Here is a 109839-nt window from a genome sequence, read left to right as displayed (position 1 = left end):
AATCCTGGAGCACGGATCTGGCCGACACCGAGGCGCTGGAGGACCTGTCACTCGATACCGACATCCTGATCAACAACGCGGGCATCCAGCACGTGGCCCCCATCCAGGAGTTCGACCCCGAGAAGTGGCGATTCATCCACCGGCTGATGGTCGAATCGCCGTTCCTGCTGATCCGCGCCGCCCTGCCTGGCATGTATGAGCGCGGCTTCGGCCGGATCATCAACCTCTCCTCGGCCCACGGGATGCGGGCGAGCCCCTACAAATCGGCCTACGTCGCCGCCAAGCATGCCCTGGAGGGGCTCTCCAAGGTCACCGCACTGGAGGGCGCCGAGCACGGGGTGACCTCCAACTGCATCAACCCGGCCTATGTGCGCACTCCCCTGGTGGAGAAGCAGATCGCCGACCAGGCCCGGATCCACAGCATCAGCGAGGATGAGGTGGTGGAGAAGATCATGCTCTCCGAATCTGCGGTCAAGCGACTGGTCGAGGTCGATGAGGTCGCCTCTCTGGCTGCCTGGCTGGCCTCAGACGCCTCCGGTATGGTGACTGGGACTTCGTACACCATCGACGGCGGCTGGACTGCCGCATGATCACCGGCGCTCGCGACAGCAGCGTCTGACCGACGAGGAGGAACAATTGTGAGTGTGAATAAAACGGTGGCCACTGCGGCTGAGGCTGTCGCCACCATCGGTGACGGGGCGACGCTGGCGGTCGGCGGGTTCGGGCTGTCCGGCAACCCGATCCAACTGATTGAGGCTCTGCTGGACCAAGGCGCCTCTGGGCTGACCATCGCCTCCAATAATGCCGGCGTCGACGACTGGGGCCTGGGGCTGCTGCTCAAGGCCGGCCGCATCAAGAAGATGATCTCCTCCTATGTGGGAGAGAACAAGGAGTTCGCCCGCCAGTACCTGGAGGGTGAGCTGGAGCTGGAGCTGGTGCCGCAGGGCACCCTGGCGGAGAAGCTGCGTGCCGGCGGCTCCGGAATCCCCGCCTTCTACACCCGCGCAGGCGTGGGCACACCGGTGGCCGACGGCGGCATTCCCACCCGCTACGACACCGAAGGCAAGATCCTTCAGGAGTCCAGCCCCAAAGAGGTGCGGCCCTTCCCCGGTCCCGACGGGCGCATCGTGAGCTACGCGCTGGAGGAGTCGATCGTGCCTGACTTCTCCCTGGTCCACGCGGCCCGCGGGGACCGGCACGGCAACCTGGTGTTCAACAAGGCTGCCCGCCAGTTCTCTCCCCCGGCGGCGATGGCCGGCCGGGTCTGCATCGCCCAGGTGGAGGAGCTCGTCGAGCCCGGCGAGCTCGACCCCGACCAGGTCCACCTGCCGGGCATTTTCGTCCACCACGTGCTGGAGGTCGGCACCGAGATTGACAAGCCGATCGAGAAGCGAACCGTGAGCACCGGCTCACAGGAGGAGAACTGAGATGACTGAGCAGAGCGCAGCAGTGGGCTGGACCCGCGAGCAGATGGCCGCCCGGGCGGCCCAGGAGATCCAGGACGGCGACTACGCCAACCTGGGAATCGGGATGCCGACGCTGATCCCCAACCACATTCCGGCCGGCCGCGAAGTCATCCTGCACTCCGAGAACGGAATCCTCGGCGTCGGCCCCTACCCCCTGGAGGAGAATCTGGACCCAGACCTGATCAATGCGGGCAAGGAGACGGTCACCACCAACCCGGGGGCGGCATTCTTCGACTCGGCCACCAGCTTCGGGATGATCCGCGGGGCCAAGCTCGACGTCGCCGTCCTGGGCGGCATGCAGGTCGCGGCGAACGGTGATCTGGCCAACTGGATGGTCCCGGGCAAGATGGTCAAGGGCATGGGCGGCGCCATGGACCTGGTGCACGGCGCCCGGCGGGTGCTGGTGCTGATGGACCATCGCACCAAGGACGGCAGCTCCAAGCTGCTGCCCCAGTGCACGCTGCCGCTGACCGGCCGTGGGGTGGTCAACACGGTGATCACCGACCTGGGCGTCGTCGAGGTCAGCTCGGATCCGGCCCACCCCAAGTTCACGCTGGTCGAGACCGCCCCTGGGGTGAGCGAGGAGCAGATCCGCGAAGCCACCGCTGCTCCCCTGCACTGAGGCTGCGCGGCACTGAGGCCCCGCTTCACTGAGGCCGCGCTGCACTGAGGGGTGAGCAGCCGGTAAGCTGGTCGGGTGACAATTGATCCCACCAGCAGGCAGCGTGACCTCACCGGATTCTCCCAGAAGGCCAAGGCGTGGCGCGCGTTCTTCGAAGCCTCGGCGCTGATCACCGATCGTATGGAGAAGCGGCTGCACGCCACCACGGGTCTGAAGATCACCGACTACAACCTGCTGCTGGTGCTCAGCGAGGCGGAGGGGAATCAGCTGCGGATGGGGGAGCTGGCCGAGAAGATGGTCTTCTCCCCCTCCCGACTCTCCTATCAGGTGAAGACTCTGGCTGCTCAGGGCCTCATTGAGCGTTCGGCCGACCCCAACGATAAGCGCGGTATGACCGCGACGCTGACCGATGAGGGCCGCAGAGTCTTCACCGCAGCCTCCCGGGTGCATGCCCAGCACATCAAGCAGCTCTTCCACCCGGCCGTGGACGAGGCCGAGGCCGAGGCGCTGGAAGCCATCTGCGGCCAGATCCAGCGCACAGTGCAGCAGTCGGACTAACGCGGCTGCTCGACCAGCTCACCATCCACCAGCTGAATGTGCAGCGAGTCGGCACGCTGAGACAGCATCTCCACGTCTGCGCAGGCGGCCTCCACGGCCGCCAGTGCCAACCGCTGACCCACGGCGTCCGTACCGGGTTTTACCACCACCCCCAGGCTCAGCTCCGGGCCGTGACCGCCGCCGAGCACCCGGGCGCCGTTGCCCGCCTGTGTGATGATGCCCCGGTGGGGCTTCAGCACCAGTTGGGCCACCCCCGGGCACTGATCCGGCAGCTCGTCCAGTGCCTGGGCCAGCTCATGGTCTAAGTAGCTGGGAGTCCACAGCCGCCCCTGAGCCAGGGCTTCCAGCGCTGGACGGCGAATCACATAGGTCAGTTCGGCAGGCGCCTCGGCGGCACCGGGATCCAGTACCACCAGTTCGGCGTCTTCGGCGAGGGCGGCCAGCATCACCCGTTCGGCTTCGGCTGCCACCGGCCGCGCTTGCCGGTGCCAGCCGGTCAGCGCCTGCACCGAGGTGAAGACCGGCATGGCCCGGCGCCCGTCGGGGGCGGTCAGCGAGACCAGCGAAATATCGGCTTCCTTATCGCCGTGGTCGGCGTCGCCGGTGCCGGTGGCGATCACCGGAGCAAAGAGTCGCTGGCCGGCCAGGGAGGCCACGAACTGGGCTTCGTCGGTCTCACCGGCGATGAGCCGGCGTCTGGCTGCGGCGATGGGGGCCGGGGTGTGTCCGTCGTCGCCGTCGAAGGTGTGCAGCGGGTTGCCGGCACCGCTGAGGTCTCGCCCGCTCCAGGCAACGCCGGCGGAGTCGGCGGGCTCACCATGCTCGGTGCGCTGCTGGCGTTCCAGCAGGTTGGCGATGTGCGCCGGCAGCTGCTGGCTGCTCATCACGCCGAGTCGGCGGCGACCTTCAGCGCCTGCGGCAGGGTGAATTTGTCAGCGTAGAGCGCCTTGCCCATGATCGCGCCCTCCACACCGGAGGAGACCATCTTCGCCAGGGCGGCGACGTCGTCCAGCGAGGAGATGCCTCCGGAGGCGATGACGGGCTTATTGGTCTTTGCCCCCACGGCCGCCAGCAGCTCGGTGTTGGGTCCGCGCAGGGTGCCGTCCTTGGTGACGTCGGTGACCACGTAGCGCGGGCAGCCGGCGTCCTCCAGGCGGGCGAGCACCTCCCAGAGGTTGCCGCCCTCCTTGGTCCAGCCGCGTGCGGCCAGGGTCTCGCCGCGCACGTCCAGGCCCACGGCGACGGCGTCTCCATAGCGTGCGATGACCCGGGCGGTCCATTGAGGGTCCTCCAGGGCGGCGGTTCCCAGGTTGACCCGGGTGGCGCCCATCTCCAGGGCGCGGTCTAGGGATTCGTCGTCGCGGATGCCTCCGGAGAGTTCGATCTTGATGTTTATCTGGTCGACGACCTGGCGCAGCACCTCGCGGTTGTGCCCGCGGCCGAAGGCGGCGTCGAGATCTACCAGGTGGATCCACTCTGCCCCCTGCTGCTGCCAGGTCTGGGCGGCCTCCAGGGGGTCGCCGTAGCCGGTCTCGGAGCCGGCCTCGCCCTGGACCAGGCGCACGGCCTGGCCTTCGGCGACGTCGACGGCGGGCAGAAGTTCTAGGGGTTTCATAGTGTTCCTATCCAGTTTTGCAGCAGCTGCATTCCGGCGTCGCCGGACTTTTCGGGGTGGAATTGGGTCGCGGTGAGCGGGCCGTTCTCCACCGCGGCGATGAAGTCGGCTCCGTGGTGGGACCAGGTGATCGCCGGGGGCCGCATCACCTCCAGGGTCTGGTCGAAGTCCCAGGTCTGCACCGCGTAGGAGTGCACAAAGTAGAACCGCTCCTGGCCGATGCCTTCGAACAGCGCACTCTGCGCTGGGGCGTCGACGGTGTTCCAGCCCATATGAGGCACCACGACGTCGCGGGGCAGGGCGGTCACCTCACCGGGCCACTCCCCCATGCCCTCGGCGGCCACACCGTGCTCCACCCCGCGTTCGAAGAGGATCTGGTGGCCCACGCAGATGCCCAGCACCGGCCGGGATCCGGCGACCCGCCGGCCGATCCAGCGCGGGGCGTCGATGGCCTTCAGCGCCTCCATCACCGCAGAGAACGCGCCGACTCCCGGCACCACCAGCCCGTCGGCGTTCAGCAGCGTCTGGGTGTCGCGGGTCAGCTGCGCTGCGGCACCGGCGCGGTTCAGGGCTCGCACCGCAGAGTGGACGTTGCCTGAGCCGTAGTCGAGCACGGCCACGCTCGGTCGGGTCACAGGGCACCCTTGGTGGAGGGGATCTCGTCGGTTCGCGGGTCGGACTCTGCTGCGCTGCGCAGCGCCCGGGCGAAGGCTTTGAACTGGGCTTCGACGATGTGGTGGGGGTCCCGGCCGGCCAGCAGGCGCATATGCAGGCAGATGCCGGAGTGGTAGGTGATCGATTCGAACACGTGTCGGGTCATGGACCCGGTGAAGTGTCCGCCGATGAGGTGGTACTGCTGGCCCTCGGGCTCACCGCTGTGGACCATATAGGGCCTGCCGGAGAGGTCGACCACTGCGTGGGCCAGGGCCTCGTCCAGGGGCACGGTCGCCTCGCCGAACCGGCGGATTCCACGCTTATCGCCCAATGCGGTGGCCAGCACCTCCCCGATGACGATGGCGGTGTCCTCCACGGTGTGGTGGACGTCGATGTGGGTGTCGCCTTCGGCCTCGACGCTCAGATCAATGAGCGAATGCTTGGCCAGCGCGGTGAGCATGTGGTCGAAGAACGGCACCGTGGTGCTGATGTGCGAGGCCCCGGTGCCGTCGAGGTCCATGCGGACCTTCACCCGGGATTCGCTGGTGGTGCGCTCCATCTGGGCGATGCGCGCTTCAACAAGTTCTGCTCCCATAAGAGTCTGATCCTATCGGTTGAGGTAGGTGGCCAGTGAGGTGAGGAAGCCGGTGGTCTCCGCCTCGGTGCCGGCGGTGACCCGCAGGTGATGGGCGATGCCCACGTCGCGGACCAGGATGCCGTCATCGAGCAGGTGCTGCCACGCCGCGGTCGCGTCGTCGAGCCCGCCGAAGAACACGAAGTTCGCGTCTGAGGGATGCGGATCCAACCCCATGCCGCGCAGCTCGACGACCAGGCGGTCGCGCTGGGTCTTGATGCGTTCCACATTGGCCATCAGATTCTGCGCGTGGTCCAGAGCGGCACCGGCGGCCGCTTGGGTGATCGCCGAGAGGTGGTAGGGCAGCCGCACCAGTCGCAGGGCGTCCGTCACGGCTGGCGAGGCGGCCAGGTAGCCCAGGCGCCCGCCGGCCATGGCGAAGGCTTTGCTCATGGTGCGGGTGACGATCAGCCGGGGCCGGCCCGCGAGCATGCTCAGCGCGGACTCGGTGCCGGGCTGGCGGAACTCGCCGTAGGCCTCGTCCACCACCACTATGGTCTCCGACTCGGCCGCCGCCCGGTAGGCGGCCTCGACCACTTCCAGCTGCAGGGCGGTGCCGGTGGGGTTGTTCGGTGAGCACAGAATGACCACCTTCGGCCGGTGCTCACGGATCTGGGCAGCGACGTCCTCAGGGGTCTGGGTGAAGTCTGGGCTGCGGGTGCCGGCGATGTACTCGCTGTTGACCCCGCGGGCGTAGAGCGGATACATCGAGTAGGTCGGCGGGAAGGACATCACGCTGCGACCGGGGCCGGCGAAGGCCTGCAGGATGTGCTGCATGACTTCATTGGAGCCGTTGGCCGCCCAGATCTGCTCCGCGGAGAGCGCGACGGCGGACTCACTGGTGAGGAACCCGGCCAGCTTGTGCCGCAGTGCGGTGAACTCCCGGTCGGGGTAACGGTTGAGGCTCTGCGCCGCCGCTCGGACCTGCTCGGCGATGGCCTCGACCACCTCTTCAGGAACGTCATAGGTGGTCTCATTGACGTTGAGCATGGCCTCGACGTTCAGCTGGGGTGCCCCATAGGGTTGCTGTCCCCTCAGTTCGGGACGGATCGGCAGTGCCTCAAGCGGTGATTCAGTCACCAGACCATTCTAGTGCCGCGGCTCAGTCAGCAGGAACGTGAAGCACCTCACCGGGCTGCAGCTGCGAACTGTCCAGGTTGTTGAGCTCGGTGATGGCGGCCATGACTTCCCGGACGTCGTCATCGGTGGGGGCGTCCTGGGCCAGTGACCACAGGGTGTCTCCTGGGTCCACAGCGACCTCTACGGCGCTGACCCCGGGCTGTTCGGCTGTGCTGGCCTGTGCCTGGTTGAACAGGGAGGCCGACGCCAGCAGCAGTCCTGCCAGCACGGCGGCCACGGCCAGCAGCACGGGCAGTCCCAGCAGCACCAGGCGTCCGCGGCGGGTCAGCGTGACCGGTGTGCCGGTGTGGGCGGTGGCAGAGTTCGTGGTGGTCATGGGGAAGCTCCTCCTTTATCGAACCTGTGTTCTATTTATAGCACATATCTTCGAACTGGTGGGCGACACTCGCACATATGTATGGAATATGTGTGCGGTCTCGCGTATTCTGAGCCCATAAGTTCGAAGTGACGTTCGACGTCGTGACTATCTCAGCACCGGGGTAGGACACGCTGGCTGTCACTTCTTCACCGGCCCAGGAGGAGGCAGGCAGATGCCAGCACACGGCACATCTCAGAACCAGAGCACAGCAGCGGATGCGGGTGAGCCGCGTCCGCTCACCGAGCGCCAGCGCACGATCGTGGAAATGATCCGCACCTCGTTGAACGAACGCAGCTACCCGCCCTCGATGCGCGAGATCGGTGATGCCTGCGGACTGGCCTCGCTCTCCTCGGTCACCCACCAGCTGGCCAGGCTGCAGCAGCTGGGGTATCTGCGTCGCGTGCCGGGCAAACCGCGGGCCATGGAAGTCATCCGCGACGCTGAGGGCCGGCTGCTGAGCGATGAGACGGCCGTCTCCCCCAGCGCGCCGGCTGAGGATTCCACGGTGGTGGATCTGGATGCCTACCGGGCCGACGCTGACTCACGGGTCGCCGATGTGCCCCTGGTGGGCCAGATCGCCGCAGGCGGCCCCATCCTGGCCGAGCAGAACGTGGAGGATGTGATGCCGCTGCCGCGCCAGCTCACCGGAGAGGGTGAGCTGTTCATGCTGCAGGTGCGCGGAGACTCCATGATCGAAGCCGGCATCTGTGAGGACGACTGGGTCGTGGTGCGCCGCCAGCCGGATGCGGACAACGGCGACATCGTCGCGGCTCTGCTGGAGGATGAGGCGACGGTCAAGACGCTGAAGCGTCGCGACGGTCACCAGTGGCTGCTGCCGCAGAATCGACTGTATGAGCCGATCCTCGGTGATGAGGCCAGCATTATGGGCAAAGTGGTGACCGTGCTGCGCTCCCTGTAGAGCCAGAATTCACTGCAGAGCCGGCTGTTCAGTCGCTCTGCGGCGCCGCGGCCAGGCGGGTGAGCGCACCGCGGGCTATCTGTGCATCGGTGGTCGCCCAGAAGCGCGGCATCGACTTCTTCAAGAAGGTCCCGTATCGGGCATTGGCCAGGCGTGAATCCAGCACTGCGAGGACTCCGCGGTCCTCTGCGGTGCGGATCAGCCGGCCAGCACCCTGGGCCAGGCGGGTGGCCGCGTGGGCTGCCGAGACCTGCATGAACCCGTTGCCCCCGGCCTTGGAGACTTCTAGGCTGCGTGCGGTGCTCAGCGGATCATCGGGCCGTGGGAACGGGATGCGGTCGATCACCACCATCCGGCAGGCGCGGCCCGGCACGTCGACCCCCTGCCACAGACTCATCGTGCCGAACAGACACGTCTGCTCATCGGAGGCGAATTCCCGCACCAGCGCCGACATGGTGGAGTCCCCCTGGCAGAGGATGGGCACGTCCACGATCTCGCGCAGCTCCTCGGCGGCCTGCTCTGCTGCCCGGCGCGAGGAGAACAGCGCCAGGGTCGCCCCATCGGAGGCCTGGATCAGCTCAGCGAGCTCCTTGCGCTGGGCGTCCTGAGTCTTCAGCGAGGGCGGGGGAAGATGTTTGGCCACGTAGAGCACGCCCTGTGTGGGGTAGTCGAAGGGACTGCCGACATCCACGGCGTCCCAGGAGGGGGCCTGCTCCCCCAGCAGCCCCAGGGACCCGGCCACCGGTTCGAAGCTATCCCCGATGGTCAGAGTCGCCGAGGTCAGCACGACTGTGCGATCGCCGAAGAGGCCCTCACGCAGCCGGGAGGCCACACTGGTGGGGGCCACGTAGATGATCGGGGGTTCACTGAGCTCAGCAGGCTGATATCCCTGCCCTGGAGTGAAGGTGCCCGGCCGAGAGATCCAGACGACGTCGGCGCTCTGGTCCGAGTCCAGCATCCGGTTGGTCACCTCCAGCACAGCCTGCAGCCGGGCTCGGGCGGTGGTGCGGCCGGCGTCGGCCTCGGCTTCCGCGCTTGGCTTGGAGTCCGACAGGGCAGTGCGGGCTGCGTTGCGGGTGACCTCCACCGCCGACGCCTGCTGCTCGGTCAGGCCCCGGCCGCTCTTGAAGCCGGGAAGCAGGCCGTCTTCGAGACCACCGAACGCGGCCTCGATGCTGGTGGCCGCAGCCTGCAGCGCCTCCACGTTGATCGCAGTGTGTTTGCGCGCTGAGCTGGCGGCAGCCTGAATCATCTGGGCGGAGAGTTGGACGGTGACCGCCGAGGTGACCCGTTCGGCCAGTTCGTGGGCCTCGTCGATGACCACCGCGTCGTGTTCGGGCAGCACGTCCAGGCCTTCGAAGGCGTCGATGGCCAGCATCGCGTGGTTGGTGACGATCAGATCGGACTCTGCGGCCCGGTGGCGCGCCAACTCCGAGAAGCACTCCTCGGCCATGGGACACTTGCGCGGGCCGATGCAGTCCACGGCGTTGACCGAGACCTGGCGCCAGGCCTGATCGGTGACCCCCTCGGTGAGGTCGTCGCGGTCACCGGTGTCGGTCTCCTCAGCCCATTCGCGCAGCCGCAGCACCTCGCGGCCCATCCGGGTGGTGGGCTCATAGGTGGTCACTCCCCCGCCGGGTTCCACCCCAGCGGCAAAGAGCGCCTCCTGGTCGTCGTCCTGCTCGCCGAAGCCGCCGGCGAGCTTGTGTTTGCACAGGTAGTTGGCCCGGCCCTTCACCAGGGCGATGTCCACCTCTCGCGGCAGCTCGGAGGTGACCGAGTCCAGCAGTGCGGGCAGGTCCCGGCCCATGATCTGGGCCTGCAGCGCCAGGGTGGCCGTGGAGATCAGCACCGGCTTCTCCGCCTCCACCGCGTGCAGCGCCGCCGGCACCAGATAGGCCAGCGACTTGCCGGTGCCGGTTCCGGCCTGCACCAGCAGGTGCTTCTGCTGCGCGAAGGAGTCGGCCACCCGCCGGGCCATGTCCTCCTGACCCTCGCGACGGGACCCGCCGAAGGCCTCCACTGCGGTGTCCAGCAGCTGAACCGCCCGCTGGGCGGGCGCCGAGTCCTCAGGTCCTGCTGGGCTCTGGTCAGCCTGTGCCGTCGTCGTCATCGGCTACGAGTCTTCCACCTGGTAGCGCCCCAGTTCGGCAGCCAACGCCGGACCCACCTTCACGCTGAGCCGAGTGCCCTGCTGCTGATAGCTGGTCTCAAGGATCTCGGCGTCCTGGGCGTGCAGCCGGGAAACCACCTCGCCTTCGGCGTAGGGGACCAGCAGCTCCATGGGCACCGAGGGCCGCGGTATGGCCTCTGCGATGGCCTGCTTCAGCTCGGCGATGCCCTGACCGGTGCGCGCAGAGACCACCGCCACATGCGGCTCACGGCGCCGAATGCGCTCGATGACGTGAGAGTCGGCGGCGTCGGCCTTGTTGAGCACGATGATCTCGTCCACCTGGTGGGCCTCGACCTCGGTGAGCACGGTGCGCACTGCGGTGATCTGGGCCTCCGGCTCCGGGTGGGAGGCATCGACCACGTGGAGAATCAGGTCGGCCGCTGCGACCTCCTCCAGTGTGGAGCGGAATGCTTCCACCAGCTGGGTGGGCAGCTGGCGGACGAAGCCCACAGTGTCAGAGAGCGTGTAGCCCAGGCCGTCCGGGGTTGCGGCTTTGCGCGTGGTGGGGTCCAGGGTGGCGAACAGCGCGTTCTCCACCAGCACTTCGGCGTCGGTGAGCCGGTTGAGCAGACTGGATTTGCCCGCGTTGGTGTAGCCGGCGATCGCCACCGAGGGCACAGCATGACGACGCCGATTGGCACGTTTGGTCTCGCGTGCCGGCTTCATCGCCGCGATGTCGCGGCGCAGCCTGGCCATGCGTCGGTTGATGCGGCGTCGGTCCAGTTCGATCTGCGTCTCACCGGGGCCCCGGGAGCCCATTCCGGCGCCGGCTCCGCCGACCTGTCCGCCGGCCTGGCGGGACATGGATTCGCCCCAGCCGCGCAGCCGTGGCAGCAGGTACTCCAGCTGGGCCAGCTCCACCTGCGCCTTGCCCTCGCGGGACTGGGCGTGCTGGGCGAAGATGTCCAGGATCAGGCCGGTGCGGTCGATGACTTTGACGTTGACGATGTCCTCGAGGCCGCGGCGCTGGGACGGTGCCAGCTCCGAGTCGACGATCACCGTGTCTGCGCCGAGCTCGGCGACGGCCTCCTTGATCTGCTCGGCCTTGCCCGAGCCGAAGAAGGTGCCGGGGTCGGGGGTCGACCGGCGCTGCAGGAATCCGTCGAGCACCGTGGAGCCGGCAGTCTCGGCCAGTGCGGCCAGCTCCCGCAGCGAGTACTCCGCCTCCTCGGCGCTGCCGCCGCGGTAGAGCCCGGCCAGCACCACCCGTTCCAGGCGCAGCTGCCGGTTCTCCACCTCGGTGACGTCCTGCAGCTCGGTGGAGAGTCCCTCAACCCGGCGCAGGCGGCGGCGTTCGAACAGATCGAACTGGTCGCCGTCGTGCTCAGTGTGTCCCTCGTCATCGGCGAGCACCCGGGCGGGGCCGTCCAGGATGCTGCTGCGCCTGACGTCGTCGTTGAAGTCAGTGTCGTCACTGGGGTCAGTCTCAGAGCGGGGATCATTGTCCGAGCTGGGGTCAGTGCGGAACTGCTCATCGGCCACGAAGCGGGTCGGCTTCTTCTGCTGTGTAGCCTCATCGGCAGCCAGAATCCGTGCGATGGTCTGGTCGACGCTGGAGGTGGGGTGTGAATTATTGTGTTCAGTCATGTATTCCTTGCCCGGACGATGACGACGCCGTCAGCGGCGCACTGTGCGGGGCTTGTGTGAGTGGAGGTTCGAGCAGGCTCAACCGGACGCGCGGCAACGGCGTCCAGGAGCGGCGAGGGGTGCTCAGGCAGAAAATTTCGGCCGTGCGTACCCGGTCAGGCGAATCCACATGCTCTCCATGGTACTACGATTCAACAGATGGCAACTTCGCATTATTTCTCATCGCCTCAGGAGCCCTTTCAGCCGCGTGCGGTGGAGGTCGAGTTGGCGGGGCGGCAGGTGAGCGTCAGCACGGCCGGCGGGATCTTCTCCCCCGACGGAGTGGACAAGGGCACCCAGGTGCTGCTGCGCGGCGCACCGGCGCCGGCGCAGCAGGGTGATCTGCTCGACGTCGGCTGCGGCTGGGGGCCGATGACGCTGACCATGGCGATGCTCTCCCCGCAGGCCACCATATGGGCGGTCGACGTCAACGAGCGCGCCCGCACGCTGTGCCGGCAGAATGCCTCGGCTCTGGGGCTGGACAACGTGGAGGTGTGCCCACCGGAGGAGGTGCCGGCGGAGACCGAGTTTTCCACCGTCTGGTCGAACCCTCCGATCCGGGTGGGCAAGGCTGTGCTGCACCAGATTCTTCAGCAGTGGCTGCCGCGGCTGGCGACTGGCGGTGAAGCCTGGTTGGTGGTGCAGAAGAACCTGGGGGCCGACTCCCTGCAGCGGTGGCTGAGCGCCGAGCTGGGTGCGCAGTACAGCGTGGACCGGCCCCAGACGTCTAAGGGGTTCCGGCTGTTGCACGTGGTGCGCCGATGAGTCCCGCCGAGGGCCACGGGGCACCCCTGGAGGCGCTGCCGCTGGATGAGTACGAAGAGATCGTGATCTTCGATGAATGGCGCACCCTGCGTCATGTCTCCTCCCGCTCGCTGGCCCGCACCCGGGCACTGCTTCAGGTGTTGGGCTACGATCCCGCCCACCTCGGGCACCACACGCTGGGGGTGGTCGGCTCCAAGGGGAAGGGAACCGCCGCCGCCTATGCCTCAGCCACCCTGGCCGGAGTCGGCCACCGAGTGGGAACGGTGATGAGTCCGGGGGTCCTCTCCAATGCAGACCGGATCCGGATTGACGGCGTGGTGATCGATGACTCCACGCGCCGGCGTGCTCTGCGGCGGATCCAGTGGGCTCGCGAGCGCCTTCCGCAGGCCAGCGCGGCGTCCGGGTATCTGGCGCCCACCGGCCTGTTCATGGTGATGGCGATGCTGGTGTTCGCTGAGGCGGGGGTCGACGTCGTCGTGGCTGAGGCGGGCATCGGTGGGGCCAGCGATGATCTCTCGCACTGGCGGCTTGATGCCGTGGCGGTGACAGCCGTCTTCGGTGAGCACCTGGATCTGCTGGGCCCGACTCTCACCGATGTCGCAGCGGACAAGGCGGCGGTGGTCACTGACGATACTCAGTTCTGCCTCACCGGTGCGCAGGCCCCAGAACCCGCAGAGGTGCTTCGGCAGCGGTGCGCGGTCACCGGCACACCGCTGCTGGGACCTGATGAGCGTGCGGCTCAGCTGGCCGCACATCTGCCTGCGGGCCTGCAGCGGGACAACGCGGCAGTCGGCATTGCGGCGGGGCTGGGCCTGCACGCCCGGCTGATGAGCCCGGCGTCGGAGGAATCCCATGAGTCGGGCCTGCACGGTGCTGGGCTGTACGGTGCTGGGCTGAAGCAGGCGGTGGCCTCGGTCAACTATCCGGGGCGCATGTCAGTGCACACCACACCAGCCGGTCGGCAGTGTGTGGTCGATTCCGCGGTCTCCGGCCCCGGGTTGGCCGCCGCCCTGGCGTTCGCCCATGCTCGGATGCAGACGGTGGATCAGGTGCTGGTGTGCCTGCCGCCAGATAAGGACCTCACCGGGTTCATCGCAGAGCTGGAGAACTTTGCCGGACGACGGGTCTTTGTGGAGCTGCCCGAGGCCTACACCGGCATGCCGGACCGATCCGGGTGGCCCTGGGAGTGGCTCCCCCAGGAATCGTTGGCAGAGCTGCTGGATGCCGGGAACTCGCTGGTGGTGGGCACCGTTCTCTACACCTCATTGGTGCTGCGCACCCTGGGCGCCGACGCCGATCGCCTCTTCACTCTGCCATGAGTTCGCCGCGATAGACCTGCACTGTTGGGCCGGAGAGTTCGACCTCTTCTGCGCCGTCGGCGCGGGCGTGGAAGCGGACTGTGACGTCCCCTCCGGGCACGTTCAGCCGCCAGGTGTCCACGCCTTGGTCTGCGGCCCAGACTCGCACTGCCGCTGCTGCCGCGCAGGCTCCGGTTCCGCAGGAGAGCGTCTCGCCGACTCCCCGTTCGTGGACTCGCATGGTGACCCGGCCGACGCCGTCTTCGACCAGCGGGTCTGCTGGCACGACGAACTCCACGTTGGTGCCATGGGGCGGTGTGGGGTCCACCGTGGGCGCCTGGTGCAGCTGCAGGGCCTGCAGGGCGTCACTGTCAGGCAGCGCGACGACGGTATGCGGGTTGCCCATCGAAATGCTCAGCGCCGGTCGGGGGTCCTCCAGCCCGGCGGCTTGAACCAGGGAGTCGCTGGCTCGCTGGGAGGCGAGCTCCGGGTCGATGAAGGACCAGACGCCCATGCCGACCGCGTAGCCCTCCTCGGAGGCGCGCACCGTCTTGAGTCCGGCACGGGTGAGCACCGGCAGGGTGCCCTCGGTGAGCTCAGCAAGACCTTCGGCGCGCAGAAATTGGGCGAAGGCTCGCACCCCGTTGCCGCACATCTCGGCGATGGACCCATCGGCGTTGCGGTAGTCCATGAACCACAGAGGCGCCTCCTCAGTGCTGGTCAGTCCTGCCTCTGTCAGCGCGGTTCTGCCGTCCTCGCTGCGTTGGGCGGGCACCGCACGGATGAGCCCATCGGCACCGATGCCGAAGTGTCGGTCGCAGACGGCGGCGGTGAATTCTGCGTCCAGGGGGTGCTGTGCCTGCGGGTCGGCAATCAGCACGAAGTCGTTGCCCGTGGCGTGGGCCTTGGTGAAGCGCATATCTGTAGTCAACCAGTTTCGGGCCGAATCACTTCCATCGCCTCGTCCACCAGGGTCGCTGACGGCGCGTCGAGCCAGGTGATTCTGGGGTCGGCGCGGAACCAGGTGTCCTGGCGGCGGGCGAACTTTCTGGTCGCGATGATGGTGTCGTCCACCGCGGTCTGCTCTGCCCATTCGCCGTCGATAACGCGCAGGTACTGCTGGTAGCCGATGGCCCGGGATGCGGTGACGCCCCGGCGCAGGCCTGCGGCCTCCAAGGCGGTGACCTCCTGAAGCAGCCCCTGTTCGGCCATGTGGTGCACGCGGGCGGCGATGCGCTGGTGCAGCAGTTGTCGGTCGGTGCGCAGTCCCAGCTGCAGCACCGGTTCCACGCTGGGTTCATGGACGCGCTGGGGCATATAGGAGGAGAAGCTGCGGCCGGTGAGGCGCACCACCTCCAGGGCACGGATCAGTCGCCGGTCGTCTTTGATCGCGGCCGCCGATTCTGGGTCTGCTTCGCGCAGCTGACGGCGCACCTCTGCCGCACCCTGTTCCTCCCACAGTGCGGTCATCTCCGCACGGACCTGCGGGTCAGTGGGCGGGAACTCGATGACATCCAGGACGGCGCGCACGTAGAGTCCCGAGCCGCCCGCGAGGATCGGCACTGCCCCGCGGCGGCGAATATCTGCGATCACCGCTCGTGCCTGCTGCTGATAGTCGGCGGCGGAGGCTTCTTCGGTGACGTCGAGGACGTCGAGCAGGTGGTGGGGAACGCCCTGCTGGTCGGCGCCGGTGACTTTGGCGGTGCCGATGTCCATTCCGCGGTAGAGCTGCATGGAGTCGGCACTGATGATCTCCGCCGGTGTGCCCGCCTCGCTGAGGCCCCGGGCGACCTCTACGGCAAGTCCGCTCTTTCCCGAGGCTGTGGGACCGGTGATGGCGATCAGCGGCTGCTGCGCCACCTCAGGAGCCGACGGGATTGGTCGCTGCGGGGTTGGTCGCTGCACCGGGCATCGAGGGCATGCCCAGCGACACGGCCCCGCCGGCGGAGCTGCTCACCTGGGTGGTGCCCACCCCGCAGGAGTCGGCCTGCCACCGGTCCCAGGCCTCCCCGGAGCGGGAGCGGCGCAGCTGGTACTGCTCAGCTGCGGGGTCGGCCAAAAGGTGGAATCCGCCGGCTTCGGTGATGGGAACGGTCACAAAGTCACCGGGGCGCGGCTGGTCGGCGCCCTGCGGGACGCTGAAGTGGACCAGCCTGTGGTCCTGAGCGCGGCCGGAGAGCCTGCCGGTCTGTTGGTTCTTGCTTCCGGAGTCAGCGGTGACCAGCACCTCCTGGGTGGTTCCCACCAGCTTGGCGTTCTCCTCGGCTGCAATGCGGTCCTGCAGCTGCACCAGACGTTCGAATCGCTGCTGGACCACCTCTTTGGGGATCTGATCCTCCATCTCAGCGGCCGGGGTGCCGGGGCGGGCTGAGTATTGGAAGGTGAACGCGGAGGAGAACCGTGAGGCTTCGACCACACGCATCGTCTCTTCAAAGTCCTCCTCGGTCTCACCGGGGAATCCGACGATGATGTCGGTGGTCACCGCAGCGTGCGGGATGCGTTCCCGGACCTTGTCCAGGATGCCCAAGAACCGCTTGGACCGGTAGCTGCGGCGCATGGCCTTCAGGATGCGGTCTGAGCCGGACTGCAGCGGCATGTGCAGCTGGGGCATCACATTGTCGGTCTCAGCCATGGCGTCGATGACGTCATCGGTGAAGCTGGCCGGGTGCGGGCTGGTGAAGCGCACCCGCTCCAGGCCCTCAATCTCGCCGCAGGCGCGCAGCAGCTTCGCGAAGGCTCCGCGGTCGCGGAACTCCACACCGTAGGTGTTGACGTTCTGGCCCAGCAGGGTGACCTCCACGGCGCCGTCGTCGACCAGGGCCTGGACCTCGGCGAGAATCTCGCCCGGACGGCGGTCGCGCTCCTTGCCGCGCAGTGAGGGCACGATGCAGAAGGTGCAGGTGTTGTTGCAGCCCACGGAGATGGACACCCACCCGGAGTGCACCGATTCGCGTTTGGTCGGCAGTGTGGAGGGAAAGGTCTCCAGGGATTCGAGGATCTCGATCGAGGCCTCTTGGTTGTGCCGGGATCTCTCCAGCAGGGTGGGCAGCGAACCGATGTTGTGGGTGCCGAAGACCACATCGACCCAGGGGGCGCGTTCCTGCACTTTGTCCTGGTCCTTCTGGGCCAGGCAGCCGCCGACGGCGATCTGCATGCCGTGTTCCTCTTTGACCGGTTTGAGCTGGCCCAGGTTTCCGTAGAGCCGGTTGTCGGCGTTCTCTCGGACCGCGCAGGTGTTGAAGACCATCAGATCCGGGGTGGCGTCCTCAGCGGCCGGGGTGTAGCCGGCCTCCTCCAGGAGGCCGGAGATGCGTTCGGAGTCGTGGACGTTCATCTGGCAGCCGAAGGTGCGCACCTGATAGGTCTGCTGTGGTGCTGCGATGCCGTCGCGGTCCAGGACAGTCTGGGTCATATCTGCTCAGTGCTACTTTTCTGCTCAGTGCTGCTTGTCAACGAGGTCGGTAGGGGATTCTCCGCTGATTCTACCGCCTCTGCTGACCCCGCCTCTGCCACCTTTGGAGTCGTTCAGTGATTCACCGATTCGACGGCTTCTCTGACCAGCTTCAGCGCAGCACCTGGGCTGTGGCCGCGGCGGGCGAGCATGCCCACCAGTCGGCGGGTGATCTTATCGCGCTCCTTGCGCTCCTGCGGGCCGTGGCCCACCGGCAGGGAGACTCCGCGCAGCTTATTAGCGATGAGTTCGGCCGCTGCGGCATCCTCATCCTCGGCGCTGAGCTGCTCCAGGGCCCCTTCGATGTCCGTTGGGTCCACGCCGCGCTCCTGCAGCTCTCGCCGCAGGGCGGCTGACCCCAGGCCCTTGAGCTCGTGGCGGGTGCGCACCCAGGTGCGGGCAAACTCCAAATCGTCGATGAGCTGGACCTCCTCCATGCGATCCAGCACAGTGGCGATGATCTCTTCGGAGAAATCCCGTTCGCGCAGGCTTTGAGCGAGCTGGTGACGGGACTTTGCCGATCCGGTGAGCTTGCGCAGCACCACCGCCCGCGCCTTTGAGTAGTCCTCCTGGTCAGAGACCGGTTCGGCCGGCCTCTGCTGCGTGCTCGGCCCAGCCGACCGGTAGTCACCAGCCTCGACCCGGGAGACGGACTCGCGCAGCTGCGCCAGTGCGGCACCCTGCTCAGCGGAGGGCTGATCAGTCATCGCTGCTATCCCTCGACCGCCTGCAGGTCCGGACCCTCCCCTTCGGGTGCTTGTCCGATGCCCAGCTTCTGCTTGATCTTGGCTTCGATCTCATCGGCGAGGTCGGGGTTGTCCTTCAGGAACTGGCGGGCCTTCTCTTTGCCCTGACCCAGCTGGTCGCCCTCATAGGTGAACCAGGCGCCGGACTTCTTGACCAGCCCGTTCTCCACACCGACGTCGATGAGCCCGCCCTCTCGGGAGATGCCCTCTCCGTAGACGATGTCGAACTCAGCCTGTTTGAACGGCGGGGCCATCTTGTTCTTCACGATCTTCGCCCGGGTCCGGTTGGCCACGGCGTCGGTGCCGTCCTTGAGCGTTTCGATGCGCCGCACATCCACGCGGACTGAGGCGTAGAACTTCAGGGCCTTGCCGCCGGAGGTGGTCTCCGGGGAGCCGAAGAACACCCCGACCTTCTCACGCAGCTGGTTGATGAAGATCGCCGTGGTCTTGGTCTGCCCCAGACGGCCGGCGATCTTGCGCAGCGCCTGCGACATCAGCCGTGCCTGCAGACCGACGTGGGCGTCGCCCATCTCACCTTCGATCTCCGCGCGGGGAACCAGTGCGGCCACCGAGTCGATGACCACCACGTCCAAGGAACCGGAGGAGACCAACATGTCCATAATCTCTAAGGCCTGCTCACCGGTGTCCGGCTGAGAGACCAGCAGCGCATCAGTGTCCACGCCCAGCTTCTCCGCATAGGTAGGATCCAGGGCGTGCTCGGCGTCGATGAAGGCAGCGATGCCGCCGTTGCGCTGGGCGTTGGCGACAGCATGAAGGGCCACTGTGGTCTTACCCGATGATTCCGGGCCGTAGACCTCCACCACACGGCCGCGGGGGAAGCCGCCGATGCCCAGTGCGGCGTCCAGGGCGATGGATGAGGTCGGGATCACTTCCATAGGGGCGCGGGTCTCGTCCCCCAGACGCATCACCGAGCCCTTGCCGTACTGCTTATCGATCTGGGCCAGCGCGGCCTCTAAGGCCTTCTCGCGATCTGGACTTTTCGCCATGGTTCACCTCACGTAGTTGTTGCCATCGGCTGACAATTTCAAGACTAGGCGCTGCCTCGGACACACTGACTGTCAGCTGAATATCCTGTGCACTGCCCCGCGTGCTGCAGTCGGCCGGTGCTTCTGGGGAAAACTCTACGTCCATATCGAACACACATTCGATCAACACGCCGGGTGTGGTCCGAACTATCTCTTCGGCGGCCGGTCCCTGCCCCAGCGTCGTTCCTCCGGGACATCCTGCTGCAGGCAGATGGTCTCCCAGATCTCGCGCGGCTGCACGCCGTGGCTCAGGGCATCGGCGGCGGTGAGTTGAAACCTGGTGAGGACCAGCTGCCCGGCCAGCACATGCGCATAGCTGGAACCGAACTCGTCCTCCATCAGCTGCCAGAACTGCGATATGCGCATCCGCTCAGGCGTCCTGGACCGTGACGGGGGTGTGTGCGGCGTTGGCCGCCGCAGCCCCGGGCGGCGGCGCGTTTCCGGCACCGTGTTCGGCGTCGTACTCTACGTAGGTCTGGTTGAGCTTGTGCAGCAGTCCGGAGAGGGTGACGATCTCCTCCTCACTCCAGGGCTGGAGCATGTGCAGATAGCGTTCTGAGCGGTCCTGCTGAGCCGATTCCAGCCGGGCTCTGCCCTGCGGTGTCAGTGAGATCACCAGGGCGCGACCATCAGCCGGGTCGGCTTTCTTGGTGAGGAACCCGCGGCTCTCCAGGGTGCTCAGCTGCCGCGAGAGGGTGGGCTTGCCGATTCCCAGATGCTTGGCGATGGCCGTCATGCGCTGGGGGCCTTCCCGCTGGAGGGTGGACAGGACGGAGTAGGAGGCTGGCTCGATCTGCGGGTCGATGGTTTGGGCCATCTGGATGGCGTTGTGGCGCCGACGCAGGAAGAGCCGGTAGAACTCGTGCTGCAGCTCTTTGACGTGGGCACGACGGTCAGTCGGTGACATAGGTGTGAGTCTATGCCCTCAGCGGCGCCTTCAGCTCAGCGTGGGCGCAGCGGATCCGGCTCAGAAGGAGACGAGCTCGCCGGTCTCGATCTCTCCGGTGCCGAACTCGCGTTGCAGTTCGGTGGGGATGGTGTCCGGGATGTCGAAACCTTCGGCGGTGGCGATGCGCTCTGCCACTTGGAAGAGCATGGCGGCCAGCGGCACGTTCAAAGCCGCGCAGATGCTGGCCAGCAGCTCTGAGGAAGCTTCCTTCTGGCCGCGCTCGACCTCGGAGAGGTAGCCCAGCGACACCCGTGCGTCGTGGGACACGTCGCGCAGGGTGCGGGATTCGGTCTGGCGGATGTTGCGCAGCACATCGCCGATCTCCTCGCGGAGCACCACGGCCTTGGGTTCGCTCGCTTCGGCACCGGCGGGCGCGATCTCTTCGGCGTCCTTCCAACGGGTGACGCCGTTGATGGTGACTGGCTGTCGCACCATGGGGAGCTCCTTCACAAAAGACTGTTCGTACTTATAAGAGAACAACTCGTACCGAGGGGTTTTTGTTCCCCGAACACTTCCTACCCTAGCCGCTCTCCGGAAGCCCCGCGGGTTGGGTCAGCAGAAAGTCTTCCACCAGTTTAAGCCCGGCTTCAACCGCCGCGTTTCGAATCGCGGCCCGGCCGCCGTCAAGGTTCAGCAGCAGCGAGCCTGCCAGCCACTGTCGGGGTAAGACGTCGTCGTCGTACTTCTGGCAGTCTGCAGGCAGTGAGAGCTGAAGCCGCTGGGCAGCGGCCGCATCGCAGGCCAGCCCGAGGTAGACGGTGCCGACCTCCTTACCCTCATGGGGTTCGGGCCCCGCCACCCCGGTGGTGGCGATGCCGATGTCAGCACCGCACCGGGCGGCGGCTCCGACCGCCATGGTCGCCGCCACATCCGGGTCGACGGCGCCATGGGCCTCCAACAGCTCTGCCGAGACCTCAAGCACCTGCTGTTTGACCTGCTTGGAGTAGGCGATCACGCCCCCCAGCAGCACTGCTGAGGCCCCGGGCACCTCGGCGACCTTTGACGCCAGAGCACCGGCGGTCAGCGACTCGGCGGTGCTCAGGGTCAGGCCCCAGTGCGCGCAGCGCTGCACCAGGTCCTGCGGGTGGTTCTTCTGCCGGGCGTCGCGGGCTGCGTGGTCGGCGTCGTCCTCAACGGCCATCGGCGGCCCTCCTGAGCCGCAGTGCGTTGATCAGGTAGTCGATGCCGGTGACCACGGTGACCACCAGGGCGGCGATCATGATCCAGAAGGCGGCCGCGGCGAGCCAGTCGGCAATGACCACCAGCGGCAGCAGCATCAGCTGCAGGCCCGCCGACTGCAGCACGGTCTTGAGCTTCCCGCCGCGGGAGGCGGGCATGACCTGGGTGCGCAGCATCACCACCCGCAGCACGGTGACGCCGACTTCGCGGACCAGGATCAGGATGGTCACCCACCAGGGCAGCTCGGCCAGCAGCGAGAGCATCACCAGGCCGGCGCCGATGAGCAGCTTATCGGCGATCGGGTCGGCAATCTTGCCGAAGTCGGTGATCAGACCGCGGGACCGGGCGAGGTCGCCGTCGATCTTATCGGTGATCATCGCACCCAGGAACACGGCCGCCGCCGCCCACCGCCAGGGGCCGTTGCTCGCCTCGGGCTGACTCAGCGTACCCTCGGCGTCGAGAAAGAGCAGCACCACGAAGACCGGCACCAACGCGATGCGCACCATGGTGAGCACATTGGCGATGTTCAGCAGCGGAACCTGCTTCTCGGGCTGATCGGTCACGTCACTGAGACTACCTGCCGGTCAGCTGCCAAGCATCTTGGTCCGAGGTGGAGTCGTGACCGTCGTGGTACTCCCCCACCTCCGGCAGGTCGCGTGTGCGTTCGGCCATATCGGCGGCAATCAGGTCGGCGCCGTAGTCCTCGGCCGACTCCATGGTCGGCTCGGCGGCCGCGGGCTGGTGCGGCGCGGCGCGGTCCTGCGCTGCCCCGCTAACGGGCGCTGCCCCGTGACCCTGAACTGCCGCGGCGTCCACGCTGCGGGCCGGATCCTGCTGCTGGGTGACCACCTCGTCGTCGTAGGGTTTGGGTGCGTCCCCACCCTTGAGGGTGGCCAGCAGATCGCCCAGCTCATCCGGGGACACCAGCACATCGCGGGCCTTGGAACCTTCGGAGGCGCCGACGACGCCGCGGGACTCCATCAGGTCCATCAGGCGGCCGGCCTTGGCGAAGCCGACGCGCAGCTTGCGCTGCAGCATGGAGGTGGAGCCGAACTGCGTGGTGACCACCAGCTCGGTGGCGGCCAGCAGCAGCTCCAGGTCGTCGCCGATGTCCTCATCGATCTGCTTCTTCTTGGGCTCCATGGCCTCGACGGCGTCCTCGCGGTACTGGGCCTTCAGCTGGGACTTCACGTGCGCGACGACGGCCTCGACCTCGGACTCGTTGACCCAGGCGCCCTGGACGCGCATCGGCTTGCCCGCACCCATCGGCAAGAAGAGCGCGTCGCCCTGGCCGAGCAGCTTCTCCGCACCCACCGAGTCCAGCACGACGCGGGAGTCGGTGGATGATGAGGTCGCGAACGCCATCCGGGAGGGCACGTTGGCCTTGATGAGACCGGTCACCACGTTCACGCTGGGCCGCTGGGTGGCCAGCACCAGGTGGATGCCGGCGGCGCGGGCCAGCTGGGTGATGCGCACGATGGAGTCTTCGACGTCGCGGGGGGCGACCATCATCAGGTCGGCCAGCTCGTCGACGATCACCAGCAGGTACGGGTAGGGCCTTAAGACCCGTTTGGAGTCCGGCGGCAGCTGGACCTTGCCGGCACGCACCGCCTTGTTGAAGTCGTTGACGTGCTTGAAGCCGAAGTGGGAGAGGTCGTCGTAGCGGTTGTCCATCTCCTTGACGACCCATTCCAGGGCCTCGGCGGCCTTCTTGGGCTGGGTGATGATCGGGGTGACCAGGTGCGGGATGCCTTCGTAGGCGGTGAGCTCCACCCGCTTGGGATCCACCATGACCATGCGCACCTCGTCGGGGGTGGAGCGCATCAGCACCGAGGTGATCATCGAGTTGATGAACGCCGACTTGCCCGCGCCGGTGGCACCGGCGACCAGCAGGTGGGGCATCTTGGACAGGTTGGCGATCACGTAGCCGCCCTCGACGTCCTTGCCCACGCCCATGACCAGCGGGTGCTCGGTCTTGCGGGCGGCGTTGGAGCGCAGCACGTCCCCCAGCGCGACCACCTCTTTGTCCCGGTTGGGGATCTCCATGCCGATGGCTGACTTCCCCGGGATCGGGCTGAGCATGCGCACTTCGTTGGAGGCCACCGCGTAGGCGATGTTCTTCTCCAGGTTGGTGACCTTCTCCACTTTGGTGCCCGGGGCCAGTTCGATCTCGTAGCGGGTCACCGTGGGGCCGCGGGAGAAGCCGGTCACCTGGGCGTCCACCTTGAACTGGTGGAAGGTCCGATCCAGGGCGGAGACGATCTCCGCGTTGGCCTCAGTTGTCTCCTTCGGCGGCGGGCCGGCCGGCAGCAGCGACTGCTCGGGCAGGGTGTAGGTCACGTCGCCGGAGAGCTCCAGCTGTTCGCTGCGCACCGGAAGGTCGGTGGCGGGGGCAGGGGCTTCGGGCTTGGAGACTGAGGAGGGCGTCGACGACGGCGCAGCCTCCTGACTGCCGGGCTCTTCGATTCCTGCGGCACTCTTGGCCGCAGCGATCTGCTGCTCCTGCTTGGTCGGCCGCTTCTGGCCGGGTTTGGGCCGCGGGGCCTGTTCCTGGTCACCGGGTTCGCTGGTAACCGGGGTGTCGTAGGCGCCCTCGGCGGCTCTGGCTGCGGCGTCGGGGTCGTACGCCTCAGTGGGCGCGGTGGCTGCGGCGGCGTCGTCGGGTGCCTTCGAGGAGCCGCTCAGCTTGGAGAAGAAGCCGGGGCGCTGGGACTTGTCCGCGCCCTTGCCGCGCTTGGGCCGGGGGGCGCGCTCGTCGGTGTCGTCGGCGCTGTACTCTGCGGTCTTCTGCTGGGAGTCTCCGCCGGCGGGCACGTCGTGGTGCTTCAGGGCGGGGGCCGGCCCCGGCTCGCCGATGACGTAGTCCCGGGCCACGGCCAGCCGGCTGGGAATGCTGCGCAGCGGGGTGTCGGTGAGCACCAGCAGCCCGGCGATCAGCGTGACCCCCAGGATCCCCCACACCGGATACTGGGTGACCAGCGAGGCCATCGGCACCGTTACCAGGTAGCCCAGCACGCCTCCGGAGGCAAGCATGGACTCGAAGCCGCCGCTGGCCCCGGATTCGAAGACCTCGTTGATGGTGGGGATGTCTGCGGTGAGGTGGGCCAGTCCGGCGGCGGAGGCCAGCACGATGGCTAGGCCGATGGCGACTCTGCCGTTGCCCTCGTGCTCCTGCGGCGAGCGGAAGTAGCGCACTGCGGTGATCAGCAGGGCTATCGGCAGGATCACCGAGGCCCAGCCGAAGGTGCCTGCGGTGATCCGGTGGACGACCTCGGAGATCCAGTGGTCCCAGTTGTGGGCACCCCACCAGTCGACGACGGCGGTGAGGATCGCCAGCAGGAAGAACACCAGCCCGGCACCGTCGCGCCGGTCATCGGGGTGGATCTTGATTTGGCGGCCGATGCTGCGCACCGAGCCGCCCACCGGGGTCGCGAAGGCCAGCCAGATTCCGCGCGCAGCGGTGTAGAAGAGGTTGCCGCGCTGGGCTGCGGGACTCTTGTTCGACGTCGTCGCGCGGCCCTTGCCAGAAGTGGTCTTCTTCTTGCTGGCCGACCGCGAGGGGGAAGTACGTGTCGCCATAACTCCCTAATCTAGCCGCCGCTGCCGGCGTGTCGCCGCATTTACGCGCCCAGCGGCACTATGTTGCCCTTCCCCGCGCGGTGTTGGTGCCGGCCCGCTTCCGCTGCCCTGCACCCCAGCCGCTCCCGGTCCACCGCCTGCATATCCAATCGCCGCAGGTTTTCGACAACACCGCAGGATATTTCGCGCGGTGTTGTCGAAAACCTGCGGCGTCGTCGTCCTCATCGGGCAGTTATCGGTGCGCACCTGCCGCCACGGGTCAGCGCAGCAGGCTAACACCTGCCTTCTTCAGGTAGGCAGCGAACCCAGCAGGCGCATTCAGCATCGCCCACGTCCAACGGATCACGATCCAGCCGGCCCTGCGCAGGGCATCTTCACGCTGCTTCTCCTGGTACAGCACCTCCTTGGGGTCCTTGCCATTGAGCGTGGCCTCATCGAAGTACTTGACCCGGCCGTCGAATTCGCCGATCACACGGTCCTCCGCCCAGCAGAAGTCCACCCGAAAAGCCCCGCTGTCGGTCTCGATGACCGATTGCTGTGCCGGGATGACGAACCCGAGCTCATCCATCAGCGCCCGAGACCTGGACTCACCCGGAGATTCGCTGTGCGGGGTGGCGAAGTCCCACGCGCGTTCCCACCGACCTCGCTTGGTGCCGCTGCTCAGGTAGCGCAACCATGGCTGCAGATGCACCTCCCGGTTCGCCTTGATCCAGTCCAAGGCCACCACCGCCTCCGCGAACGGCATCCGCGAGACAGTGTCGATCAGCGCCAGTTCCAGCGGTTCGACTCGGTAGGCACCTGGGCCGCGCACGCGCAGTCGGTGGGCTGGTTCTATGCGGACTTCGTGAAGCGGCAACGAACCCTGCCGGACTCCCTCCAGCGCGGCCGGGCGCGACAGCCCGCCTGAGAGCGGCGGGTACAACAACTGGGTCGGCACGCTGCGCAGCCGGTTGGCAGGAAAATCGCTCATCGTGGGGTGTTGCTGGCGATACAGTCGGCGGAACTCCTCGGCCCCAAGCGGCCCGGTCAGCGAAGGAGCGGGTACCCGCCCGGTGCCGTTCATCCGCGTGGTGCGGGCGAGCACCCCGCGCGGGGTTCTCACCAGCGGCACCTGGTGCAGCAGCAGCGCGGTCTCCCGGCAGAAGATCGGGTCGGTCGCCAGTGCTGTGGCGGCTACCGCTATCTGGTAGCGGTGCCACGGCATCGCCTCGATCCACTGCTCCGGATCCACATAGACGCCACGGCGCACACGCAGCGCTTGGCCCGCCCGCACCTGTCGCGCCAGCTGGGTGCCGGTATGGCTACCATCGCGGGACTGGGCCGCAGCCGTGAGCTCAGCAGCGGGATCGAAGGTCGAGGTTTTGTCCATACCACCAGTGTTTCCGGCGCTGAGTGGGCATGGTAGGGGGGTTGCCGAATCTGTGGATAACCTCGCCAACACCGCGGACTTTCAACAAGACCGCGCGAAATATCCTGCGGTGATGACGAAAGCCTGCGGTGTTGGGCCCAGGCGCGGGCAGGGCGGGGCAGGACGCCGAGCCCCCGGCTGCTGGCGGCCGGCGGCCGACCGGCGTGAGCGGGGCGGGGCTGCGCGCCGGCAGGTCAGGTTTCGACGACGACGGGCACGATCATCGGCTTGCGGCGCAGCTTGCGGCTGACCCAGGAGCCGATGGTCCGCCGCACCACCTGCTGCAGCTGGTGGGTGGTGTGCTCCTTGTCCTGCTGCAGCGCTTCGGTCAGCGCCTTGGCCACCTTGGGTTTGATGTTCTTGAACACCTGGTCCTCCTCGGCCATGCCGCGGGCGTGGATGTCGGGCCCGGAGACGATGCTTCGGGTCTGCCGGTTCACCACGGTGACCACGGAGATGAAACCCTCCTCACCCAGGGTGCGGCGATCCTTCAGCTCAGATTCGGTGATCTCGCCCACCGAGGAGCCGTCCACGTACACGTAGCCGGCTTCAATCTGGCCGCTGATCCGGGCTCTGCCGTCACGCAGGTCCACCACCGAGCCGTCCTCGCACAGCAGCACATTCTCTGCCGGCACGCCGGTGGTCTCGGCAAGCCGGCCGTTGGCGATCAGGTGACGGTGCTCACCGTGGACGGGCATCGCGTTGCGCGGCTTGAGGATGTTGTAGGTGTAGAGCAGCTCGCCGGCGGAGGCGTGACCGGAGACGTGGACCTTGGCGTTGTCCTTATGGATCACATCGGCGCCGAGCTTCATCAGTCCGTTGATCACCCGGTACACCGAGTTCTCATTCCCCGGGATCAGCGAGGAGGCCAGAATGATGGTGTCGCCGTCGCCGACCTGGACCTGGTGGCTGCCGTTGGCCATCCGGGAGAGCGCGGCCATGGGCTCGCCCTGGGAGCCGGTGGACATCAGCACCACTTGGTGATCGGGCAGCTGGTCGACCTTCTTGATGTCGATCAGGATGCCCTCCGGCACGCTCAGGTAGCCCAGCTTCGCGGCGATGCCCATGTTGCGCACCATGGACCGGCCCACGAAGGCGACCTTGCGGCCGTGGGCGGCGGCGGCGTCGAGCACCTGCTGCACCCGATGCATGTGGCTGGCGAAGGAGGCCACAATCACCCGGCGCTCAGCGCGGGCGATCACCTGGTCGATGACCGGGCCGATCTCCTTCTCCGGGGTGGTGAACCCGGGCACGTGCGCGTTGGTGGAGTCGGAGAGGTAGAGGTCCACGCCCTCCTCACCGAGCCGGGCGAAGTGCCGCAGGTCGGTGATCCGCCCGTCCATGGGCAGCTGGTCCATCTTGAAGTCCCCGGTGTGCAGCACGGTGCCGGCCGCGGTGCGGATGAACACGGCCAGCGAGTCGGGGATGGAGTGGTTCACCGCGACGAACTCGCATTCGAAGGGCCCGAAGTTCTCCACCTCGCCCTCGCTGACGGTCAGCGTGTAGGGCTTGATCCGGTGTTCGGCCAGCTTGGCCTCAACCAGCGCCAGGGTCAGCTTCGAACCGATGATCGGAATGTCGTTCTTCCGGCGCAGCAGGTAGGGCACAGCACCGATGTGGTCCTCGTGGCCGTGGGTGAGCACCACCCCGACGACGTCGTCGAGCCGGTCTTCGATGTAGCTGAAGTCAGGCAGAATCAGGTCGACGCCGGGCTGCTCCTCCTCGGGGAAGAGCACGCCGCAGTCGACGATCAGCAGTTTGCCGTTGATCTCGAAGACGGTCATGTTGCGCCCGACCTCCCCGAGGCCGCCCAGCGGCACCACTCGGAGGGTGCCGTCCTTGAGTCGCGCGGGGGTGGCGAGCATTTCTGGTGACACGTGGGTGTAGTTCCTTTCTAGAGGTTCCAACCTGCCTCTCGCAGGTCGGCGAGGACGAGCTTCTGCTCGTCCTCATTGGCCTGCACCAGCGGCAGGCGAACGTCTGTGTTGATGGCGAAGTCCATCCAGTTCAGCACCAGCTTGGAGGACACGGCACCCTGGACCCGAGTCATCAGGGCACGGATGACCGGACCGAGCTCACCGTGGGCGATGCGGGCCTCTTTGAGGTCGTAGTTCAGCACCGCGTCGACCATCCGGCGGAAGGTGGGCGCGGCCACGTGGGAGGTCACCGAGACGACGCCGGCAGCGCCCATGGCCATCCACGCCAGCACGTTCTGGTCGTCACCGGAGTAGACCTCCAGCTCCGTCTTGGTGAGCACCTCGGTGGTGGCGGTGATGTCGTTCTTGGCGTCCTTCAGGCTCATGATCCGCGGGTGCTCGGCGAGCCGCAGCAGGGTCTCGGTGGCAATGGGGATGCCGGTGCGGCCGGGGATGTCATAGATCATCAGCGGCAGGTCGGCGGCGTCGGCGACGGCGGTGATGTGTGCACGGACCCCGTCCTGGCTGGGCTTGTTGTAGTAGGGGGTGACCACCAGCTGCCCGTCGGCTCCGGCGCGCTCGGCCCGAGCGGCCATCTCCAGATCGTGGCTGGTGTGGTTGGTGGAGGTGCCGGCGATGATCTTGGCCCGATCGCCGACGGCGGACTTGGCGGCGCGCACCAGGTCGGCCTTCTCGTAGTCCTCCAAGGTGGAGGTCTCCCCGGTAGTCCCGGAGACGACGAGGGAGTCGTTGCCCTCATCGACGAGTTTTGCCGCCAGCGCTTCGAAGGCCTTGAAGTCGATCCGGTCGTCCTTGGTAAAGGGGGTGACTATGGCGGTGATGAGATGGCCGAAGTGCGGATCGGTCTGATCCGGGTGCTGGACCTGGCCCTGCGCGAGGTAGGGATCAAATTCGCGGGCGATCTCGTTCTGGCTTGCCATAGAGGCTAGCCTACCGTTTGTGAGTTCTCGGCCCTACACTTCAGCCCGATCCGCTTCCCGTGGCGGACGCCTCTGGGGGGTCGACGCCGCCCGCGGCCTCGCGCTGCTGGGCATGATGGTGGTGCATGTGCTGCCCAACACCGAGCCGCTGACCGGGGATCCCACGTGGTCCGGACAGCTGCTGGCCGGCCGGTCTGCCGCGCTGTTCGCGGTGCTGGCCGGTGTGGGACTGGCGCTGCTCAGCGGAGGCCGCAAACCTGAGCGGCCCACTGCCCAGATCTCCTGGGAACGCAAGGTGATTGCAGCCCGGGCGCTGATCATCATCGCGGTGGGGCTGGTGATCGCGATGCTGCCCACCGGGGTGGCGATCATCCTGGTGCACTACGGGGTGCTGTTCCTCTTGGCGCTGCCGTTCCTGCGGCTGGGCGCCCGTGCCCTGGCGTCGCTGGCGGTCGCGTGGGTGGCAGTCGCACCGGTGCTCTACTGGATGGCGCAGAATGCCCTGCGCCCACAGCAGGCCGGCGCCTCGGCGGCCGGTCAGCCCGACCGACTGTGGCACTCGCCGTCGTTGATGGACCTGGCCCAGCCCCAGCTGCTGGGGCTGGATCTGGCAGTCACCGGCTACTATCCGCTGCTGCTGTGGCCGGCCTACCTGTTCACCGGCATGGCGATCGGCCGGATGGACCTGCGCCGGGTGAGCACCGCGGTGTGGCTGCTGGTGGGCGGAGCGGCCGCGGCTGCTGCCAGTTGGGTCGCCGGGCGCATGATGCTGCAGCACTCAGACGTGGAGGCCCAGATGATTCAGGTCTCCGGGTGGGAGCCTGCCGCAGTGCGCGGGGAACTGCTGACCGGCACCCACTATCTGCCGCTGGTGACCGAGCCGGGCTGGTTCCTGATGGGCACCCCGCACCAGGGTTCGACGGTGGACCTGGTGCACACCATCGGGGTGGCCGTGGCCGTAGTGGGGCTCTGCCTGCTGGCCGCGCGGCTGAAGTGGCTGCTGGCACCGCTGGTCGGGGCCGGGGCGATGCCGCTGAGCCTCTATGTGGGCCACCTGGTGGTGCTCGCCCTCTGGCGCGGTCAGACCCCGGATGGTCAGCCCTGGGTGCCGATGCCGGAGGTGTTCCTGCAGCTCAGCGCGGAGGCGATGACCCTGTGGCTGATCGGCGCGGCCCTGCTGCTGGGGCTGGTGAAGGTGCTGCTGCGTCGTCGTGGGCCCTTGGAGGCGATGACCCACGCAGCCGGGATCTCCCTTGCCGGGCGGCGTCCCTAAAAGCAGCCCCTGACAGCAGCCCTGGGCAGCCCCGCCGCCTCAGCCGTTCTCGGCCTCAGCGGTTCTCGGCCTCAGCGGTGCTCTGCGCCGGCCGTCCAGGCATCGGCGACCATCTGGCGCACATCGCGGGTCGGTCTCCACCCCAGTTCGGCCGCGGCCCGGGCGCCGGAGGCCACCAGCACTGCCGGGTCCCCGGAGCGTCGATCCTGCTCCACGGCCTCAATGTTCACCCCGGTCACCTCGCGGACGGCATCGATGACCTCCCGCACGGATGTGCCGGTGCCGGTGCCGAGGTTGAAGATCGCGTGCCGGCTGAGTTCGGCGTAGTCCAGCGCGGCCAGGTGCGCTTCGGCCAGGTCCCTCACGTGGATGTAGTCGCGGACCGCGGTGCCGTCCTCAGTGGGGTAGTCGGTGCCGAAGATGGTGGCGTGCGGTGCGTCGTCGCGGGCGGCTTTGAGCACATTGGGGATCAGGTGCGTCTCCGGGTCGTGGCGTTCGCGCAGGCTGCCGGAGGCCCCGGCGACGTTGAAGTAGCGCAGACTGACCGCTGCCAGGCCGTGGGCGGTGGCCTCGGCGCTTAGCATATGGTCGATCGCCAGCTTGGAGGCCCCGTAGGGGTTGGTGGGGGCAGTGGGGAGGTCTTCGGTGATCTGGGCCGCCTCGGCGTCGCCGTAGACTGCGGCGGTGGAGGAGAACACCATCCGCTTCACCCCGGCGTCGCGCATCGCGTCGAGCAGCGCCAGGGTCGCCACGATATTGCCGTGCCAGTACCGCTCCGGATGCGCCACCGACTCCCCCACCAAGGATCTGGCGGCCAGGTGGATGACGGCGTCGAAGCTTTCGTCAAGAATCTCGCCAGCTTCGGTGATGGACCCGTGGTGCCAGGCGGCGCCCTCCAGGACGGCGTCGCGGTGGCCGGTGGAGAGGTCGTCGAGGACCTCCACCTGGTGCCCGGCGCCCAGCAGCTGTTCGGTGACCACCGACCCGATGTATCCGGCTCCTCCGGTGACCAGCAGCTTCATGTGCTCTCCTCCCGCATGCGTTGCTCACATCACCCTATCGGCACCGCCGGGGGCTGAAAACCCAGATGCGGGGCGCGGGTAGGCTGGGGGCCATGGCTGAACATGATGACGACGACGCACTGCGGGTTGCGGTGCTGGGCGCCTCCGGGCGCATGGGGTCCGAGGCGGTCACCGCCGTGCAGCAGGCGGCGGGCATGCAGCTGGTGGCCGCGGTGGGCAGCGGCGATTCGCTGCAGCAGCTCATCGAGACCGGGGCCACCCACATGGTGGACCTCACGGTCCCCGACGCCACCGAGGAGAACGTGCGCTTCGCCGTCGAGCACGGCATTCACGCCGTGGTCGGCACCACCGGCTGGGACTCCGAACGCCTCACCGCCCTGGAGCAGAAGCTCGCAGCCCACAGCGAGGTGGGTGTGCTGATCGCGCCGAACTTCGCCCTGGGGGCGGTGCTGGCCAGTGCGTTTGCGGCCAAGGCCGCTCAGTACTTCGAGTCTGCCGAGGTCATCGAGCTGCATCACCCCAAGAAGGTCGACGCGCCCTCCGGCACCGCGGTGCGCACCGCAGAGCTGATGGCGGCCTCCCGGCGGGCAGCCGGCGTCGGCCCCTCCCCCGATGCCACCCAGAAGCAGCTCGACGGCGCCCGCGGTGCCACTGTGGAGGACATCCACGTGCATTCGGTGCGGCTGCGCGGGCTTGTCGCCCACCAGGAGGTGCTGCTGGGTTCGACCGGTGAGCAGCTGAGCATCCGTCACGACTCCTTCGACCGGGCCAGCTTCATGCCCGGGGTGCTGCTGGGGCTGCGCACAGTGGCCGCCCGGCCGGGGCTGACCCACGGGCTGGACGGCTACCTGGACCTTGGACTGTAGGGACGGCCGACGATGAAGGACACGTGGTGAGGGACGACGGGTGAAGGACAAGTTCTGGACGTGGCTGATGATCGTGCTGGTGGCGATCATCATGACCGGTGTGGTGAGCTCCGCAGTGCGCTTTCTGCGGGCCGACGACCTCATCGCCAAATCTTTGGGCGCGGGCACGCTGCTGCTGGTCGCCATCGGGGTGTGGTTTCTGTATCACGCGATCAGCTTCGGGGTGCGCACCGAGCGGTTGGGCAAGATCCTCGCTGCCGAGGGCGGTCTGCCCGAGGACACGGTGGAGCGCTCCCCCGGTGGGCGGCCCAACCGCGAGCAGGCTGATGTGCAGTTCGAACGGTTCCGCGCCCAGACGGAGGCTGCCCCGCAGGATTGGCGCTCCTGGTATCGGCTGGCGGTCGCCTACGACGTCGCCGGGGACCGGGCGCGGGCGCGGCGGACCATGAAGCAGGCGATCGACATGCAGCGCTCGGCCGATCCCGCCTGACCCACCCGCCAGCCCCACTCGCCTGCCCCCGTTCGGTCACGCACTACAACCGCATACTTGGCTGAAATCCGGGCAAACTGCGGTCAGGGTGCGTGACCGAACGAGGAGGGCAGCGGTGCCCGGGGGCCGATGGGAGGGTGACTTTGCGAACCGCAGCCCGCAGCGGTCGGCCCGGCACCGCGCGTTTCATCACGCGGGGCGGCTCGCCGGAGCGCTTAGAGTCGGTGGTGTGAAGACCACGGCGTATGTGTGTGTCCCGGGAGCCGGAGTCCACGAGACCGCCGCGCTTGTCGACCAGGCGTTCTGCTGCCTCAGGCGCGGGGCCCAGAGTCTGGGCGGCAGCGTGATCGAGCGTGCGCCGAATCCGGGGACCGCCCCGCATCCGGTGCGCCGGGCGGTGGTGCGCCGGGCAGTGGTGCAGACGCCCGGGCGCGAGCCGTTCATCGCCGAGTTCTACGACGGGCGGTGGGACCGGGCGCTGAGCCCACCGGGTTTTTGGACGGTGCTGCTGTGGGCGCTGCGCATCGCACCTCTGGTGCTGCTGAACACCGCCTGGCTGTGGTTCGGTGACCGTGCCTCGGAGGCAACGTCGAGAACCTGGGCCGCGTGGGCCGTAGCGATCCTGCCCGCACTGCTGTTCCTGGTGCTGGCCCCGGCGGCGATCGTGGTGCTGCCCGCACTGCTGGTGGTGGTGTCGTTGATACCTGCCTGGAGGCACCGGGTGCGGATGATCATCGTCGACGTCATCGGCGACGCCTGGCTCTACCGGTCCAAAGAGCTGGATCAGGTGGTGCTGCCGGCGCTGCAGCGTGTGGCTCGCGGGGCCTTGAAGAACGCTGACCGGGTGGTGCTGCTGGGTCACTCCCAGGGCGCGGAGCTGACCCGTCGAGTGGGGCTGCGCCTAGCGCGGGAAACCGCCGACGACGAGCCCAACGACGCCGAGTCGCTTCGTTTCGTCTGGATCGGTTCGGGCGAGAACCAGCTGAACACTGTGCGAGCCCTGGCACGCAGCCGGTGGCTGCCGTGGGTGCTCTGGCCCTACCTGCTGGCATGGCCGGTCTTTGTGCACCCGGTTCTCAACCGGCTCTTTGCCGACGTCATCCTGGCCTGGCAGCTGGTTGTCGATCAGCAGGTGAGTCAGGCCCTGCTTTCGGCGGCCCTGGCGCTGGGCCTGGGAGCCTCGATCGTGGCCTTTGTGGCCGCGGGCATGATCTTCGCCCGCCTGGTGGCCCGACCTCCGCGGGATGCCGGGAACCTGCCGCCGGGGCCCAGCTGGTATGTGCAGTCCATCCTGGACCCGGTCTCCTTCGGCAGTGCGGCGGTGCATTCCGATCCCCACAGCGCCACGACTGCGGTGCACTATGTGCCCGCGCATCCGCAGCACCCCTGGTGGCAGGAGCACATCAGCTACTTCGACAAGCCGCAGACCGGGCACATGCTCATCGGCGCAGGCTTGGAGCGGCCGGCGCAGCTGAGCCCTTCGGATAGGCCGCGGGTGCCGGGCTGGCTGCTGGTGCTCGCTGCGGCAATCATCGCTGCGGTGCTGACCGGCGGTTATTTTCTGGGCGGCTGGCAGTGGTCGCTGCTGCTGGGTTAGCCCGCTGCCGCATCAGGCGAGTCGCACCTGCGTGCTGCGCACAGAGAAGCACCCAGCCGCCACGGGCAGCTGGGTGGTTCTCTTCGGTTCTGGGTGAGGCTGGCCAGGTGCTCAGCTGGGCCGCACGATGGCGCTGACCTGGTGCCACCCGGCGTGCAAGGCATGGACCCGCACACCGCCGGAGCTCGTGGCGGAGATGACCTGGTCGTTGCCGATGTAGATGCCGCCGTGGGAATTTCCGTTGGCCAGCACAATGTCGCCGGGCTGGGGGCTGGAGACACTGGACAGCGAGGAGGCCATGCCGTGGGTCGTGCGCGGCAGGTTGCCCGCTCCGGCCTTGGAGTAGGCCCAGTTGATGAATCCGGAGCAGTCGAACCCGGAGGTGCTGGTACCGCCGTAGCTGTAGGGGGAACCGATGCCGGACTGGGCGGCGGCGACCACGGAGCTGCTGCCGCCGCTGCTCGGCGACTGATCCTGGTTCCCGCCTGCAGGGGTGGCACCATCATTGGAGGAGTCATCACGGGAGGAGTTGCGCTCCGGCTGCTGGGACTGCCGAGCTTCGGCCTCGCGCTGAGCCTCTGCTTCTCGCTGGGCCTCTGCCTCACGCTGGGCCTCTGCCTCACGCTGGGCCTCTGCCTCACGCTGGGCCTCTGCCTCACGCTGGGCCTCTGCCTCACGCTGGGCCTCTGCCTCACGCTGAGCTTCGGCTTCGGCTTCGGCTTCACGCTGGGCTTCGGCCTCACGCTGGGCCTGTGCCGCCTGCTGTGCTTCAGCTTCCTGCTGGGCCTGTGCTTCCTGCTGGGCATGTGTCGGCGCTGCTGGTTCGGGCTCAGCCTGCTCGGCCGCAGCCGTCTCAGTGGCCACGGGCTCTGGCTGAGTCTCTGGCTGAGTCTCTGGCTGGGGCTCTGGCTCGGGTTCCGGTTCGGGGGAAGGCTTAGAGCTGACCACCGGGCGGTCGAAGCTCAGATCGGCCTCGCTGGATGCTGCGACTTCCTCAACAGTCGTGACGTTGGAGGTGCGCTCAACGTTGAGCTCTGCGGTGTTGAGCTGAACAGTGGAGGACTCGCGGTCCTGGTTGGAGTTCTCGGCAGCGTTGGCAGCTGCACCGCTAGTGAGCACCAGACCGGAGGCAGCCAGCACAGCTGCAGTGGTACGGCCTGCTGATGCGGCGTTGGTGCCGGCTGAGCTCTTGCGGGCTGCGCGACGACGGTCGCGGCGGGAGAGGTGGGTGGTGTTGTGGGTCACTTCAGAAACCTTTTCCTGCTGTTGCGGTAGTCCTGCGTACGTGCCCATTCTTGGGTGCTGGGTCTTGATCAGGCTGGGCACCTGGGACAGTTTCGGACTCCTGTCCCGAGCACAGGGTCGACTGTATAACAAACAGGTCACGATTGTCACGTTTAGGTAACAACCGGGGGTGTTCTGGCGGCTGGGTTCAGCCCCACTGCTCGCTGGTGCGAATATCGGCCACCTGGTCGCACAGGGCTGGCAGCAGTTCGCCGATGACTTCCATCCCTAGGCGCACCGCATGCGGGGAGCCGGGCAGGTTGATGATCACTGTGGACTCCGCCACCCCGGCCATGCCGCGGTTCAGCGCGGCCAGCGGGTTGGTCCTGCGGGCGTGGGTGCGCACTGCTTCGACGACGCCGGGCATCTCCTTGTCGAGCAGCGGTGTGGTGTACTCCGGGGTCAGGTCATCCGGGGTCAGCCCCGTACCACCGGAGGTGATGATCACTGCGGGGGCGATCTGCACCAACAGCTCAGACAGTGCCGCCAGCACGCCCTCGCCGTCGGGGATGATCACCGGGGGTCGGCACACAAAGCCGATCTGCTCAGCGAACTCGGCGATCACCGGTGCGGAGAGGTCCTCACGCTGGCCGGTCGCCGCCCGCGTGGAGACGATGACCGGCGCGATCACCCGCGCCTGCGGGTCGTAGTGCTCCTGCGGCGTCTCAGACATAGCCCCACCCTACGCGCCGTACCCCCGCTGTGCACCAGGGACGCTGTGCACCCGGGACGGGTCGGCTCAGGGTGTGACCACAGTGATCGCTCGCTCACTGGAGGCCAGCCGGGCGGCCACCCGGGTGATGTCTTCGGCGGTGATGGCGTCCACTTCGGCCAGCGTGTCGGAGATGTCCACAAATTCTCCGCGCACCAGTTCGGCGCCGCCCAACCGCGACATGCGCGCCGAGGTCTCCTCCATGCCCAGCACCGTGGCCCCGCGCAGCTGACCCTTGGCTCGCGTCAGCTCTTCGGCGGTGACCGGCTCAGTGGCGATGCGCTCCAACTCATCGGCCATCACCGAGGTGACCTGCTCCACTCTGCTGGGCAGGCACCCGGCGTAGAGGCCGAAGTATCCGGCGTCGGTGAATCCTGCCGAGAAGGAGAAGGTGGAGTATGCCAGCCCGCGGCGCTCACGGATCTCCTGAAACAGTCGCGAGCTCATGCCTGCACCGAGGATGGAGTGCATCAGCGTCAGGGCGAACCGGTCCTCGTCGCCGGCGCGCATGCCGCGCCCACCGAGGATCACTTGGGCCTGCTCCACGGGTTTGCTGATCGTCTCAGTGCCGGCGCGCACCGGGATGTGCTGCTCCTGCGCAGCCTGCAGAGCCGCTGGTGCGCTGCGCCGGCTCATGTCCCACCGGGAGTCCTGAAGCGCCTCATCGACGATCCGGCAGAGCGTGTCGTGGTCGACTCCCCCGGCGGCGGTGATCACCAGCTCATCGGGCCGGTACCAGTGGTTGAAATGGGCCCAGACGTCGTCGCGGGCGGCGGCTTCGATCGCCTCACGGGTACCGCCGATGGGCCGTCCCAACGGGTGGCCGTCGAGCACCTGGGAGGCGAAGCGCTCCTGCACCACATCGGTGGGGTCGTCTTCGGCCATGGCGAGCTCTTCGAGGATCACTGCGCGTTCGGTCTCCATCTCCGCGGGGTCCAGCACAGCGGAGGTGACCATATCGGTGAGCACGTCAACGGCCAGCGGCAGGTCCTCGTCCAGCACCCGGGCGTAGTAGCAGGTGGACTCTTTGGACGTCATGGCATTGGACTCACCGCCGACGGTGTCAAAGGCTGAGGCGATGTCCATCGTGGATCGGCGCTGGGTGCCCTTGAACAGCAGGTGCTCCAGGAAGTGGGTGGAGCCGTACTGGTGATCAGCCTCGTGGCGGCTTCCGACGGCGATCCAATACCCGATGCTCACCGAGCGGACCCCGGGCATCTCCTCGGTGAGCACCCGCACCCCGGAGGGCAGCACAGTGCGACGGACGGTGGAGCCTGCATCGGCGTTGAGCACGCCTTCGGTGGTGGGGTCAATCGTCACGCGCATAGGACCACCACGCTACCGGCATTGGGGTTCAGCGTGCGTTAGGGTGGCCCTGATAGCAGAGTCCGCGCGCCGGCGGCTGAAAATGCCTGCGCCTGAAGGGGGAAGGATCTGGGGCAGCTGAACGGAGTCATCCTTCCTCACGCACTGAGCTTACTGATCGGCGGAGCTCGAGCGCTCTACGCGATCCTGAAGCTGCTGCCGACTCAGCGCAAGGTGGTGCTCATCACCCGTGAGCCGCGTCAGATCACCGTGGATTTCAGCCTGCTGCAGGACGCCATCCGGCGCAAGCACCCCGAACATCGGATCGTGGTGATCAAGCACCAGAAACTCTCACCGACCTATATCCCCAAAGCGCTGCGGGAGATGTATCACCTGGCGACCTGCTCAGGGTGCCTGGTGGACGGCTACATCATTCCGGTGAGCATCCTCAATCATCGCAAGGATCTGCGCATCGGCCAGGTCTGGCACGCTCTGGGCGCGATCAAAAAGTTCGGACACCTGGCTTCGGGCACCCGTGAAGGCCCGCACCCACAGGTGGCGGCGACGATGCAGATGCATCAGAACTACACCTTCGTGTGCGCCTCCGGGGAGGTGCCGGCCTCCATCTACACCGCCGCCTTCGGGATCACAGCCGACCAGGTGTGGCCGCTGGGCATGCCGCGCGTTGATCACCTGCTGGATGAGAGGCGCATGGCCGAGCGGCGCAACAAGATCGTCCATCACTATCCGCAGCTGCAGGCCGCCCGGGACGCCGGTGGGCGCACGGTGTTGTATATCCCCACGTTCCGCCGCGGCAAGCACATTCCCTACACCAAGGTCGCCACCGCCTTCGCCGAGGAGGACGCCAGCACCCTGGTGCTGCTGCCCCACCCCATTGATAGGTCCCCGCTGCCGCAGGGCGAGCGCACCATCATCGGCACCGACTTCGGCGTGCTGGACTGGCTGGCGGTGGCCGATGTGGTCATCACCGACTATTCGGCGGTGACGTATGAGGCCTCGCTGCGCAACATTCCGCTGGTGTTCTGGCCCTATGACATGGCCGACTACCTGGAAGCTCGCGGGTTGGCGGTCGACTACGCCGCAGAGGTTCCGGGCCCGATCGCCGAATCGGCCGCCGACGCCGTGGACGCCGCGCTGAGCATCGGCACTCCGGACTACCGGGAGTTTCGGTCCAAGCACCTGAACTTCGTCACCGACGACGACGGCTCGCTGCCGCAGGACCCGCCGCGCTGCGCAGACCGGATCGTCGAGGCCCTGGCGCTGCCCAGCAGCCAAGGCCCCCAGCGCTGATCAGCACCTGGTGCCCCGGCGGATATCAGCCGGCGCAGCTCAGCAGCCGCAGCTCAGTAGGCGTAGTTGCCGGTGTTGGACATCTCGAATCCGAAGGGGTCTACGCTGTTGTAGCAGCTGAGCCGGTCACTCATCTCGGTGCACACGAGGAACCCGTCGGTGGCGCTGTCGCCCTGGGCGAGGGTGTCGTAGCCGTTGGGCTCCAACTGCGCGTCACAGTCGAGGCCGACATCCTCGACGCTCATCGTGTAGGTGGCCCCGTCCTCGCAGAGCTGCGGAGTTGTGTCGAAGACGGTGCAGGTCAGCCCGTCGTCGAACTCACACTCCACGTTGCCGCCCTGGGCGGTGAAGCCGCCGACCGGCTCAGCACCGCGGGTTCCCACGGCTCGGTCCGCCCACTCGGTGCCGACGCTGTCCATGACCACCTGAGCGCCTTCCGGGGCTGCGTCCTGGTAGGCGGTGCCGCCGCGGACTGCGGTGAACACTGAGGCCGCGTGGGTGGTTGAGCAGTCGGACTGCAGCTGGTCAAAGGTATCCTCCAGCAGCTGACCATCGTCACCGGGGAAATCCTCAGTCTCGGTGCCCGCAGCGATGAAGTCCGCGACGACGTCGGAGTCCTCATCGGCCTCACATGCGGACTCATCCGGCAGCGAGGAAAGGGCAGTCCGGGCCTCATCCAGAGTTTCCTGCGGGTCCGGTTCGGCCGGCTGGGTCTCTTCCTCCTGGCCACCTTCGGGGCTCCCGTCGGTCTCTTCTGCCGGACTCTCCTCAGCAGCCTCTTCGGTGGGGCTGGCCTCAGGCTCGGCCACCGGTGTCTGGTCATCGCCGCCCAGGAAGGTGATCAGCAGGGCTACGGCGGCGCCGACCGCGACGACGCCGAGAATCGCGGCCGCGATCAGCCCCAGAGGGGGTCGACGCTGCTGCCGCTGCTGATCGGCGGAAGCATGGCGCTGGTGGGCCGCCGCGCCGAGCGCCGGCTGGGGCTCGTCCGGGTCCGCTGCACCGGGATCCGCGCCATAGTGGAGGGTGCCGTACTCGGCAGGCTCCGGAGGCACTGGTTCCGCCCGCTCCGGTGCCGCCTGCCCCGGTTCCGCGGAATCCTGCTGATGGTGACCTGCCGGTCCGGCGTAGGGAACAGGTGCTGGGGCCGGCCGTTCTGGACCCTCGGCGTGGTAGGGCTCCACAGCGTAGGGCTCCGCCTGGCCCGCCTCCTCGGCCGGGTAGGCGGGGATGAGTCCGCTGGCGGTGTCGTACATCCCTGCCAGCGGATTCGTGGCGGCCGTTTCGGATGAGATGTCGCGGCCGCGGTGACGGGCGGCAATGGCGGCGTCGACGTCGGGATCCCCCAGGCTCCCCAGGGCGTCGACGAGCTCCTGGTAGGTGCCGGGGTTGGCCGCAACGGCCGGACGCAGCTCGGGGTGGTTCTCCGCGATCCAGTGGAGAACGTCCCAGTCCGTGTGCGGATTGGAGGCCATAGCCTCCAGGTCCGCCGCGTCGTGATTCTCGGTCATGATGGTCCAGCATATGTGGAGGCCATGATCCGTGCCGAATCCTGCAGGGCCCTGTTACCCCGCTGCCGGCCGGGGCAGGGCTGGGCCCAGTGCCGGTGGGAAAGCTGTGCCCGGGTCAGTGCTGGGCGGCGTACTCGTCGAACGTGCCCTCACGCATGGCGTCACCAGCTTCGCTGAATGCGTCATAGTCAGGCACCACGATCGACTCGGAGCCGGCCGTGCCCAGGCCCAGGTTGTTGATGGTGAACATGTCGATGTCGCTGCCGCGGACCTCACGCATGGACCAGCCGAGGTCGGCGACATAATCGGCCTCGCCGAGCTGGGAGTCCACTGCCATGTAGGGCGAGAAGTCGGAGACCATATTGTGGATGGTCACCGGGTTGGTCAGCGTGGAGGCGGTGAGCACTTCGTCCAGGACCCCGCGCACCAGGGCCTGCTGATTGGCTACGCGCTGGAAGTCGCCGTCGTCGAAGGCTTTGCGCTCCCGGACGAAGCTCATCGCCTGGTTGGAGTTGAGCTCCTGCGGCCCGCCGTGGAAGAAGTGGCCGTCGCGGGAGGTGAAGGAGACCGGGGAATCTACGGTCACCCCGCCCATGGCGCCGACCAGGTTCTGGAATCCGACCATGTCCACTGCGGCCACGTGATCGATGCGCACATCGACCAGGTTCTCCAGGGTCTGGACCGTGGTGGCGGAGCCGCCGAAGCTCATGGAGGCGTTGATCTTCGCCTCACCGTGGCCGGGGATCGGCACCCAGGTGTCGCGCACCACCGACATGACTTGGATGGAGTCGCGGTCGTGGGGGATGTGCATCCACATGATGGTGTCTGCCCGGCCGGAGTTGGGCAGCCACGGCACGTTCTCGGTTTCCCCGGAGCCGCCGCCGGAGTCGGAGCCGATGAGCAGAATGTTCAGCTGTTCGTCCTCGACCTCTTCGCCGTCGTCGTCGGTGGTGGTGGGGCGTTCGGGCCGGTCCTGCTCCTCAGGGAAGGTCTCCGCCTCCGGGATGACGTTCACCGACTCCTGGTAGGCCCCGCTGAGCGAGGAGAGGTAGACGGCGGCGACCACCACGGCAATGAGCAGCAGCGCACCGGTGCCGGAGAGCACGATGATGGCGGTCTTATTGCGCCGTCTGCGGCGTGGGGCGGCGTCTTCTTGGGCGAACATGCTCTCAGTCACGGGTTCCAGGGTAGGCCACCGGCGAGTATTGTCGGCGAGTGACGCACCCGCACACCTCCAGTTGAGCTTGAAACCTGGGGTTTTGCTGGAATTGGTATTATCGAAGACTGTAACTGGACGAATCAGACGATCTCGCGCACTTCCGAATTGGGGGAAGGCTTCACCACCGATGAAGAGAGTTCTGACCTACGGCACCTTTGATCTGCTGCATTGGGGCCATATTCGCCTCCTGAAGCGGGCCAAGGCGCTGGGCGACTATCTGATCGTCGCCGCCAGCACCGACGAGTTTGTCACCAGCGGCAAGGACGACCGCCGCCCGTACCACGACCACCGCACCCGCTGTAAGATGCTTGAGGCGGTGCGCCACGTAGACCTGGTGGTCCCCGAACGCTCGTGGGAGCAGAAGGTCGACGATATCCGCCGCTACCACGTGGACACGGTGGTGATGGGATCCAACTGGGAGGGCTCGCAGCGGTTCGAGTACCTGCGTGACTACTGCGAGGTGGTGTATCTGCCGCGCACCGAGGGGATCTCCACCCGCAAGATTCGTCGGGACCTGCTGGCCGATGCCGTCACTGACCTGGGGACCCCCGACCACGAACCGCCGCCGGTCACCAGCCAGATGGCGCAGCTGGACCGTTCGGCATAACCGCGGCCCGACGACGACGCCCGATGAAACGCATCCTCACCTATGGCACCTTCGATCTGCTGCACTGGGGACACATCCGTCTGCTCAAGCGGGCCAAGGCGCTGGGCGACTACTTGGTGGTCGGGCTGAGCACAGATGACTTCAACGAGGCCAAACCCGGCAAACAGCCCAGCTACCACCCCTATGAGGTGCGCAAAATGATGCTGGAGTCCATCCGGTACGTCGATTTCGTGATCCCGGAGACCGCATGGGAACAGAAGCGGCTGGATGTGTTTGAGCACGAGATCGACACTGTGGTGATGGGCTCCGACTGGGAAGGCTCCCCACGGTTCGAGTACCTGCGCGAGCACTGCGAGGTGGCCTACTTGTCGCGCACTGAAGGCACCTCAACGTCTCAGATCCGCAAAGACCTGCTGTTCGAGGCGATCGAGTACAAGCGTCAGGACGAGCAGCGCCATCATTCCCCGGTGCCGAACACCTCACGGCTGCGCTCCCTCGGCACGCAGCCGGAGACCAAGCTGCCTCCCCCACCGCGCTAGGCTCGCTCAGGTTCGTCCCGGAGACCGGCTGCGCCGCGGCACCATAGGCCAACCTCACCAAGATGCTCAAGTTCCTCATCGGTTGTGCCCCCTCTGACGACGTCGGCCCGGTGCCGCAGCACATGGCTATTTCACAACAGTAGTAGGTGGCCCGCCTACGCCGACCCTCACAGATCATCTGAAGTGATGCCATGATGGGTCTTCCGAACGCTCGTGCAGCCGGGGGCCCGCTCTATGCCAACGTCACTGCTGACGCCGGGCCGCCAACATCTCACGCACCATCTCCAGCGTCTTTTCACCACTGACCAATTCGACCTTGCCTGTCAGGATCTCGTCGAGGCGTTCGTCAATCTCGGTGTCCCACGCAGCGTCGACTTCGGCTTGCTCGGACTCATCGACAAGCTTCGGAGTCATACCTCGACTATACCGGCACGACCCCATTAACCACAGCAGCACGGCGGTCAAGGGCTCCTACTCGACTGCCGCACATGGCTTACGCCGGCAGCTGGGCGAGGACCTCTGGGGAGAGGTTGAACATGCGCAGCTTGGCGTAGCTGATGATCTGCTCGTCGGTGAGGCTGCGGATGATCTGTGCTTCAGCCTCGGTGCCGCCGGAGATTCCGGCCCCGCCCTTGGGCAGTGAGCTGCTCAGCGGCCCGGCGTGCAGCGGCACGTCGATCACACTGATCGCCGCTGCGGTCAGCGAGATGACGCTGAACCGGTCAATGAGCCCCAAGCCTTCCATCAGCGCCTTCAACGAGGTGCCGTGCGAGACGGCAACCACAGTGCGCACCGCAAAGCTGAGATCCGGCGAGGGCGTCGGCTGCGCCTCGGCGGCGGCCCGCACAATGTGGCAGAACGCCGCCGTCGTACGCTTCAGCACACTGTGCGGCGCCTCTCCGCCGGGCGGAGTTCCCTCACCCTTCTTCCAGGACCGGTAGAGCTCTGCGTACTCGTCCCTCGCGCGGGCGGTCTTCATGCCTTCCCACTCGCCGAGGTTCTGCTCGATCAAGTCCGCAGCCACCTCAGGTGCGAACCCGAGCCCAAACTCATCGAAGGTCTGCCGGGTCCGCTCCAGCGGGGTCACATACCCCATCACCGGGTTCTGCGCCCGCACATAGCGACCCGACTGCCGCGCCTGACGATAGCCCGACTCCGCCAGGTCCACCGGCGACTGCCCCTGCAGGCGGTGGTCCACATTCCACTCGGTCTCACCGTGGCGGACCAGGATGACCCGGATCAATTCCTTCCCCTTCCCAATGGCCCCTGCTCCACGCGCTGCAGATAGGCCCCTTCATTCAGCTGCAGCACCTCGGCGGCGGCCCCGTACGCAGTGATCAGACCGGTGCCCATGAGTTTCTGCATGACCCGGAACTCGTAGGCCACGTCGTGCATGACCACCACGTCGTTGGTGGCCGCATAGGGGCCGAAGCCTCCGTATCCTGCCCGGTAGCCAGGTACTGCCGCGTGCTCACCGGCGTAGAAGTCGGCGTGGAAGACGCTGATCTGGGCGGGTTGGAACTGCAGCAGGTCATAGATGATGCGTTGGATCCCCTGCGGAGCGCCGCGGAAGTACAGTCCGTACTCGAACCGCGCGAAGCGCAGCCAGCTGGGCGGTTCTGCCATGGCGTCGACGTAGAAGGGCCGGGTGACCGCCAGCTGGATCTCCCCCGCCTCAGCGGCGGCGGCGATCGGCTCGTAGCCTTCCCACAGGTCCCGGCCGGAGTAGTAGGCCATATCGGTGCGCGATCCCACGCGAGCGGCCTGCTCAGCAGTCGGTGCGGCCAGGTGCCGGGTGCGCACGACGACGTCGTGGTCCTCAATCTGTTCACCGAACTGCTCCTCAGCCGCCGCCGGACCCACCACCGCAATCCGGCTGCCCGTCACGAGCTGTTCCATCCGGTCATCGCCGGGCAGCGGCAGGTCGCTGCGGCGCTGGCGCGCGTGCTCTGCTACGGGTCGGGCATCGCCGCGGAAGAGTGCGACGTCGGCACGCAGCTTCTCCACTTGGGTTTCCACCCGGCGGTTGAGCACCGTCACCCGGGGCCGGTCTGCGGCGGCCACCAGCTGCTCATCATCCTGCAGATAGGCGTGGGCTCCCAGCAGGTGCCGCAGCCACAGGGTGGACTCCAGCGGGATGCCGCGCAGTTCGGTGACGCGGTTGCGGGCCATCAGCGCCCGCAGCGCAAAAGCGGGCCGGAACTGGCCGAGGAACTGCAGCCGAATGCTCAGCACATCGAGCATCAGTTGGTGCAGGTGGGCCAGTTCGTCTCCGCGTGCCTCGAGGGCCGCGACTGCGTCGGCGAGCGCATCAGCACTGGGTTCCTGGCGGAACAGTCGGCCCACCGCCTCCCACAGCTGCTGGTCGGCCAGCCGGCCGCTGCGTGGCTTCAGCTGCACTGCGTGGCCCCAGATGCGCCGCCAGTCGTAGTGGGTGCGGGCACCGAGGGTGACGATGCCCTCGACGGTCCGCAGGTCATTGGGGTTCAGCCGGTGGGCCCGCTCGTAGTGGCGGTAGGCGGCGTCAAAGTCTGCGACGTAGGGCTTGCGGTAGGCTGCCGCAGCCGCAAGGTGCTTGCCCGCCGTGGGATAGGAGTAGGCCGCCTCGGACAACTCGGAGACCGGAGTGGGACTGGTGGCGGTTCCGACGACGATGCCGGCCACTGGGTCGTAGACCGGCTCGTGCCCGTCGTCGTGCTGGGTGGTGTCATAGAGCAGCCCGGCCAGCAGTCCGCGGTAACTGTCGGTGGCCTCCCCTCCGGGGTCCACACGGGAGGCCACGGTGTTGACCACCCTGGCCCCACCGGGCACCCGGCCGAGGCGCCAGGCAGCACTCTTCACCACCGCGGCGGCCGCGATCTTGCCGCGCAGCCCGTGCAGACTCAGCGCCACCGAGATCTCACCACTCAGGTACCACCATTCAGTCGCCGTCGTCTTCCGCCGCGTCGGTCGTTGTCTTCTGGGCCGGCGTTGTCTTCAGGGCCGGGGAGGTTTCCAACTTCTCAATGTACTGCGCCTCACTCAGCGCCAGCACCTGCGCTGCCACACCTTTGGCATGCAGCACACCGGTGGATGTCATGGCCTTGGTGAGCCGGTGTTCGAAGGCCAGGTCGTGGGCCAGCACAATCTCGTTGACGATCGAATAGGGCCCCGGTCCCTGGTCCTTCGCCTCCCGGTAGCCCTTGCTGAACGCGGTCTGACCGGAGAAGAAGTCAATGTTGAACAGCCCGACCTCGGCGGGTTCAAACTGCATCACGTCGTAGAGGATCCTGCCGATGCCCATGGGCGGGCCATGGAACCCCAGCGAGAAGTCGTGGCGGTAGAAGCGCAGCCACTCGGGCATCTGCCCCTCGAACGCGTCGATGCTGAGGCCGCGGCCGACCACCATCTGCAGCTGCCCGGCATCCACTGCGGCGGACGCCTCCTCCATGAATGCTGCAATGTCCCGGCCGGAGAAGTAGGCGATATCGGTGCGGGTGCCCAGCCGGGCTGCCTGCTCGTCGTCGAACTGGGTCATCAGCCGCGGGCGGATGATCACGTCGTAGTCGTCAATGTCAGCGCCGAGCCGGTCCCCGGTGTCTGCTGGCCCGACGACGGCGACTCGCTTGCCGCGGAGCAGCCGAGCCATCCGCTCCTCACCGTGCATGGGGGTGTCCTGAGCACGGCGGACGGCGTAGTCGACCAGCGGCTGCATCCGGCCTTGGATCAGGTGCACGTCGGCGGCCATCTTCTCCAACCGGTGGCGTTCCAGGTCGTTGTGCGGCTGCCACGGCATCGGGTCGATGAGCGCCTGCGCCTGCTCATAGCGCTGCAAGTAGGTCAGCGCGGCCAGCACCTTCTGCCGGTGCCGGCTGTGCTCCGCGGATGAGGTTCCCAACCAGTCCAGGGAGCGCTCAGCGAGGCCGCGGCGCATCGCGAAGGCTGGTTTCATCCGTTGGGCGAACTGCAGCCGGTAGACGATCAGCGAGGTGGTGGGAAAGGAGAGCCGCAGACCTTTGGCCTGGGCGTACTGAATGTTGACCAGCGCGGCGCTGACATCAGCCCGTGGCGGCTCAGCGGTGAACAGCGGCCGCAGCCATTCCATCAGCTGCATGCGCGCTGCCCGGCGGGGCGGTTTGGCTGATTCGAACAGTTCGGCGCTGCGCCACATCCGCGGCCAGTCCTGATCGGCCCGGCACCCCATGACGACGACGCCGCGGAACGCGGTGGGGCTGGTGGGTTTGAGCTGCAGGCCACGTTCGTAGGCGTCCAGAGACCGGTCCAAATCGGCAATATGCGGCTTGCGGTATGCGGAGGCCAGCTCAGTGAGCCACTGTGCTCGGGGCTGCATCTCTACGGCCTGGCGCATCAGCTCCAAACCGGTGTCCGAATCGCCGTGGCTGAATTCCAGTCTGCCGCGCTCATGCAGCAGGTAGGCGTTGTCCGGCTCCAACTCTTGGGCGGTGAGCAGGGCCTGTCGCGCCTGCTCAGTGTGGGCCCGGGTGCCGCGGGTTAAACCGGCCACAGTGTCATGGACCACCGCGTCGTCTCCGCCGCGCCGCAGGGACCGAGCCAGCGCCACCCAGCGCAGGGCGTTGTTCGGCTGCAGCTCCGCGGCCTTGCGCCGCATGGTCAGCGCTGTGGAGTAGTCCTTGAGCTTGAAGTAGCGCACAGCCAGTCGTTCCAGCTGGTCAGCGTCCAGCGACTCCAAGCGGGTCTTCTGCAGCAGCGCCTGCGCACCAGCCCGATTGGCCTGGAACAGTACCGTGGCGGCACGTTCGTAGAAGGAGCCCAGTGCGGACTGGCCGCCGCGCATCGCAGCCTGGACCGGCGGGTGCACTGCCCGCCCGGAGACGACGACGCCGCGGGCCAGGGCCCGGTCCAGGCCGGGCACCGCGGAGACCGCGCGCACAGCGCGCTGACTCACTTGGGCGCCGATCACCAGAGGTTTAACCATCAGCAGTCGAGTCTATTACCTCCGAGTGCGCCCTTGCCGCACCAACGTGAGGTGAAGCATGGGAGGCATCCGGCACGGTTTGCGTCAGAGGCGTGGGCGGTGTGCCTCAATAGGGCGGAAGGCTGGTCCATTCGAGTCCGGCTCGTCGTTGCGTCTGCAGGGGCTCGCCCTCGTCGGTCTGCTGATCAATGCACCGGTAGAGGGTCCCGCGCAGTTCATCGATGTCTGAGGCGAACAGTGAGACCTCGTGCTTGACGGCGTTGTGGACCCAAGCCATGGCGTACCGGCAGTGAAAGTTCTCGTCGTCGGGCATCCAGTTCCGCGGCGCGTCGGCATTCTTCTGCCGGAGCATCCCAGCACTGGTGGCCAGCAGGTTCGCCGGGTCGTTGTAGAAGGCTCGCCGCTCGTCGTCGTCGCGGTGCTCCATCTCCACCCAGGCGTGCTCGACGCCCATGATGTGGTCGATACGTGTTCCTGCTCGCCCGTAGTCCTCGCGCTCACCGGTATAGGGGTCGGAGAACTCTCCGCCGATCACTCGGTTCTGGGTGGCGTTCCACTCCAGCTCAGTCAGGTCACGAGCCAGCACATGGTTCCGCGTGTCGATCGCCTCGTCGTCGATGCTCCAGTAGCCGAAGTAGTCGCGGCGGTTCCCATCCATCGGAGAGGAGTGGAAGACGGCCGCGTCGTCTTCGGCCCGCTGCTGCAGCTCCTCACGCAGCTCATCACCTTCCTCGCCGCTGCAGTAGGTATTCTCCGGCGAGATCACCCGCGCATAGGTCAGCGTCGACCCGCCGCGCGGCCCAGCTGTGGTGTAGGTCTGCACATCGCAGTCCTCATGCTCTTCACGCTCCACACTGCGAACCCGCACGTAGTTCTCCAGGTTCCAGACCGCGTCGGTGTAGTCCCGGGTGGTGTAGTGCTCACCGGGACCACCGCCCTCCCCCTCGGAGACCTCAGCAGGATCGGAGTCCGGAGGCAGGGACTGCCAGTCCAAATCGTCGCTGCGCTGGTCGCCACGTGTCTCGGCGCCGTCGAGCTCCTCGCCGAGCTCCCCCTCCAGGCAGCCCCACAGCAGCTGGCGCAGGTGGTCGACGTCGCGCTGGTACAGCGAGATCCGGTGCTTATTGGCACTGTGGGTCCACGTCATCGCGTAGGCGCAGTGCGCGTCCTCGTCAGAGGGCATCCATTCAGAGGGAGTGTGGCCGGCCTTCTCCCGGTTCGTTGAGCCCACAGTGCTGGTGAGGTTCATCGCATCGTTGTAGTAGGCGACCCGCTCCTCGCGGCTGCGGTGCTGCATCTCCGGCCAGGTGTGACCCACGGGGATCATGTGCTCACCGTGGGTCTCGGTCTCGGCGATGTTCACCTCCTCGCCGCTGTAGTGGTCGCGGTAGGTGCCGGAGACGCTGAAGGTGGCGTTGCCCAGGTCGCGGGCGTGGATCTCGGTGCGAGAGCTCACCCCGTTGCCGGTCACATCGGCCCAGGTGCCGAAGTAGGGCTCGCGCTGGGTCACATTCTCGTAGGGTCGGCCGTGGTAGAAGTTCTCGTCCTCGTCGTCACGCTCGTCGAACTCCTCGCGCAGCTCATCGGCCTCGTCGCCGGAGCACCACCAGTCGTCCTCATCGGAGATGTGCACGAAGGTTCGCTCGGCTTCCAGCCCCAAGGGGTGGCTCACCTCGTAGGTCAGGGTGTCGCAGTCGTCACCGGACTCACGCTCGTAGGTGCGCACATAGGTGCTGGTCTCTAAGTTCCACAGCGCATCGGCGTAGTCGCGAGCGCTGTAGTCCTGGAAGGGATTGGGCACCTCGCCGGGATCCGAATACGCACTGGCTGGCGGTGCTGCGACAACCCCCAGGAGCAGGGCACCGACCACAGCAGAAGCCACAGTACGACGACGACGCCTGGCCATCTGCGGTTCACCTGCCTTGTTCTGACCCATTTTGGCACGGTTCCGGGGACGCCCGTCGCTGCAGGCATTCACTAGTTGTCGATATTCAGTCATGCTGAACGTTGCCCATTTTTGAACGGAGCCCACGTATTGGACGGAGCAAGACCCGAGTGCTCCCCTCAGATCAAGCTGTGGTCGCGCATCTGCTTGGCTTCGGCCAGGTCCTGCAGCAGCTGGAACTGATCTTCCCAGTCGATGTCCATCACCGCTTCGCCGGACATTTCATGCATATAGGGGTTCTCCCCCACCCGGTCACCGACCTCTCCCACACGGGAGAACGGGATCAGGTACGCGGCGTGGTTCACCTCGAACAGCGGCTCAATGTCCTGGCTGCGCGGCCACTTCTCTTCGGCGTCGTCGTAGTTGAAGGGTCTGCCGGAGGCGTCCCACAGGAAGGTGTGCAGCTTGGTGACCGTCAGCAGACTGTCGTGGCCCTGGGCGTGGGCTTGCCGCCAGGAGCTGATCAGCTCGGCGAACACCCCGGAGGTCAGCAGCGGGTGGGTCACATGGGTCATCAGCATGGTGCCGCGCTCACGCAGGCGCCCCAGATACTGGATGAACTCGCTCATCGGTGTCGAGGAGCGGCCCAGCTCATCGGGCCGTTCGATCACAGTCACCCGGCGATCCTGCGTCGCGGAGAACCTCTGGGCGTAGTCGCTGACCACCGGGTCATTGGTGGAGATGATGATCTCCTCCAGCTCGGCCACGGCAGCAAGCTGGGCCAGCTTCAGTTCCAAGAGGCCACCGTCGAACCCGGCGAAGGGCCGGGTGTTCTTGTTCTTCACCCGCTCGCTACCAGCACGGCAGGGCACGACGGCGATGATCGGGTCAGTCTGCACAGGTGTCTCCATTCGGTCCACGATGCAGTGTATACGACGGCGGCGAGTCAACCCGTTCAAGTGCGTCAGGCGTGCGGCTATCGGTGTTCCGCAGCTCATGGCGACTCCGCGGTATTACGCCTCCTCCGCGATGAAGCGGGCTGCCCGGGCGCCGACCAGAATGGACGGCGCCATACTGTTTCCCGGCTGACGCGGCAGCACCGAGGCGTCGGCGACGCGCAGGCCCTCCACACCACGCACGCGCAGACTCGGGTCGACGACGGCATCGTCGTCGGATCCCATCCGTGTCGTACCGCAGCCGTGCAGAGCGTGCCCACTCAACCACGAGTGGGCGATGACGTCTTCTTTGCTGCGCACCGCGGGCCCAGGCGCCTGCTCCTCCACCACCAAGTCGGCCAACGGATGCTGGGACATGATGTCGCGGGCGATCTGCATACCGCGGTGCTGAGCGACCTGTTCGGCGTCGTCTTCCAAGTACCGGGCGTCGATCTCAGGTGGGGCAAAGGGGTCTTGACCGGTGGCGTGGATGGAACTCTCGGTTGTGGGTGTCACCAGGTACCCCGCCCCACTGATGCCGGGGTCTTTGGCGACCGCCAGTCCGGCGGCGGAGAGGTCCAGCAGCAGGGGGTTGAACATCAGAAACAGATCCGGCACGTCGAGCTCCTGTTGGGATTTGGCGAACGCCGCCAAGTCATAGCCTCCGGTGCCCATGAGTCCGCCGCGGTTTACCAGCCACATCAGACCTGCCCGCAGCTGCTGCAGCTTGGTGGACAGCTGCTGACTATAGCCCGGCCCCAATGTCTCCTTGATCTTCCACTGGTAGGCGAACATGCGCTGCTCGACGGCATGCTCACCGACATGTGGGCTTTCGGCCACCGTTTTGACGCCGATCCTGTTCAGCACCTCTGGTTGGCCCACCCCGGAGCGCTCCAGCAGCATGGGGGTCTCCAGTGGCCCGCCGGAGAGGATGATCTCTCGGTTGGCATAGAACAGCCGCCGCTGACCCCTGACCACGGCTTCGATCCCGGTGGCCCGAGTGCCGTCAAAGTGCACACGGAATGCGTGCGCGTGATGCACGTGGGTGACGTTGCTTCGCTTCCGTGCGGAAGCCAGGAACGCCGCTGAGGTGCTGTGGCGACGTCCGTTCTTGATCGTGTTGGGGATATAGGAGATTCGTTCGCCGTCGTGCTCATTGAGGTCGTCGGTCCATGGCAGACCGTAGGCCTCGGCAGCTTCGACGACCGCGTCGTTGATGGGTTCGGGATCTCGGGTGGTCATAATAGACAGCGGCCCGGCAACCCCACGTACTTCGGAGGCGCCCAGGTCGTGATTTTCCAAGGCCCGGTAATTATCCAGCACCTGATCCCAGGCCCACCGGGAGTCTGCGGTCTGAGCCACGGAGTCCCAGTAGTGCTGGCCCGCGCGGTCATATTGCATGCCGTTCAGGGAGGTGGATCCACCATCCACCCGCCCACGCTGCCAGGAATCAGGCTGGCCGGACTGCCGCACTGGCTTGGTGCTGTAGTAGAACGAATGCTTCTTCCCTCCGTACAGAAAGAAGAACCCCTTCGGGATGTGAATGAGTGGATCACGGTCCGGACCGCCGCTTTCCAGAATCAGGACGGAGGCATTCGTGCGTTTGCTGAGTTCGTCTGCCAATGTGGCACCGGCGGCACCCGCACCGACGATGATGTAGTCGAAAATGTCAGTCATTCCAACCCCCTCGGAAAGTCGCGCACCCCCACACTGTGAAAGTGATACACGTCACGTAATCCGGAACATATCCCGGGTCCGGTGCAGTGTCAACGATTCGCGCCACTGACTCGCCAGCCCTAGCCTCAGTTCCATGCGGTGGCGGCACCATAGATCCGCCCGGCCGATAGGCTGGTCTGCGTGAGGAAAACGTTCAAGCGCCCCCTGGTCACCGTTGGTGTCACCAGCTACAACAGCGCAGCCACGATCGGCCGGTGCCTGCAGTCAGTGGCCGAGCAGTCGCTGGGCGCCTCACGGATCGAGGTGCTGATCGTCGACGACGGCTCCACCGATGACACCCTGGCCCAGGCTCGCCGGTTCCGCGCGGCCGCCCCGTGGGCGCGGTTCAAAGTCATGCGGCAGTCCAACACCGGCAACGCCTCCACCGGGCGCAACCGCATCCTGGAGACCGCCACGGGCAGGTACCTCTTCTTCGTCGACGCCGACGACTACCTCGGGCCCAAAGCACTGAGCGCTATGACCGCCTCGGCCCGCAGGCACCGCTGCGACGTCGTGGTGGGTCGCTATGTCGGCGTGGACCGCTCCGCGCCCAACGTGCTGGGTGCTGAGGAGCTGCCCGAAGTCCACGACTATCACCCCGGCTGGCTGAACTCTCTGCACATCCAGAAGCTGTTCCGCACCACGTTTCTGCGCCGGCTGGGCTACCGGTTCAATCCGCAGCTGAACTACGCCAACGACCACCCCTTCATGCTCAGCGCGTTTCTGCACGCTGGGCGGGTGTCCTTCGTCAACAGCGTCGACTGCTACTTCATCACCCTAGCCGCAGACCACGACGGCGGACCGGGCCACATCTCGCGGGCAGCCCGCTCCCCCACTGAGCAGCTGCGCTTCCTCCACGACTGCTTCGGCGTCCTCGCCCTGGCGCGCGGCGAAGGCGGTAAGACGGCCCAGGTGGCCGGCCGGATGCGCGCCGACTACTGGAACCGGCTGCTGAAGCTGCATCTGCCCATGCTGATCCTGCGCAAAACCGACGACGACGCCGCAGCAGCCTTGGGTGCCGCCGCTGCCAACCTCGCTGAAATCTACGGCGCCACCACCAGCCGATCCCGCCTGGCACCCGGGGCAGCCCGCATGCTCGAAGCTCTCAACACAGCAGACGGAAACCATCTGGTCGAAACCGCACGCGCAGTCCGGCAGAGCCCTCACGACGACGACCGACCCTAAGCCGCCTGTGCTGACCGGATCTCGTATTCCGGTGGGAGGCGCTCTCGCGGCGGTGCACCTAGACGGTTTATATGCGACCTACAGCGGCCTGCCCTGACTGAGGGGAAGATGGCTGAAATTGGAAAACGTTAGTGGTCACGCCACGTCGCCGAGGGAGCCTCCCAATGCCCGCTTGCGGTGCCAGTGAGCACAGGGTCGGAAAAACTCGCCACAGACTTCAAAACATCGGCGAACTCCAGCGCCGCGACCTTCCGCACCCGATCTGCTACCTCGTCTGCGTCGTTTGCAAGACCGGACGCTTGCAGATCGATGTCCTTGGTGGGACGGCGAACCGCGAAAGCTGCGAGTAGCACTCCGCCCTTCAAAACGAAGTCATCGCGGTAATCGGAAATGGCCAAGCGAGCCAGGAGGGCTTCCAGGACGTAGAGCGTCTGCAACTCTTGGACGTCACCGCCTGTCCGCCTGGCAAGTCGCTGAATCGCCAGAGCCGCGTCACCAGCCGGAGTTCCGTATTTGGGCGCAGGGCTCATAACAGGATCTCCAAAGCGCCCCTCAAGGCGCCCTTCGTTCCTGGAAAATCGTCGGCCATTGTCAGTAGCGTCGCAGGACTGCTAGCGGGCGCGCGCAACCAGCGTTTCAGCGCGCCGATCGCAAGATCACTCCCCCACTCGTTCCGAAATCGGAACAGGTCGATGATCGTCCGCTCGGGTGAATATAGGCCAATGGACAAGCCCCCCCCCCGGCAAAGCATGTTTGCCCCGGCCGATGGTGAACGAGTCTGGGACGAAACGATGCCAGGTGATCGGCACGTGGTGGATCTTCATTGGGTGAGTTCCGCGGGGGATCGCCATGTGGCTGCTACGCGGAATCTCGTCGGTCAGGTCGTGGAGAGCTAGCGCAGAAAGAAGACAAAGTGTCGCATCCGGCTTTCTGGCAGCGATCGCCATCCAGGCGGCCGTGACGTCGTCAATGGGGCCAGCTCGGAGAAACATCCCTGGGGCAACACGCTCGTATTCCCCCGCTTTAACCAGGTGGTCGAGCCGGTGCCGAGTCAGTCCCTGTGATTCCATATCTTGGTACCGCAGGAGATCAGGCAGGGCGGTGGTGTCCATAACCTACCCCCCTCCAACAGAAACTGTTACAGGACCAGCATAGCTGGCACAATTATTGTTGACTAGGATGCGGCACCCTTGCTGTCATTCGGCCAGCTCAGAGACCCGGTCGAGGTCACGTCTGCCCCCTTGGTGTGGGCCGGTTCGGTTGAGACGTCATAGAGCGGTGCCAGGCGCACAGATTCTCCGTCAAGGATCACTGAACAGTTTCGGGCATGGGCATCGGGGGCTCCGATGACGGTGTTGTCAACACGCATAGACATGACTGTCATGTCGCTGAACGTTGACTCGGGACGTCGAAGACGGGCCCGAAAACATCGGAAGCGAGTGTCCGCGCCTGCCGCAGGCCCTGAGGGCGACCATTCATCACTGGTTGCACCACCAGGCCTACGTGACAGGGTGGCCCTATGGACACCCAGGCGCTGTACACCACGTCCGAGTCGGACTCCGACCCCGGCTTCTACGCCGAGGCGCGTGAGCGGCTGACCCTGCTGACCGGGCGCGAGGATGATTTCCGGGCTGGGCAGTTCGAGGCCATCTCCGCGCTGGTCCAGCAGCGGGGCCGGGTGCTGGTGGTGCAGAAGACCGGTTGGGGCAAATCCGCGGTCTACTTCTTGGCCGCCCATCTGCTGCGCCGGCGCGGCCGCGGCCTCAGCCTGATCGTGTCGCCGCTGATCGCCCTGATGCGTGACCAGATGGCAGCCGCCGCACGCGCCGGTGTCCGCGCGCAGGCGGTGAACTCGGCCAATGCCCATGAGTGGGAATCAGTGCTGGCCGCGCTTGAGGCCGATAAGCTGGATGTGCTGCTGATCTCGCCGGAGCGGCTGGCCAATCCCCGCTTCCGCGATGAGGTGCTGCCCGGACTGCTGCACCGGATGGGGATGCTGGTGATCGATGAGGCCCACTGCATCTCCGACTGGGGCCATGACTTCCGTCCCGACTACCGCCGCATCCGCGAGATCGTGGCCAGCCTCGCCAATGATGTGCCCGTACTGGCCACCACCGCGACGGCGAACTCCCGGGTGGTCGACGACGTCGCCGCTCAGCTGGCACCAGAAGCAGCACCGGGAGCAGCACCAGCAGCGCACGACGGCGACACTGAACCCGGTGACAGCACTGCCGAACCCGCTGACGGCGAGCGCGGGGTCAGAATTCTGCGCGGAGGCCTCAGCCGTGACTCGCTGCGGCTGGGGGTGCTCAGACTTCAAGACTCCGAGCAGCGCATCGCCTGGCTCACCGAACACCTGGGCGAACTCTCCGGCAGCGGCATCATCTACACACTCACCGTCGCCCAGGCCGAAGATGTCGCCCAGCATCTGGGTGCTCATGGCTATGAGGTCGCCGCCTACACCGGCAAGACCGACCCGGATGAGCGTCAGCAGCTGGAGCAGGCGCTGAAGGAGAACCGGGTCAGGGCGCTGGTGGCCACCAGCGCCCTGGGTATGGGCTTCGACAAACCTGACCTGGGGTTCGTCGTGCATCTGGGGGCACCCTCGTCGCCGGTGTCCTACTATCAACAGATCGGCCGCGCCGGCCGGGCGGTGCAGAACGCTGATGTGCTGCTGCTTCCGGGCAAAGAGGACGTGCGGATCTGGGAGCACTTCGCCCAAGCCTCCATGCCGAACCAGCAGCGCGCCGACGACGTGTTGGGACAGCTGAGCACCGCGCAGCCGCTGTCGGCGGCCAAGCTGGAGGCCGCCGTCGACGTGCGCCGCTCGGCCCTGGAGCTGCTGCTGAAGGTCCTAGAGGTCGATGGCGCCGTCAAGCGGGTCAGTGGAGGGTGGCTGGCCACCGGTCAGCCCTGGCACTACGACGCCGCACGCTACGAGAGGATCCTGCAGCTGCGCCGTGAGGAGCAGCAGGCGATGCTCGACTATGAGCGGCTGGCCCCCGGTGCGTGCCGGATGGTGTATCTGGCCACCGCGCTCGACGACGACCAGGCGGCACCCTGCGGACGCTGCGACACCTGTGCTGGCCCGTGGTATCCGCAGAGCATCGGTACCAGTGCGGTGGCGCAGGCCCGGGCCAGTCTGGACCGGGTGGGTGTGGAGATCGCCCCGCGCAAACAGTGGCCCACCGGGCTGGATGCCTTGGGAATCTCACTGAAGGGCCGGCTGCCCACCGACGAAGTGGCCGAACCCGGTCGCGCGCTGGCGCGGCTCAGTGACCTCGGCTGGGGTCCTGCGGTGCGCGCGGCGCTGCAGGACCAGGATGCTCCGGTGCCAGAAGGCCTGCTGGGTGCAGTTGTGCGGGTACTCTCCGAGTGGGACTGGCAGCGCAGACCTGAGGTGGTCGTCTCTGTCCCCTCGGCCCGTCGGCCGCAGCTGGTCAGCAGCCTGGCGCAGGGGTTGGCCCACATCGGTCGGCTCCCCTACGCGGGTGAACTGAGCTGGGCATCCGGTGGTCCTAGCGGGTCGGTTGAGGCCAACAGTGCTTTCCGGCTGTCCGGACTGCTGGGCTGCTTCGCCGTACCGGAAGAGATGCGTGCCCGGATCAATGGTGCGGCCGTGCTGCTGGTCGACGACGAGGTGGTCTCACGCTGGACGCTCACCGTCACAGCCGGTGAACTGCGCCGAGCCGGGGCCCAGGCCGTGCTGCCCTTCGCCCTGGGCATGCGGGGATGAGTCTCATCTCAATACTGTGCGTGAGGACCCGAGTCATTTACCTCATGGGGCTCTGATCCCCACCCGGCACTACAGTTTCCAGGTACGGTCAGATTGCTTGAGCTCGTTGACCATCAGCTCAACGTTCCCCAGGTCCCTAAACGGGCTCGCCTTCGCTAAATCCGTGATTGAGTCGAGCAAACTCGCAGCCGCCTGGGAATCGTCTCGACTCATTGCGACGTCTAGGTTGTCGAACAGACGCCGGAAGTTCTCGCGGCGTTCATCGTGGGTCAGCTCTAGCCCGCGGAGCAGTATGTCTCGCTGTCCGCTGATACGTTCCCGCTCGGTTGCTTCCCAGGCGCGAATCTCTTCACGCCGTGTCGACTCTTCCTGGATCGCCTTTACCCACTGGTCTGCAACATCGACCATCTGGAAAACAACGCGACCCAAATCGACGTCCTGCGCTGCGTTGCTGCGAGGATTGTCCTGTCTGTTTGACGACCCTGTATCCGGAATTTCGCTCATGAGTACTTCTCCACGATCTCGATCGAAATGTCAGTTAGTTCACCGGTATCCGTATCAAGGACGGGCGTCTCGATAACCTCACCGATCGCGGTTACCAGTTGCAGTGCCCGTACGAATTGCTCTCCGTGGGCGTCCGGATCAAAGTCCAGCGCTTCGAGTTCGTGGACCGCGTACTCCGTGCGGGCAACCAGCTTGGAGAGAATAGCCTGCAATCCCCTGATACGCGTGTCGACACCGTCCAACAGGACTTTCACGGTTTCCATGTTTTCAATATCAACCGCAACTTTCGCTGCGTGCTCTCTAGCCTTGGTCTTCCGTTTCGCCCCGACGATCCCCACAGTGAGGCCTCCGATGAACGCCACAGGCGCAAACATGATTAACTTCATGACGATCGCGCCCGCGACGACGCCACCACCACCTGCCGCCACCGATCCTCCACCAAGCCAAGCAAGCGTCGCGTTAGTCGCAGCCGCCCCGGTAAGACCGCTGATAGCGGTACCGGTGCTCGCCGTTGCAAAGGTGGTCACTCCCCAGAGAGCGGCGCCCTGAGCACTTGCCGCTGCCCCCAGCGCACCAAATCCGCCGAATAGTCCCATTCGGGCTTGTTCAATATCGAACTTCAGCTTCGGCAGCGACGGCAACGCGACGTCAACCCCCGCAACTATCTTCCGGTCCAATCGCTCGACAAGGTGCTGGTTCATTTCAAACCACGCGGCAAACCGACCGATCGTCTCAGCTTGGGCCCGCAGCTGATCCCTGCCGTATTCCTCCGCGATTTTGTGCGTTCGTTCCTGGCATCCTTCTACAGCGGCGACGGCTTCTTCATGGTCGTGGTCGGCCGACTTCGCGGTTCGGTTGGCCTGCACTAGATCGGTAACGCCTTTTCCAGCCGCCCCGACTCCAGCAACAATTGCCGCACCGAGAGGAATTATTAAGGGGGCAACCAACGCTGTCTCCGATCTGAAGGCTATGAGGTCCAGCGTACACAGTTGGGGGCAAAAGCCACCTGTGCTCACCAGGGACCACGCCTGAAGAGAAGCTACTTGTACGCTTTACGCCCTATACAGCAGAGCGCCAGCGGGGTGGGCTTGTCCCAGAAATAGAGCCTCCACCAGAATGTGCAGCACGCAGTGAGGTGAGCGGATCAGCATGAGTGTGATCACGGAAACCGGGGGACGGAAGACGGCTCTGGTCACCGGGGCAAGCAGCGGAATCGGTCGCGAGACCGCACGCCAACTGGCGGAGCTGGGATGATGAGTCATCGCCGTTGCCCGCAGCGAAGAGAACCTGGACGATCTGGCAGCCGGAGTCGAGCCCCGGCCTGCCGATCTGACCGCCTTCCCCTACCCTGACCTCATCCCCGTGCGGGTCGGCGCGCTGCTCCATGCCGCCGGTATCGTACCCACCGGAGGAGTCGAGAAAGCAACCCCTGAGAACTGGACCTCATCTCTTACGCTGAACGTCACTGCAGGGACAGAACTCGTCCGCCAATCCCTCGCCAGCCTGCGGCAGCACTGAGGCACAGTCGTATTCGTCAATTCCGGGGCGGGAGCCACTCCCCTGCCGCGCAACACCGGATACGCCGCCACCAAACATGCCCTGCGCGCACTGGCCAACGGCCTGCGGCAGGAAGAACAGGAACACGGAGTACGAGTAACCTCCGTGTTCCCAGGACCAACCGATACCCCACAGTTCCAGGGAGACGTCGACCGGTCGCAACTGATCCACCCTGCCACCGTGGCACGCGCGATCGTCAACGCCATCACGGCCGACGACGACGCCCAACTCACAGAAATCCAGATTCGCCCACGTCAGGAGCACTCCTGGAAGAAGAACCGCCAGCAGCTGCGCTCTCACTGCGGCTGATCCGGGTTGGGCTCGAGTCACCGTAAACGCGCACTTTATCAGACAAACTGAACGGTCGGTCGGGCCATTGAAGGTGGCCTAAATCACATATAGGCTGCGGAGTTGACCCCAACACCGACAGTAGTGGGTCCCGCCACTCGCATAGATGGCGGTATCACGAAAGCACCTTTAGGAGAACAATGCAGTCCACCAATAAACGCGTCGGCTGTCGCCGTCGCGGCCTCGCGGCAGTAGTGACCGCCGCCTCACTCATGCTCGCTGCACCAGCCGGCATCGCGCCCGCAATGGCCGGGCAAGGGGCCGAGTCCCCCTCGGCTAATAGCCAGACCAACAATGGCAACGCGCAGGGGACGAACAACGGGAATGGTCAAGGTGCCAATTTCCCCTCGACAAATGGCCAGACCAACATTTCCAGCATCCTGACTTATGCGGATATGCAAGAGGAGCTGGAGAAGCTAGAGCAGACATCCCGTTTCAACGTCGATGTTTTCACGCTTGCCGAGGCCGGTATGTCCGTGAACACCTCTGAACAGGACCGTGACCTCTACGTAGCCACGGTGGGGACGGGCCCGGAAGATGTCTGGCTTCAGGGCCGGATTCACGGCAATGAACCCTATGGCACGGAATCGCTCCTGACCTTACTCAAGGACCTGGGCACGAACGGATCGCCGGATTACGACCTTCTGCGCGAAAAGTACACCTTCCATATCATCCCGATGTATAACCCGGACGGCTCCGAGGAGAACATCCGCCACACCATCCTTAACGGGAGTGAACAGCGTGTCGACCTCAACCGGGACTGGACCGAAACAGGTTTCGCGGCGAAAGAATCCTTGGCGTTCTATGAATACTGGACCATGGTGAAGCCGGCCTTCGGTGTGGACATCCACCACCAGGGATTGAAACAACAATGGGATACCGGCGACGACGTGACCTTTTCACTCGGCATTTCCCTGGCCCCAGGCGGACCCACCCTGCCCGGAATTGAAGATGGCACCTACGACGTGTTGACCCGGCAGATGCTCGTGCATGTCTACGACCAACTGTCGAAGTACGGATCCATCAACATGGACCGCTACCAGGTGGGCAACGGCTTGGAAATCGACATCAAAGGCGGCGTCGTGTCAGCGATGATGTTGGGCCTGGATTACCAAGGATTGAATTCCGATGGTCACTCCAACCCGGTCATCTTCTACGAAACGAGCGGAAACACCTCAGACGGAAGCCTCGGCCAGAAAGCCCGGGGCAAGTCGATCCAGCAGAATGTGCGGGCCCTAGAGGAGCTTCTGCTCGGAATGGCCACGGGCGAAATCCAGCAAAAGGATCCGGAACGGTGGGAGGACATCCCCCACCAGCCAACGACCGGATACCAGACGGACTACGACGGAATCGTTCCGGTCCAGTAGTCAGAACTAAACACATGGGGATCCTCCTGCTGTCGGGCGGGAGGGTCCCCATTATGGCTGTTCCAGCACCGACTCTTACCCTGCGAACAACGAAAAACCAACGACGACGCAGCTTCCTGCCGGCCCTAAACGCCGAACTATTCACTAACGCAGGCCCTACTGCGTAGCCTGACCCCATGGAAGCCACACAATGGAAGTCCATTGGTCTTGGGGCCGCAGCTGGGGCGAGTGCCGCGGCAAGCGTGTTCCTGGGCCGCAAAGTCGCACAGACTGCCAAGATCAGCAGTGGTCACCCGCTGAAGCACCGGGCCCTGGATCTGGCATCCGGAGTAATGCAGGCCAAGTACCCGTTGGAGGCGATGAGCACCTACCTCAACGGCTTCCACATGTATGCCGATGAGATGAACCGTCAGGTGGAGGCGAGCCATTTCTGCATCCACCTGCGCCATGACCTGCACCAATGCGTGATCTTCGACCGCAACGCCGCCGATGCTCGGCTGATCGGTATCGAGTACATCATCCCCGAAGAGCGGTTCCGCGACCTGCCTGAGGACGAGAAGAAGCTCTGGCACAGTCACCACTACGAGGTGAAGTCCGGCATCCTGGTCGCCCCGGGTGTCCCGGAGATCGCCGAACGCTCGTACTTCAACGACCTGGTGACCACCTACGGCAAGACCTTCCACACCTGGCAGTACGACCGCGACGACTTCCCCTACGGGATCCCGCAGCTGATGATGGGATTCACCGACGACGGCCAGGCAGACCAGGACCTCATCTCCGAACGAGACCGCCGCATCGGTATCTCCACCGCACAGCGGCGCAAGAGTCGGGCACAGATTCCGAAGCCGGAGGTGGCCGAAGGTGCCAACGCCTGGGAGACCGGCCAGACCCTGCAGACCCGCCTGCAACACATGAACTTCAAACGGTGACCACAAACCCACGACGACGCCGCAGCAGCCATTGGGTGCCACATCTCAGGGTGCCGCAGCAGCGAACACGCGAGTTGCTGCCGTCCAGCTTCACTACCGAGTGAGCCGCCGGTACACCTTTCGCACGGCCTGAGGCAGCGTGAGCTGGGGGTGAGAGCGGGGCTGGGCGGGCTGGTTCTGCGCCAGCACCCGTCGTCGTGCCGCGGTGTGAGCGTCCACCAGGTATCGGTTGATCTCGGGGTCAACGCCGCTCTGCGCCAGTCGCTGCTGCGCTTCGGCCAGCCGGAACCCACCGAGGCTGCCCTGATTGTAGAGGTAGTAGGCGTAGCGCTCGTACTCGGCCAGACTGATCTGTGGGTGTGACGCCAGAATGTCGGGGTCGGTTGCCTGCAGCAACGTGCTCCAGGTGTGCGGCCGCTCGACCGCCTCGCCGCTGAGCGTCTTCTGCGCGTCTGCGAACAGCCGGTCGAAATAGTCGAGGGTTTCTTCGCTGTAGGTGATGGTGCGTTTGTACTCTGCCCCGGATGAGAACGTGAACTCGCCGAAAGCAGGCCCCTCGTCGGTGTCATAGAGGTCGACTCGCACGAACGGCGCATCGGTCATCTGCGACAGCTCAATAGCCCACCGCGAGAGCATGACCGCAGCCCTCGGCACCACCGGGACATCAAGCGACGTGTGAACCCGCAAGCACTTCGAGACCGCCTGAACGACACAGTCCCAGTAGTGTTAGTGGCATGACCCAGTCGTTTGAGAAAGCCGCCGGCGGCGTTGGCCCGGAGGGGACGCTTGACCGTACTCCGTTGGAGACGTTCATTTTGCAGGAACTGGAGCCAAAGCGCCACGAGATAAATGACTGGGGCTCCGTCAAGGGCCACACCAGATTGCTGGCGACTACTGCTAGGGGCCGCAGGCTCCACATCCAGAGGATCGGCGGGAAGAAGTCGCGGGCCTACACACTCTCCCGGTCGGGCGTTCGGCTGGGCGGGATCGATGAACAGGTCACCACTCTGGTCAGCCACCAAGCTTTGCGCGCTAGCGCCTCCCGCGAATTGACCAGACAGTATCTGGCACTCTCGGACGTCCCGCACCTGCCCGCTCGAACCTTTCACATTTCACAGGGCAAAGCAGCCGCAGCCTTCATGGACCGGCTGGGCCAACCGGTGAGCATCAAGCCGTCCTCAACACGAGCGCGCGGCGGTTCGGCTGCGAACCTCACCACAGCCCAGCAGTTGGCCGAGGCGTGGGAGCGCGCCGGTGCCGCATGCTCGGAACTTGCCGCACCCCGGCAACAGGTAGATGTGGAAGCTTTCCTCCCCTGGGTCCCGCTACGGTTATTCGTCGTCGGCGAGGAGGTGGTAGCCGCAGTAGCCAGGATTCCGCTGTATGTCATGGGCGACGGCGATCAAACTGCGCACGCGCTGGCTGAGAAGGAGTTGCACCGCCGCAACTCATGCGCGTTTCTAGAGCGGATGACGAATACAAACGCCCACAACCTGCTGGAGAGCCTCTCCGTTGATCCCGGTACTGTGTTGAGAGACGGAGATCTGCTGGTGCTGAGTCACGACCGCATCGGACAACGCGGAGTCGGCTGGAGTGTTGACGTGACCGAACGCATCAGTCCTGAACTGGCCGCTCTGGGAATCAACGCGACATGGGCCTTTCCTGGCTTGAGAGCATCTGCGGTGGACATGTTACTTCCGTCGTTAAGTGAAGGGCACCGTGCGATCGTGGCACATTTAGAGCCCGGAGCTGACTTAACAGAATTCCGGTACCCGGCTTTTGGCAAGGCGCAGTATCCGAACCTTGCGATAATCCAGCGAATATCTGAGGCTCAGTCCCGCGAGTGACCGTTGTAGCGACGGTAACGCCGGTCAAAGCTAACTACTGCGAGGACTCCGATGGCGGAAACACCCTTCTGCAGACCTTCCGTGCGACTTTACCCAGCAACGGCTGGGCAGGTTTGGGGCGTGCTTTTACTCGCCGGGCCGCTGCTTTATGCGCCTCAGACACATAGTGATTAATTGAGTTGTCAGCGCCGTCGTCCTCTAGGTTCCTTTGGGCCTGCGCCAGTCGGTAGCCGCCTAGGCTTCCTCGGTTGTAGAGGTAGTAGGCGAAGCGCTCGTACTCCGCCGCACCTATCTGTGGCTGAGCAGCCAGAGTCTCTGGGTCGGTGGATTGAAGTGCGGTGCTCCAAGTGTGGGGGTGCTGCACGGGAGCCCCGTCCAGCGTCTTCTGCGCATCGAGAAACAACCGGTCGAAAGTGTCGAGAAGCTGTTGGCTGTAGGTGACTGTTCGCCTGATTTCTGCCCCAGAGGAGAAGGTGAATTCCCCGAAAGCCGGCCCATCGACCGTGTCATAGAGGTCTACTCGCACGAATGGCGAGTCGGTCATCTGCGAAAGTTCAATAGCCCATCGCGACAGCATCACGGCGGAGCGCGGCACTACGGGCACGGCCGACTGTAAGTCCTTGGCCTTAAATTTGTAGTCCCGTCCTTCGATCAGTGGCTTCAGGTCGCTGCCTAGCTTCACCATTCGAGGAGGTGAAGAGTTTCTGTCGATCTGGGCCACCATGGCGATCTGGCCCTGGAACATGTAGAACTTGTAGTCGAAGGGCGCGGCCCCGGGTTGCAGCCCGCAAAGGAACTCCTCAACAATCCAAGCAGGCTTCTTCCGTCTAAAGCGTGCCGCTACTGCCCGTTGTCTTTCGCGGATCGCATCCAGGGTCCATTCCCGCAGCGCCATGTGGTCGAAGTACCGGTCCCCGCCCGTTCGCTCCAGAAGCATGACGCCTTTCGCGGACCAGCCGTACGCGAACTTCAGAGCTACCCGGTCCCCCAGCACCTCAGCGGTGATCTGATCCGGCGATGAAAGGAGGGCGTGCTGAGCGGGAAGACCGAGGCGTGCACCGCCGAGGCGTTTGTCTTCGAGTAGCCGACGGACCCGGGCTTTGTTGGAAAACCTTTTGCGCTGTTTGGCGCCGCGCTGACGCAACGCGGTTGCATTGAAGCTAAGGAAAGGGGACTCGTTATTGGGCTTGTCGAATGTCATCAGCATGATCCGGTTCTGTGTGCGTCGGCAAGATTCAGCTCTGCGAGCTGTTGGGGTCTTGCAGTTTCTGCTTCAGTTCCGCCACTTCATCCTCAAGCTGGAATCGGTGAGTTTCTAAAGTCGCTAACAGTCGCCGCTCTGCGGATTCGATCCGCGCCTCTGTGAAGTCGAGTGTCTTGAAACGGTCGGCCGTCCGGTTATCCAGGCGACGAACTCCGGCTGCGGTCTCCCTAATTCGTGGATTAGTTGCACGCACCAGTTCCCTAGTTCGCTGTACGGACTCCTTGAGTGCGATCAGAGTGAACACCACCAGAACGCTGAAGACTCCAAAGCTGACGACTGCACCCACCCCGGCCACCATCCATGCCTCTAGAAGGATCGCGATCAAGGTGACAAGAAGAGACAAACCCAGTATGCAAAGTAGCCCAATTTGCGGGCCGGAGAAGCCTTTCACCGTGGTGTTCTCTCCTGTGTGGTCGGGCGGCCGGTGGCCATGAGCGAGTCCATGAGTTCACGATATCCGTCAGAGTGCCAGGTGCTGGCGAACTCCACGCCGCGCCGCGATTGTTTGAGATACTTATCGGCATCCTGAGTGTACTGCTCAATGGTGTTCCAGACCTCTTCTGGGGCCGCATAGAGTGCGGCTTCTCCATAGATAGGGCGCATCCAAGTGGGCAGCACAGCTATACATCCAGCAGCTAGGGCTTCAAGGACGGAATGTTCGACGACGGCGGCCGCGCGCTGCTGCGGATAATGGACAAAGAAGTCCAGGGACCGGTAGTACGTACGGCGGCTGATCTCATTCTGTTTGAAGCTCAGCCATGCCGACGGGAGCCGCTTCTGCCCTATTACTCGCAGCAGCATGTCCTGGTCTCCGTAAAAGCGAACGTCGGCGCGCCCGTCGGTCGGCCAAATCTGCTCGATGGCTCCTCGAGCGTCCGGCCAGAGGGCGGCGGTTTCCCCGGCCCACCGCCCCATGACTGGCTTGGTGTTTCGTGGCCCCCGACGTCTGGTTGACCACGCGCTTGGGTCGAAGGCGGTGACATAGTCGCAGCCAGCAAGCTCGGCAGCGTCGACGAGGTCACCGAGCTGCCTGCGAACGGCGGTGGAGTCGGGCACCCACACTGGCCTGCGCCCGAAGAACTCCTCGGCGTGGCGGGAGCAATCCGCCGGGATGTAATGAACTAGAAAGTCGTGGGCCACCCATGCTGGCTTATCGGCGACCACCGCGAGCTGCTCAACAGTAAAACCTACCCTCCCGTGGGGCATGAATTGGAGCAGCTCGGGTGTCCGAACGAGCATGAGCTTCACGGTGTAGAAGGTCTCGTCCCAGATAAGATGGGAGACCTCGCCGCTGGATATCATTCTCTGGATCGGTTGAGCGTAGGTGCGTGCATATTGCGATATGTGAATCGGGCTCTCTAGATGCAGGACACCTACGCGGTAGCCGGCCCGAATCAGTTCCCGGATCTCTTCTAAAGCCATCGCCTGGGTGTGCCCGTAGTCGCACCAATCTGCGGTGAAGACGACGTCGAGTTCTTCAGTTTTCTCCGGCGGCGAAGTGAACCGCGGGGGGATATATATGGGGTCCTGGGTATGGGCCGCCCGGCGCAGGTCGCTCGGCGTGGCAGTGGAGTGCCAACTCCGGTAGCTGCTCCAGAAGGCGCGCCGCGCAGGATGCTGCCATCCAGGCCGAAAATCTGAGCGCGAGAGAGAGTTCGGGAGGATGCGCATGAAGATTAGCGGCTCGGAGATCTGGTAGACCGTACTGCCGGAGTAGGCCGATATCCGGTCACGCAACTCGTTGTCGCTGGCTTTACGCGCCGGGATGTACCCACCAAGCTCTCGCATGATAGTGGTACGGGCCATCAGCGTTGGCGCAGAGGGGATGAAGGGGCTGTATCCACGGCGGATGCGCACCAGATCTTCGGTCATATTGACTGTGTAAACCTGGTTTCCGGGCTGGTGCGGGTTGCGCATCAAGTGGGTCACCTGCGTCTGGATGCGCTGCGGGTGGGACCAGTCATCGGCGTCCTGGCCGGTGATGAACTCACCGGCGGCGTGCGTGATGCCCACATTTCGGGCGGCGTAGGTCCCGCCGTTGACATCAAGTCGAATCACCCGGGCGCGTGCGTCCAGGCCTTCAATCTCATCGAGCACCGGTGAGTATTCAGCCGGTGACGCGTCGTCGACGACCAACAGCTCCAGGTTGCGCCAGCTCTGTTCCAGGATGGAACGGGCCGACTGGATCAAGTCCGTTCTCTCGGGCTTGAAGCTGGTCATGATCACCGTGACAAGTGGCCCCTGGGGCTGCGGACCAATGGTTGGCGCTGTAGTCAGGCGGTTGAACGGCACATCATCGCCTCTGCGCAGCCTGATCGGAGTGAGGTCGTTAAGCACAAACTGCCTATTGAACCGGTCCAGCCATGTCGCGTGGGCTCGGCCATCGAGATCATTCCGAATGAATGGGTTGCGCGCGTCTGCCGCAATGTAGGAATAGAAGTGGCTTCCTGTATCGGGCCGTTGGACGAGCAGGTCGTCCAGCTCTGTGAAGAGCCGCTGCTCAAAGTACAACTCGGCCAACAGCTTACCGAATCGCCGTCCACTGCCAGTCGCGTTATCCAGCACAAGTTCAAGCGCTCGGGTTGCAAAAAGCGTGTCGCCCGTCCGGACGTCTTGGAGTGCCACCGCCTCTGCCAGCCGTGCCAACGCCGTTGGGTCGATAGAGTAGACGGAGAGCGTGCCCTGCAGAATCTTGGTGTGAAGCTCGTCGAATGTCAGGGTCCCGTGGCTGGCCTCGTAGGCAAGCAGCTCTCGCATGTGCACCGATTCGCTGCGTAAGGCTGTGCGTTCAACTTCGGCTCCGACGAGCCCGGCATCCTTGCTGTAGAGTTGCAGCAGGCGCGTGCGGAAGATCGCTTGCCAGTCGGCCATGTCAGTGCTCACTGTCACCCCGCATCGCGTCTTGGATGCTGTGGATGCTGACGATGCCCTTCTCCCGGGTCCAGTCTTCCCACCCAGAGATTTCGGTCCATCCGGAGACGAAGATGAAGTCCAGACCCGCTGTGGTCGCGGCTCTGTGGTCGTAAGTGCTGTCCCCCAAGAACAGCGCGGGCGTGGGGAGATTTTCGGCGCTTGCCTCGCGGGCCAGGATTTCGTCCTTGGTATCGGGACTGCCGAGTATTCCGCCATCGAAGTGCTTATCGATCCCCCGGGCGGCGAAGACCTCCCTCAGTTCCTCCTGGTCTCCCCCGGAGACGATCAGCCAGCGCGCATTCACTGTAGCGTTGCGGAGCGCATCGAGACCCGGGGTGATCTCGCAGGTCATGAGACCTTCGTGCACCAGTGCTGCATAGTTTTGAAGCAGCTGCTTGAGGCTGGGCCCCTCTCGGCGGTCTGTCATGTCCTCGAGAAACAGCGCAAACTTCTTATACCGTGAGATACCGCCGTTGTTGACGTGGAAGTCCACCAGACGCTGCGCGGCGTCCTCCCCGTAGGGAAGTGCGGTCTCATAGAAGGCTTCTGTCTTGATCCGGTTGGAATTGAGCACGACGCCGTCGCAGTCGAAGACCAGCGTCGCGTAGTCCTGCATGGTTCGTTGCATATTCAGGCTTTGCCAGCGGCCTTCAGCGCTGCTTCTGCTTTGGGGGCATCTTCGGGTACGTCCACCGCCAGGCTGCCAGGTCGCGTTTCCACCAGCCGGATCGACTTACCGAGTTCCAGGAATCGTAAGATTTCGATGTCCTCGCTGCGTTCGAGTTCGCTCTTGCGACCGAATTCCCTAAACGCAGTCAGTTCCTCTCGGCTGAAGGCATAAATACAGACTTGCTTCTTATACCGTGCAGGTGCGTTCTTGGCATCCTTGTGCCCTGGCAGAAGCGCCCGGGACATGTAGATCATTGTGTTGTCTTCGGTGGATATGACCTTGGGTATGTTTACGCTGTGTGGGTCTTCGTTCTCCGAGATCCAGCTGAAGCCGTTGACGACCTGTTCAGGATGCCGGGTTTTTTCATCACGCACTTTCAGAATATCCGGCGGGAAAACCAGCGGCTCATCGCCTTGTACATTGATGTAGATATCGGCCTCCACGCTTTGCGCGGCCTCTGCCAGCCGATCAGTGCCGGTCAGGTTGTCATCACTGGTGAGTACGGCATTGCACCCGGCGTCCTCGACGGTCTCGGCGATGCGCTGGTCTTCGGTGGCGACATACACGTTCTCTGCCCCGACCGCTTCCGCGGAGAGCTCTGCGACCCATAACACCATAGGTTTACCCAGTAATGGCACCAGCGGTTTACCGGGATACCTGCTGGAGGCGTACCGGGCCGGAATCACAACAACACTGCGCAAGAAAACCTCACTTACCAGACATACTCCAGACGGTTACAGAGCGTACACAGACTCGGTGTGGACGCCGTAGTGGGTGGGCGTGATGGCGGTTAAAGGTAGAGAGTCGGCGTGAGCTTGGTAGGCCTCGATAAGGCTTTGCATCTCTTGGTCGCGGGGGTCTCCGGCGCCGTAGCCGTCGAACCCAGCTAATAAGATCCGCTCGGCGCTTCCCGACGTGGCCAGGGCCAGTGCGTAGCCGATGACCAGCGCACTGGGCATCACGCAGTGCGTTTCGCCAAAGCTCACGTGCTCCGCCGTGTCGACGGAGAGCCCGAAATCTAGGACCTCTTGGCCGTCCAAAGTTTCCCGTACTTCGTCAGGAAGCATGGATACCGGCGCCACCAGGGGCTGAGGCAGCTCTGCATGTTTGGCGCTGTCCGCCAACAGACGTACCGGGTGAGAGGCGACACGCAGGTCGATGAGGTCAGCTGACACGCTGGATTGGGTGTTCAGCGCCACCACGAGGGGTTGCCGCCGTCGGATGAAACTTTCAATGGCATGTTGATGGTCATGGACAGCGGGCCCTGCACCTAGCACCAGAACCTCCCTGCCGCTGAACCGTTCTGTCGGTCTCCAAGACCCGCGGGGCGCCTTGCCGTAAAAGTGCCGGGCATTCTCAAGCGTGGTGGCGTTGTACTTCTTACCACCTTCGCTGCGCAGGTGGTTGATGACCGAGAGCACGTCTTCCTCGTCGTAGCGTGAGTCGGAGAGCATGGTCTGGATATACGTGGGATGGATTCCGTACTTGCCCGCCAAGTAGTAATAGGGGTTCTTGCCCCATCCGTGACGCTTTTGCATCGGTTTGAAGTGCTTACGAATCAACGACATCAGAGGCACCAAGTTGGGCTGCTGGCCACGCAGCGCGGCCATCTCGATTGCAACTTCTTCGGTCTTCGCGTTGCCTGGCCCGCGACCCATACCTGTCACCGTGGCATCCACCCACGTCACACCTTCATCTATCGCGCGTAGCACGTTGGACAGTGCGAGCCCCATGTTCTCGTGGGTGTGGATGCCTAGGGGGCCGTCCCATTCGCTGCGCATCCATTGGATGATCTGAGCGGCCTGGTCCGGGGACATACTTCCGAAACTGTCCGCAAAATACAGTGCGTCCATGGGGCATTGAGTGGCTTTGCGGGCCAGCTCCTTGACTTCGCGTTCGCTGCGGTCGGCGACCTGCATGAGGTTGAACCCAACCTTGTATCCCTTGGTTTTGAGCCAGTTCACCGCGGGTAAAGCCTGCTCAAACTCGTGCACGTGGCTGGCGATGCGCACCAAGTCTACTGGGGAATCCTCCGCTGACGCCGGGAACAGCCTCTCCAGTACCTCTTCGCGTGGTGTGTCGCCGACCAATTCGGCAGCATTAACCATCACACCTACCATTAGTCCGGTGGGCAAGGGCAAGCCACGCAGGTAGTCATCAGTAGTGTAAGCGGAGGCTCCCGCGAAGCCTGTCGTCTTCAAAGACCTGAGGCCGAGTTCCACTGCGTCCACGCCGCTGTGCTTCATGGCGTCCAGGTAGTCGAGTACCAGCGCCTCAGGGAAGTCCCAGGCGTTGTAATACCCACCGTCCCGCAGAGTGCAATCAAGAAAAATCATCGAGTTTCTGCTTTGACCTCATCGCGGAGCAGACCGCAAATTGCGATAGCCCCTCTGGTGGTTCGGACTGACCAACCGACTCTAACACGCAGTGATCACCTCTGAGCGGAGGCTGGAAGCAGTCGGATAAGCCGGTCTGCAACATCCTTCCAGTCGAGGTCATATGAAATTTTCCGCAAGCTTTCATTTTCCGCTTTATGGCGAGAGCTGTCGCCAAACATAAATTCAACGTCGTCGCCTTGTTTATGGATCTCTTCGTAATCGGATAGGCCGCTGCCGTGGACTATGCCGGGCTTATTCAGCACCCGAGAGACCAGCATGGACCCGGTCCCAGATCGCGTTACGAAGGCGTCTAGTGCAGAAAAGGCCTCAAGCTTGATCACGGGGGAGGCACCGACGAGCACTGTGACGTCAACGGTATCTTGCATGGCGGCGGCCATCTGCTGAGCAAGCTGCAGTTCACCGTTCATGTGCCGCAGATCGAGGTCATTAGGTGTCAAAGACAGGGTCCAACCATCAAGATAAACGCGAACTGGGCCCCCTCGAACTTCTGCGACGGCATTCACGACCTTGGGTATATCCTCGTCCAGCGTGGCCCAGGTACCGCGGGCCGTGGAAATGTCAAATGCAAGGGAGGTAGTGTTTTTCTCCCTCCTAGACTTCGGCAGCGAGCTCAACGAACCCCTGACTCGCTCGTCGAACCGCTCGAGGATTCCATCAAGATCACTTTCAGGATACCCGGAGTATCCTAACTTCACGTAGAACGTACCCAGGAGACCAGTGACGTGATTGAGATAGGCAGAGTTTGTGCTGTAGATGGTACGGTTTGACACCAGTCGCTCCAGCGGAAAATACTCACCGCCATGGAGTTGAACTATCTCTGCCGGCGCTGAACCCTCTTTATCGCTCACCTGGCGAACGTGTTCCCACAACGCGGGGCCGACCTCATAAAAAAAGTGATATGGCCGGTGGTGAGAAACGACGAATCCTTTGAATTGGCGCCGCGTGGAGGGGAACGCCGCCTCGTGTTCGATGCGCTCAGCTAGCTTCTCAAGCATAAAGTAGGTGATGTGCCGAAAGCCGAGTAGAAGGCGCCGCCGAGGGAAATAGAGCGCATCGACGAATGACACGCGTTGGATCACGTAGAACGGGTCGTTCCCATCCCAAAACCCCAAGAGGTTGTAGCGGTCATCCATGGAGCAGGAAAACCAACACGCCACTCGTTCGCCGGTGAAGGGGTGGGTTAACTTGGGCTCGCGCTCCGTACGGCATGCACGGGCGAACTCCATCATTAGTCTGTCCTGGCGGGCACCACCGACATACTGTTCGAAAACGTCGAGCTCTTGGGACGTACAGTGGTCCTGTAGTTTGGACCTGAACCGGCGTCTAACGTTCAGGACAGTGCTTTTGGTCACGTGCTTAATTCTCCCTGCATGCTACGAAGGCTGGCACGCTGAGAGTACTATAACCTATCTCTCATATGGTGAGGCACCGCCCACGCCCAGCGGTTGAGCTGATTTAGGAGAGGTCATCAACATAGCCGCCAATTGTGGGCACCCTGAGCTTGGCCTTGTCCGCAAGTCGCGGACACTTGCTTAGTTCGTCAGGCTGTTGCCTGAAGTCCTTCTGACTGTCCTTGCACGGCGAGCATCACGTGTTCCTCGCTGCACATCATCGGGGCCCCGACCCCATCTTCCTGCTCTACTCAAGATCCTCCGCGAGTCGCCAGCCCCACCCCAGTGACGGATAGCCTTAGTTGGAAGCAGTAGTCTGCGTTGTTGAAGCCATGAGACCCGATGTGCACGAAGTGCTGAGATCCAATGTCCACGATGTGCCGAGATAACACATCAACAACGCAGACTACCGCTTCCAACTCTCGCTACGCGCCACCCAGGTCCGACACTCCTATGGATAAATGTCAAGTGTTTGGGGCGAGGGTTCTGCCGGTCAGGGATCGGCAGATGATGGGGTAGAGCTGGCGGACGAGGTAGCGTTTCAAGCAACGGATGATCTCCATTTTGGTTTTGCCCTCTGCGGTTTGACGTTCAACGTAGTCTCATGTGCTCTGGTCGTAGCGGATGCGGACGATCACCACGTGATACAGCGCAGAGTTGGCTTGCCGGTCGCCAGCTCGGTTCAGCCGGTGTCGGTTGGTCTTGCCCGAGGTGGCTGGGATCGGACAAGCGCCGGTCAGGGCAGCGAAAGTGGCCTCGGAACGCAGCCTGGCTGGGTTATCGCCGGCGGTGATCAACAGCTGTGCGGCCGTGTCACGCCCGACACCGAAGACCTGCATCAGCTCAGGGGTGTGATCATCCAGGAGCCGTTGCATATGCCGGCCAAGATCCTCGATCTGTTCGGTGAGATGTTTCCATCGCCTGGCCAGTAGCCTCAGGCTGTAGGCCGAGGCCTCTTCAGCGCTCACCGGGCCGCGGGTGGGCCGGGAAGCCGCCAGCGCGGTCATTAGTTTGGTGTTCGACAGCCCACGGTAGCGTGAACGTAACTGTTCGGACCCGGAGATCAGCATCGCCTTGATCTGATTAGTCGTCGCTGTCCTGGCGCTCAAGGCCGAGGACCTGCTGGTGCGCAGCACCCGGAGGGACTCGACCAGTCCGTCGCCGCCTTTGGGGGCGGCGTTGGCCCGTCCGGAGAGGACCGCCTCGGCAGCAGCGTAGGCATCGAAGGTGTCGATCTTACCCTGCAGGCGTCGATCGAAGCGGTTGGGCCGGTTGACCTCTACGACATCCAGACCAGCTTCCCGTGCAGCTCGGGTAACCCCGGCCCCGTAGGAGCCGGTGCATTCGATGCCGACAGCACCCAGTTGGGGCCATCGATTCAAGAACCCTAGCGCCGCGCGGTAACCCGCAGAGGTTGCGGGGACCTGGAGGTCATCCAGGGCGGTGCCGAGGTGATCGACGACGGCCACGTGATGAGTATCGGCGTGGGCATCGATCCCGCCGTAGACCAGAGTCTGGGTTTCAGTAACCATGGGACTGTGCCCTTCCTGCGTAGTGGGGGTACGCAGCTCGGCATGGGCGCCAGTCAGTTCACTATCGGGGACTTCGCCAGACTCCTATCAGGACATGACGGCCCCGCCGGGCTGCACTGTACTGTGAGCCCGGCCAATCGACACGTCGGAGGAAGGACAACCACCAGCAGGTGGCGTCAGAAGAGCCGTGAGTCAGACCCGGCCACTACACCATCATGGCCCAGAGCCGTGGGCCGCCACATCCCTTAAGGAGTCAGACCAACCGGTCCACACCATCAATAGTGAAGAGCCACCAGTCCTTCATCACTTCCAGCCCGCTTCAAACAAACTCATCGTCTATCAGGATCACCGCCCACTTAGCCACGGCGACTTACCACGATTCAGTCCACTGTCTGTGTCTTCCACTTGTTACGAAGAAGCGTCACGAGTGCCGAAGCGACATCTCGCCAGTGGACATCATACGGAATCGAGTGCACTTTGATATTCGAACTGTCGTAAGCGGGCCTCCCCAAAACTGTCGTGACTTCGCCCCCCTGCATGTGGATGTCTTCGTAGTTGGCTAGACCACTGTGATGTACTACGCCAGGCCGACCAAGAATCCGCGACACGAACATCGAGCCCGTGCCGTACCGGGATACAAATGCGTCCACCCCTGCCAGGTTTTCGAGCTTGTCCCGCGGGTTCGCGCCCACTAAGTGATCCACCTTGGTAGCCGAATGTTCCAGCCGGTTTTCGATGCTCTCCGCCAGGCGTCGTTCCTCGGTGACCCTTCGCATGTCCCTAGAGCTCGGGGTGTGTGGAAGGGTCCATCCATCGAAGATGACGTGAATGTCGGAACCCGTAGCTTGGGCGACATGCTGCACGATCTTCGGGATATCTTGTTCGATAGACCTCCAGGTGCCCTTTTCGTTGGAAATGTCGAATGCAAGGGTCAGCAGCCCCAGGCCAGCTGGACACCGACTTTCATCGTCCCGAACAATGCGCGATAGGTTGATCGAACGATCGAACTGGTTGATGCTCCGCTCTTGGGCCCTATCCTTGAGTCCGGCGTAACCCACCTTCAGGTAGTACTTTCCCCGCAGCACGGTGTGGTGGTTTAAGAACCGCGATGAAGTAGTATAACAGAAGTAATCAGGGAACAGAACGTTGACCGGCAGGTAATCACCGCCTTGAAGCTGGACTAACTCGAGAGCTCGCTTGGTGTTCCGATCCCCCTCCCAGCCAAGGTCGATATCCCGCATAGCGGGCAGAGCATCATAGAAGTAGTGATAAGGCCGATGGTGGGAGGCGATGAAACCGGCAAACCGGCGGCGCGTCGAAAAGTCACGTCCTGCCAAATCGACCTTCTGGAATAGCTCGTCGAAATGGTCTTGCGGCAACCTGAAACTAAGCACCAAGTCTCTCTCGGGGAAGTAAAAGGCTTCCATGGACGATACGCGCTGGATCACGAAGAAGGGCTCAGCGCCGTCGGTGAATCCGAGAATGTTGTAAACGTCGTCATGACTAAATGAGTCGTAACATCCCGCGCGCTTTCCCGAGAGTGGATGGATGAATGGTTGAGGATCATGTGCCATGCTCCGGTGTGCCAACGCCAAGATCTCTCCGTTGCGTTGCTTCTTTGTGGCGTATCGTTCTAAAGCAACCACTTCCTGGGCCCCTAAGACATCTTCCAGTCGTGACGGGGACCATTTCCTCAATCCGATTACCTGCGGTGACATAGTCTGGGACTCTCTCACTAACTCTGCGTTTCAGAACTTCAGCAACCGTCGCTGCGCGCATACCATAGTGGCCTACGATACCGCTCCAAACGACAGAAGCTCCTTGCCGGGCACCCCGACCCGGGACATTCGCCTTCCGCGCTACTGCACAGTTTGCTATAAAGCGCGTCCGCTAAGCTTTTGGGATGGCTAAAGAGTCTCCGTCTTCCTTCCCAACCCCGAGAGAGCTACGTCAGCGATGGTTCCCCTCCTACACGGGGAAAGGTATCGCACCGTTACTTGTCCGATGGAATTGGTTCTCGCACCATGGCCAGCACGGCTACAGGGCCTTCTTTGATGACAAATTGACTTTTTCTGGTGCATACTCTGTGCCACAGCCTCGAACTCTCTGGGCGATCAGAGGAGGTTACGCATACTCACCCACAGGCGAAAAGGTCCCTGTTAGCAGACTGGCCCCGCAACTGCCTAGAACCTACTTCGTCAAACCAAGGTCTAGCGCTGGCGGCCGGGGCGCATTCCTCGTAGATGAAGGCATAGCAGTGCTAGCCGAAGGAAAGCATGTTAACACGAGTCTCCAGGATCTCTTGAGTCAGAGGCTCGCTCGGGGTAGTTACCTAGTTCAGGAAGCCATCCAACAAGTGCCCAGTTATGCCGCACCGTCGGCCAGCTCGATTAACACCGTCCGAGTCACTACCCAGTACTTAAAATCCGGCGAAGTGGTGCCACTTGGCGCTACTTGGAGGGTGGGAACCGGTCATTCCATAGTGGATAACGCTACCTCTGGTGGCTTTTACGTAGGCATCGACATTGACTCGGGAAAGTTGCTGGGGGGGGCAAGGAACAACAGGCGCGAAAAATATGAGCGCCATCCCTTTACAGGGTTTGAGTTCACTGGATACACGCTTCCAGGATTCGACTCAGTTCTTGCAGTTTCTAAAGAGGCCCACCGAATGGTGGGGAACCCCCCCAGCGTCGCCTGGGATATCGCGATGACCCCTGAAGGGCCGCTCGTAGTGGAGGGCAACACAAACTGGCTAGTCTCCCTCCACACGACAGTAGACAAGTCTTTCGGAAAGAGGGCTCTGAACGCATTCTATTTGAGCTCGGGACTGCCAAAAGGAAATGGATGGGAAGCCATGAAGCTACGCCCTGACCGCTTTGACCTAACCGATGCCACGCTTGAACTGCAAGCCAGAGGGCTAGGCGCGGAGTTTGAAAAGTGGGTCACACGACTCGCGAGAGATAAAGGCATCGCGTGCAAACTCGTCTGGCTTCCGAATGACACCCTGCGTCTACACCTCGGCGGTATGCAATGGATCCTGGAGCACGTGATCTATTCCATCTTTAACGGCCCAAAAGCCCGCAGAATCGATAGACTTGACGTTGTAGATGCACAGATACACGCTTACTCCACCCAACACACAGTGTTTTCCGGCGCACCCCTGACTTCGACCTAAAGGCCACATTCCCGACTTGAGGAAGATGTACATGCACGTATCAACTGACCTTGAAATCACTTGGCCTTTCCATTTTCAGCCTGCGGCAGTTCGTAGCGGATTCGGCGGCGGAAAACTATCCAGTTATTGCATCGCACTAGAGGCATGGCGTAGAGGGCTGGTGGTGAGCTTCCTGCCCCCCGATGCGACCCAAGTGGAAATTAGCGACGGGACGACTACCGTCAGGTTCGACCACTCGAGGTCAAGTCGCATCACCCCAGTGGCTCAAAGGCTTGTAGAAAGCAAGCTTCAGACCTCACAGACGCTACGCGCCCACGGCGTGCCAGTCCCGGAGTCTTATGCCTTCAACACTCGCGAGTCGCAATTAACTGACGTCGTGGATGTAGCTGAAGACCTCGGGTACCCGGTCGTATTAAAGCCAGTACGCGGCAGCATGGGCAAAGGGGTGTTTGCCAACATTCACAATGTCGAACAGCTAACCGCTTGCTACCAACATCTTGTATACGAACTCAAGAAAGACAGGATTCTACTTGAGCGCCATCACCTAGGGCGCGACATTCGTGTTTTTGTCGTTGGGGATCGCTTCATCGCTGCGGTCGAGAGGCTCCCTGCCAACGTCGTAGGCGACGGGAAGAGCACCATCAATCAACTCATTACCGCTAAGAATCTTAGCAGGAAGAAGAACCCATTCCTCTCTACTGGCTTGATATCTAAAGATTATGAGGTAACTGAGCAAGTAGCCCGGGCCGGTTACACTTTCGAAAGTGTGCCTAGCGACGGACAGCATTTGGCACTGCGCGAGAAGGCTAATGCCAGCGCCGGAGGCGACGTAATTGATGTGACCAATACGCTACCCCCTAGGGTAAAACAAGCTGCCGTATCAGCAGTTAAAGCGATACCCGGCCTCCCCGCTGCCGGAGTTGATATACTTTGGGATAGCAAAGAGACCCGCGTCAAAGACGACTCCTTTGTGATTATCGAACTCAATTCTCGGGCTCACATTGGGGTCAACATGTATCCAACCGTTGGAACAGGACAAGACTTGCCAAAGGCCATTATTGATGACCATTTTCCAACCTCTCCAAGGCGCGAGGCCGAAGCCTTCGCCGACTTAACCTTTGACCGCAAAAGTTTCGGAACAGCCATTTCTTCAGGGCTGGTAAACCGCGTAGTGCTCGCACCCCCGCCCGCCCATGGCTACCCTGTGCGTCGCCTCTACACGGTTCCCCGTGCACTGAAGCTGACACAAGGTCAAAGAAGTGCTCTTTCCAAACAGGCGAAACGCCTCGACGTGGCGTGCACGCTTCGGCTTTCGGGTGGCTCCCCGCAAGTAAAGTTGGGGGCCTCACGCCTGGACTCCATCCGTCATTTTCACGCGGCTTTGACAGAGGAGCTAAGCAAACAGCCTCAAGAGGCGGATGAATGGTGTCGGCCACTCTATGCAGGCTTTAGGGTCATCTAGAGGTGCGCTCTCGCCACGCCCGCGCTTGGATGTCCCACGTGTCCACGAGGCCGAGGGGCCCAGCCCCTAGGCGGGTACCTCCCCAATACAGGTCGCCGTACGGCACCGCAGACGGCGACCCAGACCCTAGCAGCGTGCGAGTGTGTGTGATCAACTTTAGTTAGGCCGGTTGAGCAGGGGTTTCCGGCCATTTGGGTGGCTGGTTTCCTGCCAAAAGAGCGCGGAAAATCCGGCCACTTCGAATTGCTCCATGCGGCTGGCTGTTGGTCCCGGGATCTCGGTCAGCGGTGGGGCGGATATCGAATGTTGATCACCGAGGGTGATGGTCCCTGGCCGGCTCGCTCAGAGTGGGGCGGTCATGGGCCCGTCACCGTTAGATAGGTTCTTCTCCAAGCGCCCCATAGCTTCCGACCAAGGGTGGCGCTGGAGAGGAACTGGAAAGTAGATGACGGTACCCATGACCGTAGTAGAGAATATTAGACGACTGGACGCTGATGGTGTCTCGGCTCGTCAGATCGCGATCGAGCTGGGGGTCAGCCGCGGCTCGGTGGCTAAGTACACCAGCATCGAGGATTACTCCCCGACACCGCCGCGGCCGGCGGCCCGTCCTGGCGCCCAGTCGCTGGAGGGCTTCACCGAGGTCATTGATGCGTGGCTGGTGGATGATGCTCGTCGGCCGCGTAAGCAGCGCCACACCGCCCGTAGGGTCTTTGACCGGCCGGTCACCGAGCACGACTACACCGGCTCGTATTCGCCGGTGCAACGCTATATCAAGGCCCATAAGGCCGCTCACCGTGCTCGTGGTGAGGGGTTCCAACAGCTGGTGTGGCCTGCGGGCACCGCCCAAGTGGACTTCGGTGAGGCCCAGGCGCTGATCGCGGGGGTGAAGATACTGCTGCACATTCTGGTGGTGACGTTCCCGTATTCGAATATGCGCTTCGTCCAGGCCTACCGGGGCGAGACCGCAGAGTGCGTGGCCCACGGGCTGCGGACCATCTTTGAACACATCAACGCCGCGCCACGGCAGCTGATCTTCGACAACGCTACCGGCATCGGCCGGCGCACTGGCAAGAAGGTCATCGAGTCGAAGCTGTTCGGCTCCTTCAAAGCCCATTACCGGTGCCAGGGACGCTACTGCAACCCCTACTCCGGCCATGAGAAGGGCAACGTGGAAAACGCCGTGGGGTTTTTACGCCGCAACATCATGGTCCCCGAACCCGAGGCCCAGAGCATCGAGGGGCTGAACCAGATGCTGCTGAGCCGGTGCGCCCAGCTGGCCGAGGAAGACCACTACCGTAAAGGCGCCCCGATCGTTGAGCTCTTCGGCGAGGACGTGGCCGCCTGCCTCGAGCTGCCGGGCATCGGCTTCGATCCGGTGCGCTACGAGTCCCGTCGGGCTGATAAGACTGGGGCGGTGCTGGTGGAGTCCAACACCTACCTGGCTGGCCCGGCCTTTCATGATCGGCTGCTGACGGTAGGGATCCGTCACGACCGCATCGAGATCCTCGATGAACACTGCGCCCCGGTGGTGGTCTTCGACCGTGTCTACGGCAAAGCTGAGGCCACGATCCTCGCACCGGGCTCGCTGCTGCCAGCACTGGTGGCTAAGCCCGGGGCATGGGGCAACTCACCAGTGCGGACGCTGGTGGCTGACCCGGTCCGTGACTGGCTGGATGCCGCCGCTGATGCTGATCGGGCCCGGCTGCTGACACATGTGGATCAGGCCGCCACCGCCACTGATTTCGACACTGCAATCGAGGCTGCGACCAAGCTGATCACCGTTGGTGATGACCCCGCATCGGCGGGGCTGGGGATGCTGGCCCGCCGGATCGTCCAAGGCGCCGAGCCCGCCACCGCGGTGGTGGACCTGGGCGTCTATGACCAACTCACCGGCATCACCAACACCATCGAGGAGAGTGCGGCCGCCCAACAGGTCATTATCGAGGAAGTCAGCACCGAGGAAGTCAGTACTGGGCAGATCGCTGTTGAGAAGGCTGCATGAGCACCACGATTACCACTGCTGATGTCGTGGAGGCCGGTAAGGGCAGCTCGTTGACCCAGGCTGTGCTCACCGACTGGGCGGCCAAAGGCACCCCGAAGCAGCGCGAATACCTCTACGGGCTGCTGATGGACGAGCATGCCTCCCGCCGTCATGCCCGCCAGGTGCGGCTGTTGAAGGCTGCGAGGCTGCCGGCGGTGAAGACCTTCACCGGCTATGACTGGTCCCACATCACCTTCCCAGATGACTACAGCCGGGACCAGCTGATGAACCTCGAGTTCCTCAACACCGCCGGGGACCTGGTGTTCTATGGTGATGTCGGCACCGGCAAAACCCACCTGGGCTGCGCCCTGGTCGCTGAAGCATGTCAGCAGGGGATCCCGGCGAGGTTCTTCACCACCGCCGGACTGGTGGCCCAGCTGCGCCGCGCCCAAGAGGCCGAACGCCTGGACAAGGAACTTGCCTCACTGGCCAAAAATAGGCTCCTGGCCATTGATGAATTCGGGTACCTGCCGATCGATACCGAAGGAGCACGGCTGCTGTTCCAGGTCATCGCCGAGGCCTATGAACAGCGCAGCCTGGTGATCACCACCAACCTGGAGTTCGCCCGGTGGGGAACTGTCTTTGGTGATGACAACATGGCCGCCGCCGTCATCGACCGGATCGTCCACCACGGTCGCCTGCTGCATTTCCGCGGCGAGTCCTACCGCGTCAAAAACGCCCTGATGAAATAACCCCCCCCTGGAAGGAACGAACCTATGGACACCACCGCTTACCAGCCCTTCACTGAGGCAGAGCTCGAGGCCATGCGCGCCATCGAGGCCGACCAGGACTGGCACAACGAAGCCCAGGCCCGCATCGCCCACGCCGACGCGCTGCTGGAGCGCATCAGTCAGGACATCGAGACCGTGCCCGCCCACGCCCGTGCACACGCCGCCGACATGCTGGATTCGGTTATCGACCTACTGGAGCGAATGAACAGCCGTTTCTCACCAAAAGGCGCCGAACCAACGCCCCAGGAGCCACCCTTCTGAGCCGCCCAGATACGCCTGAGAACCAGCCCCGTGCTCTTCTGACCGGAAACCACGCTCACGTGGCCGGATTCTTAGCGCTCATCTGGCAGGAGAAAAGTTGACAGAACACAGCGAGTTACGAGGCAGGTTATCGATGGCGATGAGAGGGCCTGCGAGTCCCCCGTTAGCTGTGAGACTTGAGCTGGCTGGTCCGCGATCGGCTGGCAGGATAGGGACTGGCCCCCGAAAGGAAAGACCCGCAAAACAATCCGTAATCGCCCTAGCCTGCAGGCGCCTGGACACCCTTTACGCCATGCTGCGCGACGGAACCTTTTACCAAGACCCCGAGACCATCAGCGACAGCACCAACCACGCCCTGACGGCCTGACAAAAACCATAGAGACGCCCCCGAGAGAATTCCACGATGCGTAAGGAACTACAGTCAGAACATGAACGAACCTGGCTTCTGGTACTGGCGGCCCCGTTTATCGACGACGCGTGAATAATGGACACCTGGCGACGGGGCGGGTTGGTGTCCAGTTTTCGGCCGTCGTTGACACCGTTGACTCGTAGGAGAGGGCCCTCATTGCTCTGTCCCCCAGCAACTCTCGGCGAGTCTGAAGCAGGAACCTCCCCTATACCTTCCGAGTCTTCCGGGTAAGGGACTATTCTGATGAGGTACCGTGGCTGAGTAAGAGTCCCGAATGATAGTGAGCGCCTTGACTTCATCCTCAAACATTCTTGCGACAGCAAGAGAGTCGGATCGTGCCCTTAAAGCGGCTATAAGTCGGTTAAGCAGGGAGGTCGCCCGCTCTGCAGACGAGGAAGCGGTTGCTGAACTTGCGTCCCTCCTCTCCATAGCAAGCCCGCACCATGTTAGAAGTGATGAGGTGCTCCGCAAATTTGGTCTCCAGATGGGCAGGGGATTCTCCTTCTGGTCTGAAATCTTGCTTAATCGTCTAGCTTCCAGAAGTGGCGGACAAAGCCCAGTTGGCTTAGCGTTGAACCCCAAGCTTCGTGGATACCGCTTTGCGGACCTCTTAGGGGTTCGGAGGCCAGAAGTATCCGACAAATTTCGCCTTGCTGATCTACCACTCCTGCCCAATACGATAATCAAGCCCGAAAGCGGCACAGGCTCTAGGGGGTGCTACCTGTGGTTGGCACCTGATACCTGGCGCTATGTTCGATCGGGCCAAACGCTGCAGGGGAGCTCCCGCCTTTACGATCACGCCTCAGCTCTCATGGATCCTGAAGGTCGAGAGAAGCCCATAAGAGATCGCTGGCGCTACGAGGAGCTCATTCTTGAGGATCCCGACAACGGAGTTCCGGCGAGGGATGTCAAATTCTACGCATTCTATGGTGAAATTGCATTCGGCCTAGAGATCCGACGGGATCGTGAGACGCAAACACGACATTTCCTTCCTGACAACAACGAAACGATTTTTCCGCTTACGCTCAAGCGTAATTCGTTTGAGGGGCTTGGAGCTTCAAAGGATGAACTCGCGTCTATTAAGCGAATCTCCAAAGCAATCCCTGCACCTTTCATGCGGATAGATATGTTACGTTCTGCAGATGGCCTAGTGCTTGGGGAGTTCACGCCGAAGCCTGGAACCGTTGCGCACTTCACGCCAGAGTGGGACCACAAAATGGGCGAGATGTGGCGGCACGCTCAAGCCCGCCTAACAAATGATCTACTATCGGGTGCTGGATTTCAGGAGTTCAAACAAGCTACGTGTGACTAGCGGCTGGTTTCGCGTGCACCCCTAACCGGTGAGCATCTAGCCTCTCAGTCAATCCGCAGGTTTCGCCTAGTCAGCGCTTTCGCTGCAACCTGCCCCCTCATCAGCAGTAGCCCCAGGGAGATACGACGTCCGCACTACCAACCGGTGAACGGTTTCAGGTGTGGCCCTGACGGGCCTGCGCGCCCGGTTCGTCGTCTCGTGGCCTTGATGGCAATGTGCCGCCCTGACCTTGTCACCGCACAGGCTAACCGCCCGAGGTTGACTGCCCTCGTAGAAGGCGTACGTAGTGTCTCGCGGTTCGGCTTCCCTTGACATAGGCTTGTCCGCGCTTGCGTTGTTCTCGCATCTTCTCCGGGAGGCCCCACATGGAGTGAAGCGTGTCCCGAATCTCGCCTGGGGCAACATACACCGCGGCGTCGCCGTAGACGGGCTTAAAGACGGGGTGCAGAACGCAAACCACCCCAAGTTCCAAAGCGCGAACGACGCTACCGTCGGTATGCGGGTCCCAGGGTTCGTTCCCATAGTGGACCAGGAAGTCTAGTGACCGCAAGTAGTCGTCATACGATTGGAAGTCTGGTGGCAAGATAGTCCAGTTGGTCGGGACACTCCTCCCTCTTAATATTCCGCGGCTCTCAAGTGTTCGAACTCTACTCAGGATAGAGACTTCGAATGCCGGGTCCTCCGGGTAAGCATCCCGGATGACCGCCGGCTCAGGCCAGTGGCTCTCATCCTCATCCAGGACACGACCGATCACCGCGCGGTCGCGGTTCTCTGGCTTCCTGCCGACGTAATCCGTGTGGCCCGTCGAGGGAGTCAGCCAGAGGGCATTCCGGACGTCGTCTGTGCTGAGCAGTTCCCGCAGAGCCTCCTGCACCACGGGGCTCTGTGCCGCCCAGGTTGGGAAAACCCCGAAGGTTTTCTCAACGTTTCGTGTGACCCGCTGGACGCTGAAGTTGCGGCCCCGGGAGCCGAGCGAGGCTGGCAACTGGTTGGCAACAATGGTCACCGCTGAGGGTTGCAGCCCGACGTCGGACCCTGGTCTGAGTTCCATGAGCCCTGGCCAGCTCAACACCACCAGGTCTGCTGTGGCTGCGCTGTTCCAGGTTATCCACTCTGCACTACCTGAGAGCCAGAGTTCTTCGATTTCTGGAGCCAGACGTCGCTTGGCTGCCGCCATGTGCAGCCCGTTTTGCAGAGGCATGATCGCAACTTTCAGCCCCGCGGCGACAGCCGTTTCGATCTCTCGCTTGGCGGCCAAGGCAGGACCCCCAAGGAGACCCAACTCCGAAATGTAGACCACATCGAAATGCGGGACGTCGTCCTTGTTGCGGTCCGGCCGGAAAGCCGGTGGCGAATAGAACTCCCGAGCCTCTCCTGACAACTGCGGACTCCGGCCCTTCTGAATCTGGTCATGCCAATGGGAGTAGGCCCACTGATACACCTCTCGATCCGGGTGGCGGTAACCCAGCCCGAAGTCGGAGCTGGTGAGATTACCCTCCCCCAGAAGAGAGAAGGCGAGGGGGGCGTTCACCGCGGGTTTGAGTTTCTGCCCGAAGACCATCTCGAAGCGCTTGCGGTATTCATTGTCTGCGGATTTTCGTACCGGGTCCCAGACGCCCAGCTTCTCCAGGACCTCCCGACGACGGAACATGATGCAGGCAAAGCTGGGGTGCACGATTCTGTCGGGACCCCAACGGATCTGAAACTGCAGCTGCTCGTCCACCCGCACCCAATTCACGATGTTGCCGTGCTTGCCCGAGTTCGCCATAAGGTCGCGAGCTTGGAACTGGATACGCTGTGGATGGTGCCAGTCGTCCTTGTCCGCGATGGTGACAAACTCACCCTGAGCCATACCGAAGGCCTCGTTGCGCACAGAATATGCTCCGCGGTTCTCTTCACACAGAACCAGCCTGATTCGCTCGTCCTTCGCGGCCCAGCCTTGTAACTGTTGCCGGTACGGGGTGGGGTCACCGGACTCATCGACCTCTGGGGAAGCGTCATCGATAATGATGATCTCTAGGTTGCTCCAAGTCTGCTCTAGCAACGAGCCAATGGCGACGTCCGTAGCAGCATTGGGTTCATAGATCGGCATGATGACCGTCACCAAAGGCAACGACGAATCCGCGGAGCTAGCAACGCTCTCACCTTGCAGGCTGAAAAAATCGGGCGCTCGACCGTCTTGGGATGCCAGGCCGGAGAACCCCTCTCGATCGTAGAGCTGGTTCACCCCGGCGAACCACTGATCATTCTGGGCCTCAGAGTTCCCCGGCGTGTGCGGGTTAAAGGCATTAAACTCAAGGAAACGCTGTGAGTAGGCGCGGTCCTGATTGCTCTCTTCGTAGGCCAGGAGATCGCAGGCTTTATCCGTGAATCCACGTTGGGTCAGCAGGTCAGCATAGTAGGAACGGTCGACCCCGTTGTTGAAGGCATCCCGCCCATATGCGTGTTCGACGGACTCATAGATCGCGTAGACGTCGTTGAAGTCCTGCTGGTTCAGCCGCTGGCTGTAAATAACCTGGGCCAGAGTGAACAGTCCCGGCAACCACACCCTCTTCCCCAGTGCTTCGCGAATTCCCCAGTCGGAACTCCTCAAGCGGCTCAGTTCTAGCGTCTCCATGAGTGAGTCGTAGTCGTGGCTCCCTCCGGAGGCAACCAAAGCTAGTACGTCTCTGGCCTCCAGGGACTGGGTCTCCCGAGCGAGAGAAGAGAACCACGCCAGGCGGGGCCGACCCTCTCGTCGAATTTCTTGCGCCCAGTAATTGAGTGTCGGTAGTAACTCGTTGCGGCCGCCGACGACGGCCTGACTCTTGACCGCCAAAGTCTGGGGAAGATAACTGGGTCTGCGCCCGGTTTCATCGCCGAGCCTGACGTCGAAACTTCGCTTCAGAGATCCCCCAGCGTTGTACAACTCCAACGACGACGGAAGCTTAGCTTCTTTGTGGAACTGGACTGCGTATTGTCCCAAAGCTCGAGTCTTCCCTTCCCCCGAGGCAGGGGGAGAGACGAGATCCATGACGAACCGTCGATACCCTAAGCGCAGGGCCACCCGCTTGTGCCGGACTTCTCCGACTAGGGTAAGGACGGCTTCGGCGTTTGTGAGGTGCAGCGAATCCACGATGATGTCCTCGTATTGATTCGTCGCCCGACGCCACCACTGAACGTTCTTCAAGTCAGGGGAAAACCTCAGAGTCTCCTGAGACAACAAGTGGTACTCCCCCGCTTGTCCCGGAAGCAAGACCTCTACGAGATGCTCCTCGCCATCGTAGAACTTGGGCGAGATCACAGCACCGAACCCATGACGCGCGCGAAGACTGTTGACGGCGTCGGATAGCGGCTCGACGGCAACCCTCGTCCCATCGACGCGCACCTCGGGCGTGACCGTCTGGTTACTCTTACAGGCCCAACCAATAACCATGCCGCGGTCGAAGCCGTGGTACTCGCCAAAGAGATTCTCCTCGTCAGAGACCACGGAATTGGGGGGCTCAACAACCTTACTCTCGCGAGTGAACTGCGACGTCTCGCGCACTTCCACGTGGTGTGGCATACCGTCCCGCAGGGTAGCGGGAAGATCGAACGCGAATCCGACTCGCTGCTTGCTAGTAGTATCCGGGTCCACCTCGTTCAACGATAGATCCGCAACAGTCTGGGCGAGCATGTCACCATCGACTCGCAGCTCAACTATCGGTTGCTGGTCCGTGCCTGAAGGTTGGGAACACCAGCCGCTAACCCTGTTCGCGCCGAACTTGGTCGTCTTAAGAATCATTGTCATCTCTCTGGTCTAACGTGCTGGCGGAATTGTCACTCGCGCCGAGCCGCATGCGGCCGCAAATCAGTCCCTACGCCCTGGTCACCGGTCGGATGTAATACAACTCATGAGATTTCGGCGTCAACATCTACGTGGGCGTGAAGATGGCTCGCATTGATGTTTGGCGGCTTTAAACCCTTCCATAGTCAAGCACCCCAATCTTATTGCTATGCGCCTCACCACGCACTTGCCAACCCACCACTATATATCAGCGGGCAAAACTCTCATTATGACGACTCACCCGCTCAGCCGCGAAGTGAGTTTCCCGCACGCCAACCCGGGCCTCGGCGCGTCAGCTTCAGGGACGTCAAGATGAGTCCATGACAGACTTCACAGTGTCGACTGCAACGACGTGAGCGAGCCTGCGAGACTGGTGACTCAAGCCTCGGTCTGTGCCCACCTCCTTCTCGGCAGCGGCGATGTCCGCCTGAGTAAAGACGTCGCCCAGGCTGGCAGTTTTTGCTCTTTTAAACACGACATCCAAATTCCTCTTAACTTCTGAATTGCCCTGCCAAACATCAATATCAATTCCGTACATATCACCCCGCGGACGCTCGTACATCGAAGAGACGCTCCCAAATACTTCCAAGCGTTTCGGAACAATTTTCACGCTACCCCTGAATGGAGAATTGTCGAGCATATCCGCTTCAAAAGCACGTTCAGGAGTCTCAAACGGCTCTTCGAGGGCCCAGCCGCCAATAGCAGAAAAAGCGTCCGCAAAGAATCGACGTTTAGACGCATATGCGGCCGAAACGCTGAGATGCCCCTGAAGTGCATTCCTAATATCAAGCCCGAGCATGTCACTGTGCACAAGTGGTGTGCAAAGGATTTGCGAGCCAAGCGACTTGTACCAGCTTCGACCGGAATGATGACGGGAGCGCACGCCAGCGTAAAACGCCAACGGCGCTGCGGGGTTATCGGGTTCAACCTCGAGATCTGAGAAAAGACTTAGGAAATCCTCACGAACAGCCCCGCCGTAAGGTCGCTCTGCAAGTGCGTCACCTATATCGCTTGCGATCTTAGAAATCCCACCGTTGAATTTCGCCTTGCCCGCCAAAAAACCTACACCCGACGGTTGATCGCCAGTCAAACTGACCTCGGGCTTATCAGATGGGCTGTGTCGATTCACAGGGTAGAACGGCAAATAGGTTCCCGCGCACGACAACAAGTAGAGCCGAATCGATTCTACTCCGCCGAGCGTCGGCACAGGCGACTGCCGACTGGGACTATTGAGCGACAAATCAAAGCGCCGGCATAGAGCGGATGCGACAGCAAAATCATCCGGCTTCGAAGGCAAGCTGGACACTGAGACGCTTTCACGATGCTCACCTAACAGACTCAAAGCCAACACGAGGCGGCTGTCATACCCCCCGCTCAAGTTCAGGTTGAAACGCAGGCCACACCGTCCGAAGGCGTCTATCAGCCCTGCGCCCCGCTCCAAATACCGAAGTAGCACCTCCTCGTACCCTTCCTCGTGCCCCAGGGAGTGCCTCTGAAAGAACCCTGACGCGCGCACGGACGCATCGCCGGTAGAACGATCGACAATTATCTCGTGACCCGCAGGAACAATCCGCACCTCTTCAGCGAGAGTTTTGTGCGACACTAGCTGCTCACCAATATGCTTACCCTCTTTTAGATGAAAGTTTAAAGCAGCTGGCACATAGAACGTCAAATTGACCCTCCGAGACACCTCGGAAACCAGGAGCATGAACGAGTTCGACACCGCCCAATCACGTGGGCCAGCCCTATAGAAGTACAGGACCTCCTGCCCAGTGACGTCAGTCTTGATCACTACGTCGTCTTGGCGCACAAATATCCCAGCGAACCGCCCTTCGCTCGGCAAATCCGAGGAAGGGAATGACCGCATGAAGTCGTTCATGCCAGCCGACCCCAATATAAGAGCGCTATCTGTGTATGCGTAACCGTAGAGTCGCGATTCAAACACGCTATCCATGTCCGCAGATTCCAAGTAAAAGCAGTTGTTAGGACTCACTGACCCTCTTCTCCATATATACGCATGAGCTCTCTAATCAAGGAGTTCATGGTGGAACTGCAGGCTCGGCAAAAGGAACTCAATCACGCGCCTGTCGGAAAAGGAGCACTCTAGTGACTCTGCGATGCTAGCGTAGGACCAAGGCGCATTTGATATCACAGTCTCAGCCTGAATTGGGTCGCGGCCCCGAAATTCTTGATAAAGAGTCTCTCCCGACGAGCCCAGATCTCGCATCCACCCCGCGTGTCGCTCGACGCACACCAACGGAATTTGTCGGTTCCGGCAGATTACAGCCCAATATATATCCGCCATGCCAGCATTTTCCAACCATTTGAGACTGAACTCCGACAGTACAGACGAACGGAACGCCATAGTACCAGTGCCGAGGAGGTTTACGGCCTTGTCACGTTCTAACCCCTTGGTGAATGAGAAAACCAGGCGTTGATCAGAAAAATAACCCTTCGGCCATCTCTTCATGATGACGCCATGCGCACCAGCCACAACAGATTCGTCGTACTCTTTCAGCTTCAAGAGCATGTGCGCCACGTAGTCGGGCGGATAGTGAATATCGTCATCAACTGTAAAATAATAACATTCTGCCCCCTCGCCAACTATTCTGTCGAGTTCGATAAACTTCCCATTGTCGCGTAGCCCAGGATGCTCTGACGAGTGTCTGACCTTAACCTGACTACCGTATTCATGCAAGAACGGCGGAGTGTTCTCGTAGCCGTCGAGATAAACGCATATCCGGTCACACTGTGGCGCTAACGACTCTACAACTGTCCGGAGACTGCGGGCTCTGCTCGGTATCGAGCATACGTTGACCACTACAGGAATTTCGGGGTTTGGCAGCTTTGTCATATCGCACGGCACGGGAAGCGCGTCCCGCACCCGCGGGAAAGAGAACACCTCCGGAAGGCTCTCGGGAGCTACGTCGGTGTGCAACTCGGAGAATGTCCTGGCGTACTCTGCCCTAGAGGGGGAAGGGTTTTGATCAATGCTATGCGATCCATCCCACTTCACCATGTCTGCGAATAAAGATCCCTCGCGCATGGTATTATAATATAAAGGGAGCTTGACGTCGCGAATGGAAGCCCGATCGTATTTTGCTTTAAGGCGGTTAAACATTTCATCATCCGACGCTTTAGTTGTACAGTTAAAGAGTCCAACTTCATCGAATATTTCGCGTCGTATGCCCAGCGTGATTAGTCCTAATTTTGAAACTACGCCGTTGATTCTAACGACCAAACCCTCCGTGGGGTCTACTCGCGAGTACTGACTTCTCACAACCCTGATACCTGGATTGGAGAGAAAAGCCCCCATACCGTACGCAATACGGTCGTGATGTGACACGTCGTCGCTATCCTGAAAGAATATGTACTCCCCGGATGACATTCGTATACCGAAATTTTTCGCATAGTACGTTCCAAGATTAGCTGCAAGCCGGTAAACCTTGATGCCGCTAGTTGCTCTACGTACTCGCTCGAGTATAGTGTCAGTACAATCCGTACTTGCATCGCTGACAACTATTATCTCTAAATCCTGATAAGTTTGTGCTTTGAGTGATTCAAGGGAACTTTCAATATACTTCTCCGTGTTGTGCGCCGTAACGATGACGCTTACTAACGGGCCACGGGTCACGCGCGGGTTCTGTGCCTCCCCCGCGGCCACGGTGCGATAAATGTCTTGGATTGGCACGGGGTCCCCGACTGACCTCCTGGCCGAATCCGCTCGCCGCAGGCGCTCGCGACAAAGTGTGATATTTCCTCTAAAGAGGCCAGTATTATGTTCGTTTTCAAGAAGTAGATACGTTTTTAATGCTTCAGAGTATTCTCCTCTATCAAGCTGCTTTCGGGCTTGCTGCACTAAACTGTTTTCCATCTCTCCCTCAGGATCCCTCTCCACCTAGGTCGTCGGCCACGGAGCTCCGACGCTGGTGAAACCTTTCCCTAATTATCCTAAAAAGCTTTGTGTATCTTGATAATCGGCGGTATTCGAGATGTCTAATTTGGTTCCGGGCAAGCTCCAGTTCGACCACCGACTCTCGGTGGCTAATCCTAAGGTCCTGAAGCAATGTGTGCTTCTTGCGCAACTCGTAACGAAGTTCGCGCGTCCTTCTCCGATGCTTGCTTGCTACCGCACGCAGCCAATTCACTTTAGATGAATAGGCCAGCATTTTTTGGAGGACATCATTTTTTTCTTTGATCTGCTCATCTAAAGCATCTCGGAGTTCGCTATTATCCCGCCGAAGTTCGTCGAGTTTTTTTTCTATATCCGCTATCTTCTTAGTCGATGATTCGCGCTCTTTGCGGAGCCATTTAATTTTAGAATATTGACGTTTGTATTCGGTTAAGCGAGTTTCCAGATCCTGTTGAACGTCATGAAGTTGACGTATAGCTATCGCATTCTCTTCTTCGAGTAATTTACATTGTTCTGCCTTTGCAGAAATGTCTTGGCTCTGCTTGCCGGCGTTGGTCGACGTCATGTGTTCGGGCTCCTACAGAGCTTTCGGCGAGAGGGGCTATTTGCGTAAAATTCATGTTCATCTAGATCAGAATAATGCGTTTCTGTAGGCCGTTGGATGCGACCTAGGCATTCGAGGCCTGTCTCTCTATGCCGCTTACAACACCATAGCCGCTGCTGTCGCAAAAACCGGGGGCGGTGTATGCATTCTCCCTTAAGCGAGCAATTGGGCTCGGAGACGCTCCTTTGCCCCCACATAGTCCCGCGCTTTGATAATGGTAGTCGTCGGCACATTCAATTTCCTTCGGTGCCGGAGGGTGAGTCCATCAGGGCAACTTTCGCGAGGTTGCAGGTTAGTGTCTTATGAAGCATTATGCACCTTCGAGTGGAATCTGTTTTGGCAACTCTATTGTACTGAGTGGGTGGCGCACCAAGTCCTAGGTTCGTGCAACGCTTGAGGCTAGTGTTTCGCTGATGCAAATTTTGAGCCATGTTGAATTTAGCGTTCTTGCTAGTACTTGTGATGCTCCGAAGCGGTGATCTTCTTCTGGGATGAGCCCACGTGCAGTTGGGCGCGGCGGACGGCGTCGACGTATTGGGTGAAGGCATCAGTGGTCAGATCCACGGCGACGGCGTCGAAGTGGGCCCACTCGGTGTTGCCGAGCTTCACATGCTTCTCCACCATCTGAGCACCCGCAGCCACCGCCAACGCGGAGGCCATCCACCCGTAGTCGTGACTGGAGTAACCCGGCACAATCCGGGGACCGGGCTTGCCGTTCTGCTGGGCAGCCAGCTGGGCGTAGTGCCGGACCACCCCGATGTTGGTGTGCTCGTCCGGGGTGGGGTAGGCGGAGTTGCAGTGCAGCAGATACAGCGCTTCCTGCTCGGTGAAGGTCTGAAGCAGCCAGTGCTCGTAGGCGGTATCGGTCATGCCGGTGGAGATCACCACCGAGCCGGTGTAGTTCTCCGCCACATAGCTCAGGTAGTCCCGCTTCTCCGAAATAGTGGAGGGCAGCTTCACCAGCGGCACGTCGAGTTCCCCGGTCATCCACTCGAACGACGGCTTGTCCAGCACCGAGGCGAACCACCTGATCCCCAGGTCCTTGGTCAGCTCATCCAGGAACAGGAAGCCCTCCTTGTCCAGCTCCAGCTGGCGGCGGTAGTCGCCGAACGTGCTGCCGAAGGGCGACTTATAGGGTGAGGCCAGCTGCTGCGAGGTGTAGAAGGTGTCGACGTCGCGCTTTTGGACCTTGACCCAGTCCGCACCGGCCGCCTGGGCGGCGTGGACCAGCTTCTCCAGCCGGTCCAGGTCACCGAAGTGGTTGGTCGTGATCTCCGCGGTGACTTCCACGGGGGGGACCTCGACGTCGTCGTCATCCACCGGCTGGGGGGCGATCGGTTCCTTGACCTCCACGTGGAACTTCTCGTTGAGCAGGTCAGTGGTCAGATCGGAGTAGGCCAAGGTGCCCACGTGCTGGACATCTAAGTTGGTGTCCTTCAGCGTGTACAGCGCGTTCTGCAGGATGAACTCCTGCAGCTCGATGCCCGCCCGCCGGCGCGAGGACAGCTCCGGGCTGTACTGCGAGGAGGCGGCCCGGGCCTCACCGGCCTCGGGGGTGAAGTCGAAACCGACCATGTAGACCTGCTGGACCCGGCCGCGGTGGTCGGCCACCGCGCGGGCGATCTCCAAGGCGGTGAGGAACATGGCCTCTTCGATGGCGACCTCGCTGCGGTCCTGGAAGCGCAGCAGCACCTGGTCTTCGGCGTCGTTGGCGATGGGCCTGAACGGCAGCCGCACCACCTGTCGGTCCGGCGCGTCAAAGCTGGTGGAGGTCACATAGGCCGCCGAGCGCAGCCCATCCTCGGCGACCGACTCCCCCACCCAGTCCTCATAGAAGATGGTGATGTCGGTGGGGTGGATGCGTTCGGCGTCGTTGACCCCGATGACCACCGCGTCGCTGAACACCCTGGAATGCACCTGATCGGCTGAGGGCCCCTTGCCCAGCAGCACGATGGTGTCAGTGCTGTACTTGGCCGCAGTATCGGCCGCCAGGCGGGAAACCGCTTCGGCAGTGGGACTGGACATCGGGATAGACCTCACAGTGGTGTTGGACCTCATCAATTTGCGGCGCAGGCGCCATGAGGAATTCTAGCCCGTGAGCAGTTCCACGTCCCATTGAATGCCCGGGGCACTGGATAACCGAGCGTCCGAGGTCACCAAGACCAGATCGAGCATCTCAGCTAAGGCGATGTAGGCCGCGTCGTAGGTCGTCAGGTTCTCTCCCTAGCTCAGAGCAGTTCAACCTCGCCGGCCTGAACAGTTACGCGCTTGACGCTATTAGCGCTGCGCGCTATTATTGGTCTTGTGATCCACTCTTTCAGAGACCCTGTCACCCGACAGGTCTGGAAAACCGGAAAGCATAAAAAACTCGACCCACGCATCCTCAAGGTCGCTATTCGGAAGCTCGACATGATCGAGTACGCGGAGAACCTCAATGATCTTCGTATCCCACCGTCGAATCACCTCGAGGCTCTCACTGGTGACCGACACGGGCAACACAGCATTCGAATCAACCGTCAGTGGAGAATCTGTTTCATCTGGACCCCTTCAGGGGCGTCCGAGGTCGAGATTACCGATTATCACTGAGAAAGGAGCCAGCTGTGAGCCACACCCACCACGCACATCCCGGCGAGATTCTGCTAGAAGAGTTCCTCAAGCCCATGGGCATCTCCCAGTACCGGCTAGCCAAAGACATTGGTGTCGACCCTGCCCGCATCAACGCCATAGTTCACGGTAAGCGCGGCATTACCCCAGCCACTGCGGTTCGATTGTCCCGATACTTCAGTATGAGCGAGCGCTTCTGGATCAACGCGCAGGCCCATTACGACCTGGAAGAGGAAAAGGCTCTCCATGGGGAAGAGATCGAAGCAATCCGTCCGGTGCAGGCGGCATAGATCAGAAGTCAGCGGAGCAGCAGGGTCGAGCACGACACCGTGACCAGCCCCCCCGGTGCAGGTGAATCTCCACCTGCTCGGCCTCGGCTGAGACGAAGCGACGACGCTGCGAGTGACCAGCAGCTATGGTTTCCCAGCTGTGCCGGAACCCCAGCGGCGCCGCGGCGTAGTCCTGGGATGCTTCAGCCAGGATCTCCAGCGCCTGGGCCAGCATTGCGGTGGGCGCCTTGTACCCATAGGCCAGGTGGCGCAGTGCTACGCGCCCGACCACATCACGGGTGCTTCTGTGCCCATACCCCTAGGCATAGAGCCTATGATCAGCGTACTATCAGTTAATTGATGTTTTTGCGTTCAGGCCGGGGGGCGTGCCGCTGATGGATACCCTTCGGATCCTGTTGAGGCTGGCCGGGGGAAGCGCATGCCCAGAGCGGATGTTGCGAATCGGATCATGGAGCATCTTGCCCATGTGCGCTCTCCGCTTGTGCTGCTCACCGCCCCCTACGACTCCGAAGCCACCTCCCTGATCAACCAGGTGGCCGAACGTGTGGGCGCCCACCTTGTCCCCTGCCGCACCGCGCCAGTGGCCGGGCGCGTCCTGCAGCGCCGGCTGACCATCCTCGACGAGATGCCGGCCGCCTCCCCCTATGAGGCCGCCCAACAGCTGCTGGCCGAGGCGAGGGCCTCCTCCCCGGACGAGCAGCCGCTGCTGCTGTCCATCGGCACTGTGGAACTGCTGGACCAGGACTCCTCGGCCGTCGTCGACGTGCTGCTGCGTGAGCAGCGGGCCGGGGTGATCATGACCTGCGCCTCCCAAACCCGGCTGAGCTTCCGCTACAGCAGGCCGATGCAGGGCCCGCGCGGGCTCACTGTGGAGCTGGCTGAGCTCTCCGAGGCCGAGTTCCGCAGTCTGCTGCACGAGGTGCTGGGGGCAGCCCCGACTTCGACTCTGGGCGACTACCTGTGGGCCATCACCTCCGGTGCGGCCGGGGGTCTGCGCACCGCCGCGCAGGTGGGACTCAATGAGGGGTGGATCAGCATCCGCGGCAGCGTCAGCGCGATGTCCCACCCACCAGCCTGGATGGACCGGCTCACCGCCGCAGAGATGCTCGCCCGGCTGCGCCAAGACCTGGGGACCGCGGCGGTGGAGCTGCTGCGCCGGGTGGCGGTGGGCGAGCGCACCGCCCTGCGGGAGTTCACCTACGACGCGGACACCCGCGACGCCCTCTTCTGGATGGCCGAGGCGGGGCTGCTGGTGATCACCGGCGGCTACGTCCACCTGAACCGACCCATCCTGCGCCACCCCCTGGTGCTCTCCGCCGGGGCCACCAACCCGGCGGCTGCCAACAGCCCAGCATCGCTGCCCAACACCGCGCGACCGACCAACACCACCGCGCCCGCCAACACAGGGCCGACGACCAAAACAGGGCCGACGACCAAAACAGGGCCGAGCCCCAGCCGTGCACTGCACCAGGCGGCCACGGCGGAGACACCCTCCGACACCACGATCATGCAGGCAGCTGCCGCTCATCTGGATCGCGGACTGTTGGAGCAGGCACGGTTCTTAGCCGCCGGACTGGCCGAGCATGACCCCCGCCGGATCTGCCTCACCGCGAGTGTGCAGGCAGTCTCCGGGGCACCCCGCACGGCGCTGCACACCCTGGAGGGCATCGAGGATCCACAAGCGGCCACCCTGCGCAGCTTCATCCGCGGCGCCCTGCGGTCCTCCCCCGACCCGGAGGACACCAGCCTGGCGGAGCTCAGCGCCCGGCTGCACGTGTTCGACGACTACCAGCCCCAGCAGTACATCGAAGCGTTCCCCGCTGCGCCCGTCGACACGCCCGTCTCCCCCGCCGCTGTCCCCACCCCCACTGTCGAGGTCCCGTCTGCGGGTGATGAGAGCCTCGTCGACGTCGACCTGCTCATCCGCGCCTCCCGGGCCGCACTGGACGCCTATGCCGCTGCCCTGGCTGACCAGAGCGAGCGTGCCGATGCCTCGTGGCGGGCCGCCACCGCCACCCCACTGGCGCAGCTGCCGATCCTGGCGGCTGGCTGGGTGATTGAACGGCTGGGCATGTCGCGGATCTTCAACGACCCCGGGGCCGAGCTATTCCCACAAGGCTGGTTCGACGGCGAGTCTCCGGAGCGCCGGCTCTTCTACGCGCTGACGCTTCAGGGACAGCGCCTCTTGCAGGACCTGGTCTGCGGTGTGGAGACCGAGCAGCTGCGCCAGCAGACCCAGGACCTCTGGAACCAGTTTGAGGCGGGACTGCCGATCGGTGCGCTCTCCCGGCGGTTCATGGAGGCCATGGATCAGTCGATCGCCGGAAGCCGTTCAGCAGAACTCGATGGACCCCCCGAGCTGCTGCCCCTGGGCCTGAGCAGCACCTTCCGCGATGCCACCATCGACTCGGTCGTGCTGCTGGGCTGGCTGCTGCGGGCTCCGCTGAGCGAACTGGCCGACACCATCGAAGAGGTGTTCCAACGCAGCTACCAGGTGCCGGGAATGCGGCGCACCGCGCTGCGCTGCCTGCTGCTGCGCCGAGGCGCGGAGATGCCCGCACAGCTGCTGCAGGTGACCATCGACTATGCGCGTCGGGCCCAGGTCAAAGCGGAAGTCTTGGCCGCTGCGGAACTTTTGGCCGACCGGCAGTCCCGCGAACGCGTCCTGGGCCAGCCGGTCCCGGGCCGTCCCGGGCTGCGGTTCTGCTCCGCACCACAGCCACCAGCCGCCGACCGCCAGGAACTGATCGAGGCCGCCTCCATCGAGCTGCTCTCGGCGCGGGAGGGTGAGATCGCCAAGCACCTGATGGCCGGCGCCGGCGCCGCCGACGTCGCCACAGACCTGCACATCTCCGTGCGGACCGTCCACACCCATGTGCGCAACATCTACCGCAAACTCGACGTCAGCTCCCGGATGCAGCTGCGCGCGCGTCTGGCCCAACGGCAGGCCAGCCGATGAGGAGGCCTGCCCACACAGTTGCGTGGTCCGGCCACGACGTCGCGGCAGACCTGGCCCAGGCGGTGCTGGAGGTGACGCGGACACACAGCGCAGCCCTGACGCTGCCCGGACTCTGGGATGCCGATCAGGTGCTGGAGAAACTGGGCCAGGAAACCACCGTGCTGCACATCGACGGGGCCATCACAGGAGGGGCCAACGACTGTCCGCTGATCGTGGCCCTGCTGGCCGAAGGCATCGTCGCAGAAGCCCCACCACCGGAGGCGGTGGGCGATCACCTGCGACGGTGGGCGAAGGATGCCGGCCAGCGCGAGGACCGGCTGCCGCTGGTGGTGCTGGAATCAGCCGAGCACCTCGACACCTCTGGTGAGCAGACACTGCTTCAGCTGACCCGCCAGGGCCTGCTGCGCCTGGTGGTGCTGCTGCCGACCCAGACGCATATACCGGAGTTTCTGCGGGCGCTGGAGGAGACCGGGCGCCTGACCGAGCTGAGCCCGGAAGCGGTGACTGAGCCGCTGATGGCGAGCGCCCTGCAGCGCCGTCTGGGCGGAGCGGTCTCTGCTGCGGCCCGGCAGCGCATCTCCGCCCTGAGCGGCGGCCACCGGGTGCTGATCGAGCGCATCCTCACCGCGGCGGAAACCAGCGGAGTCCTACACCGGGACGGACGAATCTGGATGTGGGCAACCGATGAGACCCCGGTGCACCAGGCACTGGCTCAGCACAGCGCAGAACTGCTCTCCGGGCTCACCGACCAGGAGCAGGAACTGCTGATCGTGCTCGCCGGCGCCGGCAGCCTGCCGGAGCGGTGGGCCTGCGCACACTTCGGCGAGGACGTGGTGCTCAGCCTGCGCCGTCAGGCCATTCTTGCCGCCGACCTGGTTCAACAGCAGGGCTATCTCGACCTGAAGCTGCTGCCCGAGGCGATCGCCTACGCCCTGCGGGTCCGCCTGGGTACCACTGAACTGACCCGGCTGTGGTACAAAATCGGCCAACATATCCCTGCTGCCGACGGCGGGCCGGCCTCCCAGGCCGCCCTGACCTGGTGGGCCGCCCTGGCGGGCGAGCAGCTCGACGCCGCCGTGGCAGAGCAGGCCAGCAGACTGTGCATCGTCCGCAGCTGGTATCACCATGTCGCCGACATCGTCGCAGCCGCGGAGGAAATTACCCCGACCCTGCGGGCGGCCTGGGCACGGGCCGAACTGGCCCTGGGACATGTGGGCCAGGCCGTGGCCCAGTTGGAGCAGCTGATCACCAGCCTCACTGAGGAGCCCCGCCCCGGATCCCCAGAGGCCGAAGCCCAGCGCCAGGGCATCATTCTCGCCCGACGGCTGCAGATCTTTCACCCCGAACGTGCCGAACCGCTGCTTGCGGGCCTGCTGGCCAGCGGAGAAGCGGGCCACGCCCACCACCTAGAACGTGTGCTGAACCTGCCGGTGGAGGAAGACCCGGAAACGTGGCTGCGCGAACTGGTCACCGCGCGGGCCTCCGGGGTGTGGGACGAAGCGATCTGCGCCCAGCTCTGGCTCGCCACGCGTCTAGGGCTGCGCCAGCACCCCAATCTGGGCCGGCTGCTGCTGGCCTCGCTGCTGGATGACCTGATCCGCGAAGGCGGCCACCCCGACGTGGAGGACGCTGCAGCCGCGGTGCTGCTGCTGATCTCCATGGGTCACGACTGGCACACCGACCTGCTGCGGGTAGACCTGCAGGCCTGGAGCCGCAAACCGGTGACCAGCCCGATGCTGGCCGGAGTGGCCGACCTGGTGACCTCGATCGTCTCCATGCAGCACGACAGAATGGTCACCGCCCACGCTCACGCCGTCTCCGCACTGGCCGCCTTCGAGGTCGCCGACACCTACGGCTTGGAACGCTTCGGCTCCTCGCTGGTGGCGGCCACCGCCTCCTACGTCGACCCAGAACTCTCAGCGGCCGCTCACCACGATCACCGCACCCGCATCCTGCCCAAATCCGCCCCCGGGCTTCCCTGGGTGCGTCTGCTGAGCCAGGGGTTCGCGCTGATCGGCAGCGGTCCGCCGCGCCACGAGGTCGCAGCAGCCCTTGCCCAGCTGGGAAGGGAAGCCAGCGACGCCGAGGAGTGGAACCAGGAGCAGCAGATTCTGCTGCTGTCCATGCTGGGCGGAAACCCCGACGCCGCCAAGCAGGCCCTGACAGCTGTCTGGGCCCAGCAGCCCGGCCGCACCCGCATGGTTCACCTGCTGGCCACCAACCTGTTAGACCTCACCGACCGCGAAGCGCTTCAGGCAGCCCAGACGCTGATCACCGCAGGAGCCCCCTTCTTCGGGCTGTCCATCATCGCCGCCCGGTGGACCCGGCGGGCCCAAATGGAGCGCAGCGTCCGGGTAGAGACCGTGCGCACAGTGCTGACGCTGCGGCAGCAGGCCACAGAACGCTCCGAACTGCTGGAGAGCTTCGAGGATCTTGAGCTGGACGACCGCGAGCGCGCCGTCGTCGCTGGTCTGCTCCAAGGACGCTCCACCCAAGCCATCGCCCGGCGGCTGAATCTGTCCCCACGCACTGTGGAGGCGGCCATCTCGGCACTGCTGCAGCGGTTCGGGTGCGAGAACCGGGTGGAGCTGATCTCCCTGGACCTGCTGAGCGCAGACTGACCCTCGCAGCCCCTCGGAGGCCTCCTGGTGACCGTGCTCTGTGCCGGCGAACGCCCTGGTACCGACCCGATCCCAGGGCACCCTCATCCGTCTACAGCTCTCCAACGCACTCACGCCGTGAACACCCTAAGACAGAGCCCTCCTGATAGGCTCACAGCACATGACTTCAGAGGGGTAGGCATGAAAGTTCGCGTGAACTTGGACACGATAGAGCGAGCCGAGGACGATCTGCGGATGCGAGTCCGCGCCCGATTGAACGGCCGCAAGGCTGCGAAAGTGCTCAAATCGATCGAATCCGCGAAAGGCCCGCTTCCGGGGCATCTCAAGGCACGAGCTGACAGCTACGCCGTCGATGTGCTCGGTTCCAAAAGATTTGCGCCGTGGCTGTACGTCTACAGCGCGATAGCCGGTGAGTTCCGCGAGGGCTGGATCCCCGACAACTACTACATGGCGGTGGTCCTTCCGGCGATCGAAGGCCGGTATGGCGGACTCTCTGACACGCGGTCGATCACCGCGCGCATCTTTGGAGACGAGAATGAAATACCCGACGCCGGGTACGTGGTCGGGGGCCGGCTGTTCAACGCGTCACTGGAACCGGTCACGTCATTGGAAGCATTTACTGACCTCGTGTTTGCCGGATGTGAGCGAGTGGCTTTCAAAGCTGACGGGAGCGATCAGGGCAGAGGCGTGCAGATTCTCGATCGAGACAGGTTCACGCAGGTCGCTGATGCCCTAGCCGACGGTGTCGTTCAGCCCTTCATCGACCAACACGAGGTCTTCGCCGAGGTCGCCGCCCGCTCGGTGAGTACACTGCGGATGACAAGCGTTGTCGAGCCCGATGGGCGAATAACGGTCAGGGCCGCATTCATGCGGTTTGGTCGCGACACGGACGAGTACGTATCTGGCGATTCAGAGATCATCGTCCCTCTCAATTCTGCTACAGGCGCCTTCAGTCCGTTCGGATTCATGATGGACTGGCTCGAGGTCGACCGGCACCCCGACTCCGGCTTCGTCTTCGCAGGCAACGAAGTGCCGAACTACGCAGCGTGCCGCGAGGCAGTGGAACGGCTGCACCGGCGAATCCCAGTGGTCCCGATTATCGGATGGGATCTGACTGTTGCTCGCGACGGTTCGGTCCAAGTGCTTGAGTGGAACAGCGGCCATAATGACATCAAGTTCTCTGAGGCGACGTCGGGGCCGTGCTTCACAGGATTGGGTTGGGAACTTTTTGGCCAGAACCGCCGGGCGAACCGGAGCACCGGGTAATTACGGGCCGCGCTCGCTGAGAACCTCAGCGGTGCGGGCATACTGGTCCCGGCGGTGCGCACGTCTGTCCGCACCTCCAGCAAGGCGTCACCGGTGAGGTCGGCGTCCAACACAGCCATCTCGTACTCCTGCTGCCCAGCTTCCAACTACTCGTGCAGCCACGAGCCGACGAACCAGTGCTGAAAGCGGGCTGCTTGCCCGTTTCGGCTTTGACAATGGCCTCGAGCTCCCCTTCTTGAACCTACTGACGGCCAGGTCCTGCCTCTAGACAGCACAGCTGCAGATACCAATGCTCGCCTCTCCTCGGTCCTGCACAGAAACAGGACGATGCGAAAAATGTGTATGTCTACTCTGCATCGTTGCGGCAATTGCCTAGTGTGCACACAGCTTGTGTGCCGAGAGTAACCAGACTGGTCGAGGATTGGCTGCGCCTATCAACTAGACCGAACATTAAAGTCGCGTATAACTGTGTATATTCCACCCTCCTATTAAGTATTATCTTTGAATCAGTGCCATCGAGAGCACCATTTTAAATATTTAACCAGGGGGGTTAAATGGGACACAACGATGCACTTTTGTGCGCAAAAACTCGGGCGGTGTCGTAGTGACCACGCCTTATATCATAGTTCTCCTTCGACGGCACGGCAGCCTTCTTCCCGTTCTGCTGCTCGTCGGGATTCTAATCGGCGGGGCAATTTATCAGTTCCAGCCCCGGACCTATGAAGCAAGCTCAACCATCTTCATTTCCACAACCGCCGGCGACGAAGTCGCTGATCTTCAGACGGCCACCTCAGTTTCCGAGCAGCGGGCAGTGACGTATGCAGAACTAGTCAACAGCCCAGCGGTACTCAACCCCGTACTTGATGCGGTGGATTCGCCCCTCACCAACGCGGCCCTCGGAGAGCAGATTAATGCTCAGGTTATTCCGGGCACCTCGTTGCTCGAGATTACCGCTGAATCTGCTTCTCCCCAGCACGCTGCACAATTGGTGGACGCTGTCTCGGAAAGTCTCACCGAACTCTCCGGGGCCCTGGAAGAGATTGAAGGATCCCCTGAGGGGCTGGTCACACTCTCACTGCTCGAGACAGTCAGTATCCCCGAGAACCCTTCGGGGCCGGGCCTGCTGACGCACCTCGGTTTGGGCGCAGCCGGGGGGCTGGTCGTCGGCATCGGTTCGGTGCTGCTGCGCCACAGTCTGGATACCCGCATCCACCGCCCTGTCGAAGTTTCCGATATCACCGACTTGCCAGTGATCACCGCACCCCACGAGGTCAAGAATCAGCGCCGGTCTCGGGTGGCAGCAGTCCACCGCCGCGAGGCCTTCGCCGCACTGGAAGCTCATCTGCGCTTCACCCGCACTGAGCAGGGGCAGGTGCTCCTCCTCACCAATCCGGTCAACGGCAAAGAGGCAAGTGCAGCGGTCCTGGATTTGGCCGCAGCTTCGGTGGCCGCCGGGCGCCGGACCGTCGTCGTCGACGCTGATGCGCCGCATAGTCGAACGTCCCGCCGGCTCGACTTAGGCTCTCGGCCCGGCCTGACAGATGTGTTGGCCGGATCGACGACGACGGACCAGGTACTGGTCTGCCGGCCGGGTTCCTTCGACGTGCTGCCGGCCGGAAACTCACCAGCACACCACGATCCTGGGACCAACTGGGAGCAAGCTCTCTCCGACCTAGCCAGAACCTATGAGCTTCTCATTATTGATGCTCCGCCAGTGCCCGCCGGCACCGAGATCCTTAAAGCTGGCCAACTGGTCCAGGCCACTGTTGTGGTGGCTGAGGCTGGGTCCACTGACCGGGGACAGCTGCTGGCCACCGTTGAACGCCTGCGCGGTTACGCGCACACTTCAGTGGGGGTACTGCTGCTGCAGCCCAACAGCGGCCCTGATGCCTATCAGCCCGGGGACTTTTCCGGTGGACGCCGGCAGGCAGCGAGCTGGTGACGCGATGACACGGGTACCCGCATCGCTGCAGTGGGGGCTGGTCATGGGTCTGGCGGCCATGGCACTGGTCAGCGCAGCCCATGTCGGTGAGTTCTCTCCACTGCCAGTCACGGTGCTGCTGGACGGTTGGATCATCGCCTTTCTGCTCACCACCCTGTGGCGCTCCACCCTCCGCGCACCGATGATCGTCGGGCTGGTGGGGCTCTATGCCACTGTCACCATCCTGACCGCCTGGATTGCTCAGGCCCCAGCAGCCGACTTCCTGCAGGCCTACCGCTGGATGCTCTACCTGCTGGTCTTCGCCATGGCCGTCGGCATGCAATGGACTCACAAGCGGCTTTTAGTGTGGCTAAGCTGGTGGCTGGTGAGCCTAGCCACCGCCAAGGCGGTGCTGACACTGCTGCTGTTTGGCCCCGATCAGCGCCCCGGACTGTTCCTGGAGAACAATTTCGAGCTTGCCCTGTTCAGTGGGCTGACCGCGATAATCTACCGCGACGCCGGTCGCCACCGGTTCCTTCTCGTGGCGCTGTTGGGGGCGCTGACCATTCTGGCCGGATCGCGCAGCGGTGCCGTGGCTTATCTGTTCTTGGTCATCTACGCGATCATCATCGCAGACTTGCGTGACCCGTTCCTGCGGTTCATCTCTGTCACAGTGCCCGCGGCCGTCGCGCTGCTCTCCTTCGCCATCTTCCAGGATCGCTCCGCCGAGTCCGAGGTCATCGACCGCGTGCGGTTCTTCGACCTGTTCCTACGCGAGACCCAGGACTGGACACTGGGCACCTGGGTGACTGGCACCCCACCCATGACGCCGCTGAGCGCTGCCACCTGCACAGACTTAGCCTTCTACGAGCAGCTCTTTTCAGCAGGCGGAGCCTGCTATTCGGTGATCCTGCACGCCTTCGCCATGCGGCTCATATTCGACGCCGGGCTCCTGGGAATGGTGCTGGTGCTCCTGCTGCCGGTGCTCCTGCTGCGCCGCGCCGGCACCTCCTGGACGCTGACTCTGACCCTAAGCGCCATCGCGGTGACCAACGGACTCTCGGTCAGCGGACTGAATAACCCCTACGTTGCCCTGCCGATCCTACTGGCGATTCTGCTGGGAGGCTCCACCGGAAGCCAACCGGCGCTCGCTATGCAAAGAATCCACGTGCCCCGACACATGGCTGACCGAGGAAGAACACCATGAATCTGACCAAGACACACGTACCGATGCTCAACGTCTCGGTCACACCACTGACCACCTCCGAGGTGCTCGACCAGATACGCCACGCGACAGCGCACGCAGAGAAGCTGACAATTCTTGCCCACAACCTGCACTCGACCCACCTCTTCCACACCAACGACGAATTCCGGCAGCGCTGCCACGAGGCCGAAGTGATCCTGGTCGACGGAATGCCGATATTGGCCGCACTGTCCATCGGCCGGCTGCGTCAGCGGCGAGCGCCGCTGAGCACGCTCCACCGAGTTGGATCCACCGATTGGGTTCGCTCGGCCGCCGCACTGCCGGGCATCGAACGAATCGTGCTGCTGGGCGGCACCGAAGCGGCCAACAACGCGGCGGTCCACGCGTTCACACGCAGCTCAGCGGCCCAGGTGGTGGGCATCCCCGGCGACCCTTGGCACGATACCGACCTTCCCGTCGTCGCAGCTCAGATCCGCACGATCGATCCCCAGCTGCTGCTCATCGGGATGGGCATGCCGCTTCAGGAGCGGATCGCCGCATACCTGAGGGACGTCACAGATGTGCCGGTGACCGCCGCCGTCGGCGGAGCGCTGGACCAGGTCTCCGGCACACAATCACTGGCCCCGCGCTGGCTGGGCCGCACAGGATTCGAATGGGCCTGGCGGCTCGCCTCAGACCCGCGCCGGCTCGCCGGGCGCTACCTGGTGGAGCCCTTCCAACTAGCCTCCACACTGATGCGGAGGAGCGCATGAGCCGGGCACCTGTCACCGCAATCATCCCTACCACCGGACGGCCCAGTGTGCGCCGCGCCGTCGCCTCCGCCCTGCGGCAGAGTGCCGTTGCAGAAATTCTGGTGGTCCTGGATGACCCCGACAGCTTCACCTACCTCACCCGCCGGCTCGAGGGCCTGCACTGCTCCATCGTGCGGACTGCCGGACGCTGCGGCGCTGCTGCTGCCCGCAACCTGGGGGTGCAGTTCGCTGAGACGCAGTACGTCGCCTTCCTCGATGACGACGATGAGTGGGTCACCGACAAGACCCAGCTGCAGCTGCGCGAGGCCGACGCGGAGACGGCCGTCTCCTCCCGGGCAATGTTGGTCGGCACCAGCAGCCGTGTGGTGCCGGAACGGCTCTACGGCCCGGCACTGGGCTCGCTGGCCGACTATGTGATGGACAGGTCTTCGGTACAGCTGCGACAGCACTTCATCCAGACCTCGACTCTGCTCTGCTCTCGGGAGGCGGCCCTGGCGACCCCGTGGGCGGAAGAGCTGCCCCGGCACCAGGACTGGGACTGGCTGATCCGCCTTCAGGCCGCCGGCATCACCGTCCTGCAGCGACCAGAGGTGCTGGTCAAAGTGGCCCAAGGCAGCCCAGGCTCTATCTCCCGGAAGCCGGACTGGCGAGCCAGCAGAACCTGGCTGCATGGACTCCAGCGACAAGTCTCTGCCCAACCGGCAGCTGATTTCACTGCCTCCGTCATCGCTCGCGGCGCCTTCGAATCCAAGGCCTGGGCCAGCGGCCTCGGCGCCCTGATCGAGGGCCTGCGCAATGGAGCCCACCCCACAGCCCTGCTGGTGGGAGCAAGCGGGATTCTGCGGGCCGGAGGCCGACATGTCTGACTGGGCAAAACCACTGCTGCGCACCGCTGGGCTGCGGCTCTGCGTGCTGCCGGTCTCTGCCGGGTTAGCCCTGCTCACCGCGGCGATCACGTTCCAGTCCGCGGGAGTGGCCGCGTTCGGACTCATCACCATGGTCGCCCAGCTGCAGCTCGCCCTCCCCTTCGCCGATCTGGGGATGGGAGCCGCCGTCACCCGGGCTGTGGCGCGCGCCGAGCAGTCCCCGCAGGAGCGCCGTCACGCAGCGGCACTGATCCGGCGCACCGCCACGCTGCTCGCCGCTCTGGGGATTGCCAGTGCCACCGGTGCAGCATGTGCCGGAGCTGCCGGAGTCTGGTCCTCGTGGTTCGTCCTGCCTCCCGAGCTGGCCACAGACTTCGACGTGGTGGCCTCCACAGTGCTGGTGATGTTCTTCCTGGGGCTTCCATTCGGCTTATCCGAACGGATACTCGTCGGCCAGGACCGCGCTAGCCTGCTGGTGGTGCTGGGGCTGATTCTGGGGATAGCCAATGTGAGCGTGGCTGCCACAGTCGCCGCATTGGGGCTGCCGCCGATGTGGCTGGCAGCCGGCCTGCCGGTGGGCTCAGCAGTGTTCTTAGCGGTCTGCACCGCAACCGCGCTGAAACGCTGGGGCCGCCTCGGCTGGGGCGATACCTACACTGTGCCGGTGGGCACCATCCTGTGGGGTGGGCTGCCGGTAGTGCTGGCCGCTGCGGGCACCGTGCTGGCCGAACAGCACGGCCGCTTTGTCCTGGCTCAGGTCGCCGCCCCGGAGATCGTCAGCGAATACGCCCTGGGACTCTCGCTCTATATGCCGGTCTACTCGATCCTCTACATGAGTTCCGCAGTGCTGTGGCCACGCTTCGCCCGCAGCCTGGACTCGCGGCTGTGGCGTCAGTCCAACACGGCGCTGCTGCTGCTGGGCCTGGGAGCTGCCGGAGGCTACCTGGTCTTCGCCAGACCGCTGTCAGGATTGGTCAGCGGTGGAGAAATGGTGCTGCCCTGGCCGGTGGTGATCTGCTTCTGCCTAGTCTTCATCGCTCAATCCGGCCATCTGGTCCAAGAAAACCTGCTCACCGATGTCTGGGGGTTCAAACGCCAAGCAGTGATGTCGATGATGCTGCTGCTGGTGGTGGTGCCACTGACCGGGCTGGGCGTAGCCCTCGGCGCCGGTGCCGCCGCCCCAGCAATCTCACTGACCTGCGGGGTGGTCATCGCCCAAGTCATCCCGGGCCGGATACTGGCCCGGCGCGTGCTCCAACACGGTGTTCCAACCGTCGATCCCTTCGAACAACTTGCAGAGAGGAAAGCCCATGCCGATGCATGAGATGCTGAGGCGAATGCTGGCACCCGTGCCGGACCCGCTGCTGCGCGGGGTGATGTACCGCAGAACATTCGGTCGCTGGGGAGACTTCCGCACCCCCAGGCGCTTCACCGAACACCTCACCGCCCGGATGCTCTACGAACGCGATGCGGAGCTGGCATGGACCTGCGACAAAATGGCTATGAAGGCCCACGCCGAGAGCGTCTGTCCCACCCTGCGGGTCCCCGGCACGCTGTGGTCGGGCACCGACGTGGACAGCCTCGACCTCTCCGTACTGCCGGAGGAATGGGTCATCAAACCCAACCACCGCAGCGGGCTGGTCTCCTTCGGTTCCCGACACTCCACCCGGGAGGAACTGAAGCAGGCCACCCGCGGCTGGCTGCGCACCCACGACCGTGCTGCCATCGGCGAATGGGCCTACCGAAAGGCCGAGCATAAACTCATCATCGAACCACGGCTGACCACCACCACCGGGGTGGTGCCGGTGGACTTCAAGTTCTTCGTCTTCCACGGAAAGGTCCGGCTCCTGGAACGCGATGCCGGACGCTACACCGACGTGTTCCAAGAGACCTTCTTCACCCCTGACGGCAGACCGGTAGAAATGCGCAATGGTGCCGATGCATGGCTGGACGCGCCTCCCCCTACCAGCCTTAGGACCATGATTGCCCACGCCGAGCGCCTGGCCGCCGGGTTCAGCTTCATGCGAGTGGACTTCTACGAAGTCGATGGGCAACCGTGGTTCGGGGAGCTGACCCCCTACCCCTCCGGCGGATTGGACCCGTACGAACCCGATGAAATGGACTTCATTCTGGGCCGCTGGTGGCGTCAGGAGGAAACGTCATGAGTCTGGACTCCCACGACGTGTTCCGGGTGCAGACGTCCGAGCAGGCGGTTCCCAAACGAGTCAGGTTCAGATACCCGGCACAGCCCGTCCCGGCGTTCTCCTTCGGCACACTGCCTTCCTCCGACGTCTCCGCTGGGGAGCTCACTGCCGGTCTGCCACCATCAGACCCGGGTCAATTCCGCCGCTGGAGGCTGCGGCAGTCCGCGTTGCTGCTGACTGCCGATGTGCTGGTCCTGGCAGCAGCAGCTTCGGCTGTGAGCGTGGTGACCGAAGCCACAGGGACCCAGAGTCCCTGGGATTCCGCCGGCAAGGCGGTAGTCATGCTGATATGGCTGGCCATGCTCGTGGCCACCGGTGGCTACCGCATCCGCGGCGTACACCTGAAGTCGCTGACCCGTCCGGCCGTGACCAGCGGCGCGGCAATGCTCGGAGTAAGTGCCCTGATGGGGCTGCTCACCAATTGGGAGCCAGCCCGGGAATTCATTCTGCTTTCGATCCCAGCAGGACTGCTGGGGCTGCTGGCTGTGCGGTTGAGCTGGTACACGGTAAACCTGCGCCGTCCCGACGGCACGCTGGGAAAGCGTCATGTAGTGGTGCTGGGGGAAACGACCAAGGCTGAGCGTGTGCACCGGGAACTGCTGCGCGGCGGCGGCGCCTCCGGCTACGTGGTCGCGCAGGTGCTCACATGGGACGGGAACACCAGCGGCCCGAGCCGCGAGTACCACGGCAAGCGAAACGGAGTACGGAGCGGTGCGGCAGCCGTGGCCCAGGCACGCGACGCGGTCCTCACCTCCGGAGCTGACCTGGTAGTGCTGGCTGGATCTGATGTGCTGGATGCTGGCGCCGTTCGCGCCCTCGCCTGGGAACTGGCGGAACTGGACGTGGAGCTTGCCACCGCCTCAGGCCTCTGCGATGTGGCCGGCTGGCGGCTGCGCAGCGAGTCGGTTCGTGGGCTGGCCATGGTGCACGTGGAGCTGCCGCGGCTGCGTGGTTTCGCCGCTGCCTACAAGCGCGGCTTCGACATCGCATTCTCCGCGTTCGTTCTGTTGGTCATGGCCCCGCTGCTGCTGCTGCTCGGCGCAGCTGTGAAACTCGACGACCGGGGCCCAGCACTGTTCACTCAGCAGCGGGTGGGGCTGGACCACCGCAAATTCACCATGTTGAAGTTCCGCTCCATGTCGATGGACGCCGAAGTCCGCCGCACTGAGCTGCTGGCCCACAGCGAAGGCAACGAGGTGCTGTTCAAAATGCGAAACGACCCCCGGGTCACCCGGGTCGGCCGGGTGCTGCGCCGCTTCAGCCTGGATGAGCTCCCGCAGTTCCTCAATGTGCTGCGCGGCGACATGTCCGTGGTAGGCCCCCGCCCGCCGCTGCCCAGTGAGACCGAGGCCTATGACGACCATGCCGATCGCCGACTGATTGTGAAACCGGGCATCACCGGGCTGTGGCAGGTCCACGGCCGTTCCGACCTCAGCTGGGAAGAGTCGCTGCGCCTAGATCTCTACTACGTGGAGAACTGGTCGCCCGGAACCGACATCGGCATTGTGCTGCGCACAGCCTGGGCGATGGTGACCGGTGCCGGAGC

Annotated in this window: 93 protein-coding genes and 2 pseudogenes (1 of these 95 running past the window's edge); 39 read left to right on the top strand and 56 right to left on the bottom strand. The window is 63.8% G+C overall.

Translation table 11 applies throughout. The features are described from left to right. The 4 genes from FHX47_RS06395 to FHX47_RS06380 all read left to right on the top strand — a co-directional run. A partial coding sequence (locus FHX47_RS06395; protein ID WP_183358073.1) for an SDR family oxidoreductase occupies positions 1 to 590 on the top strand: 590 nt, incomplete at its 5' end. 48 nt (positions 591 to 638) lie between these two features. Continuing rightward, positions 639 to 1427 (top strand): 3-oxoacid CoA-transferase subunit A, encoded by a 789-nt coding sequence (locus FHX47_RS06390; protein WP_183357774.1) that lies wholly within the window; start codon positions 639 to 641, stop codon positions 1425 to 1427. A gap of 1 nt (position 1428) precedes the next feature. Further along, entirely contained in the window at positions 1429 to 2088 is a 660-nt protein-coding gene (locus tag FHX47_RS06385; RefSeq protein ID WP_183357775.1) for a CoA transferase subunit B, read from the top strand. 75 nt (positions 2089 to 2163) lie between these two features. Then, positions 2164 to 2646 carry a MarR family winged helix-turn-helix transcriptional regulator gene (locus tag FHX47_RS06380; protein ID WP_343064307.1) on the top strand — a complete coding sequence of 161 codons (483 nt, stop codon included), beginning with the start codon at positions 2164 to 2166 and terminating at the stop codon, positions 2644 to 2646. Here FHX47_RS06380 and FHX47_RS06375 read toward each other — a convergent pair. Genes FHX47_RS06375 through FHX47_RS06350 form a run of 6 tightly spaced genes read right to left on the bottom strand, consistent with a single transcriptional unit; the run spans position 2643 to position 7005 of the window. Further along, a complete protein-coding gene (locus FHX47_RS06375; RefSeq protein ID WP_183357776.1) occupies positions 2643 to 3530 on the bottom strand; it encodes an SseB family protein in 888 nt (295 codons plus the stop codon). The two genes, FHX47_RS06380 and FHX47_RS06375, sit on opposite strands and share 4 nt — an antisense overlap. Continuing rightward, on the bottom strand, positions 3530 to 4261 hold the full coding sequence (gene priA, locus FHX47_RS06370) for a bifunctional 1-(5-phosphoribosyl)-5-((5-phosphoribosylamino)methylideneamino)imidazole-4-carboxamide isomerase/phosphoribosylanthranilate isomerase PriA (protein ID WP_183357777.1): 732 nt from the start codon (positions 4259 to 4261) through the stop codon (positions 3530 to 3532). The genes FHX47_RS06375 and priA overlap by 1 nt, the downstream gene beginning before the upstream one ends. Further along, on the bottom strand, positions 4258 to 4896 hold the full coding sequence (gene hisH, locus FHX47_RS06365) for an imidazole glycerol phosphate synthase subunit HisH (RefSeq protein WP_183357778.1): 639 nt from the start codon (positions 4894 to 4896) through the stop codon (positions 4258 to 4260). The genes priA and hisH overlap by 4 nt, the downstream gene beginning before the upstream one ends. Further along, positions 4893 to 5510, bottom strand: coding sequence for an imidazoleglycerol-phosphate dehydratase HisB (gene hisB / locus FHX47_RS06360; RefSeq protein WP_183358072.1), 618 nt, complete (start codon positions 5508 to 5510; stop codon positions 4893 to 4895). Before hisB ends, hisH begins: the two co-directional genes overlap by 4 nt. A 12-nt stretch (positions 5511 to 5522) precedes the next feature. Continuing rightward, positions 5523 to 6629, bottom strand: a complete 1107-nt coding sequence (locus FHX47_RS06355) for a histidinol-phosphate transaminase (protein ID WP_183358071.1) — start codon at positions 6627 to 6629, stop codon at positions 5523 to 5525. A 22-nt stretch (positions 6630 to 6651) separates the two neighbouring features. Then, on the bottom strand, positions 6652 to 7005 hold the full coding sequence (locus FHX47_RS06350) for a LysM peptidoglycan-binding domain-containing protein (protein ID WP_183358070.1): 354 nt from the start codon (positions 7003 to 7005) through the stop codon (positions 6652 to 6654). Positions 7006 to 7219: 214 nt separating this feature from the next. On the opposite strand from FHX47_RS06350, the gene lexA reads away from it, so the two are divergent. Continuing rightward, on the top strand, positions 7220 to 7966 hold the full coding sequence (lexA, locus tag FHX47_RS06345) for a transcriptional repressor LexA (protein WP_183358069.1): 747 nt from the start codon (positions 7220 to 7222) through the stop codon (positions 7964 to 7966). Positions 7967 to 7994: 28 nt separating this feature from the next. Here the strand turns inward: lexA and FHX47_RS06340 are convergent, their stop codons facing one another. Both FHX47_RS06340 and hflX read right to left on the bottom strand, forming a co-directional pair. Next, a complete protein-coding gene (locus FHX47_RS06340) occupies positions 7995 to 10079 on the bottom strand; it encodes an ATP-dependent DNA helicase (protein WP_183358068.1) in 2085 nt (694 codons plus the stop codon). Positions 10080 to 10082: 3 nt separating this feature from the next. After that, a complete protein-coding gene (gene hflX / locus FHX47_RS06335) occupies positions 10083 to 11726 on the bottom strand; it encodes a GTPase HflX (RefSeq protein ID WP_183358067.1) in 1644 nt (547 codons plus the stop codon). Positions 11727 to 11924: 198 nt separating this feature from the next. Here hflX and FHX47_RS06330 point away from each other — a divergent pair, with 198 nt between their 5' ends. Both FHX47_RS06330 and FHX47_RS06325 read left to right on the top strand, forming a co-directional pair. Further along, positions 11925 to 12530, top strand: a complete 606-nt coding sequence (locus FHX47_RS06330; protein WP_183358066.1) for a class I SAM-dependent methyltransferase — start codon at positions 11925 to 11927, stop codon at positions 12528 to 12530. Continuing rightward, on the top strand, positions 12527 to 13849 hold the full coding sequence (locus tag FHX47_RS06325) for a folylpolyglutamate synthase/dihydrofolate synthase family protein (protein WP_183358065.1): 1323 nt from the start codon (positions 12527 to 12529) through the stop codon (positions 13847 to 13849). Before FHX47_RS06330 ends, FHX47_RS06325 begins: the two co-directional genes overlap by 4 nt. Here the strand turns inward: FHX47_RS06325 and dapF are convergent. The 14 genes from dapF to dapA form a co-directional block, all read right to left on the bottom strand. Next, positions 13836 to 14747: a diaminopimelate epimerase gene (dapF, locus tag FHX47_RS06320; RefSeq protein ID WP_183358064.1), complete on the bottom strand. Its 912-nt coding sequence runs from the start codon at positions 14745 to 14747 to the stop codon at positions 13836 to 13838. The two genes, FHX47_RS06325 and dapF, sit on opposite strands and share 14 nt — an antisense overlap. 8 nt (positions 14748 to 14755) lie before the next feature. Next, a complete protein-coding gene (gene miaA, locus FHX47_RS06315) occupies positions 14756 to 15688 on the bottom strand; it encodes a tRNA (adenosine(37)-N6)-dimethylallyltransferase MiaA (RefSeq protein ID WP_343064325.1) in 933 nt (310 codons plus the stop codon). A gap of 1 nt (position 15689) precedes the next feature. After that, a complete protein-coding gene (gene miaB, locus FHX47_RS06310; protein WP_183358063.1) occupies positions 15690 to 17240 on the bottom strand; it encodes a tRNA (N6-isopentenyl adenosine(37)-C2)-methylthiotransferase MiaB in 1551 nt (516 codons plus the stop codon). 113 nt (positions 17241 to 17353) lie between these two features. Then, positions 17354 to 17986, bottom strand: coding sequence for a regulatory protein RecX (locus FHX47_RS06305; RefSeq protein WP_183358062.1), 633 nt, complete (start codon positions 17984 to 17986; stop codon positions 17354 to 17356). 5 nt (positions 17987 to 17991) lie between these two features. Beyond that, positions 17992 to 19032, bottom strand: a complete 1041-nt coding sequence (recA, locus tag FHX47_RS06300; RefSeq protein WP_183358061.1) for a recombinase RecA — start codon at positions 19030 to 19032, stop codon at positions 17992 to 17994. Between the two features lie 186 nt (positions 19033 to 19218). After that, the gene (locus FHX47_RS06295) at positions 19219 to 19437 is read right to left on the bottom strand and encodes a DUF3046 domain-containing protein (protein WP_183358060.1); all 219 of its coding nucleotides are present in this window, start codon (positions 19435 to 19437) and stop codon (positions 19219 to 19221) included. 4 nt (positions 19438 to 19441) lie between these two features. Beyond that, on the bottom strand, positions 19442 to 19978 hold the full coding sequence (locus FHX47_RS06290) for a MarR family winged helix-turn-helix transcriptional regulator (RefSeq protein ID WP_183358059.1): 537 nt from the start codon (positions 19976 to 19978) through the stop codon (positions 19442 to 19444). A 60-nt stretch (positions 19979 to 20038) separates the two neighbouring features. Then, positions 20039 to 20455, bottom strand: coding sequence for a helix-turn-helix domain-containing protein (locus FHX47_RS06285; RefSeq protein WP_183358058.1), 417 nt, complete (start codon positions 20453 to 20455; stop codon positions 20039 to 20041). A gap of 85 nt (positions 20456 to 20540) precedes the next feature. Then, positions 20541 to 21161 (bottom strand): CinA family protein, encoded by a 621-nt coding sequence (locus FHX47_RS06280; RefSeq protein ID WP_183358057.1) that lies wholly within the window; start codon positions 21159 to 21161, stop codon positions 20541 to 20543. Next, a complete protein-coding gene (gene pgsA, locus FHX47_RS06275) occupies positions 21151 to 21762 on the bottom strand; it encodes a CDP-diacylglycerol--glycerol-3-phosphate 3-phosphatidyltransferase (RefSeq protein WP_183358056.1) in 612 nt (203 codons plus the stop codon). Before pgsA ends, FHX47_RS06280 begins: the two co-directional genes overlap by 11 nt. A 10-nt stretch (positions 21763 to 21772) precedes the next feature. Then, positions 21773 to 24778 (bottom strand): DNA translocase FtsK, encoded by a 3006-nt coding sequence (locus tag FHX47_RS06270; protein ID WP_183358055.1) that lies wholly within the window; start codon positions 24776 to 24778, stop codon positions 21773 to 21775. 259 nt (positions 24779 to 25037) lie between these two features. Then, on the bottom strand, positions 25038 to 26147 hold the full coding sequence (locus FHX47_RS06265; protein WP_183358054.1) for a hypothetical protein: 1110 nt from the start codon (positions 26145 to 26147) through the stop codon (positions 25038 to 25040). A 233-nt stretch (positions 26148 to 26380) separates the two neighbouring features. Continuing rightward, positions 26381 to 28051, bottom strand: coding sequence for a ribonuclease J (locus FHX47_RS06260; protein ID WP_183358090.1), 1671 nt, complete (start codon positions 28049 to 28051; stop codon positions 26381 to 26383). Between the two features lie 29 nt (positions 28052 to 28080). Beyond that, entirely contained in the window at positions 28081 to 29043 is a 963-nt protein-coding gene (gene dapA, locus FHX47_RS06255; protein WP_183358053.1) for a 4-hydroxy-tetrahydrodipicolinate synthase, read from the bottom strand. Between the two features lie 19 nt (positions 29044 to 29062). Between dapA and FHX47_RS06250 the strand changes: the two genes are divergently transcribed. Next, the gene (locus tag FHX47_RS06250) at positions 29063 to 30316 is read left to right on the top strand and encodes a heparan-alpha-glucosaminide N-acetyltransferase domain-containing protein (RefSeq protein WP_183358052.1); all 1254 of its coding nucleotides are present in this window, start codon (positions 29063 to 29065) and stop codon (positions 30314 to 30316) included. Between the two features lie 71 nt (positions 30317 to 30387). On the opposite strand, the gene galE is transcribed toward FHX47_RS06250, so the two are convergent. Next, a complete protein-coding gene (galE, locus tag FHX47_RS06245) occupies positions 30388 to 31338 on the bottom strand; it encodes a UDP-glucose 4-epimerase GalE (RefSeq protein ID WP_183358051.1) in 951 nt (316 codons plus the stop codon). A 92-nt stretch (positions 31339 to 31430) separates the two neighbouring features. Here galE and dapB point away from each other — a divergent pair, with 92 nt between their 5' ends. From dapB to FHX47_RS06230, 3 genes are all read left to right on the top strand, one after another. Then, positions 31431 to 32204, top strand: coding sequence for a 4-hydroxy-tetrahydrodipicolinate reductase (gene dapB / locus FHX47_RS06240; protein WP_183358050.1), 774 nt, complete (start codon positions 31431 to 31433; stop codon positions 32202 to 32204). A gap of 40 nt (positions 32205 to 32244) precedes the next feature. Next, entirely contained in the window at positions 32245 to 32694 is a 450-nt protein-coding gene (locus FHX47_RS06235; protein ID WP_343064324.1) for a hypothetical protein, read from the top strand. A 229-nt stretch (positions 32695 to 32923) separates the two neighbouring features. Further along, positions 32924 to 34291 (top strand): hypothetical protein, encoded by a 1368-nt coding sequence (locus tag FHX47_RS06230; protein ID WP_183358049.1) that lies wholly within the window; start codon positions 32924 to 32926, stop codon positions 34289 to 34291. A 111-nt stretch (positions 34292 to 34402) separates the two neighbouring features. Here the strand turns inward: FHX47_RS06230 and FHX47_RS06225 are convergent, their stop codons facing one another. The 3 genes from FHX47_RS06225 to FHX47_RS06215 all read right to left on the bottom strand — a co-directional run bounded on the left by FHX47_RS06225 (position 34403) and on the right by FHX47_RS06215 (position 37613). After that, positions 34403 to 35536, bottom strand: coding sequence for an NlpC/P60 family protein (locus FHX47_RS06225; RefSeq protein ID WP_183358048.1), 1134 nt, complete (start codon positions 35534 to 35536; stop codon positions 34403 to 34405). Positions 35537 to 35723: 187 nt separating this feature from the next. Next, positions 35724 to 36248 carry a MogA/MoaB family molybdenum cofactor biosynthesis protein gene (locus tag FHX47_RS06220; protein WP_183358047.1) on the bottom strand — a complete coding sequence of 175 codons (525 nt, stop codon included), beginning with the start codon at positions 36246 to 36248 and terminating at the stop codon, positions 35724 to 35726. 66 nt (positions 36249 to 36314) lie between these two features. Continuing rightward, positions 36315 to 37613, bottom strand: coding sequence for a M16 family metallopeptidase (locus tag FHX47_RS06215; protein WP_183358046.1), 1299 nt, complete (start codon positions 37611 to 37613; stop codon positions 36315 to 36317). A 108-nt stretch (positions 37614 to 37721) separates the two neighbouring features. On the opposite strand from FHX47_RS06215, the gene FHX47_RS06210 reads away from it, so the two are divergent. Further along, the gene (locus tag FHX47_RS06210; RefSeq protein ID WP_343064326.1) at positions 37722 to 38903 is read left to right on the top strand and encodes a CDP-glycerol glycerophosphotransferase family protein; all 1182 of its coding nucleotides are present in this window, start codon (positions 37722 to 37724) and stop codon (positions 38901 to 38903) included. Positions 38904 to 38956: 53 nt separating this feature from the next. On the opposite strand, the gene FHX47_RS06205 is transcribed toward FHX47_RS06210, so the two are convergent. Both FHX47_RS06205 and FHX47_RS10965 read right to left on the bottom strand, forming a co-directional pair. Then, the gene (locus tag FHX47_RS06205; protein WP_183358044.1) at positions 38957 to 40414 is read right to left on the bottom strand and encodes a variant leucine-rich repeat-containing protein; all 1458 of its coding nucleotides are present in this window, start codon (positions 40412 to 40414) and stop codon (positions 38957 to 38959) included. Between the two features lie 115 nt (positions 40415 to 40529). Beyond that, complete coding sequence (locus FHX47_RS10965) at positions 40530 to 41591, bottom strand: LCP family glycopolymer transferase (protein WP_183358043.1); 1062 nt, start codon at positions 41589 to 41591, stop codon at positions 40530 to 40532. A 169-nt stretch (positions 41592 to 41760) separates the two neighbouring features. On the opposite strand from FHX47_RS10965, the gene FHX47_RS06195 reads away from it, so the two are divergent. Beyond that, a complete protein-coding gene (locus FHX47_RS06195; RefSeq protein WP_183358042.1) occupies positions 41761 to 42240 on the top strand; it encodes an adenylyltransferase/cytidyltransferase family protein in 480 nt (159 codons plus the stop codon). A 23-nt stretch (positions 42241 to 42263) separates the two neighbouring features. Next, positions 42264 to 42779 carry a glycerol-3-phosphate cytidylyltransferase gene (gene tagD, locus FHX47_RS06190; protein WP_183358041.1) on the top strand — a complete coding sequence of 172 codons (516 nt, stop codon included), beginning with the start codon at positions 42264 to 42266 and terminating at the stop codon, positions 42777 to 42779. Positions 42780 to 43022: 243 nt separating this feature from the next. Here tagD and FHX47_RS06185 read toward each other — a convergent pair whose 3' ends face one another. The 7 genes from FHX47_RS06185 to FHX47_RS06155 all read right to left on the bottom strand — a co-directional run bounded on the left by FHX47_RS06185 (position 43023) and on the right by FHX47_RS06155 (position 52212). Further along, positions 43023 to 43193 (bottom strand): addiction module protein, encoded by a 171-nt coding sequence (locus FHX47_RS06185; RefSeq protein ID WP_183358040.1) that lies wholly within the window; start codon positions 43191 to 43193, stop codon positions 43023 to 43025. Between the two features lie 79 nt (positions 43194 to 43272). Next, positions 43273 to 44022, bottom strand: a complete 750-nt coding sequence (locus FHX47_RS06180) for a histidine phosphatase family protein (RefSeq protein WP_183358039.1) — start codon at positions 44020 to 44022, stop codon at positions 43273 to 43275. Then, entirely contained in the window at positions 44019 to 45671 is a 1653-nt protein-coding gene (locus tag FHX47_RS06175; RefSeq protein WP_183358038.1) for a glycosyltransferase family 29 protein, read from the bottom strand. The genes FHX47_RS06180 and FHX47_RS06175 overlap by 4 nt, the downstream gene beginning before the upstream one ends. Before the next feature lie 28 nt (positions 45672 to 45699). Further along, complete coding sequence (locus tag FHX47_RS06170) at positions 45700 to 47715, bottom strand: tetratricopeptide repeat protein (protein WP_183358037.1); 2016 nt, start codon at positions 47713 to 47715, stop codon at positions 45700 to 45702. 106 nt (positions 47716 to 47821) lie between these two features. Further along, the gene (locus FHX47_RS06165) at positions 47822 to 49651 is read right to left on the bottom strand and encodes a DUF1524 domain-containing protein (protein WP_183358036.1); all 1830 of its coding nucleotides are present in this window, start codon (positions 49649 to 49651) and stop codon (positions 47822 to 47824) included. Positions 49652 to 49779: 128 nt separating this feature from the next. Further along, a complete protein-coding gene (locus FHX47_RS06160) occupies positions 49780 to 50511 on the bottom strand; it encodes an acylneuraminate cytidylyltransferase family protein (protein ID WP_183358035.1) in 732 nt (243 codons plus the stop codon). Between the two features lie 102 nt (positions 50512 to 50613). After that, positions 50614 to 52212 (bottom strand): GMC family oxidoreductase, encoded by a 1599-nt coding sequence (locus FHX47_RS06155; RefSeq protein WP_183358034.1) that lies wholly within the window; start codon positions 52210 to 52212, stop codon positions 50614 to 50616. A 180-nt stretch (positions 52213 to 52392) separates the two neighbouring features. On the opposite strand from FHX47_RS06155, the gene FHX47_RS06150 reads away from it, so the two are divergent. After that, complete coding sequence (locus tag FHX47_RS06150; RefSeq protein ID WP_183358033.1) at positions 52393 to 53436, top strand: glycosyltransferase; 1044 nt, start codon at positions 52393 to 52395, stop codon at positions 53434 to 53436. 128 nt (positions 53437 to 53564) lie between these two features. Here FHX47_RS06150 and FHX47_RS06145 read toward each other — a convergent pair whose 3' ends face one another. The 3 genes from FHX47_RS06145 to FHX47_RS06135 all read right to left on the bottom strand — a co-directional run bounded on the left by FHX47_RS06145 (position 53565) and on the right by FHX47_RS06135 (position 54805). Continuing rightward, complete coding sequence (locus FHX47_RS06145) at positions 53565 to 53966, bottom strand: nucleotidyl transferase AbiEii/AbiGii toxin family protein (RefSeq protein ID WP_183358032.1); 402 nt, start codon at positions 53964 to 53966, stop codon at positions 53565 to 53567. Positions 53967 to 54092: 126 nt separating this feature from the next. After that, positions 54093 to 54548: a type IV toxin-antitoxin system AbiEi family antitoxin domain-containing protein gene (locus FHX47_RS06140; protein ID WP_221206126.1), complete on the bottom strand. Its 456-nt coding sequence runs from the start codon at positions 54546 to 54548 to the stop codon at positions 54093 to 54095. A gap of 62 nt (positions 54549 to 54610) precedes the next feature. Then, positions 54611 to 54805, bottom strand: coding sequence for a HipA domain-containing protein (locus FHX47_RS06135; RefSeq protein ID WP_246328060.1), 195 nt, complete (start codon positions 54803 to 54805; stop codon positions 54611 to 54613). Between the two features lie 150 nt (positions 54806 to 54955). On the opposite strand from FHX47_RS06135, the gene FHX47_RS06130 reads away from it, so the two are divergent. Beyond that, entirely contained in the window at positions 54956 to 57172 is a 2217-nt protein-coding gene (locus FHX47_RS06130) for a RecQ family ATP-dependent DNA helicase (RefSeq protein WP_183358030.1), read from the top strand. A gap of 69 nt (positions 57173 to 57241) precedes the next feature. On the opposite strand, the gene FHX47_RS06125 is transcribed toward FHX47_RS06130, so the two are convergent. Together FHX47_RS06125 and FHX47_RS06120 are read right to left on the bottom strand one after the other, a co-directional pair. Further along, a complete protein-coding gene (locus FHX47_RS06125) occupies positions 57242 to 57676 on the bottom strand; it encodes a hypothetical protein (protein WP_183358029.1) in 435 nt (144 codons plus the stop codon). Next, a complete protein-coding gene (locus FHX47_RS06120) occupies positions 57673 to 58542 on the bottom strand; it encodes a hypothetical protein (RefSeq protein ID WP_183358028.1) in 870 nt (289 codons plus the stop codon). The genes FHX47_RS06125 and FHX47_RS06120 overlap by 4 nt, the downstream gene beginning before the upstream one ends. A 283-nt stretch (positions 58543 to 58825) precedes the next feature. Here FHX47_RS06120 and FHX47_RS06115 point away from each other — a divergent pair, with 283 nt between their 5' ends. From FHX47_RS06115 to FHX47_RS06100, 4 genes and pseudogenes are all read left to right on the top strand, one after another. Then, a complete protein-coding gene (locus FHX47_RS06115) occupies positions 58826 to 58930 on the top strand; it encodes an SDR family NAD(P)-dependent oxidoreductase (RefSeq protein ID WP_183358027.1) in 105 nt (34 codons plus the stop codon). A gap of 276 nt (positions 58931 to 59206) precedes the next feature. Then, positions 59207 to 59542: pseudogene (locus tag FHX47_RS06110) on the top strand (SDR family NAD(P)-dependent oxidoreductase); the annotation flags it as partial. 179 nt (positions 59543 to 59721) lie between these two features. Further along, a complete protein-coding gene (locus tag FHX47_RS06105; protein WP_246328059.1) occupies positions 59722 to 60948 on the top strand; it encodes a M14 family zinc carboxypeptidase in 1227 nt (408 codons plus the stop codon). Positions 60949 to 61124: 176 nt separating this feature from the next. Beyond that, positions 61125 to 61877: an OBAP family protein gene (locus FHX47_RS06100; protein ID WP_183358026.1), complete on the top strand. Its 753-nt coding sequence runs from the start codon at positions 61125 to 61127 to the stop codon at positions 61875 to 61877. Positions 61878 to 61970: 93 nt separating this feature from the next. Here the strand turns inward: FHX47_RS06100 and FHX47_RS06095 are convergent, their stop codons facing one another. Beyond that, positions 61971 to 62513 (bottom strand): ATP-grasp fold amidoligase family protein, encoded by a 543-nt coding sequence (locus tag FHX47_RS06095; RefSeq protein ID WP_281376208.1) that lies wholly within the window; start codon positions 62511 to 62513, stop codon positions 61971 to 61973. A gap of 98 nt (positions 62514 to 62611) precedes the next feature. Here FHX47_RS06095 and FHX47_RS06090 point away from each other — a divergent pair, with 98 nt between their 5' ends. Then, entirely contained in the window at positions 62612 to 63724 is a 1113-nt protein-coding gene (locus FHX47_RS06090; RefSeq protein ID WP_183358024.1) for a hypothetical protein, read from the top strand. 34 nt (positions 63725 to 63758) lie between these two features. Here the strand turns inward: FHX47_RS06090 and FHX47_RS06085 are convergent, their stop codons facing one another. The 9 genes from FHX47_RS06085 to FHX47_RS06045 all read right to left on the bottom strand — a co-directional run bounded on the left by FHX47_RS06085 (position 63759) and on the right by FHX47_RS06045 (position 75467). Then, complete coding sequence (locus FHX47_RS06085; protein ID WP_183358023.1) at positions 63759 to 64931, bottom strand: ATP-grasp fold amidoligase family protein; 1173 nt, start codon at positions 64929 to 64931, stop codon at positions 63759 to 63761. A 28-nt stretch (positions 64932 to 64959) separates the two neighbouring features. Continuing rightward, positions 64960 to 65379, bottom strand: coding sequence for a hypothetical protein (locus FHX47_RS06080; RefSeq protein WP_183358022.1), 420 nt, complete (start codon positions 65377 to 65379; stop codon positions 64960 to 64962). After that, positions 65376 to 67859: a glycosyltransferase family 2 protein gene (locus FHX47_RS06075; RefSeq protein ID WP_183358021.1), complete on the bottom strand. Its 2484-nt coding sequence runs from the start codon at positions 67857 to 67859 to the stop codon at positions 65376 to 65378. Before FHX47_RS06075 ends, FHX47_RS06080 begins: the two co-directional genes overlap by 4 nt. Before the next feature lies 1 nt (position 67860). After that, positions 67861 to 68529, bottom strand: coding sequence for an HAD family hydrolase (locus tag FHX47_RS06070; protein WP_183358020.1), 669 nt, complete (start codon positions 68527 to 68529; stop codon positions 67861 to 67863). Positions 68530 to 68531: 2 nt separating this feature from the next. After that, positions 68532 to 69272, bottom strand: coding sequence for a 3-deoxy-manno-octulosonate cytidylyltransferase (locus FHX47_RS06065; protein WP_183358019.1), 741 nt, complete (start codon positions 69270 to 69272; stop codon positions 68532 to 68534). 33 nt (positions 69273 to 69305) lie between these two features. Beyond that, positions 69306 to 70907, bottom strand: coding sequence for an aldolase catalytic domain-containing protein (locus FHX47_RS06060; RefSeq protein WP_183358018.1), 1602 nt, complete (start codon positions 70905 to 70907; stop codon positions 69306 to 69308). Positions 70908 to 71002: 95 nt separating this feature from the next. Beyond that, a complete protein-coding gene (locus FHX47_RS06055; protein WP_183358017.1) occupies positions 71003 to 72199 on the bottom strand; it encodes a hypothetical protein in 1197 nt (398 codons plus the stop codon). A 764-nt stretch (positions 72200 to 72963) separates the two neighbouring features. Further along, the gene (locus tag FHX47_RS06050; RefSeq protein WP_246328058.1) at positions 72964 to 73893 is read right to left on the bottom strand and encodes an IS110 family RNA-guided transposase; all 930 of its coding nucleotides are present in this window, start codon (positions 73891 to 73893) and stop codon (positions 72964 to 72966) included. Positions 73894 to 74273: 380 nt separating this feature from the next. Continuing rightward, positions 74274 to 75467, bottom strand: a complete 1194-nt coding sequence (locus tag FHX47_RS06045; protein WP_183358016.1) for a hypothetical protein — start codon at positions 75465 to 75467, stop codon at positions 74274 to 74276. Between the two features lie 329 nt (positions 75468 to 75796). On the opposite strand from FHX47_RS06045, the gene FHX47_RS06040 reads away from it, so the two are divergent. The 6 genes and pseudogenes from FHX47_RS06040 (at position 75797) to FHX47_RS06015 (ending at position 83284) form a co-directional block, all read left to right on the top strand. Then, on the top strand, positions 75797 to 77068 hold the full coding sequence (locus FHX47_RS06040) for a sugar-transfer associated ATP-grasp domain-containing protein (RefSeq protein WP_183358015.1): 1272 nt from the start codon (positions 75797 to 75799) through the stop codon (positions 77066 to 77068). Positions 77069 to 77099: 31 nt separating this feature from the next. Continuing rightward, positions 77100 to 78530, top strand: a complete 1431-nt coding sequence (locus tag FHX47_RS06035) for an ATP-binding protein (protein ID WP_183358014.1) — start codon at positions 77100 to 77102, stop codon at positions 78528 to 78530. Positions 78531 to 78987: 457 nt separating this feature from the next. Then, positions 78988 to 80418 (top strand): annotated as a pseudogene (istA, locus tag FHX47_RS06030) (IS21 family transposase); the annotation flags it as partial. A gap of 110 nt (positions 80419 to 80528) precedes the next feature. Further along, positions 80529 to 81263, top strand: a complete 735-nt coding sequence (gene istB, locus FHX47_RS06025; protein ID WP_183358013.1) for an IS21-like element helper ATPase IstB — start codon at positions 80529 to 80531, stop codon at positions 81261 to 81263. 24 nt (positions 81264 to 81287) lie between these two features. After that, positions 81288 to 81563: a hypothetical protein gene (locus tag FHX47_RS06020; protein ID WP_183358012.1), complete on the top strand. Its 276-nt coding sequence runs from the start codon at positions 81288 to 81290 to the stop codon at positions 81561 to 81563. Positions 81564 to 82246: 683 nt separating this feature from the next. Continuing rightward, positions 82247 to 83284: an ATP-grasp fold amidoligase family protein gene (locus FHX47_RS06015; protein WP_183358011.1), complete on the top strand. Its 1038-nt coding sequence runs from the start codon at positions 82247 to 82249 to the stop codon at positions 83282 to 83284. Between the two features lie 244 nt (positions 83285 to 83528). On the opposite strand, the gene FHX47_RS06010 is transcribed toward FHX47_RS06015, so the two are convergent. The 5 genes from FHX47_RS06010 to FHX47_RS05990 form a co-directional block, all read right to left on the bottom strand. Then, the gene (locus tag FHX47_RS06010) at positions 83529 to 87053 is read right to left on the bottom strand and encodes a glycosyltransferase family 2 protein (protein WP_183358010.1); all 3525 of its coding nucleotides are present in this window, start codon (positions 87051 to 87053) and stop codon (positions 83529 to 83531) included. Positions 87054 to 87396: 343 nt separating this feature from the next. Further along, positions 87397 to 88881 carry a hypothetical protein gene (locus tag FHX47_RS06005; RefSeq protein WP_183358009.1) on the bottom strand — a complete coding sequence of 495 codons (1485 nt, stop codon included), beginning with the start codon at positions 88879 to 88881 and terminating at the stop codon, positions 87397 to 87399. Positions 88882 to 89115: 234 nt separating this feature from the next. After that, positions 89116 to 90987, bottom strand: a complete 1872-nt coding sequence (locus FHX47_RS06000; RefSeq protein ID WP_183358008.1) for a glycosyltransferase — start codon at positions 90985 to 90987, stop codon at positions 89116 to 89118. Next, positions 90971 to 91567: a hypothetical protein gene (locus FHX47_RS05995; protein WP_183358007.1), complete on the bottom strand. Its 597-nt coding sequence runs from the start codon at positions 91565 to 91567 to the stop codon at positions 90971 to 90973. Before FHX47_RS05995 ends, FHX47_RS06000 begins: the two co-directional genes overlap by 17 nt. A 489-nt stretch (positions 91568 to 92056) precedes the next feature. After that, positions 92057 to 93631 carry an N-acetylneuraminate synthase family protein gene (locus FHX47_RS05990; RefSeq protein WP_183358006.1) on the bottom strand — a complete coding sequence of 525 codons (1575 nt, stop codon included), beginning with the start codon at positions 93629 to 93631 and terminating at the stop codon, positions 92057 to 92059. A 279-nt stretch (positions 93632 to 93910) separates the two neighbouring features. Between FHX47_RS05990 and FHX47_RS05985 the strand changes: the two genes are divergently transcribed. Beyond that, the gene (locus FHX47_RS05985; protein ID WP_183358085.1) at positions 93911 to 94192 is read left to right on the top strand and encodes a type II toxin-antitoxin system RelE/ParE family toxin; all 282 of its coding nucleotides are present in this window, start codon (positions 93911 to 93913) and stop codon (positions 94190 to 94192) included. A 14-nt stretch (positions 94193 to 94206) separates the two neighbouring features. After that, complete coding sequence (locus tag FHX47_RS05980; RefSeq protein WP_183358005.1) at positions 94207 to 94500, top strand: HigA family addiction module antitoxin; 294 nt, start codon at positions 94207 to 94209, stop codon at positions 94498 to 94500. Position 94501: 1 nt separating this feature from the next. On the opposite strand, the gene FHX47_RS05975 is transcribed toward FHX47_RS05980, so the two are convergent. Then, the gene (locus tag FHX47_RS05975; RefSeq protein ID WP_183358004.1) at positions 94502 to 94771 is read right to left on the bottom strand and encodes a hypothetical protein; all 270 of its coding nucleotides are present in this window, start codon (positions 94769 to 94771) and stop codon (positions 94502 to 94504) included. Between the two features lie 177 nt (positions 94772 to 94948). Here FHX47_RS05975 and FHX47_RS05970 point away from each other — a divergent pair, with 177 nt between their 5' ends. The 10 genes from FHX47_RS05970 to FHX47_RS05925 all read left to right on the top strand — a co-directional run. Next, positions 94949 to 97459, top strand: a complete 2511-nt coding sequence (locus FHX47_RS05970; RefSeq protein WP_183358003.1) for a helix-turn-helix transcriptional regulator — start codon at positions 94949 to 94951, stop codon at positions 97457 to 97459. Next, the gene (locus FHX47_RS05965; protein ID WP_183358002.1) at positions 97456 to 100080 is read left to right on the top strand and encodes a helix-turn-helix transcriptional regulator; all 2625 of its coding nucleotides are present in this window, start codon (positions 97456 to 97458) and stop codon (positions 100078 to 100080) included. The genes FHX47_RS05970 and FHX47_RS05965 overlap by 4 nt, the downstream gene beginning before the upstream one ends. Positions 100081 to 100260: 180 nt before the next feature. Beyond that, positions 100261 to 101346, top strand: coding sequence for a sugar-transfer associated ATP-grasp domain-containing protein (locus FHX47_RS05960; protein WP_221206123.1), 1086 nt, complete (start codon positions 100261 to 100263; stop codon positions 101344 to 101346). Between the two features lie 988 nt (positions 101347 to 102334). Further along, entirely contained in the window at positions 102335 to 103288 is a 954-nt protein-coding gene (locus tag FHX47_RS05955) for a hypothetical protein (protein ID WP_183358001.1), read from the top strand. A gap of 4 nt (positions 103289 to 103292) precedes the next feature. Further along, a complete protein-coding gene (locus tag FHX47_RS05950) occupies positions 103293 to 104474 on the top strand; it encodes a hypothetical protein (protein ID WP_183358000.1) in 1182 nt (393 codons plus the stop codon). Beyond that, complete coding sequence (locus FHX47_RS05945) at positions 104471 to 105223, top strand: WecB/TagA/CpsF family glycosyltransferase (protein WP_183357999.1); 753 nt, start codon at positions 104471 to 104473, stop codon at positions 105221 to 105223. Before FHX47_RS05950 ends, FHX47_RS05945 begins: the two co-directional genes overlap by 4 nt. After that, positions 105220 to 106089, top strand: coding sequence for a glycosyltransferase family 2 protein (locus FHX47_RS05940; protein WP_183357998.1), 870 nt, complete (start codon positions 105220 to 105222; stop codon positions 106087 to 106089). Before FHX47_RS05945 ends, FHX47_RS05940 begins: the two co-directional genes overlap by 4 nt. Then, positions 106082 to 107413, top strand: coding sequence for an oligosaccharide flippase family protein (locus FHX47_RS05935; RefSeq protein ID WP_183357997.1), 1332 nt, complete (start codon positions 106082 to 106084; stop codon positions 107411 to 107413). The genes FHX47_RS05940 and FHX47_RS05935 overlap by 8 nt, the downstream gene beginning before the upstream one ends. Before the next feature lie 13 nt (positions 107414 to 107426). Then, positions 107427 to 108254, top strand: a complete 828-nt coding sequence (locus tag FHX47_RS05930) for an ATP-grasp fold amidoligase family protein (protein ID WP_183357996.1) — start codon at positions 107427 to 107429, stop codon at positions 108252 to 108254. Next, a protein-coding gene (locus tag FHX47_RS05925; RefSeq protein WP_183357995.1) for a sugar transferase crosses the window boundary here: on the top strand, positions 108251 to 109839 show its 5' portion. It continues 7 nt past the right edge of the window; 1589 of the gene's 1596 nt are visible here — the first part of the coding sequence; its start codon is at positions 108251 to 108253; its stop codon lies off the right edge, out of view. The genes FHX47_RS05930 and FHX47_RS05925 overlap by 4 nt, the downstream gene beginning before the upstream one ends.

This window comes from Garicola koreensis, from assembly GCF_014195445.1.
Classification (GTDB): domain Bacteria; phylum Actinomycetota; class Actinomycetes; order Actinomycetales; family Micrococcaceae; genus Nesterenkonia; species Nesterenkonia koreensis.
The sequence above is the reverse complement of the archived record's forward strand: the minus strand, read 5'-3'. Positions and strand labels throughout refer to the sequence as shown.

Excerpts from the sequence above, each read along its gene's own strand:
- dapF (WP_183358064.1), bottom strand. The coding sequence starts at position 14,747 with ATGCGCTTCACCAAGGCCCACGCCACGGGCAACGACTTCGTGCTGATT.
- FHX47_RS06350 (WP_183358070.1), bottom strand. The coding sequence starts at position 7,005 with ATGACCACCACGAACTCTGCCACCGCCCACACCGGCACACCGGTCACG.
- hflX (WP_183358067.1), bottom strand. The coding sequence starts at position 11,726 with ATGACTGAACACAATAATTCACACCCCACCTCCAGCGTCGACCAGACC.
- FHX47_RS06160 (WP_183358035.1), bottom strand. The coding sequence starts at position 50,511 with ATGGAGACACCTGTGCAGACTGACCCGATCATCGCCGTCGTGCCCTGC.
- FHX47_RS06185 (WP_183358040.1), bottom strand. The coding sequence starts at position 43,193 with ATGACTCCGAAGCTTGTCGATGAGTCCGAGCAAGCCGAAGTCGACGCT.
- FHX47_RS05945 (WP_183357999.1), top strand. The coding sequence starts at position 104,471 with ATGAATCTGACCAAGACACACGTACCGATGCTCAACGTCTCGGTCACA.
- FHX47_RS06170 (WP_183358037.1), bottom strand. The coding sequence starts at position 47,715 with ATGGTTAAACCTCTGGTGATCGGCGCCCAAGTGAGTCAGCGCGCTGTG.
- FHX47_RS06145 (WP_183358032.1), bottom strand. The coding sequence starts at position 53,966 with ATGAGCCCTGCGCCCAAATACGGAACTCCGGCTGGTGACGCGGCTCTG.
- FHX47_RS06125 (WP_183358029.1), bottom strand. The coding sequence starts at position 57,676 with ATGAGCGAAATTCCGGATACAGGGTCGTCAAACAGACAGGACAATCCT.
- FHX47_RS06215 (WP_183358046.1), bottom strand. The coding sequence starts at position 37,613 with ATGCGCGTGACGATTGACCCCACCACCGAAGGCGTGCTCAACGCCGAT.
- hisB (WP_183358072.1), bottom strand. The coding sequence starts at position 5,510 with ATGGGAGCAGAACTTGTTGAAGCGCGCATCGCCCAGATGGAGCGCACC.
- FHX47_RS05995 (WP_183358007.1), bottom strand. The coding sequence starts at position 91,567 with ATGACGTCGACCAACGCCGGCAAGCAGAGCCAAGACATTTCTGCAAAG.
- FHX47_RS06045 (WP_183358016.1), bottom strand. The coding sequence starts at position 75,467 with ATGGCACATGATCCTCAACCATTCATCCATCCACTCTCGGGAAAGCGC.
- FHX47_RS06305 (WP_183358062.1), bottom strand. The coding sequence starts at position 17,986 with ATGACTGATCAGCCCTCCGCTGAGCAGGGTGCCGCACTGGCGCAGCTG.
- FHX47_RS06140 (WP_221206126.1), bottom strand. The coding sequence starts at position 54,548 with ATGGACACCACCGCCCTGCCTGATCTCCTGCGGTACCAAGATATGGAA.
- FHX47_RS06085 (WP_183358023.1), bottom strand. The coding sequence starts at position 64,931 with ATGCTGATGACATTCGACAAGCCCAATAACGAGTCCCCTTTCCTTAGC.
- FHX47_RS06165 (WP_183358036.1), bottom strand. The coding sequence starts at position 49,651 with ATGGGTCAGAACAAGGCAGGTGAACCGCAGATGGCCAGGCGTCGTCGT.
- FHX47_RS06070 (WP_183358020.1), bottom strand. The coding sequence starts at position 68,529 with ATGCAACGAACCATGCAGGACTACGCGACGCTGGTCTTCGACTGCGAC.
- FHX47_RS06020 (WP_183358012.1), top strand. The coding sequence starts at position 81,288 with ATGGACACCACCGCTTACCAGCCCTTCACTGAGGCAGAGCTCGAGGCC.
- FHX47_RS05950 (WP_183358000.1), top strand. The coding sequence starts at position 103,293 with ATGACACGGGTACCCGCATCGCTGCAGTGGGGGCTGGTCATGGGTCTG.
- FHX47_RS06155 (WP_183358034.1), bottom strand. The coding sequence starts at position 52,212 with ATGACTGACATTTTCGACTACATCATCGTCGGTGCGGGTGCCGCCGGT.
- FHX47_RS05965 (WP_183358002.1), top strand. The coding sequence starts at position 97,456 with ATGAGGAGGCCTGCCCACACAGTTGCGTGGTCCGGCCACGACGTCGCG.
- FHX47_RS06205 (WP_183358044.1), bottom strand. The coding sequence starts at position 40,414 with ATGACCGAGAATCACGACGCGGCGGACCTGGAGGCTATGGCCTCCAAT.
- FHX47_RS06075 (WP_183358021.1), bottom strand. The coding sequence starts at position 67,859 with ATGGCCGACTGGCAAGCGATCTTCCGCACGCGCCTGCTGCAACTCTAC.
- FHX47_RS05930 (WP_183357996.1), top strand. The coding sequence starts at position 107,427 with ATGCTGGCACCCGTGCCGGACCCGCTGCTGCGCGGGGTGATGTACCGC.
- FHX47_RS06220 (WP_183358047.1), bottom strand. The coding sequence starts at position 36,248 with ATGTCTGAGACGCCGCAGGAGCACTACGACCCGCAGGCGCGGGTGATC.
- FHX47_RS06340 (WP_183358068.1), bottom strand. The coding sequence starts at position 10,079 with ATGACGACGACGGCACAGGCTGACCAGAGCCCAGCAGGACCTGAGGAC.
- FHX47_RS05970 (WP_183358003.1), top strand. The coding sequence starts at position 94,949 with ATGGAGCATCTTGCCCATGTGCGCTCTCCGCTTGTGCTGCTCACCGCC.
- recA (WP_183358061.1), bottom strand. The coding sequence starts at position 19,032 with ATGGCGAAAAGTCCAGATCGCGAGAAGGCCTTAGAGGCCGCGCTGGCC.
- FHX47_RS06115 (WP_183358027.1), top strand. The coding sequence starts at position 58,826 with ATGAGTGTGATCACGGAAACCGGGGGACGGAAGACGGCTCTGGTCACC.
- istB (WP_183358013.1), top strand. The coding sequence starts at position 80,529 with ATGAGCACCACGATTACCACTGCTGATGTCGTGGAGGCCGGTAAGGGC.
- priA (WP_183357777.1), bottom strand. The coding sequence starts at position 4,261 with ATGAAACCCCTAGAACTTCTGCCCGCCGTCGACGTCGCCGAAGGCCAG.
- FHX47_RS06285 (WP_183358058.1), bottom strand. The coding sequence starts at position 20,455 with ATGGTGCGACAGCCAGTCACCATCAACGGCGTCACCCGTTGGAAGGAC.
- lexA (WP_183358069.1), top strand. The coding sequence starts at position 7,220 with ATGCCAGCACACGGCACATCTCAGAACCAGAGCACAGCAGCGGATGCG.
- dapB (WP_183358050.1), top strand. The coding sequence starts at position 31,431 with ATGGCTGAACATGATGACGACGACGCACTGCGGGTTGCGGTGCTGGGC.
- tagD (WP_183358041.1), top strand. The coding sequence starts at position 42,264 with ATGAAACGCATCCTCACCTATGGCACCTTCGATCTGCTGCACTGGGGA.
- FHX47_RS05960 (WP_221206123.1), top strand. The coding sequence starts at position 100,261 with ATGAAAGTTCGCGTGAACTTGGACACGATAGAGCGAGCCGAGGACGAT.
- FHX47_RS06100 (WP_183358026.1), top strand. The coding sequence starts at position 61,125 with ATGGAAGCCACACAATGGAAGTCCATTGGTCTTGGGGCCGCAGCTGGG.
- FHX47_RS05935 (WP_183357997.1), top strand. The coding sequence starts at position 106,082 with ATGTCTGACTGGGCAAAACCACTGCTGCGCACCGCTGGGCTGCGGCTC.
- FHX47_RS05990 (WP_183358006.1), bottom strand. The coding sequence starts at position 93,631 with ATGTCCAGTCCCACTGCCGAAGCGGTTTCCCGCCTGGCGGCCGATACT.
- FHX47_RS05940 (WP_183357998.1), top strand. The coding sequence starts at position 105,220 with ATGAGCCGGGCACCTGTCACCGCAATCATCCCTACCACCGGACGGCCC.
- FHX47_RS06015 (WP_183358011.1), top strand. The coding sequence starts at position 82,247 with ATGATAGTGAGCGCCTTGACTTCATCCTCAAACATTCTTGCGACAGCA.
- FHX47_RS06375 (WP_183357776.1), bottom strand. The coding sequence starts at position 3,530 with ATGAGCAGCCAGCAGCTGCCGGCGCACATCGCCAACCTGCTGGAACGC.
- FHX47_RS06050 (WP_246328058.1), bottom strand. The coding sequence starts at position 73,893 with ATGGTTACTGAAACCCAGACTCTGGTCTACGGCGGGATCGATGCCCAC.
- FHX47_RS06295 (WP_183358060.1), bottom strand. The coding sequence starts at position 19,437 with ATGCGCATATCGCAGTTCTGGCAGCTGATGGAGGACGAGTTCGGTTCC.
- FHX47_RS06280 (WP_183358057.1), bottom strand. The coding sequence starts at position 21,161 with ATGGCCGTTGAGGACGACGCCGACCACGCAGCCCGCGACGCCCGGCAG.
- FHX47_RS06290 (WP_183358059.1), bottom strand. The coding sequence starts at position 19,978 with ATGTCACCGACTGACCGTCGTGCCCACGTCAAAGAGCTGCAGCACGAG.
- FHX47_RS06090 (WP_183358024.1), top strand. The coding sequence starts at position 62,612 with ATGACCCAGTCGTTTGAGAAAGCCGCCGGCGGCGTTGGCCCGGAGGGG.
- FHX47_RS06330 (WP_183358066.1), top strand. The coding sequence starts at position 11,925 with ATGGCAACTTCGCATTATTTCTCATCGCCTCAGGAGCCCTTTCAGCCG.
- FHX47_RS06325 (WP_183358065.1), top strand. The coding sequence starts at position 12,527 with ATGAGTCCCGCCGAGGGCCACGGGGCACCCCTGGAGGCGCTGCCGCTG.
- dapA (WP_183358053.1), bottom strand. The coding sequence starts at position 29,043 with ATGGCAAGCCAGAACGAGATCGCCCGCGAATTTGATCCCTACCTCGCG.
- FHX47_RS06270 (WP_183358055.1), bottom strand. The coding sequence starts at position 24,778 with ATGGCGACACGTACTTCCCCCTCGCGGTCGGCCAGCAAGAAGAAGACC.
- FHX47_RS06135 (WP_246328060.1), bottom strand. The coding sequence starts at position 54,805 with ATGCGTGTTGACAACACCGTCATCGGAGCCCCCGATGCCCATGCCCGA.
- FHX47_RS06260 (WP_183358090.1), bottom strand. The coding sequence starts at position 28,051 with ATGCTCGCCACCCCCGCGCGACTCAAGGACGGCACCCTCCGAGTGGTG.
- FHX47_RS06040 (WP_183358015.1), top strand. The coding sequence starts at position 75,797 with ATGGCTAAAGAGTCTCCGTCTTCCTTCCCAACCCCGAGAGAGCTACGT.
- FHX47_RS06385 (WP_183357775.1), top strand. The coding sequence starts at position 1,429 with ATGACTGAGCAGAGCGCAGCAGTGGGCTGGACCCGCGAGCAGATGGCC.
- miaB (WP_183358063.1), bottom strand. The coding sequence starts at position 17,240 with ATGACCCAGACTGTCCTGGACCGCGACGGCATCGCAGCACCACAGCAG.
- FHX47_RS06105 (WP_246328059.1), top strand. The coding sequence starts at position 59,722 with ATGCAGTCCACCAATAAACGCGTCGGCTGTCGCCGTCGCGGCCTCGCG.
- FHX47_RS06265 (WP_183358054.1), bottom strand. The coding sequence starts at position 26,147 with ATGGACAAAACCTCGACCTTCGATCCCGCTGCTGAGCTCACGGCTGCG.
- galE (WP_183358051.1), bottom strand. The coding sequence starts at position 31,338 with ATGAAGCTGCTGGTCACCGGAGGAGCCGGATACATCGGGTCGGTGGTC.
- FHX47_RS06060 (WP_183358018.1), bottom strand. The coding sequence starts at position 70,907 with ATGATTTTTCTTGATTGCACTCTGCGGGACGGTGGGTATTACAACGCC.
- FHX47_RS06195 (WP_183358042.1), top strand. The coding sequence starts at position 41,761 with ATGAAGAGAGTTCTGACCTACGGCACCTTTGATCTGCTGCATTGGGGC.
- FHX47_RS06010 (WP_183358010.1), bottom strand. The coding sequence starts at position 87,053 with ATGACAATGATTCTTAAGACGACCAAGTTCGGCGCGAACAGGGTTAGC.
- FHX47_RS06055 (WP_183358017.1), bottom strand. The coding sequence starts at position 72,199 with ATGATGGAGTTCGCCCGTGCATGCCGTACGGAGCGCGAGCCCAAGTTA.
- FHX47_RS06035 (WP_183358014.1), top strand. The coding sequence starts at position 77,100 with ATGCACGTATCAACTGACCTTGAAATCACTTGGCCTTTCCATTTTCAG.
- FHX47_RS06095 (WP_281376208.1), bottom strand. The coding sequence starts at position 62,513 with ATGCTCTCGCGGTGGGCTATTGAGCTGTCGCAGATGACCGATGCGCCG.
- FHX47_RS06130 (WP_183358030.1), top strand. The coding sequence starts at position 54,956 with ATGGACACCCAGGCGCTGTACACCACGTCCGAGTCGGACTCCGACCCC.